The 115343-nt window shown below is 71.9% G+C and carries 93 protein-coding genes and 5 pseudogenes (2 of these 98 cut by a window edge); 55 read left to right on the plus strand and 43 right to left on the minus strand.

The features are described from left to right. Nucleotides 1-879: the 3' portion of a benzaldehyde dehydrogenase gene (locus KIK06_RS10130; protein ID WP_268642966.1), read on the plus strand. It extends 615 nt beyond the left edge of the window; the window shows 879 of its 1494 coding nt (coding positions 616-1494); the start codon falls outside the window, past its left edge; its stop codon occupies nucleotides 877-879. Here the strand turns inward: KIK06_RS10130 and KIK06_RS10135 are convergent. Beyond that, the gene (locus KIK06_RS10135; RefSeq protein WP_268642967.1) at nucleotides 867-1865 is read right to left on the minus strand and encodes a helix-turn-helix domain-containing protein; all 999 of its coding nucleotides are present in this window, start codon (nucleotides 1863-1865) and stop codon (nucleotides 867-869) included. The genes KIK06_RS10130 and KIK06_RS10135 overlap by 13 nt on opposite strands. Nucleotides 1866-2052: 187 nt before the next feature. On the opposite strand from KIK06_RS10135, the gene KIK06_RS10140 reads away from it, so the two are divergent. Further along, nucleotides 2053-3465, plus strand: coding sequence for an amidase (locus KIK06_RS10140; RefSeq protein WP_268642968.1), 1413 nt, complete (start codon nucleotides 2053-2055; stop codon nucleotides 3463-3465). Between the two features lie 39 nt (nucleotides 3466-3504). Here the strand turns inward: KIK06_RS10140 and KIK06_RS10145 are convergent, their stop codons facing one another. Next, nucleotides 3505-6186, minus strand: a complete 2682-nt coding sequence (locus KIK06_RS10145) for a SpoIIE family protein phosphatase (protein WP_268642969.1) — start codon at nucleotides 6184-6186, stop codon at nucleotides 3505-3507. A gap of 343 nt (nucleotides 6187-6529) precedes the next feature. Between KIK06_RS10145 and KIK06_RS10150 the strand changes: the two genes are divergently transcribed. Next, complete coding sequence (locus tag KIK06_RS10150; protein ID WP_268642970.1) at nucleotides 6530-7102, plus strand: MarR family winged helix-turn-helix transcriptional regulator; 573 nt, start codon at nucleotides 6530-6532, stop codon at nucleotides 7100-7102. Here KIK06_RS10150 and KIK06_RS10155 read toward each other — a convergent pair. Beyond that, the gene (locus KIK06_RS10155) at nucleotides 7099-7800 is read right to left on the minus strand and encodes a gamma-glutamyl-gamma-aminobutyrate hydrolase family protein (RefSeq protein ID WP_268642971.1); all 702 of its coding nucleotides are present in this window, start codon (nucleotides 7798-7800) and stop codon (nucleotides 7099-7101) included. The two genes, KIK06_RS10150 and KIK06_RS10155, sit on opposite strands and share 4 nt — an antisense overlap. Then, nucleotides 7797-9287, minus strand: a complete 1491-nt coding sequence (locus tag KIK06_RS10160; protein WP_268642972.1) for an aldehyde dehydrogenase — start codon at nucleotides 9285-9287, stop codon at nucleotides 7797-7799. Before KIK06_RS10160 ends, KIK06_RS10155 begins: the two co-directional genes overlap by 4 nt. A 121-nt stretch (nucleotides 9288-9408) precedes the next feature. On the opposite strand from KIK06_RS10160, the gene KIK06_RS10165 reads away from it, so the two are divergent. After that, the gene (locus tag KIK06_RS10165) at nucleotides 9409-10113 is read left to right on the plus strand and encodes a type 1 glutamine amidotransferase (protein ID WP_017599827.1); all 705 of its coding nucleotides are present in this window, start codon (nucleotides 9409-9411) and stop codon (nucleotides 10111-10113) included. A gap of 18 nt (nucleotides 10114-10131) precedes the next feature. Here the strand turns inward: KIK06_RS10165 and KIK06_RS10170 are convergent, their stop codons facing one another. From KIK06_RS10170 to KIK06_RS10205, 8 genes are all read right to left on the minus strand, one after another. Continuing rightward, on the minus strand, nucleotides 10132-11595 hold the full coding sequence (locus KIK06_RS10170) for an APC family permease (RefSeq protein ID WP_051059209.1): 1464 nt from the start codon (nucleotides 11593-11595) through the stop codon (nucleotides 10132-10134). A gap of 179 nt (nucleotides 11596-11774) precedes the next feature. After that, the gene (locus KIK06_RS10175) at nucleotides 11775-12410 is read right to left on the minus strand and encodes a TetR/AcrR family transcriptional regulator (RefSeq protein WP_268642973.1); all 636 of its coding nucleotides are present in this window, start codon (nucleotides 12408-12410) and stop codon (nucleotides 11775-11777) included. 67 nt (nucleotides 12411-12477) lie between these two features. Next, a complete protein-coding gene (locus tag KIK06_RS10180; protein ID WP_268642974.1) occupies nucleotides 12478-13323 on the minus strand; it encodes a fumarylacetoacetate hydrolase family protein in 846 nt (281 codons plus the stop codon). Further along, the gene (locus KIK06_RS10185) at nucleotides 13316-14233 is read right to left on the minus strand and encodes a 3,4-dihydroxyphenylacetate 2,3-dioxygenase (RefSeq protein WP_268642975.1); all 918 of its coding nucleotides are present in this window, start codon (nucleotides 14231-14233) and stop codon (nucleotides 13316-13318) included. The genes KIK06_RS10180 and KIK06_RS10185 overlap by 8 nt, the downstream gene beginning before the upstream one ends. Further along, the gene (locus KIK06_RS10190) at nucleotides 14226-15698 is read right to left on the minus strand and encodes an aldehyde dehydrogenase (RefSeq protein ID WP_268642976.1); all 1473 of its coding nucleotides are present in this window, start codon (nucleotides 15696-15698) and stop codon (nucleotides 14226-14228) included. The genes KIK06_RS10185 and KIK06_RS10190 overlap by 8 nt, the downstream gene beginning before the upstream one ends. A 28-nt stretch (nucleotides 15699-15726) precedes the next feature. Continuing rightward, complete coding sequence (locus KIK06_RS10195; RefSeq protein WP_268642977.1) at nucleotides 15727-16530, minus strand: acetoacetate decarboxylase family protein; 804 nt, start codon at nucleotides 16528-16530, stop codon at nucleotides 15727-15729. Nucleotides 16531-16548: 18 nt separating this feature from the next. Beyond that, nucleotides 16549-17766, minus strand: a complete 1218-nt coding sequence (locus KIK06_RS10200; protein ID WP_268642978.1) for an NAD(P)/FAD-dependent oxidoreductase — start codon at nucleotides 17764-17766, stop codon at nucleotides 16549-16551. Nucleotides 17767-17770: 4 nt separating this feature from the next. Further along, nucleotides 17771-17959, minus strand: coding sequence for a ferredoxin (locus tag KIK06_RS10205; RefSeq protein WP_017599819.1), 189 nt, complete (start codon nucleotides 17957-17959; stop codon nucleotides 17771-17773). A 323-nt stretch (nucleotides 17960-18282) separates the two neighbouring features. On the opposite strand from KIK06_RS10205, the gene KIK06_RS10210 reads away from it, so the two are divergent. Together KIK06_RS10210 and KIK06_RS10215 are read left to right on the plus strand one after the other, a co-directional pair. Next, complete coding sequence (locus KIK06_RS10210) at nucleotides 18283-19632, plus strand: glutamine synthetase family protein (protein ID WP_268642979.1); 1350 nt, start codon at nucleotides 18283-18285, stop codon at nucleotides 19630-19632. 17 nt (nucleotides 19633-19649) lie between these two features. Next, a complete protein-coding gene (locus KIK06_RS10215; protein WP_268642980.1) occupies nucleotides 19650-20930 on the plus strand; it encodes a cytochrome P450 in 1281 nt (426 codons plus the stop codon). Between the two features lie 37 nt (nucleotides 20931-20967). On the opposite strand, the gene KIK06_RS29265 is transcribed toward KIK06_RS10215, so the two are convergent. Then, nucleotides 20968-22647 carry an IclR family transcriptional regulator domain-containing protein gene (locus tag KIK06_RS29265; RefSeq protein ID WP_327084643.1) on the minus strand — a complete coding sequence of 560 codons (1680 nt, stop codon included), beginning with the start codon at nucleotides 22645-22647 and terminating at the stop codon, nucleotides 20968-20970. 132 nt (nucleotides 22648-22779) lie between these two features. On the opposite strand from KIK06_RS29265, the gene KIK06_RS10230 reads away from it, so the two are divergent. From KIK06_RS10230 to KIK06_RS10270, 9 genes are all read left to right on the plus strand, one after another. Then, a complete protein-coding gene (locus KIK06_RS10230) occupies nucleotides 22780-23547 on the plus strand; it encodes a CoA transferase subunit A (protein WP_268642981.1) in 768 nt (255 codons plus the stop codon). Then, the gene (locus KIK06_RS10235; RefSeq protein WP_268642982.1) at nucleotides 23544-24191 is read left to right on the plus strand and encodes a CoA transferase subunit B; all 648 of its coding nucleotides are present in this window, start codon (nucleotides 23544-23546) and stop codon (nucleotides 24189-24191) included. The genes KIK06_RS10230 and KIK06_RS10235 overlap by 4 nt, the downstream gene beginning before the upstream one ends. Further along, complete coding sequence (locus tag KIK06_RS10240) at nucleotides 24188-25396, plus strand: thiolase family protein (protein WP_268642983.1); 1209 nt, start codon at nucleotides 24188-24190, stop codon at nucleotides 25394-25396. The genes KIK06_RS10235 and KIK06_RS10240 overlap by 4 nt, the downstream gene beginning before the upstream one ends. A gap of 78 nt (nucleotides 25397-25474) precedes the next feature. Further along, on the plus strand, nucleotides 25475-26239 hold the full coding sequence (pcaH, locus tag KIK06_RS10245) for a protocatechuate 3,4-dioxygenase subunit beta (protein WP_268642984.1): 765 nt from the start codon (nucleotides 25475-25477) through the stop codon (nucleotides 26237-26239). Continuing rightward, nucleotides 26236-26796, plus strand: coding sequence for a protocatechuate 3,4-dioxygenase subunit alpha (gene pcaG / locus KIK06_RS10250; protein WP_017599810.1), 561 nt, complete (start codon nucleotides 26236-26238; stop codon nucleotides 26794-26796). Before pcaH ends, pcaG begins: the two co-directional genes overlap by 4 nt. Next, nucleotides 26793-28184, plus strand: a complete 1392-nt coding sequence (pcaB, locus tag KIK06_RS10255; protein WP_268642985.1) for a 3-carboxy-cis,cis-muconate cycloisomerase — start codon at nucleotides 26793-26795, stop codon at nucleotides 28182-28184. Before pcaG ends, pcaB begins: the two co-directional genes overlap by 4 nt. Before the next feature lie 209 nt (nucleotides 28185-28393). After that, nucleotides 28394-29545: a bifunctional 3-oxoadipate enol-lactonase/4-carboxymuconolactone decarboxylase PcaDC gene (gene pcaDC / locus KIK06_RS10260; protein WP_017599808.1), complete on the plus strand. Its 1152-nt coding sequence runs from the start codon at nucleotides 28394-28396 to the stop codon at nucleotides 29543-29545. After that, nucleotides 29542-30735, plus strand: coding sequence for a 4-hydroxybenzoate 3-monooxygenase (locus tag KIK06_RS10265; RefSeq protein WP_268642986.1), 1194 nt, complete (start codon nucleotides 29542-29544; stop codon nucleotides 30733-30735). Before pcaDC ends, KIK06_RS10265 begins: the two co-directional genes overlap by 4 nt. Before the next feature lie 317 nt (nucleotides 30736-31052). Further along, nucleotides 31053-32174: a hypothetical protein gene (locus tag KIK06_RS10270; protein WP_268642987.1), complete on the plus strand. Its 1122-nt coding sequence runs from the start codon at nucleotides 31053-31055 to the stop codon at nucleotides 32172-32174. A 247-nt stretch (nucleotides 32175-32421) separates the two neighbouring features. On the opposite strand, the gene KIK06_RS10275 is transcribed toward KIK06_RS10270, so the two are convergent. Further along, nucleotides 32422-33039 carry a TetR family transcriptional regulator gene (locus KIK06_RS10275; RefSeq protein ID WP_017602284.1) on the minus strand — a complete coding sequence of 206 codons (618 nt, stop codon included), beginning with the start codon at nucleotides 33037-33039 and terminating at the stop codon, nucleotides 32422-32424. A 93-nt stretch (nucleotides 33040-33132) separates the two neighbouring features. Here KIK06_RS10275 and KIK06_RS10280 point away from each other — a divergent pair, with 93 nt between their 5' ends. The 4 genes from KIK06_RS10280 (at nucleotide 33133) to KIK06_RS10295 (ending at nucleotide 38611) form a co-directional block, all read left to right on the plus strand. Further along, a complete protein-coding gene (locus tag KIK06_RS10280; RefSeq protein ID WP_268642988.1) occupies nucleotides 33133-33939 on the plus strand; it encodes an SDR family NAD(P)-dependent oxidoreductase in 807 nt (268 codons plus the stop codon). A gap of 252 nt (nucleotides 33940-34191) precedes the next feature. After that, the gene (locus KIK06_RS10285) at nucleotides 34192-34656 is read left to right on the plus strand and encodes a hypothetical protein (RefSeq protein ID WP_017602282.1); all 465 of its coding nucleotides are present in this window, start codon (nucleotides 34192-34194) and stop codon (nucleotides 34654-34656) included. Nucleotides 34657-35337: 681 nt separating this feature from the next. Beyond that, complete coding sequence (locus KIK06_RS10290; protein WP_017602281.1) at nucleotides 35338-35673, plus strand: trypco2 family protein; 336 nt, start codon at nucleotides 35338-35340, stop codon at nucleotides 35671-35673. A 40-nt stretch (nucleotides 35674-35713) separates the two neighbouring features. Then, nucleotides 35714-38611 (plus strand): hypothetical protein, encoded by a 2898-nt coding sequence (locus KIK06_RS10295; protein WP_268642989.1) that lies wholly within the window; start codon nucleotides 35714-35716, stop codon nucleotides 38609-38611. Nucleotides 38612-38656: 45 nt separating this feature from the next. Here the strand turns inward: KIK06_RS10295 and KIK06_RS10300 are convergent. Beyond that, nucleotides 38657-38876: pseudogene (locus tag KIK06_RS10300) on the minus strand (IS1634 family transposase); the annotation flags it as partial. A gap of 4 nt (nucleotides 38877-38880) precedes the next feature. Beyond that, nucleotides 38881-39399 (minus strand): transposase, encoded by a 519-nt coding sequence (locus KIK06_RS29360; protein ID WP_442789821.1) that lies wholly within the window; start codon nucleotides 39397-39399, stop codon nucleotides 38881-38883. 406 nt (nucleotides 39400-39805) lie between these two features. On the opposite strand from KIK06_RS29360, the gene KIK06_RS10305 reads away from it, so the two are divergent. Beyond that, on the plus strand, nucleotides 39806-41572 hold the full coding sequence (locus KIK06_RS10305; protein ID WP_268642991.1) for a stealth conserved region 3 domain-containing protein: 1767 nt from the start codon (nucleotides 39806-39808) through the stop codon (nucleotides 41570-41572). A 744-nt stretch (nucleotides 41573-42316) separates the two neighbouring features. After that, nucleotides 42317-43465 carry a hypothetical protein gene (locus KIK06_RS10310; protein WP_268642992.1) on the plus strand — a complete coding sequence of 383 codons (1149 nt, stop codon included), beginning with the start codon at nucleotides 42317-42319 and terminating at the stop codon, nucleotides 43463-43465. A gap of 155 nt (nucleotides 43466-43620) precedes the next feature. On the opposite strand, the pseudogene KIK06_RS10315 reads toward KIK06_RS10310, so the two are convergent. Next, a pseudogene (locus KIK06_RS10315) lies at nucleotides 43621-43779 on the minus strand (poly(ethylene terephthalate) hydrolase family protein); the annotation flags it as partial. Nucleotides 43780-44199: 420 nt separating this feature from the next. Between KIK06_RS10315 and KIK06_RS10320 the strand changes: the two are divergent. The 4 genes and pseudogenes from KIK06_RS10320 to KIK06_RS10335 form a co-directional block, all read left to right on the plus strand. Then, on the plus strand, nucleotides 44200-44808 hold the full coding sequence (locus KIK06_RS10320) for a transposase family protein (protein WP_268642993.1): 609 nt from the start codon (nucleotides 44200-44202) through the stop codon (nucleotides 44806-44808). 128 nt (nucleotides 44809-44936) lie between these two features. After that, a complete protein-coding gene (istA, locus tag KIK06_RS10325; RefSeq protein WP_017602407.1) occupies nucleotides 44937-46445 on the plus strand; it encodes an IS21 family transposase in 1509 nt (502 codons plus the stop codon). Beyond that, complete coding sequence (gene istB, locus KIK06_RS10330) at nucleotides 46445-47236, plus strand: IS21-like element helper ATPase IstB (protein ID WP_268641605.1); 792 nt, start codon at nucleotides 46445-46447, stop codon at nucleotides 47234-47236. Before istA ends, istB begins: the two co-directional genes overlap by 1 nt. A gap of 110 nt (nucleotides 47237-47346) precedes the next feature. After that, nucleotides 47347-47511: pseudogene (locus KIK06_RS10335) on the plus strand (IS5/IS1182 family transposase); the annotation flags it as partial. A gap of 270 nt (nucleotides 47512-47781) precedes the next feature. On the opposite strand, the gene KIK06_RS10340 reads toward KIK06_RS10335, so the two are convergent. From KIK06_RS10340 to KIK06_RS10355, 4 genes are all read right to left on the minus strand, one after another. Then, on the minus strand, nucleotides 47782-48366 hold the full coding sequence (locus KIK06_RS10340) for an Imm21 family immunity protein (RefSeq protein ID WP_268642994.1): 585 nt from the start codon (nucleotides 48364-48366) through the stop codon (nucleotides 47782-47784). A gap of 32 nt (nucleotides 48367-48398) precedes the next feature. Next, nucleotides 48399-48821, minus strand: a complete 423-nt coding sequence (locus tag KIK06_RS10345; RefSeq protein WP_268642995.1) for a DUF5959 family protein — start codon at nucleotides 48819-48821, stop codon at nucleotides 48399-48401. Between the two features lie 161 nt (nucleotides 48822-48982). Beyond that, a complete protein-coding gene (locus tag KIK06_RS10350) occupies nucleotides 48983-49435 on the minus strand; it encodes a hypothetical protein (protein ID WP_268642996.1) in 453 nt (150 codons plus the stop codon). Nucleotides 49436-49749: 314 nt separating this feature from the next. Continuing rightward, nucleotides 49750-50565: an SDR family NAD(P)-dependent oxidoreductase gene (locus KIK06_RS10355; RefSeq protein WP_268642997.1), complete on the minus strand. Its 816-nt coding sequence runs from the start codon at nucleotides 50563-50565 to the stop codon at nucleotides 49750-49752. A 54-nt stretch (nucleotides 50566-50619) separates the two neighbouring features. Between KIK06_RS10355 and KIK06_RS10360 the strand changes: the two genes are divergently transcribed. The 8 genes from KIK06_RS10360 (at nucleotide 50620) to KIK06_RS10395 (ending at nucleotide 55323) form a co-directional block, all read left to right on the plus strand. Continuing rightward, entirely contained in the window at nucleotides 50620-51192 is a 573-nt protein-coding gene (locus KIK06_RS10360; RefSeq protein WP_268642998.1) for a TetR/AcrR family transcriptional regulator, read from the plus strand. Between the two features lie 13 nt (nucleotides 51193-51205). Then, complete coding sequence (locus KIK06_RS10365) at nucleotides 51206-51451, plus strand: hypothetical protein (protein ID WP_268642999.1); 246 nt, start codon at nucleotides 51206-51208, stop codon at nucleotides 51449-51451. 315 nt (nucleotides 51452-51766) lie between these two features. Then, nucleotides 51767-52195, plus strand: a complete 429-nt coding sequence (locus tag KIK06_RS10370) for a hypothetical protein (RefSeq protein ID WP_268643000.1) — start codon at nucleotides 51767-51769, stop codon at nucleotides 52193-52195. A 53-nt stretch (nucleotides 52196-52248) separates the two neighbouring features. Beyond that, a complete protein-coding gene (locus KIK06_RS10375; RefSeq protein ID WP_268643001.1) occupies nucleotides 52249-52767 on the plus strand; it encodes a winged helix-turn-helix domain-containing protein in 519 nt (172 codons plus the stop codon). Next, nucleotides 52740-53339 carry an IS630 family transposase gene (locus tag KIK06_RS10380; protein WP_268643002.1) on the plus strand — a complete coding sequence of 200 codons (600 nt, stop codon included), beginning with the start codon at nucleotides 52740-52742 and terminating at the stop codon, nucleotides 53337-53339. Before KIK06_RS10375 ends, KIK06_RS10380 begins: the two co-directional genes overlap by 28 nt. Nucleotides 53340-53547: 208 nt before the next feature. Further along, complete coding sequence (locus KIK06_RS10385; RefSeq protein ID WP_268643003.1) at nucleotides 53548-54069, plus strand: hypothetical protein; 522 nt, start codon at nucleotides 53548-53550, stop codon at nucleotides 54067-54069. A gap of 95 nt (nucleotides 54070-54164) precedes the next feature. Further along, the gene (locus KIK06_RS10390) at nucleotides 54165-54686 is read left to right on the plus strand and encodes a hypothetical protein (RefSeq protein WP_268643004.1); all 522 of its coding nucleotides are present in this window, start codon (nucleotides 54165-54167) and stop codon (nucleotides 54684-54686) included. Then, entirely contained in the window at nucleotides 54673-55323 is a 651-nt protein-coding gene (locus KIK06_RS10395) for a hypothetical protein (protein ID WP_268643005.1), read from the plus strand. Before KIK06_RS10390 ends, KIK06_RS10395 begins: the two co-directional genes overlap by 14 nt. Nucleotides 55324-55719: 396 nt before the next feature. On the opposite strand, the gene KIK06_RS10400 is transcribed toward KIK06_RS10395, so the two are convergent. Next, nucleotides 55720-55896, minus strand: coding sequence for a hypothetical protein (locus tag KIK06_RS10400; protein WP_268643006.1), 177 nt, complete (start codon nucleotides 55894-55896; stop codon nucleotides 55720-55722). A gap of 613 nt (nucleotides 55897-56509) precedes the next feature. Between KIK06_RS10400 and KIK06_RS10405 the strand changes: the two genes are divergently transcribed. Then, nucleotides 56510-58237 (plus strand): hypothetical protein, encoded by a 1728-nt coding sequence (locus tag KIK06_RS10405; protein ID WP_268643007.1) that lies wholly within the window; start codon nucleotides 56510-56512, stop codon nucleotides 58235-58237. Between the two features lie 598 nt (nucleotides 58238-58835). Continuing rightward, entirely contained in the window at nucleotides 58836-61502 is a 2667-nt protein-coding gene (locus tag KIK06_RS10410; RefSeq protein ID WP_268643008.1) for a glycoside hydrolase family 48 protein, read from the plus strand. A gap of 146 nt (nucleotides 61503-61648) precedes the next feature. On the opposite strand, the gene KIK06_RS10415 is transcribed toward KIK06_RS10410, so the two are convergent. Together KIK06_RS10415 and KIK06_RS10420 are read right to left on the minus strand one after the other, a co-directional pair. Beyond that, on the minus strand, nucleotides 61649-63619 hold the full coding sequence (locus KIK06_RS10415; RefSeq protein WP_268643009.1) for an ATP-binding cassette domain-containing protein: 1971 nt from the start codon (nucleotides 63617-63619) through the stop codon (nucleotides 61649-61651). A gap of 306 nt (nucleotides 63620-63925) precedes the next feature. Next, on the minus strand, nucleotides 63926-64312 hold the full coding sequence (locus KIK06_RS10420; protein ID WP_268643010.1) for a hypothetical protein: 387 nt from the start codon (nucleotides 64310-64312) through the stop codon (nucleotides 63926-63928). A gap of 486 nt (nucleotides 64313-64798) precedes the next feature. On the opposite strand from KIK06_RS10420, the gene KIK06_RS10425 reads away from it, so the two are divergent. Both KIK06_RS10425 and KIK06_RS10430 read left to right on the plus strand, forming a co-directional pair. Beyond that, nucleotides 64799-65515 (plus strand): TVP38/TMEM64 family protein, encoded by a 717-nt coding sequence (locus KIK06_RS10425; protein ID WP_268643011.1) that lies wholly within the window; start codon nucleotides 64799-64801, stop codon nucleotides 65513-65515. Nucleotides 65516-65728: 213 nt separating this feature from the next. Continuing rightward, the gene (locus tag KIK06_RS10430; RefSeq protein WP_268643012.1) at nucleotides 65729-66391 is read left to right on the plus strand and encodes an HAD family hydrolase; all 663 of its coding nucleotides are present in this window, start codon (nucleotides 65729-65731) and stop codon (nucleotides 66389-66391) included. A 384-nt stretch (nucleotides 66392-66775) separates the two neighbouring features. Here the strand turns inward: KIK06_RS10430 and KIK06_RS10435 are convergent, their stop codons facing one another. Together KIK06_RS10435 and lon are read right to left on the minus strand one after the other, a co-directional pair. Continuing rightward, a complete protein-coding gene (locus KIK06_RS10435; RefSeq protein WP_268643013.1) occupies nucleotides 66776-67036 on the minus strand; it encodes a S16 family serine protease in 261 nt (86 codons plus the stop codon). Nucleotides 67037-67095: 59 nt separating this feature from the next. Continuing rightward, nucleotides 67096-69504, minus strand: a complete 2409-nt coding sequence (gene lon / locus KIK06_RS10440; RefSeq protein WP_017601157.1) for an endopeptidase La — start codon at nucleotides 69502-69504, stop codon at nucleotides 67096-67098. 383 nt (nucleotides 69505-69887) lie between these two features. Between lon and KIK06_RS10445 the strand changes: the two genes are divergently transcribed. The 3 genes from KIK06_RS10445 (at nucleotide 69888) to KIK06_RS10455 (ending at nucleotide 73360) form a co-directional block, all read left to right on the plus strand. Continuing rightward, entirely contained in the window at nucleotides 69888-70379 is a 492-nt protein-coding gene (locus tag KIK06_RS10445) for a GyrI-like domain-containing protein (protein WP_017601156.1), read from the plus strand. After that, on the plus strand, nucleotides 70376-71185 hold the full coding sequence (locus KIK06_RS10450) for a MerR family transcriptional regulator (protein ID WP_268643014.1): 810 nt from the start codon (nucleotides 70376-70378) through the stop codon (nucleotides 71183-71185). The genes KIK06_RS10445 and KIK06_RS10450 overlap by 4 nt, the downstream gene beginning before the upstream one ends. 645 nt (nucleotides 71186-71830) lie before the next feature. Further along, a complete protein-coding gene (locus KIK06_RS10455; RefSeq protein ID WP_268643015.1) occupies nucleotides 71831-73360 on the plus strand; it encodes a DUF4190 domain-containing protein in 1530 nt (509 codons plus the stop codon). A gap of 325 nt (nucleotides 73361-73685) precedes the next feature. Here the strand turns inward: KIK06_RS10455 and KIK06_RS10460 are convergent. Further along, nucleotides 73686-75091: pseudogene (locus KIK06_RS10460) on the minus strand (GH1 family beta-glucosidase). A 206-nt stretch (nucleotides 75092-75297) separates the two neighbouring features. Then, on the minus strand, nucleotides 75298-77079 hold the full coding sequence (locus KIK06_RS10465) for a glycoside hydrolase family 3 protein (protein WP_268643016.1): 1782 nt from the start codon (nucleotides 77077-77079) through the stop codon (nucleotides 75298-75300). 185 nt (nucleotides 77080-77264) lie between these two features. On the opposite strand from KIK06_RS10465, the gene KIK06_RS10470 reads away from it, so the two are divergent. Beyond that, nucleotides 77265-78587, plus strand: a complete 1323-nt coding sequence (locus tag KIK06_RS10470; RefSeq protein ID WP_268643017.1) for an MFS transporter — start codon at nucleotides 77265-77267, stop codon at nucleotides 78585-78587. Next, nucleotides 78584-79303, plus strand: a complete 720-nt coding sequence (locus KIK06_RS10475; protein ID WP_268643018.1) for a tyrosine-protein phosphatase — start codon at nucleotides 78584-78586, stop codon at nucleotides 79301-79303. The genes KIK06_RS10470 and KIK06_RS10475 overlap by 4 nt, the downstream gene beginning before the upstream one ends. Here KIK06_RS10475 and KIK06_RS10480 read toward each other — a convergent pair. The 4 genes from KIK06_RS10480 to KIK06_RS10495 all read right to left on the minus strand — a co-directional run bounded on the left by KIK06_RS10480 (nucleotide 79286) and on the right by KIK06_RS10495 (nucleotide 82797). After that, nucleotides 79286-79927 carry a TetR/AcrR family transcriptional regulator gene (locus KIK06_RS10480; protein WP_268643019.1) on the minus strand — a complete coding sequence of 214 codons (642 nt, stop codon included), beginning with the start codon at nucleotides 79925-79927 and terminating at the stop codon, nucleotides 79286-79288. The two genes, KIK06_RS10475 and KIK06_RS10480, sit on opposite strands and share 18 nt — an antisense overlap. 85 nt (nucleotides 79928-80012) lie before the next feature. Beyond that, nucleotides 80013-80387 carry a VOC family protein gene (locus KIK06_RS10485; RefSeq protein ID WP_268643020.1) on the minus strand — a complete coding sequence of 125 codons (375 nt, stop codon included), beginning with the start codon at nucleotides 80385-80387 and terminating at the stop codon, nucleotides 80013-80015. A gap of 181 nt (nucleotides 80388-80568) precedes the next feature. Then, nucleotides 80569-81993 (minus strand): CoA transferase, encoded by a 1425-nt coding sequence (locus KIK06_RS10490; protein WP_268643021.1) that lies wholly within the window; start codon nucleotides 81991-81993, stop codon nucleotides 80569-80571. A gap of 72 nt (nucleotides 81994-82065) precedes the next feature. Next, on the minus strand, nucleotides 82066-82797 hold the full coding sequence (locus KIK06_RS10495; RefSeq protein ID WP_268643022.1) for a dienelactone hydrolase family protein: 732 nt from the start codon (nucleotides 82795-82797) through the stop codon (nucleotides 82066-82068). A gap of 867 nt (nucleotides 82798-83664) precedes the next feature. Between KIK06_RS10495 and KIK06_RS10500 the strand changes: the two genes are divergently transcribed. The 3 genes from KIK06_RS10500 to KIK06_RS10510 all read left to right on the plus strand — a co-directional run bounded on the left by KIK06_RS10500 (nucleotide 83665) and on the right by KIK06_RS10510 (nucleotide 86264). Then, nucleotides 83665-84369, plus strand: a complete 705-nt coding sequence (locus tag KIK06_RS10500; protein ID WP_268643023.1) for an AAA family ATPase — start codon at nucleotides 83665-83667, stop codon at nucleotides 84367-84369. A gap of 388 nt (nucleotides 84370-84757) precedes the next feature. Continuing rightward, complete coding sequence (locus tag KIK06_RS10505; protein ID WP_268643024.1) at nucleotides 84758-85333, plus strand: snapalysin family zinc-dependent metalloprotease; 576 nt, start codon at nucleotides 84758-84760, stop codon at nucleotides 85331-85333. Nucleotides 85334-85634: 301 nt separating this feature from the next. Beyond that, nucleotides 85635-86264, plus strand: a complete 630-nt coding sequence (locus KIK06_RS10510; RefSeq protein ID WP_268643025.1) for a hypothetical protein — start codon at nucleotides 85635-85637, stop codon at nucleotides 86262-86264. Between the two features lie 99 nt (nucleotides 86265-86363). On the opposite strand, the gene KIK06_RS10515 is transcribed toward KIK06_RS10510, so the two are convergent. From KIK06_RS10515 to KIK06_RS10550, 8 genes are all read right to left on the minus strand, one after another. Further along, a complete protein-coding gene (locus tag KIK06_RS10515; RefSeq protein ID WP_017601010.1) occupies nucleotides 86364-86651 on the minus strand; it encodes a YciI family protein in 288 nt (95 codons plus the stop codon). A 54-nt stretch (nucleotides 86652-86705) separates the two neighbouring features. After that, nucleotides 86706-87287, minus strand: coding sequence for a TetR/AcrR family transcriptional regulator (locus KIK06_RS10520; RefSeq protein WP_017601009.1), 582 nt, complete (start codon nucleotides 87285-87287; stop codon nucleotides 86706-86708). 304 nt (nucleotides 87288-87591) lie between these two features. Further along, the gene (locus tag KIK06_RS10525; protein ID WP_268643026.1) at nucleotides 87592-89028 is read right to left on the minus strand and encodes a BNR repeat-containing protein; all 1437 of its coding nucleotides are present in this window, start codon (nucleotides 89026-89028) and stop codon (nucleotides 87592-87594) included. Between the two features lie 37 nt (nucleotides 89029-89065). Then, nucleotides 89066-89383 (minus strand): L-rhamnose mutarotase, encoded by a 318-nt coding sequence (locus tag KIK06_RS10530; RefSeq protein WP_268643027.1) that lies wholly within the window; start codon nucleotides 89381-89383, stop codon nucleotides 89066-89068. Nucleotides 89384-89537: 154 nt separating this feature from the next. Continuing rightward, complete coding sequence (rhaS, locus tag KIK06_RS10535) at nucleotides 89538-90605, minus strand: rhamnose ABC transporter substrate-binding protein (RefSeq protein WP_268643028.1); 1068 nt, start codon at nucleotides 90603-90605, stop codon at nucleotides 89538-89540. Beyond that, nucleotides 90602-91714 carry an ABC transporter permease gene (locus KIK06_RS10540; protein ID WP_268643029.1) on the minus strand — a complete coding sequence of 371 codons (1113 nt, stop codon included), beginning with the start codon at nucleotides 91712-91714 and terminating at the stop codon, nucleotides 90602-90604. The genes rhaS and KIK06_RS10540 overlap by 4 nt, the downstream gene beginning before the upstream one ends. After that, nucleotides 91698-92747 carry an ABC transporter permease gene (locus KIK06_RS10545; protein ID WP_268643030.1) on the minus strand — a complete coding sequence of 350 codons (1050 nt, stop codon included), beginning with the start codon at nucleotides 92745-92747 and terminating at the stop codon, nucleotides 91698-91700. Before KIK06_RS10545 ends, KIK06_RS10540 begins: the two co-directional genes overlap by 17 nt. Beyond that, nucleotides 92747-94270, minus strand: a complete 1524-nt coding sequence (locus KIK06_RS10550; protein WP_268643031.1) for a sugar ABC transporter ATP-binding protein — start codon at nucleotides 94268-94270, stop codon at nucleotides 92747-92749. Before KIK06_RS10550 ends, KIK06_RS10545 begins: the two co-directional genes overlap by 1 nt. Before the next feature lie 326 nt (nucleotides 94271-94596). Between KIK06_RS10550 and KIK06_RS10555 the strand changes: the two genes are divergently transcribed. The 8 genes from KIK06_RS10555 (at nucleotide 94597) to KIK06_RS10590 (ending at nucleotide 105060) form a co-directional block, all read left to right on the plus strand. Beyond that, nucleotides 94597-95646 (plus strand): LacI family DNA-binding transcriptional regulator, encoded by a 1050-nt coding sequence (locus tag KIK06_RS10555; protein WP_017601002.1) that lies wholly within the window; start codon nucleotides 94597-94599, stop codon nucleotides 95644-95646. Nucleotides 95647-95665: 19 nt separating this feature from the next. Beyond that, the gene (locus KIK06_RS10560) at nucleotides 95666-97111 is read left to right on the plus strand and encodes an L-fucose/L-arabinose isomerase family protein (RefSeq protein WP_268643032.1); all 1446 of its coding nucleotides are present in this window, start codon (nucleotides 95666-95668) and stop codon (nucleotides 97109-97111) included. 242 nt (nucleotides 97112-97353) lie between these two features. Next, a complete protein-coding gene (gene rhaI / locus KIK06_RS10565) occupies nucleotides 97354-98532 on the plus strand; it encodes an L-rhamnose isomerase (RefSeq protein WP_268643033.1) in 1179 nt (392 codons plus the stop codon). Continuing rightward, nucleotides 98520-100610 carry a bifunctional aldolase/short-chain dehydrogenase gene (locus KIK06_RS10570; protein WP_442789759.1) on the plus strand — a complete coding sequence of 697 codons (2091 nt, stop codon included), beginning with the start codon at nucleotides 98520-98522 and terminating at the stop codon, nucleotides 100608-100610. Before rhaI ends, KIK06_RS10570 begins: the two co-directional genes overlap by 13 nt. After that, the gene (locus KIK06_RS10575; RefSeq protein ID WP_268643034.1) at nucleotides 100607-102100 is read left to right on the plus strand and encodes a rhamnulokinase; all 1494 of its coding nucleotides are present in this window, start codon (nucleotides 100607-100609) and stop codon (nucleotides 102098-102100) included. Before KIK06_RS10570 ends, KIK06_RS10575 begins: the two co-directional genes overlap by 4 nt. A 23-nt stretch (nucleotides 102101-102123) precedes the next feature. Continuing rightward, complete coding sequence (locus tag KIK06_RS10580; protein WP_268643035.1) at nucleotides 102124-102873, plus strand: (Fe-S)-binding protein; 750 nt, start codon at nucleotides 102124-102126, stop codon at nucleotides 102871-102873. Beyond that, nucleotides 102870-104336 (plus strand): LutB/LldF family L-lactate oxidation iron-sulfur protein, encoded by a 1467-nt coding sequence (locus KIK06_RS10585; protein WP_442789760.1) that lies wholly within the window; start codon nucleotides 102870-102872, stop codon nucleotides 104334-104336. Before KIK06_RS10580 ends, KIK06_RS10585 begins: the two co-directional genes overlap by 4 nt. 91 nt (nucleotides 104337-104427) lie before the next feature. Beyond that, complete coding sequence (locus tag KIK06_RS10590; protein WP_268643036.1) at nucleotides 104428-105060, plus strand: LutC/YkgG family protein; 633 nt, start codon at nucleotides 104428-104430, stop codon at nucleotides 105058-105060. Nucleotides 105061-105379: 319 nt separating this feature from the next. On the opposite strand, the gene KIK06_RS10595 is transcribed toward KIK06_RS10590, so the two are convergent. Beyond that, nucleotides 105380-105616 carry a zinc ribbon domain-containing protein gene (locus KIK06_RS10595; RefSeq protein WP_268645936.1) on the minus strand — a complete coding sequence of 79 codons (237 nt, stop codon included), beginning with the start codon at nucleotides 105614-105616 and terminating at the stop codon, nucleotides 105380-105382. Beyond that, nucleotides 105544-106059 (minus strand): annotated as a pseudogene (locus tag KIK06_RS29365) (helix-turn-helix domain-containing protein); the annotation flags it as partial. The pseudogene KIK06_RS29365 and the gene KIK06_RS10595, both read right to left, overlap by 73 nt. Before the next feature lie 379 nt (nucleotides 106060-106438). Here KIK06_RS29365 and KIK06_RS10605 point away from each other — a divergent pair. Next, nucleotides 106439-114739 carry a WXG100-like domain-containing protein gene (locus KIK06_RS10605; protein WP_268643037.1) on the plus strand — a complete coding sequence of 2767 codons (8301 nt, stop codon included), beginning with the start codon at nucleotides 106439-106441 and terminating at the stop codon, nucleotides 114737-114739. 50 nt (nucleotides 114740-114789) lie between these two features. Beyond that, on the plus strand, nucleotides 114790-115149 hold the full coding sequence (locus tag KIK06_RS10610) for a hypothetical protein (RefSeq protein ID WP_268643038.1): 360 nt from the start codon (nucleotides 114790-114792) through the stop codon (nucleotides 115147-115149). A gap of 52 nt (nucleotides 115150-115201) precedes the next feature. On the opposite strand, the gene KIK06_RS10615 is transcribed toward KIK06_RS10610, so the two are convergent. Further along, nucleotides 115202-115343, minus strand: the final stretch of a protein-coding gene (locus tag KIK06_RS10615) for a hypothetical protein (RefSeq protein WP_268643039.1). The gene runs 764 nt beyond the window's last position; 142 of the gene's 906 nt are visible here — the last part of the coding sequence; its start codon lies off the right edge, out of view; the stop codon is at nucleotides 115202-115204.

Here is a 115343-nt window from a genome sequence, read left to right on the forward strand (position 1 = left end):
TTCGAGGAGGCCGGTCTGCCCGAGGGCGTGCTGCACGTGCTCCCCGGCGGCGCCGATGCCGGGCAGGCCCTGGTGACCGACCCCCGCGTCCGGGTCGTCTCCTTCACCGGGTCCACGGCGGCTGGCCGTGCCGTGGGCGAGCTCGCCGCCCGCCACCTCAAGCGCGCCCACCTGGAGCTGGGCGGCAACTCGGCGTTCGTCGTGCTCGACGACGCCGACCTGGACGCCGCCGTCGGGCTGGGCGCGTGGGGGTCGTTCCTGCACTCGGGACAGATCTGCATGTCCTCGGGCCGTCACCTGGTGCACTCCAGCCTGGTCGGGGAGTACGTGGAGCGGCTCGCCGCCAGGGCGAGGTCGCTACCGGTCGGCGACCCGGCCTCCGACCAGGTCGCGCTGGGCCCGATCATCGACCGCCGGCAGCTGGAGCGGGTGCACGACCTGGTCGTCGCCTCGGTGAGGGCGGGGGCGCGGCTGGCCGCGGGCGGCACCCACGACGGGCTGTTCTACCGGCCGACCGTGCTGGCCGACGTCACCCGGGACATGCCCGCCTACGCGCTGGAGGTGTTCGGCCCGGTCGCCCCCGTGCTGGCCTTCGACACGCTGGACGAGGCGGCCGAACTGGCCGCCGACAGCGAGTACGGACTGAGCCTGGGCATCACCACCGCCGACGTGGGCAGGGGGATGGCCCTGGCCGAGCGGATCCCCTCGGGGATGGCGCACATCAACGACCAGACGGTCAACGACGAGGCGACCGCGCCGTTCGGCGGGATCGGCTCCTCGGGGGTCGGCCGGTTCGGCGGTCCCAGCGCCAACGTCGAGGCGTTCACCGAGACCCGGTGGATCACCGTGCGCGGACGGGCCGCCGCCTACCCGTTCTGACGGAGGGCGGATCCCCCGGCGCGATCCCGGCCGGCCCCTCCGTCACGGGCCGGTGCGGGGTCGGCCTCCAGCGCCTGTTGGCGGAAGCGGCGTGGGGAGACGCCGAACCGGGCCCGAAAGAGCCTGCTGAGATGGCTGGCGTCCCTGATCCCCCAGCGGGCGGCCACGGCGTAGACGGGCAGGCGCATCAGGTCGGGGGCGGCGAGGTCGCGGCGGACGCGGTCCAGCCTGCGGCCGCGGACATAGCCGTTGACCGTCTCTCCCTGGCTCCGGAAGAGCGCGTGCAGGGAGCGCACCGAGACGTGGTGGGCCGCCGCGATCGACTCCGGCGACAGCTCCTCCCCCAGGTGGCGGTCGATGTGGTCCAGGACCCGGTCGAGCAGGGCCGCCCGGTGGTCGGGAGCGGTCCCCCCGTGGCCCGACTCGCGGATCAGGGTACGGAGCACGGCGGTGAGGTGCTCTCCCATCTCCCACCGGGCCACCGGCCCCAACCGGTCGGCCAGGCGGGTGGTCTCGGTCAGCATCGCCGTGAGGATCCGCCCGCTCGGCAGGCGCGACAGCTCCGGGTCGGCGGTGATCCGCCCCGCGCACTCCGGTGGGACGGAGTGCTCCGGCAGGCCCAGCAGGAGGTATCGGTGGTGTGCGCCGAGGTGGAGCCGGAAGGGGCGCTCACCGCTGTAGAGGACGAAGTCCCCCGGGGCGAGCGACGCCCGGCGGCCGTCCTGTTCCAGGGCGCCCCGGCCGTCCATGAGCAGGCCGAGGGCGTGTCCGCGGTAGCGCGCCGCCGGAGAGACGCGGGAGACGACGCTCATCCCGTGGTCGCCGCTGATCTCGCAGGCGCCCACCTCCCCGAGACGGTACGACCGCGCCCGGCCGGAGCCCTCGGCCCGCACCAGCACGGCGTCGGAGGCCCGGTTCCCGGCGGTGGCGACGGTGTCGAGGTACCCGAAGACCAGCGCGCCGTCATCGCCGTGTTCGATCCGCACGACACCTCCCGAGCAGGCTCCGTGATTCCTTGAGAGGAGACAAGTGTGCGCTCCTGTACCAGTCCGGCGGCTGACACCTCCCGATACTTCCGGAGCGGGGTGCCGCGCGTCCACCGGGGCGGCCGCGACCGCCCGCCGACACGCCGGCGCCCCTCCTCATCCGACCCACGCCATGTCTGGAGTGCCCATGGATCCGTTCTCCTCCGCCGTCGACCTCGCCGCCGCGGTCCGGAAGAAGGAACTGAGCCCCGTCGAGATCGTCGACGCCTGTCTGGACCGGATCGACCGGTACGACCCGGACGTCAACGCCTTCGTCTGGCGGGACGACGAGGCGGTGCGGGCCGCGGCCCGCGCCGCCGAACGAGCCGTGCTCGACGGTCGCGACCTGCCGCCCCTGCACGGCGTCCCGATCCCCGTCAAGGACCTGACGCGGGTGGCGGGCCAGCCCGCGACCTGCGGTTCCCTGGCGCTGTCCGACACCGCCGGCACCGTGACCGAGCCGGTGGTGTCGCGGTTCCTGGACGCCGGACTGCTGCTCATGGGGCGGACGAACACCCCCGAGATGGGGCTGCTGACCGACACCGACAACCGCCGCTACGGCGCCACCCGCAACCCGTGGGACACCACCCGCTCCCCCGGCGGGTCCAGCGGAGGCGCGGCGGCGGCCGTCGCCGCGGGTATGGCGCCGGTCGCGCACGCCAGCGACGGCGGCGGTTCCATCCGCGTGCCCGCCTCCGCCTGCGGCCTGGTGGGGCTCAAGCCGAGCCGGGGCCGGGTCCCGCAGTCGCTGATGCTGTGGGAGCACGCGACGACCGAGGGCGCCGTCACCCGCCACACGCGCGACGCCGCCGCCCTGCTGGACGCCATGTCCGTCCCCGACCGCCTGGCCATGTACCAGGCTCCGCGCCCCGAGCGGCCGTTCGGCGAGGAGGTGGGACGGGACGCGGGACCCCTGCGGATCGGTCTGCTGACCAGCGCGCCGACCGGCGTCCCGGTCGACCCGGAGTGCGTGGCCGCCGCCGAGCACACGGGGCGGCTGCTGGAGTCGCTCGGCCACAGCGTGTTCCCCGTCTCGCCCCACCTCCTCAGTCCGGAAGTGTTGTTGGGGTTCGCGTGGACCGTGCTGGACGCGGCGCTGTGGGCGGTGCCCTACGAGCGGCCCGACCTGCTCGAACCGCACACGCGCCGCCGGATGGAGCGGGCCCGCGTGCGCCACTCGGGGACCTACACCGGCACGGTGGCGCTGCTCCAGCTGGAGTCGAGGGCCGTCGTCGCCCAGTGGGGCCGTGACTTCGACGTCCTGCTGACCCCGACGATGGCCTGTCCCCCGCCCGCCTCGGGGCGGTTGCGGGCCGAGGCCGACGCCGCCCGCGACGAGCCGGGCACGCAGGAACTCCAGACCGTCTCCTTCACCGCGTTCTGCAACGTCACCGGACTGCCCGCGGTCAGTCTGCCGACGTACCGGTCATCCTCCGGACTGCCGATCGGCAGTCAGCTGGTCGGCGGACCGTGGGAGGAGGCCGTGCTCATCCGCCTGGCCTCCGCTCTGGAGGAGGCCGAGGACTGGACCGGCCGTCACCCCGTCGACTTCACGGCCTGACCGGGCCGGGCGGCGGTCCCGGCCCCTCGCGAGCCCCGCCTACACCACGTCCAGCCACGCCCCTTCCGACAGCTGGCCGTTCGGGGACTGTTCGGCCCAGATGACCTTGCCCTCGATGGTGTAGCGGGTGCCCCAGCGTTCGGCGAGCTGGGCGACGAGGAACAGGCCGCGGCCGCCCTCGTCCATGCTGGCGGCGTAACGCAGGTGCGGGGCGGTGCTCGCGGCGTCGGAGACCTCGCAGATCAGGCAGCGGTCGTAGATCAGTCGGACCCGGATCGGGCCGCTGCCGTAGCGGATGGCGTTGGTGACCAGTTCACTGAGGATCAGCTCGGTGACGAACACGCTCTCGTCCAGCTCCCAGGTGGTCAGCTGCCGGGTGACGGCGGCACGGACGGGAGCGACGGCCGCGGGGTCCGTGGGCACGTCCCATTCGACGACCCGGTCCGGGGGCAGCCTGCGCGCGCGGGCGATGAGCAGGGCGACGTCGTCCTCCGGCCGATCGGTGAGCATCGAACCGAACACCTCCCGGCAGGCCTCGTCCGGTGGCTGTCCGGCGGTGGCGGCCAGCGTCCGGCGCAGCCGGGTGAGGCCGGAGCCGATGTCCCGGTCGCGGTCCTCCAGCAGCCCGTCGGTGTACAGGACCAGTTGGCTGCCCTCCGGCAGCAGCAGCTCCTCGGCCTCGAAGGGCAGGCCGCCCAGGCCCAGGGGCGGCCCGGCGGGCAACTCGGGGAAGGTCACGTCGCCGTCGGGGCTGACCAGGGCGGGCAGCGGGTGGCCGGCGCGGGCCAGGACACAACGGCCGGAGATCGGGTCGTAGACGGCGTACAGGCAGGTGGCTCCGACCAGTCCGTCGGCGGCGGTTTCCTCGGAGGCTCCGTCGAGCACGGCGGCCTCGGACTCCTCCAGGTCGATGCGGGTGACCAACTCGTCGATCCGCGCCAGGAGTTCGTCCGGCGGCAGGTCCAGGGTGGAGAAGTTGTGGACGGCGGTGCGCAGACGTCCCATCGTGGCGGCGGCGTGCATCCCGTGGCCGACCACGTCGCCGACGACCAGAGCCACGCGCGCGCCGGACAGCGGGATGACGTCGAACCAGTCGCCGCCCGCCTCTCCGGCCTGCGCGGGCAGGTAGCGGTGGGCGACGTCGAAGGCGTTCTGTTCGGGCAGCCCCCGGGGGAGGAGGCTGCGTTGCAGCGCCACCGCCATGGTGTGTTCGCGGGTGTAGCGGCGGGCGTTGTCGATGCAGATCGCCGCGCGGAGCGCCAGCTCCTCCGAGAGGGACAGGTCGTCCTCGTCGAAGGGGGCGGGCTCGCGCGAACGGAGGAAGGTGGCCGTTCCGAGCACGCTCCCCCGGGCACGCAGCGGCACCGAGATGAGCGAGTGGATCCCGTACCCGACGATCCTCTCCGCGCGTTCGGGGTCCTGGGCGCGCCAGGCGGGGGCGTCGGTCAGATCGGGCAGCAGCACGGCCTCCCCGCTGCCGATCCCCCTCGCCTGCGGGGTGGACGCCACGAACTCGATCAGTTCCCCCACCGGGTAGAGCGGCGGGTCGTCCCGAACGCCGCGAAGGGCGACCCGGCGCACGACGGTACTGTCGGGGCCGGGTTCCTCGCCCCGCAGCACGGGGTCGGCCAGGTCGATGGCGATGAAGTCGGCGAACCGGGGGACGGCCACCTGGGCCAGTTCCTCGGCGGTGCGTCGCACGTCCAGTGTGGTGCCGATGCGCCCCCCGGCGTCGTACAGCAGCTTGAGGCGCTTCCTGGTCAGTTCGGCCCTCTCGGACAGCACGCGCAGCTCCGTGGTGTCCCGGAGCGTCATGACGCTGCCCGGCGGCCCTCCCCGCAGGTCCGTGGTCCGTTGGTTGACGGCCAACAGCAGGTCTGCGGCGGGGTGCACCTCGTCGGTGGCGCTGCGCCCGGAGACCAACAGCGTGGCGATGGAGGTGGGCAGGCGCAGATCGTCGACGTGCCGGCCGACGGCGTCCGGGGGCAACCCGAGCAGCCGGTCCGCCTCGTCGTTGGAGAGCAGCAGGCGACCGTCCCCGTCGGTGATCAGGACAGCCTCCTTGACGGAGTGCAGGACCGCGTCATGGTGCTCGTACATCCTGGTCATCTCGGCCGGCCCCAGTCCGTGCGTCTGGTTGCGCAGCCGACGTCCGATCAGCGCCGCCCCGCCCGTCGCGAGGACGAGCGCGACGGCCGCGCCGCCGATCAGGAGGGGCAACTGCCTGGCGGCGGTCGCGCCGATCCTCTCCAGCGTGACGCCGGCGGCCACCAGGCCCACGACCTCGCCGTCCTCCGAGGTGACGGGGACCACGGCCCGCACGGAGGGGCCGAGGGTGCCGGTGTAGGTCTCGGTGACGATCCCTCCGGCGGCGGCGGGCTCGATGGTGCCGATGAAGGTCTGCCCGATGCGGTCCGGGTTCGGGTGGGTGTAACGGGTGCCCTCAGGGGTCATCACCACGATGAAGTCGACACGCGACCGTTCCCGGGCCGCCTCGGCGAGCGGCTGCAGCACCGCCGACGGATCGGGGGACTCCAGTGCCTCCTCCATCCCCGGTGCCCGCGCGAAGGTCTCGGCGACGGCCAGTGACCGGACACTCGCCCCCCGCTCGCTGTCGTAGCGGCTCTGCAGCACCAGGGCCACCGCGCCCAGGGCGACCAGCACCACCACGACCAGCAGTTGGAGGGCGAACATCTGACCGGCGACACTGGGCGCGCCCATCCTGAACCGGGGACTCCCGTCACTCCGGACCCACAAAACACGTGGACGGAACTGCGACATGGCGCATCGCCTCTACAGGATCGGACACCCTTGTACATCCATCATCGCCAATATCCCCACTAACCACCCGTCGCAGTACTAACTCGTCCTTCAACCTGCTTGCTTGTCTCCAGGGCCGCTGGTGGCGCTGGCCCGTTCGTCTCCGGCGCCCCGCGACGGGAGGCCGGTCCTGGTCCGCGCCTCCGCCAGAGACACCAACACCTCACCCACCCGTTGGGACCCGGACTCGAACGGGACCTACAATTTGACACCGAACGACCCCGCGTCGAAGGAGCGTGCCCGCGTGCCCAGCCAGCGATCCATCACCGAGGCCGAGAAGCTGGCTCGGGCCAAGCTCGGCGGCGTCCCGATCCACCGGGAGCAGATGGCCGCCGTCGCCAACATCTACCGCGCGGCCTCGGCGGTGCGCCAGCACCTGGAGAACACCGTGCTGCGCGACAGCGACCTGACGTGGACGGCGTTCGTCGTGCTGTGGGTGGTCTGGGTCTGGGGCGAGTCCGAGACGCGCACGGTGGCCGAGGAGGCCGGGATCTCCAAGGGGACGCTCACCGGGGTGGCCCGCACCCTGGAGTCGCGGGGGCTCCTTCGGCGCTCGAAACACGAGACCGACGGCCGCCTGGTGCTCCTCGCCCTGACCGAACGGGGTGAGGAGTTGATGGGCCGGGTCTTCCCCGCCTTCAACGAGGAGGAGGCCTTCGTCACCGCCCGGCTCAGCGACGAGGAGTGCCGCGGACTGGCCGACGTCCTGCGGCGGGTGGTGGTCCAGGTCGAGGAGCACGGCGAACAGCGCAGGCTCGAACTGCTCGACGGCGCCGAACCCGCTCCGCGCCGCAGCGGCCGCCGCCCGCGCCCCTAGGCCCGCCGCGAGGCGGCCACGAACGCCGCGAACAGCCGGTTCTGGGCGGGGTCGGTGCGCGCGGTGTCCTCCGGGTGCCACTGCACGGCGGCGCACCATCCCCGGCGCCCGGGGAGCTCGAGCGCCTCCACGGTGCCGTCGGCCGCGCGCGCGGTGACGGCCAGGCCCGCGCCGAGCTCGGCCACCCGCTGGTGGTGGTAGCAGGACGCCTCCACCTTGCCCACGCCGGTGGCTGCCGCCACGAGCGAGTCGGGCTCCAGGGCGACGGGGTGGACGACGTGGCGGTGCTCGTGCCCGGGGCCGCCCATGTCCTGTTCCAGGGTGCCGCCCCGCACGACGTTGACGACCTGGAGGCCGCGGCAGACCGCCAGGAGCGGAACGTCCGCCTCCAACGCCCACCGGGCCGCGGCCAGGTCGAAGGCGTCCTGCTCGTCGTCGACGTCGTACACGCCGGCGTGCGGATCACACTCGCCGTACAGGTGCGGGGCGAGGTCGCCTCCGCCGGGCAGCAGGAGGCCGTCGAAGCGCGCGAGCCGCCCGCCCGCCCCACCGGGGTCGGCGGGGTGGAGGGTGACGGGCTCGCCCCCGGCGCGCCAGACGGCCTCGACCAAGGCGCGGGCGTTGACCTCGGCGGCGTACCGCAGGGCGGACGCGGAGGCCGAGAAGCGGGCGGGGACGGCGATGAGCGGCCGGGTCACAACTGGATCCAGGTGGTCTTGAGCTCGGTGTACTTCTCCAGGGCGTGGACGGACTTGTCGCGGCCGTTGCCGGACCGCTTCATCCCGCCGAACGGCACGGTCAGGTCACCCTCCTCGTAGCAGTTGACCCACACCGTCCCGGCGCGCAGGGCGCGGGCCATGCGGTGCGCGGTGGACAGGTCGGCGGTCCACACCCCCGCGGCCAGGCCGTAGTCGGTGTCGTTGGCGAGGGCGACCGCCTCATCGGGGCTGTCGAAGGCGGTCACGGCCAGGACGGGGCCGAACACCTCCTCGCGGGCCAGGCGGGAGGAGGGGGCGACGCGGTCGAACACCGTGGGTTCCAGGAAGGTTCCGCCGGTGTCCTCCAGGGTGCGCGCCCCGCCGGTGCGCAGGCGCGCGCCCTCGTCGCGGGCGGCGCCGACGTGCCCCAGGACCCGTTCGAGGTGGGCCGCCCCGGCCAGGGGGCCCAGGGTCGTCGCCGGGTCGAGGGGGTCTCCCGGACGCAGGGCCCGAGCGTGGTCGACGACGGCCTCGGTGACGCGTTCGGCGATCGAGGAGTGCACCAGCAGGCGGGAGGGGGCCGTGCACATCTGCCCCTGGTTGAAGAAGATCCCCCAGGCGGCGGTGGCGGCGGCCCGTTCGAGGTCGGGGGTGTCCGGGAGGATGATGTTGGGCGACTTCCCGCCCAGCTCCAGCCAGACGCGCTTGAGGTTGGAGTCGGCCGCGTAGCGCAGGAAGTGGCGGCCCACGGCGGTGGAGCCGGTGAAGGCGAGCACGTCGACGCCTGGATGCAGGCCCAGGGCCCGGCCGGTGGCGGGGCCGTCACCGGTCACGACGTTGAGGACGCCGGGCGGCAGCCCGGCCTCGGTGGCCAGGCGCCCGAGCGTGAGGGCGGACAGGGGGGTGGCCTCGGAGGGTTTGAGCACCACGGCGCAGCCCGCGGCGAGGGCGGGGGCGATCTTCCAGGAGGCCAGAGTGAGGGGGAAGTTCCACGGGACGACCGCGCCGACGACCCCGGCGGGTTCGCGGGTGACGAGGGCGAGTGCGGCGGGGTCGGTGTGCGGGATCTCGTCGGCGAGCTTGTCGGCGAGCTGCCCGTACCAGCGCAGGGTGGCGATGGCGGCACGCAGTTCGATGGCGTGGGAGTCGGTGACGGGCTTGCCCATCTCCAGGCTGACGGTGAGGGCCAGGTCGGTGCGGTGCTCCTCCAGCAGGTCGGCCAGGCGCAGCAGCGCGCGGCCCCGGTCCGCGGGTGACAGGCGTGGCCAGGGGCCGGTGTCGAAGGCGCGGCGGGCCGCCGCCACGGCGGCGTCGACCTCGGCCTGGCCGCCGTCTGAGACCTCGGCCAGGACGCGGCCGTCACGGGGTGAGACCACCGGGTAGGTCCGGCCGCCGCCGGGTTCGGCGGCGCCGTCGATGTGGTGGTGCGTGGGCGGGTCGAGTGCCGCTGCGCGGCGCGTCAGCTCGTCGTGGGTGGTGTCCAGCACGTGTGGTCCCCCGGGTCGGGAAATATGTTTGAACCCAAACGATATGACCCCGACGACCCCCGCACAAGGCGTCCGCGCATATCATTTGGATCCGTACGAACAACGGAGGGAAGGGGACCGCGTGCGCGCGCTCATCGTCGTCCACGAGCACATCACCGAACCCGGACAGGTGGGTGAACGCCTCGCCGAGCGCGGCTACGAGCCCACGGTCCTGCGGGTCGTCCCGGAGGAGCGCTTCGACTCCCCCGACGTGGCCTTCGACTTCCCCGACCCGCGGGGGTGGGACGTGGTCGTGCCGATGGGTTCGCCCTGGTCGGTCTACGACGAGCGGACCGTCGGGTCCTGGATCGGCGGCGAGATCGCCCTGGTCCGCAAGGCCCATGAGATGGGCGTCCCCGTCCTGGGCATCTGCTTCGGCGCCCAGGTGCTGGCCGCGGCGACGGGAGGCTCCGTCGAGCCCGCGCCCCGCCCCGAGATCGGCTGGACCGAGATCGACACCGACGACCCCGCGCTCGTCGGCCCCGGTCCGTGGTTGGAGTGGCACTACGACCGCTGCGTCCCGCCGCCCGGCGCGGTGGAGCTGGCACGTACCGCCGTCGGCCCCCAGGCGTTCCGCCTCGGGCGCTCCCTGGGTCTGCAGTTCCACCCGGAGGCCACCGCGCGGATGGTCCGCGGATGGCTGGAGGCGGGCGGGGCGGCCCAGTGCGAGAGCCGCGGGATCGACCCCGCGGCTCTCCTGGACCGGACCATCTCCTTGGAGGCCGAGGCCGGGGAGCGGGCCCGGGCCCTCGTGGACGCCTTCCTCGACCGGGTCGCGTCCGGGTGAGCCCGGGCCCTTGGAGCCTCACTCGGCCGGGCCGGGCCTCCTGTGCCGGGTGGCCCTGACCAGGCCGAGGGTGGCGGCCATGACCGCCGGGACGGTCAGCGCGAGCAGGACCGCGGTACCCGGCGAACCGCCGACCAGGGTCGTGAAGTTGGCCAGGATCAGCAGGACGGCACCCGCGAGGCCGACCGCCGCGAGCGCGGGAGCGACCAGGGTGCTCCAGCTGCGCCCGTCCACCCGCTCACGGCGGAAGAACGCGATCACCGAGACCGAGGTCAGCAGGTACATCGCCATCATCGCCAGGACGGCCGTGCCGCTGAACCAGGAGAAGAGCGTCAGCACCGGGTCCAGCCCCAGCACGGCGAACGGCGCCACCAGCAGCAGGGCGATGGCGGTCTGCGCCGCCCCCGCCAGCCACGGCGCCTGGCGGCGGTTGACCGCCAGCAGCAGGGGACTGAACACCCGTTCCCGCCCCAGGGCGAAGATGTAGCGGCTGGCGGAGTTGTGGAAGGCGAGGATGCCCGCGAAGAGCGACGTCGCCAGCAGCACGGGCAGCACGTCGTGGACCCAGCCGCCCAGGAGGGCCGCCACGGGGGTGAAGACGAACTCGGCCGGATCGGTCTCCAGGCTCGCCCGCGCCGCCCCGGTGGCGCCGGACGCCCCGTGGGCGGAGATCAGCATCCACGAGGCCAGGGCGAAGAACCCGGTGACCAGGATGACGGCGGTGTAGGTGGCCCGGGGAACGGTCCGCTCGGGGTCCTTGGCCTCCTCACCGTAGATCGCGCCGGCCTCGAAACCGAACATGGACGCGACCGCGAACATCACGGCCACCCCCGGCGCCCCCTGCAGCAGCGCGCCGACCGAGAAGCTGGCGGAGGGGTTCAGCCCCTCGGGACCGCCGCCGGTGAACAGGGTGACCAGCGCGAACACCAGCAGGATGCTGAACTCGGCCACCACCAGGACCATGAGCACCCGGGCGCCGATCTCCACACCCGACGCGCCCAACGCCTGGACCACGGCCATGGTCAGCAGCGACCACAGCCACCAGGGCGTCTCGGCTCCCGTGAGGGAGGCGACCAGCCCGCTCATGGTGGCTCCGTAGAGCCCGTACATGGCGGCCTGGATGGCGCAGTAGGCGAACAGCGCCACACCGGCGCTGCCCAGCCCCGTCGTTCGACCCAGTCCGGTGCCGATGTAGGCGGAGAAGGCGCCCGCGTTGACGACGTGGCGGCCCATGGCGGTGAAGCCGACCGCGAAGAGCAGGACCAGCAGACCGGCCAGGGCGTAGGCGGCGGGGACGCCGGTCCCGTTGCCGATGCCGATGGCGATGGGGACGGCCCCGGCGACGCCGGTCAGCGGGGCCTGTGCGGACAGGACGAAGAAGACGATGCCGACCGCCCCGACGGCCCCGGGCTTGAGTTTGCCCGGTGCGGGTGCGGGAGAGGTCGGTGCCGGCCGCTGGGGCTCGACGCTCTGGCGTTCCACGCGGATCACCTGCTTGGAAGAGGAGGGGACAGATCGTTTTGACCCAAACGAGTTACCTCATCGTGGCGGTGAACTATCCGGATGACAAGGGGTGCCCAGCGGTCTTTGCGAATCCGCGACCTGCCCGCGACGCGTCGGCGCCCCCGCCGTCGACGGCGGGGGCGCCGGGCCGCGGGACGCTACCGCGCGTGTTCGGTGTGCTCCCGCGCCATCCCGCGCAGCAGTTCGCGCAGCGCGCCGACGGCCTCGTCGGTGTCCCCGGCCCCACCCAGGGTGAGCTGGTACAGCACGAGGCCGTCCAGCGCGGAGAAGACCAGGCGGGTCAGGGCGGGCCCCGCGTCCTCGGGCAGGATGCGGGACAGCTCCCGCTCGGCCGCCGCCCGGTAGCCGTCGTACAGGGCCCGAACCTGCTCCCGCAGCTCGGGCCTGCGGCGCGCCTCCAAAAGCAGCTCGTACTGGAAGGCCTGCAGGTCGGGATCGGCCTCGACCAGCTCCGACAGCCCGGCCGCGAAGTCCTCGACCCGGCCGCTGCCCGGCTCCAGCAGACTGGAACTCACGCTGGTGCGCACCGCGTAGGCCAGCGCCTCCTCGATGAGCGCGTCGCGTGAGCCGAAGTGGTGCACGACCAGGCCGTGCGTCACCCCTGCCTCCTGCGCGACGGCCCGGTAGGTCAGGTGCCGCAGGCCGCGCCGGGCGACGACGCGCACGGCGGCGCGGAGCAGGGCCTGGCGCCCCTCGCCGTAACCGACCCTGCGCCCCGCGCGGTCGCGGGAACGGGACGGGTGCGGCCTCGCGGTGCCGGAAAGGTCGGTCATGGCCGTGACCCTACCGTTCCGCGCCGTCACGGAGGGGGCCGGTCGCGCGCCCCGGCCCCCGCTCCGGTCAGCGCCGCGGCGGCCGCACCCCACGGAACTCCCAGTCGCCGCCCAGCGCCGTGGAGACGACCTCCTCCGACTCCGTGGGCTGTGCGCCCACGTCGGCGCGGACCGGGGTCGGCCCGGTGACGACGTGGTTGCGCAGCAGCCCCAGCCCCTCGGCCGCCACCTCGACCACGTCTCCGGGCCGGACCGGCCGGGAGTTGGCGGGGGTCCCCGACAGCAGGACGTCCCCGGGCACGAGGGTGATGGTGCGGGCGATGTCGGCGACGAGGTAGTGCATGTCCCACTGCATCTCGTCGGTGGACCCGTCCTGGACCAGCTCCCCGTTCACGTAGGTGCGCAGGTACTTGCCCCGGAAGTCCCAGTCGGTGACCAGGCCCGGCCCGAGCGGGCACAGGGTGTCGGAGCCCTTGACCCGCAGCATCGACCCGGCGTCGGTGTCGCGGAAGTCGTGCAGGCCGAAGTCGTTGGCGACCGTGTACCCGGCGATGTACTCCCCCGCCTCCTCCGGGGAGATGTTGCGGCAGGTGCGGCCGATGACGATGGCGACCTCACCCTCGTAGTTGAGCCACACGCACCCCTCGGGACGCACGACGGCGCCCCCGTGGGAGTTGAGCGCCGAGACCGGCTTGTGGAAGTAGGTGGGCGTGTCGGGCAGCCGGATCTGGAACTCCTCGACCCGGCTGCGGTGGTTGAGGTGGACGGCCACGACCTTGGAGGGCGCCACGGGTGGCAGGTGGCGGGCCTCCTCCGCCCTGACGCGGCGGCCGTCCCCGGCCACCAACTCGTCGCCCTCGCGGACGGTCTCGACTGCGGCGCCGTCGAGGAGGACACGGCGGTACTCAGGCACGGACGGGCTCCTTGTCGGTACGGGGCGCGGTCCAGCCGCCCCCGGGGCGGTCGAACCACAGGTGGACCTGGCCGGTGCCGATGGAGTTCTCGTACTCGCCGTACTGGCGGGCGGGCGCGGTGCACGCCTCCTCGCCCAGGGCTCCGGCCATCATCAGGTAGTGGAAGAACTTCGCCTCGGGCTTGTACCTCCAGAACTCCCCCATGGTCCGCAGGACCCTGTCGTGGCGGCCCTCCTTGAACCAGGCGATGCGCTCCTCGTCGGCGGCCCGGGCCTGCGGGCTGAACACGTGGGAGGGGTCGCTGGACTCGTGGTCGCGCAGTTCGCGCAGCGGCCAGAAGGTGTGCGAGAGCGCACCGGAGGCGATGAGCAGCACCCTGCGGCCCTCGGTGGCGGCGATGCCGTCGGCCAGCGCGCGCCCCAGCCGCAGGTGGTCCTCCATGTCGCCGGTCTGGCAGACGCCGATGCTCACCCAGCGCTTGTCGGGAAGGCCCTCGCCGAGGAACTTCCACAGGTTGATGGTGGCGTAGTAGATGGGCAGGTGATCGTCGTCGATCGCGGTGATCCAGGTGCCGTGCTCATCGGCGAAGCGGGCGATGTTGTGGGCCAGCTCCGGGTCGCCGGGGAAGTCGTAGGGCATCCGGCACATGCCGCGCGGCAGTTCCTCGGAGGTGAACAGCCCGGCCCGGCGCCGCTGGGCGGTGGCCACGAACTCGACGGTGGTGGCCCAGTGCGAGTCCAGGACGACGACCGTGTCGTAGTCAACGGTCTCGAAGACCTCCCGGCGCAGCTCCTCCAGCCCGGTGACGAGGGTGATCTCCCTGCCCTCGTTCAGTTCCAGGCGGTCCTCGCGCGGCAGCACGATGGTGGGGACGTGGGCGAGCAGCCCCGCTCCGACGATCTCACCCATGGCTCTTCCATCCCTTCGGTGCGGTGACGGTGTTCTTCAGGTCGCAGTAGAAGTCGAAGCTCCAGTTGCCGCCCTCGCGGCCCACACCCGAGAGCCGGGAGCCGCCGAAGGGTGCGCGCAGGTCCCTGACGAAGAAGCAGTTGACCCACACGGTTCCCGCGACCAGGCGGGCGCCGACCCGGTCGGCGCGCGCGGCGTCACCGGTGGCCAGGGTGGCGGCCAGACCGAAGCGGGTGTCGTTGGCCAGCGCCACGGCCTCGTCCTCGGTGGCGAAGGTCTGCAGGGTCAGGACCGGGCCGAAGACCTCCTCCTGGACGATCTCGGAGTCCTGGGCGACGTCGGTGAGCAGGGTGGGGCGGTAGTAGAGGCCGCCCAGGTCGGTGTTGGGGCCGCCGCCGAGAACGGCGCGGGCCCCGGCGTCCAGTGCGCGCCGCACGAAGCCGTCGATCCGCTCCACCTGGCGGGGGTGGATGTTGGGGCCGACGGAGGTGGCCTCCTCGCGCGGATCACCCTGTGTCAGGCGCGACGCCTTGTCGACGAAGCGGCGGGTGAACTCCTCGGCCACGGACTCCTCGACGAGCAGCCGGGTGGCGGCCAGGCACACCTGCCCGGCGTTGTCGTACTGCTCGACCGCCAGGTCGACGGCCAGGTCCAGGTCGGCGTCGGCGAAGACCAGCAACGGCGACTTGCCGCCCAGCTCCAGGCTGAGCGGGGTGAGGTTGGCCGAGGCCGCGGCGGCGATGGCCCCGGCCGTGGGAACGGAGCCGGTGAAGCTGACGCGACGCACGCCGGGGTGGGCGACGAGCGGGGCGCCGACCTCGGCGCCGTAGCCCTGGACGACGTTGAGGACGCCCGGCGGGAGCCCGGCCTCGGCGGCGATGTCGGCCAGCAGGGAGGCGGTGAGCGGGGACCACTCGGCGGGTTTGAGCACCACCGTGTTCCCGGCCGCGAGCGCCGGGGCGACCTTCCAGGTGGCCAGCATCAGCGGCGCGTTCCACGGGGTGATGAGCACGCACGGCCCGGCCGGGTCCCAGGACACGTGGTTGGTGTGGCCCCGTGTGTCGAAGGGGGCGTGTTCCAGCTCCAGGAGCCAGTCGGCGAAGAAGCGGAAGTTGTGGGCCACGCGCGGCATGACGCCTCGGCGGTGGGACCGCAGCAGCGCGCCGTTGTCGGCGGTCTCGACGGCGGCCAGGTCCTCCAGGCGCTTGTCGACGCCGTCGGCGACGGCGTGGAGGAGGCGGGCCCGCTCGGCTCCGGGCGTGGCCGCCCAGGCGGGGAAGGCCTCCGCGGCCGCGGCCACGGCCGCCTCGGCCTCGGCCGCGCCGCCGCGGGCGATCCCGCCGAGCGCGCCGCCGTCGATCGGGGAGGTGTCGGTGAACGTCTGGGCGGAGGCCACACGTCGGCCGCCGATCCAGTGCCGGGTGTCGACGGCGACCCCGGCGACGGTGGTGGTGTGTTCGGACATGTCCGGATCTCCTGGTGGTGGGGTGTGGTCACTCTGCGCCGGAGGTTCCCGACTCCAGCAGGCGTCCGCCGTCCCAGACGACCCCCACCTGCCGGTAGTAGGCGGCGATGGGTTCGCGGATCTCCAGACGGGCCAGTTCCTCGGTGGGCGCGTCGAACAGTTCCAGCTCGGCCTCGCCCCGCCACGCCTGTCCCGCCTCGAAGGAGGCGGCGCCGGACTCGATCAGCTCGTCCACGGCCAGCCCCCGGCCCCTCTCGACGGAGGGCAGCCAGCGGTGGTGGGCCATGGGGTGGCCGTTGACGAACCCGTTGGTCTGGGAGGGCTCGCGCAGGGTCACCACGGCCTGGGCGAGTCGGCGGTCGGCGGCGGCCAGGGTGGCGCCGAACCGGGCGCCCGCCCCGATGCGGGGCGCGGGACCGAAGGGGTGGGGGCGGGTCTGGTGGATGGAGCCGAGCTTCTTCGGGTAACCCTGGTGCAGGCCCCGGGCGACGGCGAAGTCCTTGTCGACCCAGATGTAGACGCAGCGCGAGTAGGTGCGGCCCCGGTAGGAGCAGCGCACGACCGCGAACGCCTCCTTGTACTGGGCGCGCACCGGGTCGAGCAGCTCGTCGCCGCCGGTGGAGCAGGACTGCCAGTCGGCCCAGATGAGGGCGACCGCGCCGGGGTCCTCCCCGGCGGGTTCCAGCGGCTCGGGCAGGAGCTCGCGCACGCGGTCGGGGTCGGTGCGGTACTCGACGGTGAGCAGGTCGCCGGAGTACCGCCAGGGCGGTGACGGGATGAGGGAGGAGTTCCCGGTCGCCGTCTTGGGCGGGAAGAATCCGCGGAGGGTCATGTCGGTCTCCGTAGGTGGTCAGGCGGTGGGCAGAGGCTGCCGGACGAGCTGGGCGCGGTGGCGGGCGGCGGCGCCCGCTGCGGCCGGGCCGCCGAGCGCGACGACGCCGACGAGCGTCCCGCCGTCGTGGTAGCCCACGACGGTGTCGCCGGTGAGGTCCCCCTCCAGGACGCGGATGTCCGCCATGCCCAGAGCGGGTGCGCCGAAGGACTGGAGCCGGAAGTCGTGCTGGTCGCTCCAGAAGGTGGGCAGCGGCGCGAAGGGGGTGGGGTCGGGCGCACCGCCCGCGAGGTGGGCGGCCAGGGCCCGGGCGGCGTGGCGGGCGGTGTCGGTGGGGATCGACCAGTGTTCGACCCGGCGGGGCACGCCGTCGTAGCGGGCGTTGGGGAAGCGGGCGACGTCGCCGACCGCGACGACGTGCGCCAGTCCGCCGGCGCGCAGGTGCCGGTCGGTCAGCACGCCGTCGGCCAGGTCCAGGCCGTTGCCGTCGAGCCAGTCGGTGTTGGGGACCGAGCCGACGGCCTCCACGACCACGTCCGCGGACAGGGTCGTGCCGTCGCCGAGGACGACGCCGGTGACGCGGTCGGCGCCCGCGAACCCCGTGACGCCGTGGCCGAGGGCGAAGCGGACGCCGCGCTCGGCGTGCCGCCGCAGGAGCTCCCGGGCGAGCGGTTCGCCGAGCGGACGCAGCATCGGCAGGGGTTCGGGGTCGACGACCGTCACCCGTGCGGCGCCCAGACCGACCGCGGTGGCGGCCACCTCGCAGCCGATGAACCCGGCGCCGACCACCGCGACGCGCGATCCCGGGCCGAGCGCGTCGACGAGCGCGCGGGCGTCGTCGACGGTGCGGACGGTGTGGCGGCCGACCGTGGGGCCGGGGCAGTGCAGTCGCCGGGCGCGCACGCCGGTGGCGGCGACCAGGCCGTCGAAGGCGACCTCCTCCCCGTCGTCCAGGACCAGGCGGCGCCGGTTCAGGTCGGCGGAGGCCACGGCGGCGCCCAGCCGCCACTCGACGTCGGCGGTGCTCGTCTTGGGGGTGAGGGCCAGGGAGTCGAACGAAGCCTTCCCGGCCAGGATCTCCTTGGACAGCGGAGGGCGGTTGTAGGGCATGTGGGGCTCGGCGCCGACCACCGTGATCGCCCCGGTCCACCCGGCGGCTCGCAGCTGTTCGGCGGAACGCAGACCGCCCATGGACGCCCCGGCCACGACGACGCGGCGGGTGCGGGTACCGGACACGGCCTCAGCCCTCGATCCGGATGGCCTGGAGCGGGCAGACGTCGGCGGCGTCCTCGGCGTCGGCGCGCAGCGACTCGTCGGGGTCGCTGACGTAGGTCAGATGCGCCTCGGCGTCGAGCTGGAAGATGTCGGGTGCGGCGAAGACGCACTGGCCGTGGTCCTTGCACTTGTTCATGTCGACGACGACCTGCATAGCCGGTCCTCCTGGGTCGTGAGGGCGTCGGAACGGAAAGCCCGAAGGCGGGTCGGCCAGGGGCCGCCCCTCGGGACGACCCCCTGGCCTGCGGGAACGCGGAGACCCGCACTCCCGCAACTCGTTTGGTCCCAAACAACATACGCACACGCCAGAGGGTTGGTCAATGGCTATCCATCCGGATAATTTTTTTCGTGTGACCTCTTGCACAGCATCCGGGCAGTGCATAACGTTTGATCCCAAATTAAAGCCGGGCACCGCGCCGACCCGCATCGACACCGCGCCCGGCCCCGTCTCACCCCATCCACCACGAGGAGACTCCGGTGAGCGCTCACGACCCCGCGACCCTCCGCCAGAGCATCGACCGCCTCACCGCGTCCGGCACCGACGTCGTCCGCGTGGCCTACCCCGACCTCATCGGCACCGACCGGGCCCGCGACGTCCTCGTCGGACAACTGCCCACCGCCGTCGAGCACGGACTCGCCTTCTGCCGCGCCGTGTACCACACCAGCCCCCAGGGGGACGTCGTCCCGGTCCCGGGCGGTCTGGACGCGGGCCTGCCCGACATCACCGTCCGCCCCGACCTGGACACGCTGCTCCCCCTGCCCTGGGAGCCCGGCGTCGCCTGGTGTCTGGGCGAGGTCACCGACCCGGCCACCGGCAGGCCCGCCCCCGAATCCCCCCGCGACCTCCTGCGCTCGGTCCTGGACCGGTGCGCCGAGCACGGACTGCACCCGATCGTCGGCCCCGAGCTGGAGTACTTCCTGTGCTCCCCCGGCGCCGACGGCGCCTGGCGCCGCTACACCGAGGCGACCGGCCACATCTACACCGCCGGACGGCGCGCCGACCCCGACAACCACCTGCTGCGCACCCTGCGCGCGCTGCACGGCCTGGGCATCGGCGTCACCAACGGCAACCACGAGTTCGACGGCGCCCAGTTCGAGATCAACCTCGACCACTCCGACGCCCTCGACGCCGCCGACCGGGCGTTCCGGTTCAAGGCGGCGGTCAAGGAGCTCGCCCGCGCCGAGAACCGGCTCGCGACCTTCATGGCCAAGCCGTTCAACGACGCCGGCGGGTCCGGCTTCCACCTGCACATGTCCTGCGACGACGACCGGGAACACAACGCCTTCGACGACCCCGGGGGCGCCTTCGGGCTGTCCGGCACCGCACGCCACGCCATCGCGGGCATCCTGGCCCACGCCCCCGCGCTCGCCGCCCTGGCCAACCCCACGGTCAACTCCTACAAGCGGTTCGGCCCCGACACCCTCGCGCCGTGGCTGATCGACTGGGGTCTGGACAACCGCAGCGCCATGGTGCGCGTCCCGCCCGAGCGCGGCCCGGCCGCCCGGTTCGAACTGCGCCTGGGCGACGCCAGCGCAAACCCGTACCTGCTGGTCGCCGGCACCGCCGCCGCCGCTCTTCTCGGCGTGGTCGCCGGAGAGGAGCCGCCCGCACCGCTGGAGGGCTACGGCTACGACGCCGCCCGCGCCGCGGTCCTGCCCACGAACCTGTCCGCCGCGCTCGACGCGCTGGAGGCGGACACCGACCTCACCGAGGTCCTCGGCAAGGAGTTCACCGCCTCCTTCCTCTCCTACAAGCGCGACGAGGTCGAACGCTTCCACCGGCACGTGACCGACTGGGAGTTCACCGAGTACGCCCACCACCTGTGACGACCAAGGAGACGGTCTTGACCACCCGCACCACCGCCGCCCCCGAACCGATGCCGCTCGACGAGGTCGACCTGGCCGACCCCGGGAGGTTCGCCGACGGGATCACCCCTTGGCGCATGTTCCACACCCTGCGCCACGAGGACCCCGTCCACTGGCAACCCGAACCCGAACCCAACGCGGGTTTCTGGGCGGTCACCCGCCACGCCGACATCGCGCGCGTGGACCGCGACCCCGAGACCTTCACCTCGACGAGGTTCGTCAACCTGGAGGAGGTCGACGACGACCAGGTCAAGAGGCGCGCCTCCATCCTGGAGCTGGACGGGGTGCGCCACCGCGCCCTGCGCAGCGTCATCCAGCGGCAGTTCGGCGCGAGCGTCATCAACAGCTACACCGACTTCCTGCGCGGTCTGACCGCCCGCACGCTCGACACCGCCCTGGCCAAGGGCCGCTTCGACTTCGTCGAGGAAGTCTCGGCGGACTTCCCGATCAACGTGCTCGCCCGCCTGCTGGACGTGCCCGAGGAGGACAACCTCCAACTCATCGAGTGGGGCAACCGCATCATCGGCAACACCGATCCCGACTACGCCGACGTCCTGCTCGGCAGCCAGGAGAGCGAGCAGTACCGCGACCTGCCCTTCCGCTCCCCCGCCTCGCTGGAGGTGTTCGAGTACGGGCGGGAGCTGGCCCGCCAGCGGCGCGGGGGCGAGGGCACCGACCTGGTCTCCAAGCTGGTCAACACGACCCCCCGGGACGGTGTGCCGCTCTCGCCGCGGGACTTCGACAACTACTTCCTGCTGCTGGTGGTGGCCGGGAACGAGACCACCCGGCACACCATCTCCCACGCGATGCACGCCCTGATCCAGCACCCCGACCAGCTCGACCTGCTGCGCCGCGACCCGTCCCTGATCCCGAACGCGGTGGAGGAGTTCCTGCGCTGGGCCTCACCCGTCTACCACTTCCGCCGTACCGCCACCCGCGACACCGAACTCGGCGGGAGGCGCATCCGCGAGGGGGACAAGGTGGTCATGTGGTTCGCTTCGGGCAACCGCGACGAGGAGGCGTTCGGCGACCCGTACGACTTCGACGTCACCCGCGAGGACAACGACCACGTCACCTTCGGCAAGGGCGGCCCGCACCTGTGCCTGGGCAACCTGCTGGCCCGCACCGAGATCCGCATCATGTTCGAGGAGCTCATCCCCCGCATCGGCGACATCCGCCTGACCGGCGACGTCCCGCGGGTACGCTCCAACTTCGTCAACGGCATCAAGCGTCTGCCCGTGGAGGTCACCCCGGCCTGACCCGCGCACGGGACGACGCGCGCCCGGGGCCCCGCCGTCAGGACGGCAGGGCCCCGGGGTTGCGCTCACTGGCGGCGGCCAGGTCGGCCTCGATCCGACCGGCCGCCGCCCGCAGTTCCGGCAGGACCTCCTCGCGCAGGGAGTCCGCGCCCCGCTGGGCGGCGTGCGCGGCGACGTTCACGGCGGCCGCGACGTGCCCGGCCCGGTCACGGACGGGTACCGCGATCGAGCACAGGCCCTCCTCCAGCTCCTGGTCGACCAGGGCGTATCCCGAGCCGCGGGCCTCGGCCACGGCGGCCGCGAGCTCCCCGGGGGCGGTGCGGGTGTGACCCGTGAGCGGCTCGGGCGCGGTGCGGTCGAGCCGGTCGGCGAGATCCTCCGGCGGGAGCCCGGCCAGCAGGACCCGGCCCATCGACGTGGGATAGGCGGGTAGCCGGGTGCCCACCCCCAGGTCCACGCCGATGATGCGGGTGGTGGCCACGCGCGCCACGTAGCGGATGTCGTCGCCGTCGAGCACGGACACGGACGCCGAGTCGTGCACCCGGCGCACCAGGTCGGCCAGGTGCGGGGTGGCGATCCGCTCGAAGGTGAGCCGGGACAGCGGCGCGTGGCCCAGTTCCAGGACGCGCGGCAGGAGGGTGAAGGTCCGCCCGTCCTGGGCCACGTACCCGAGCTGGACCAGCGCGAGCAGGGACCGGCGGACGGTGGCCCGGGCCAGACCGGTGGCCTCGGCGACCTCGCTCAGGGTGCGTCCGCCCGGGGCGCGCAGACAGGTCAGGACCGCCAGCCCCCGGGCCAGCGACTGGAGGAAGTCCGCGCCCAGTTCGTCCTTGGCCGCGCGCAGGGCGTCGGCGTGCACGGACGGCACCGTCTCGGAAGGCGCCTCCGGCGCCGGTTCGGACTCCGCCAACGCCTCGGCGGTGGCCTCGGCGCAGGCGCGCAGCCGGGGCAGCGCGTACTCGGTGAGGCTGTCGGCGGTGTGGCGGCTGGTGTGGCTGACGACGCTCACCGCGCAGCGGACGCGCCCGCCCGGTCCCGCCACGGGCACGGCCACCGCGACCAGTCCGGGTTCGACGAGCTGATCGTCCACCGCCAGTGCCGTGCGCGCGGCGCGGGCCACCAGGCCGGGGAAGTCCTCGCCTCGCTCCGGCGCCGTCGGCGCCGTGCCCGGCGGCAGAGCCGGGAAGTCGGCGTCGGAACCGGTGGTGACGCGCCTACGCCAGTGCCGCCAGGTGTCCTCGTCCCAGTCGGCGGCGAAGAGCGCTCCGGGCGCACAGCGCTCGGCGGGCAGCAGGTCGCCGACGTGGAAGGTGACCGCCATGGCGCGCCGCCGGGGGCACTGGATGACGAAGCGCGCGCCGTCTCCGTCGGGAACGCACACCGACACGGACTCGTCGAGTTCGTCGGCCAGCCTTCGCGCGGGGCCGTCCACGGCGTCGGTGAGGGGGTCGGCGGCGAGGTAGGCGTTGCCGATCTCGCTCAGACGCGGCGCGAGCACGGCGTCCTGGTCCTCGATCCTCAGGTAGCCGAGGTGGGCGAGGGTGCGGGTGACCCGGTCGACGGTGGCCCGGGCCAGGCCGGTCGAGCGGACCAGGTCGCTTCGGCGCATGCGCGTCGAGGGGGCCGCGGCGAGCGCGCGCACGACGGCCAGCCCCCGTTCCAGGGTGGCCACGGACTCCCCGTTGGCCTTGGCTGGCGTCGTCGCGCTGGCCTGCATGCGGACCTCCACTGTTCCTCGCTTCGATCGAACGCTACCGGGCCTTGACACACCTGAGGTGGTCAGGCGAAACTCGCAGCGGTTCATAAATGAACTTTAGTTCACTCAGCGAACAAAAGAGGGTGGGAACGGATGGACAAGGTGGTGGCCACGGCCGCGGAGGCGGTGGCGGACGTCCACGACGGGGCCTCGCTCGCGGTCGGCGGCTTCGGCGTCAGCGGTGTCCCGGCGGTCCTCATCCGGGCCCTGCTCGACCAGGGCGCCACCGACCTCGCGGTCGTGTCCAACAACTGCGGCGCCATGGACACCGGGCTGGCGGTCCTGCTGTCCGCGGGGCGGATCGGCAGGGTCACCGGCAGCTACGTCGGTTCCAACGCGGAGTTCGCCCGGCAGTACCTGGCGGGCGAGCTGGAGCTCGAACTCATCCCGCAGGGCACGCTCGCCGAGCGGTTGCGCGCGGGCGGCAGCGGGATCCCCGCCTTCTACACCCCGGCCGGGGTCGGCACCCAGGTCGCCGACGGCGGACTGCCCTGGCGCTACGACGGCGACGGCGGCGTGGCCGTCGCCTCCCCGCCCAAGGAGGTCCGCGGCTTCGACGGTGTCCCGCATGTGTTGGAACACGCCATCACCACCGACTTCGCCCTGGTCCGGGCCGCCAGGGGCGACCGACACGGCAACCTCGTCTTCCGCCGCTCCGCCCGCAACTTCAACCCGCTGGCCGCCATGGCCGGACGCGTCACCGTGGCCGAGGTGGAGGAGCTGGTCGAGCCGGGCGAGATCGACCCCGACCACGTGCACCTGCCCGGCGTGTTCGTGCAGCGGGTCGTGGAGCTGAGCCCCGAACAGGCCGCCGAGAAGTACGTCGAGAAGCGCACCGTGACGGAGGGGACCACCCGATGAGCTGGACACGCGAGCAGATCGCCGCCCGCGCCGCGCGCGAACTGCGCGACGGCGAGTACGTCAACCTCGGCATCGGGCTGCCCACCCTGATCCCGGGCCACCTGCCGCCGGGGGTGGAGGTGGTGCTGGAGTCGGAGAACGGCATCCTCGGCACCGGCCCCTACCCCCGCGAGGACGAGGTCGACCCCGACCTGATCAACGCGGGCAAGGAGACCGTCACCGTCCTGCCCGGCGCCTCCTTCTTCGACTCCGCGCTGTCGTTCGGGATGATCCGCGGCGGCCACGTCGACACCGCCGTACTGGGCGCCATGCAGGTCTCCGCCCGCGGCGACCTCGCCAACTGGTCGGTCCCCGGGAAACTGGTCACCGGCATCGGCGGGGCCATGGACCTGGTGCACGGCGCCCGCCGCGTCATCGTCACCATGGCGCACACGGCCAGGGACGGCGGCCCCAAGATCGTCGAGGAGTGCACGCTCCCCCTCACCGGCCGCGCCTGCGTCGACCGGATCATCACCGACCTGGGCGTCCTGGACGTCACCGACGACGGACTCGCCCTCGTGGAGACCGCGCCCGGGGTCACCGCGGAGGAGCTCGCCGCCCGAACCGGCGCGCGCGTCCGCGTCGGCGAGGGGGCGTCGGCATGAGGACCAGGGACGTCTACGTCGTCGACGCCGTCCGCACCCCCGTGGGCCGCTACGACGGCGCGCTCGCGGCCGTGCGCCCCGACGACCTGGCCGCGCACACCGTCCGCGCCCTGCTGGAGCGGACCCCCGACCTGGACCCGGACCGGATCGGCGACGTCTACCTCGGCAACGCCAACGGCGCGGGCGAGGAGAACCGCAACGTGGGCCGGATGGCCGCCCTGCTCGCCGGGCTGCCCACCTCGGTGCCCGGGGTGACCGTCAACCGGCTGTGCGCCTCCGGGTTGGAGGCCGTCGTCCAGGCGGCCCGCGCCATCGCCCTGGGCGACGCGTCCGTCCTGGTCGCCGGAGGGGTGGAGTCGATGACCCGCGCCCCCCACGTACTCCCCAAGAGCGACCGCGCCTTCCCCGCGGGCCACGCGGAGCTGTACTCCACCACCCTGGGCTGGCGGATGGTCAACCCGGCCATGGAGCCGCGGTGGACGGTACCGCTGGGCGAGTCCGCCGAGCTCATCGCCGACAAGCACGGCATCACCCGTGAGCGACAGGACGAGTTCGCGCTGGAGAGCCACCTCAAGGCGGCCGCCGCACAGGAGCAGGGGCTGTTCGACGCCGAGACCGTCCCCGTCCGGGTGCCCCGGCGACGGGGCGGGGCGGTCACGGTCGACCGCGACGAGAGCGTGCGGCCGGACGCGTCACTGGAGGCGATGGCCAGGCTGAGGCCCTCCTTCCGGGCCGAGGACGGGACGGTGACGGCGGGCAACGCCTCCCCGCTCAACGACGGCGCCGCCGCCCTGCTGCTCGCCGACGAGGAGGGGGTGCGCGCCACCGGGCGCGCACCGCTCGCCCGGATCTCGGCCAGCGCCGTCAGCGCCGTCGAACCGCACTGGTTCGGGCTCGGCCCCGTCGAGGCGGTCAACCGCGCCCTGTCACGGGCGGGGCGCTCCCTCACCGACGTGGACGTGCTCGAACTCAACGAGGCGTTCGCCGCCCAGGTCCTGGGCTGCCTGGCCGAGTGGCCCGAGTTCGACCGGGCGGTCCTCAACCCGCTCGGCGGAGCCATCGCTCTCGGGCACCCGCTGGGCGCCTCCGGCGCCCGCCTGGCCGGGACCGTCGCCCACCAGCTCGCCCGGGCCGGGAGCGGCACCGGGGTCGCCGCCCTGTGCGTCGGTGTCGGCCAGGGTCTGGCCCTGGTCCTCGAACGCTAGGGGACCGCCCCGGTCCACCACGGGGCGACCCGCCCCACACCACGGAATCCACCCCTCCCCTCCTCCCCAGGGACCACCATGACCGCACTGCCACCGGACCTCACCCAGTCCGCCATCGACACCGAGATCGCCAAGGCCCAGGCCGCCGCCCCCGCCGGGGACCACCCGCCGCGCGACTTCCCGCCCTACCGCGGCAGCGCGCTGCGCCACCCCACCCACCCGCTGATCCCGGTGCGCGACCCCGAGGCGGTCGAGCTGACCGGACCGGCCTTCGGCGTCACCGACGTCACCGACCTCGACCGGGACCTGACCCGGCACCACGCGGGTGAACCGCTCGGCGAGCGCATCACCGTCACCGGCCGCGTACTGGACCGGCGGGGCCGACCGGTACGCGGGCAGCTGGTGGAGATCTGGCAGGCCAACGCCTCAGGCCGCTACGCCCACCAGCGCGACCAGCACCCGGCGCCGCTGGACCCCAACTTCACCGGGTTCGGCCGCTGCCTGACCGACGACGAGGGACGGTACTCGTTCACCACGATCCGCCCGGGCGCCTACCCGTGGCGCAACCACACCAACGCCTGGCGCCCCGCGCACATCCACTTCTCCCTGTTCGGCGAGGCGTTCACGCAACGGCTGGTGACCCAGATGTACTTCCCGGGGGACCCGCTGCTGCCGCTCGACCCCATCCTGCAGTCCGTGACCGACCCGGCCGCGCGCGACCGCCTCGTGGCCGCCTACGACCACGGTCTGTCCGTGCCCGAGTGGTCGCTGGGCTACCGGTGGGACATCGTCCTGGACGGACCTGCCGCCACCTGGGCCGAGAACGAGGAGGACGACCGATGAGCCCCGCGCCCACGCCGTCGCACACCGTCGGCCCGTTCTTCGGCTACGCCCTGCCCTTCACCGGCGGCGCGGACGTGGCTCCCCCGCACCACCCGGACACGCTCACTCTGCGCGGACGGGTCCTGGACGGTGACGGGCAACCCGTTCCGGACGCGATCGTGGAGACCTGGCAACCCGCACCGGACGGATCGCGCACCGGCGCACCGGGGTCGATGCGCCGTGACGCGGTGACCGGACGCGTGGTCGGCCGCCACGGGGCGGACTTCACCGGGTTCGGGCGGGTGGCGACGGACGCCGACGGGCACTGGCTGGTGCGGACGCTGCCGCCCGGCGGCGTGCCGTACGTGTGTGTGGCGGTCTTCGCCCGCGGCCTGCTGCACCACCTGTACACCCGCGCCTACCTCGTCGACGATCCCGACGACGCGCTGCTCGCCGCCCTCCCCCCGCGGCGGCGCGCCACCCTGCTCGCCCGACCCGAGCCCGGCACACCCCGTGTCCACCGCTTCGACGTCCGCCTCCAGGGTGCGGGCGAGACCGTGTTCCTGGAGTTCCCATGAGTGATCCGACCCGCCCGGACCCACCCGACACCGACCCGCTCGACACCGGCCTGCTCGCCCCGGGACGGGCGGGGTCGGCGGCCGAGGACGCCACGGGCGACGCCGCCTTCCTCACGGCGATGCTGGACGCGGAGGCCGCCCTGACCGCGGCCCAGGCGGACGTGGGCCTGGTCCCGCCCTCCGCCGCGTTGGCCGTCGCCGGGGCCGCCGACCCCGCCCGCTTCGACCCGCGTGACCTGGCCCTGCGCGCACGCGCGGACGGCCACCCGGTGATCGCGCTGGTCGCCGACCTGACCGCGGCGGTGGGCGAGGAGCACGCGCCCCACGTCCACCGGGGCGCCACCAGCCAGGACGTCATGGACACGGCGGCCATGCTGGTGGCGACACGTGTGTTGGGCCCGGTCCTGCGGGACCTGACCCGGACCGAACGCGCCCTGGCCGACCTGGCCTCCCGGCACCGCGACACCCCGATGGCCGGGCGCACGCTCACCCAGCACGCCGTCCCCACCACCTTCGGGTTGAAGGCGGCGGGCTGGCGCCACCTGGTGCTCGACGCCCGCGACCGGCTGACCGCCGTCCGCACCGCACTGCCCGTCCAACTCGGCGGCGCCGCCGGAACCCTGGCGGCGTTCGCGGAGTACGCCCCCGACCGGTCACCCGACACGGGCCCGCGCCTGCTGGCCGCGTACGCGCGCCGGACCGGCCTGGCCGAACCGCGCCTGCCCTGGCACGTCCTGCGCACCCCGGTCGCCGACCTGGGCGCCGCGCTCGCCCTCACCGCCGGAGCGCTCGGCAAGATCGCCGCCGACGTGCTGGTGCTGTCGCGCACCGAGGTCGCCGAGGTCGCCGAGGCCTCCGGGGGCGGCTCCTCGGCGATGCCGCACAAGGCCAACCCGGTGCGGGCCGCCCTGGTCTGCGCGGCCGCCCGACAGCTGCCCGCCCTGGCCTCGGTCCTGCTGTCGGGGCTCGCCTGCGAGGACGAACGCCACGCGGGTGCCTGGCACGCCGAGTGGCAGCCCCTGCGCGAGGCCCTGCGCCTGGTCGGCGGCGCCGCCCGCGACACCGCCGAGCTCGTCGGCGGCCTGCGCGTGGACCCCGGCCGGATGGCGGCCAACCTGGACCTGACCGGCGGGCGGATCACCTCCGAGCGGATCGCCGCCGCCCTGGCCGCCCGGGTCGGCCGCGCCCGCGCCAAGGAGCTGCTCACCCGCGCGTCCCGCCGCGCGGCCGAGGAGGGCCTGCCCCTGGCCGAGGTCCTGCGCGACGCGCCCGATCTCGCGGACCCGCCGGAGGGGTTCCTCGCGGACCTGACCGACCCGGCCGCCTACCTCGGTGCCGCGCCCCTCCTGGTCGACCGCGCCCTGGCCGACCCCCGAGGATCCGGGTGAGGCCGCCGCACCCGCCCGTCTCCGCGGAGACGGGCGGTTCGCCCCTCGAAGGGACCCGGCCCTCCCGCGCCCGGAGGACGCGAACGGCCCAGCGCGCCCACACCGGCGCCGGGCGCCCCGACACCCGACCCGCCGACGTCCTCGCCGACGAGGCTCCCGGTGAGCTCCCCAGGCCCGGCGGACGTCCCCGAACATCTGACGGAGAACCCGTGACCGACCCGCTCCACCACCGCCTCGACGGCCCCGAGGGCGCGCCGCCGCTGATCCTCGGCCCCTCCCTGGGCACCTCCCTGTCCGTGTGGGACCCCCAACTGCCCGCCCTGGCCCGCGACCACCGGGTCCTGCGCTACGACCTGCCCGGCCACGGCCGCTCGCCCGCCTCCGTCCTATCGGAATCCGGGGCCACCGTCGCCGACCTGGCCCGCCTCGTCCTCGACCTGGCCGACGCCCGGGGTTGGGCGACCTTCCACTACGCCGGGGTCTCCCTGGGCGGGGCCGTCGGCGCCCACCTGGCCGCGCACCACCCCGAGCGGGTGGCCTCCCTGGTCCTGGTCTGCTCGTCCGCACGGTTCGGCGACCCCGCGGCGTGGCGCGAGCGCGCCGACCTGGTGCGGCGGGAGGGGACCGCCGCCCTGCTCGGCACGGCCCCGCGACGCTGGTTCGCCGACCCCGGCACCGCCGACACCCTCGCGGGCAAAGGACTCCTGGCCGACCTGGAACGCACGGACCCCGCGGGCTACGCCGCCTGCTGCGACGCCCTGGCCGCCCACGACCTGCGGGACCGCCTCGGCGACGTCGGAGCACCGACCCTCGTCGTCTCCGGTCGCGGGGACCGCGCCACCCCGCCCGCACACGGGCGCGTGCTGGCCGACGGGATCCCCGGCGCGAACCTGACCGAGATCGGCGGCGCGGGCCACCTGGCGGGGGTCGAACGGCCCGAGGCCGTCACCGCCGCCCTGCTCGGGCACCTGTCCCCCGGCACCGACGGCGGGCGGCACGCGGCCGGGACGGCCGTGCGGCGGGCCGTCCTCGGCGACGCGCACGTCGACCGCGCGGTGGCGCGCACCACCGCGTTCACCGCCGACTTCCAGGACCTCATCACCCGCTACGCCTGGGGTGAGATCTGGACCCGCCCCGGTCTGGACCGGCGCACCCGCAGCTGTGTGACGCTGACCGCCCTGGTCGCGCGCGGGCACCACGACGAGCTGGCCATGCACGTGCGCGCCGCCCTCACCAACGGCCTGTCCCCCGACGAGATCGGCGAGGTGATCCTGCAGTCCGCGATCTACTGCGGGGTGCCCGCCGCCAACTCCGCCTTCGCCACCGCCCAGCGCGTGCTGGCCGACCTCAACGAGGAGTGACCGTGTCCCACCCACGCCAGACCACCGTCGCCGTCATCGGGGCGGGCCCCGCCGGGCTCCTCCTGGCGCGGCTGCTGCACCGCTCGGGCCTCGACTGCGTCGTGCTGGAGAGCCGCGACCGCGACTACGTGGAACAGCGCCAGCGCGCCGGAATCATGGAGCAGGGGACGGTGGAGACGCTGCGCGAGGCGGGTGCCGCCGACCGGCTGGACCGCGAGGGCATCCCGCACGACGGGATCGAACTGCGCTTCGACGGCCGCAGCCACCGCGTCGACTTCCCGTCCCTGACGGGGGGCCGCCGGGTCTGGGTGTACGCCCAGACGGAGATGGTCAAGGACCTGGTCGCCCTGCGCCTGGCCGACGGAGAGCCCCTGCTGTTCGAGGCCCCCGTCCACGCGGTGGAGGGGATCGACGCCGACCGCTGCACCGTCCGCTACACCCACCAGGGTCGGGAGCACACCCTCACCTGCGACTACGTGGTGGGCTGCGACGGCTACCACGGGGTGGCCCGCCAGGCCGCCCCGCAGGGCGCGAGCCGCACCTTCGAGCGCGTCTACCCGTACTCGTGGCTGGGGGTGACGGCCGAGGCCCCGCCCGCCTACGACGAGCTGGTCTACGCCCACTCGGACCGGGGCTTCGCGTTGGCGAGCATGCGCTCCCCGTCGGTGAGCCGCCTCTACCTCCAGGTGGCCAACGGCGAGGACCCGGCGGACTGGCCGGACGAGCGGATCTGGGACGAACTGGACGCGCGCCTGGGCGCCGACGGGACGTGGCACCTGAACCGGGGGCCGATCACCGCCAAGTCGGTGCTGCCGATGCGCAGTTCGGTGACCGAGCCGATGCGGCACGGCCGCCTGTTCCTGGCCGGGGACGCCGCGCACATCGTGCCGCCCACGGGCGCCAAGGGGCTCAACCTGGCCGTCTCCGACGTGGCCGTCCTGGCCCGGGCGTTCGCGCATCTGCGCACGACCGGGTCGACGGAGCAACTGGAGGCCTACTCCGCGACCTGTCTGCGGCGGGTGTGGCGGGCGGAGCACTTCTCGTACCTGATGACCACGACCCTGCACACCGACCCCGGGCAGCCGGGGTTCGACACCCGTCTCCAACTGTCCCAACTCGACCGGGTGGCCACCTCGCCCTTCGCCGCGGCCGACCTGGCGGAGAACTACACCGGCCTGCCGTTCGCCTGACACCCCCGGTCCCGCCGCACCGTCGTCGGAGCAAGGAGATCCCCGCGGCGGTGGCGCGGCGGGAGAGGGACGTCGGCTCCGCCGGGCCGGAGGGACCACCCGGGCCGTGCTCGTGCTCCAGCTCCGCGAAGCACACCGAGAAACGCTCCGTGTATCAAAAGTCACACAAAACCGTACTATCCGGTAACAGCGAGCAGTCCTGAAACCATCGGAGCGTGAGGATCCCCCGGAGGCGGCGCGCTCTTCCCCGGATGGGCCGCTGCGCACCGGCAGGACCCGAACAAGCATCGACACCCGACTCCAACAGGAGACTCTGAGTGACGCATCGTAAGGTGTACCTCGCGGTAGGCAGGAACAACACCAGGATCTACCGATTCGATCCGATCGATGGCGACACCCGCCTGGCCGAGAACGTGCCCCCGTACGAGCCCGGATACACCGCCATGGGAGCCCAGTACCGAGGAGACGGCAAAGAGCCCCTGCTCTTCGCCGTCAGCGGCGGCGACCTCATCACCATCGACGTCGAGGCGGGCACACTCGACAGCCACCGCGTCAAGGATCTGCCCAGCGACGTGACCTGGTACGACGGAGACATGAGCGCCGACGGCAAGACCCTGTTCATCGCAGGCTCCCCCAACGGCCCCAGTCACTCGATCGACGTGACGACCAAGACGGCGACCCCCGGGCCCCGACCGGGCGGAGGCCGATGGGATGACTTCGCGCGCCACCCGAAAGACCACCGGCTGATCTCGGTGGAGGGCGACAACGGCGACCTGCTCCACGTGGACCCGGGCAGGGACCCCATGAAGACCGTACTCAAGCAGGCCGTCTTCAAGCCCGCCGAGGCGAGCGCGTCCGCCGGGTCCCGGCGCTCCTACTCGGCCATGTTCTTCGACACCGTCGGCAACTTCTACGCCGTGGACTCCGCCGGAAACGTCAACCACCTGGACATGACCACCGATCACATCCCCGACCAGGCCGAGCGCATCGGCAACGGGAAGATCCCCGTGGACGGCCTGGAGGTCATGAACGGAGCTGGGCTCATCACGCAGATGCCCGTCAAGCCCAGCTATGACGAGATCACCGTGACGAAGAAGTTCAACACCTCGTGGGAGAACTACGACCCGCGGGGCAGGGTGTACAGCTTCGAGCTGACCCTCACCGCGGCCGACAGGAACGGCGACACGGGCAAGAACGCGGATGTGCGCACGTTCCGGATCTCGTTCGACCTGCCGACGCTGCAGGGCGCCAAGGTCCAGGCCTCGGGAGTCGACGTCATCTACGAGGGCGGCAAGGCGTACCTGAGCTCCCAGGCCGACCAGCTCCTGACCGCCGGGTCATCGCGCCCCATCACCGTGCAGATCACCGTCCCCGGTGACACGGCCACGCTCCCACGGGAGTATCCGCTCGACGGGCTTCGGGCCACCCGGTTGGCCTGACCGGCACCCTGGCCTCTCCCCGTCAGCCCGGAGACCGCCGCCAGTGTGCCGCGCCCCGCCTCCGGGCGGACGGACGACGGACCGGGCCCGCCCTCCCTGGACGGTCGGGTCCGGTCCGCAAGGGCCGCCTGCGATCCGATCGGTCGCCCCGCCGCGCCTAGCGCGGCGGGCTCACCCCCGGTCTCGGCGTCCCACCGACTGGAGCCCGGGTAGGTCGGGTGAGGCTCCCCGCCGTCGGCGGGGAGCCTCACGGCTCACACGTGTCACCGACCGCGTCGAACGCCGACTCCAGAAGCTCACCCAGGGCCACGCGCCCGTCCGCGCGGGCCCACGCCTCACCGGCGACGTCCAGGCAGGCGATGGCACACGCGACCAGGGACTGGGCGCGTACGTCCAGCCACGGCCCGTCGGTGTGCCCCCGGGCGAGCCGACGTCGGACCTCGGGCGTCATCTGGGTCTGCCACTGAAGGTGTTTCTCGATACACCGAGACCTGAGCGAGGGGGTCTCGTACATCATCCTCGTGACCTTGAGCATGCGTTCGCGGTCACGGGACTCGCCGGTGACGCTCAGCAGCACGTTGCGCAAGGCGGCCCACGGGGGCTCGGAATCAGGGCGTTCCTCCAGCGCGCGCCTGGCCTCCTCGCCCTCCTGTGTGAGGTCGCCGAGCACGATGTCCTCCTTGGTACCGAAATACCGGAAGAACGACCGCCGGGAGATGCCGGAGGCGCTCGCGATGTCGTCGATCGTCGTGGCGTCGAAGCCCTTGCTCAGGAACAGGCCCATCGCGATGTCGGTGATCTCCGCGTACGCCGCGCGACGGGAACGCGTCCACAGACGCTCGGTGTTCGTCTCTCCTGGTTTCACGCTTCGATCGTAACCATGTGCCCCCGAATGCCTGATTGACACTCAGTGTCAGACGGTCATATGGTGACAATCAATCGAAGGAGAGAGGCGCACATGAACGCGATCGACTACCGCAGGCAGACGGTCCTCATCACGGGAGCGAGTTCGGGTCTGGGCGCGGAGTTCGCCCGCCAGGTCGCCGCCCGCGGCGCCGGCGTGGTGCTCGTCGCGCGCCGCCGCGACCGGCTCGAGAAGCTCGCGGGAGAACTCGCCGAGAAGCACGGGACCGACGCCACCACGGTCTCCATGGACCTGGCGACGCCCCGGGCGGGAGAGGCCCTCGAACGGGAACTGGCCGATCGAGGAGTCGAGGTCACGAGCGTCGTCAACAACGCGGGGTTCGCCACCTACGGACCCTTCCACGAGGAGGACCGGGAACGCCTGGCCACCGAGATCGCCGTGGACGTCACGAGTGTCGTCGACATCAGCCGCGCCTTCATCGCAGGCCTGCGCGAGCGCGGTGACGGGTTCCTGGTCAACGTCGCGAGCATGGCGGCCTACCAGGCGGCTCCCGCACTGGCCGTCTACGGCGCGGCCAAGGCGTTCGTCCTGAACTTCACCGAGGCGCTGTGGTACGAGTCACGCGACACCGGTCTGCGCGTGCTCGCCCTGTCCCCCGGGGCCACCCAGACCGAGTTCTTCGAGGTCGCCGGTGAGGGGGCCGACGGCGGGATGCGGAGGATGACGGCGAAGGACGTCGTCAGGACGGCTCTGGCCACACTCGACCGGAGGAACCCCCCGCCCAGCGTGATCGCCGGCCGGTCCAACCGGATCGCCTCCCTGCTCACGCGCCTGGTGAGCCGCCGGTGGAACACCATGGCCCTGGGAGCGATGATGAGCCGCTCGAACACGGCCCGGTGACCGCCGACCACGTAGGCCCGGTCCCGTGGGGCAGCGCTCTGACCGGCGAGGGGAGCGCTGTGGGCGCCCACCGGGCTCTCGTTGGCCGCGCGGCCCTGGACACCGTGACAGGAGGACAGAGCTGGATCGGGGTGGGCTCTTCCACGACTCGTCCGAGGAATCCGGACTCCGGAAGCGAAGACGGTGTCGACGAAGGCGGCTCCTTCGCTACGGACAGGGATGAATGTCGGTACGGGGTGGGACAGTCCGGGGATGCGACCGAGAATCGACCCTGACCGCCAGGTCACCCCCTTCACGTGCGGCCACTGCGGCTCCGAACACCTACGGATCTGCGGCTTCGTCAACAGCGAACACGGCGCGTTCGCGATCTACTACGCCCACCTGTACAACCACGGCGACGTACACGAGGCCTACGTCGACATCGTCATGGACGACGACTGGAACCCCGACAGCCCCTTGGAGCCCAGCCCCAACCGGACGACCTTCGGCTGCCGGATCGGCCCGGTGGAGGGCTCCCCCGCTCCCGCGTGTTCGCTCATCCAGGCGGCCGGGTTCCACGAGGGAGATCCCTTCTACGGTGACCGGCTCGACCGTGAGAGGGCCCTCCCCCACCCGTGGCTGCCCCTGTTCTGGGGCACCATCGACCACCTGCTCGAACACGAGCCGGACGTGAACGCGCACGTGTACTGCGTCAACGCCGCCCCGCAAGAAGGCTGACGAGAGACGTGGATCCCGCCCCGATCGGGTGAAACGTCATCCAGGACGTTCTCGCAGTTGGGAAGACGGACCGCGGCGGCGCCTCGGCGTTCGTCAGCAGTGCCGGCGGTGAAGACGGAAACCACCGCCACTGCCGTCAGCGATGACTGCGAGTTGGGCGAGGGCCTCCAGGGACTGTCAGAGGATCATCGCTGGTCATGTCGCCTCCCTCGGAGAGCCCGAGCCTCTGGGCCCAGCGCGCGGCGAGCCGACGCGGCTCGCTGGTGGCGGCGTTGGCGAGCGCGTTGGTCAGCCCGTCCGACGCCGGGCCACCGTCCACGCCCGGCTGCTGGACACGGCGCCCGACGGCGGCGCGTGGCTCATCGCCGGGCGGACGACTGATCGGCGGGGACCGCCGCCAGGCACGGGATCTTCCACGCGAACCCGACGGACATCGGCGTGCTCCGGACGAGTCTGGCCCCGGGCATCAGTGGTCGGAGAGGGTGCGTGCCGCGAAGCAATCCCGGCACGCATCACCGCCTCGATCGGTCCGAGACCCCGTCCACCTCCGGTGCTCGACACCGGTCTCGGGAGGCGGCCTGGCCGGATCCGGCCAGGCCGCCTCCCCCCGTCCACGCCGCGGCGCGGGTTCTGCGATCGTAGGATCGCCCTCTTCACCCTCTGCCCTTCGAGGAGACCAGCGTGGAACTCCGCCTGACCGACGCCGTGCGCACATTGCGCGAGGAGCTGACCGATGCGGTCGAGGAGGCCGAAGCCCAAAGCCCCGACCTCACCTTCACGGTCGGGCCCATCCAGATGGACTTCGAGGTCCAGTTCCGCGTCGACGGCAAGGCCAAGGGCAAACTCTCCGCGTGGATCGCCTCCGGCGAGATCGAAACCGGGGCGAGCCGGGCCCGCACCCACCGGGTGTCCTTCACCCTCACCCCCCGCCCCAAGGACACCCGAGACGGGGATGTGTCCATCACCAGTACCCAGAACGACACCGGCACCACACCGCCTCCCGCCTACACCCGCTGACGCACCCACTCCCGACCCCTCGTCCCCGTGACCGGAGAGCGTGTTGGACACCGCCCAACGCATCACCCGTATCACCACCCCCGACGGCAGCGGGTCAGGGTACGTGATCGCCCCACGCCTGGTGCTGACCAGCGCCCACACCGTTCCCGCGCCCGGTGGGCAGGTTCGGGTGCACACCGCCACCGACCACCAGCCTTACAGCGGAGAAGTGGTCTGGCGCGGCACCCCTCACGGGCACGACGACGCGGCGCTGGTCAAGGTCACCGACCCTGGCTGGGTCGAGCGCGCGGTGAACACCCGCTGGGGGCGGCTGGTCACCACCACCCCCCACACCCCGGGCGAGGTGTGGGGGTTTCCCGACCTGGTCCAACGGCCCGGGCGGGCCGCGGAGACCGCGCAAACGGTGGGCACGGTGGCCCCGGGCAACCACTTCGTCAACCACCGGCACGTGATGGACCTGAGCGCCCACCCGCCCCGCTGGTACCCCCACGAAATCCGACAGCAGGAACAGGCCGGGCAGCGACGTTCACTGTGGGCGGGTCTGTCCGGGGCCGCCATGCGCTGCGCCGAGGGCCAACTCCTGGTGGGGGTGGTGGCCGCCGACCTCGAACACCGTGACCACGCCGCCCTGGAGATCGTTCCCGCCTACGTCCTGCACCACGACCCCGCGTTCCGGGCGGTGCTGGCCGAGCACGGCGTGCCCCTGGTGTTGGAACCGGTCGAGCTCGCCCACCTGGCCCACAATCCGGGCACACACCGCCGACTCTCCCCCGCTTCGCTGTTGGAGGCCCACCGTCAGGTGGTGGACTTCCACGGCCGCGACGAAACCATGGGGACCCTGCTGGACTGGTGCGACAGCGAAGAACCCCTCGCGGCGATGGTGGTGCACGGACCCGGCGGGCAGGGCAAGACCCGCCTGGCCCACGAACTCACCGCACGCCTGTCCCGCCCCGACGCCCAAGGACGCCGATGGGCCACCCTGTGGCTCACCGGCAGTGCCGCCCCCGACGCACTCGACCCTGTCCAGGACACCACGGCCCCGTTGCTGGTGGTGGTGGACTACGCCGAGACTCGCACCACACAACTGATCCGCCTGCTCCAACTGTGCGACCGGCCCCCAGGCCATGCCCCCGTCCGGCTGCTGTTGTTGGTACGCGCCCTGGGCGAGTGGTGGGAGCAGGTCAACACCGCGACCAGCTACCTCCTGGCCGATATCGGCCAACAACTCCCCCTGCCACCACTGGTGCCCCGCGACCTCGAGCGCGCCCAGGAGTACCGCACCGCCCTTGGCCACCTCGTCGCCGCCCTGCCCTCGGCCCGCACACCGCAGCCGGCCGACTGGGCCCAGGTCGTGGCCGGCCTGGCCGATCCGGACCTGTCCGGCGCGGAGTGGGAGACCGTACTGAGTGTGCACATGCGCGCCCTGGCCGACCTACTGGACGCCACCCAACCCGCGCACCTCATCACCACCGACGGTGCGGTGGAGGGGCGGGTGCTGGCCCACGAGTACCGGTACTGGGACCAGACCGCCACCGCCTACGGCCTGGACGACGCCGACCTCGCGCAACCGCTGCGGGACGTGCTGGCCCTGGTCTTCCTCCTCACCCCCACCAGCATCGAGGAAGCCGACCGCCTCCTGAGGGACGCGGCGGTGTTGGAGGGGCAGACCACCGCCCGCAAACGCCAGATCCGTGAGTGGATCAGCACCCTCTACCCCACGGACGGGGCCGGGAGCGGTGTATGGGGGTGCTTGCAGCCCGACCGGATCCTGGAGTACTTCCTCGGCCTACGGCTCCAAGGCAACCCCTTTCTCCTCGACCGCCATCTGGACGGCATCACCGCCGCGGATGCCGAACGGTTGATGGTCCTGTACGCCCGCGCGGCCGCGCACCCAGCCCTGACCGGAGTGGGAGAACATCTGACCCGGTTGTGCGTACGCCGCATAGACCTGCTGGGCTCGGCGGTCGTCGAGGTGGCCACCCAGACCGAGAGCCCCGACCCGCTCATTCGAGCGTTGGAGGACGCGACAGACGCCCCCGGCACCTCTCTGGAGGTCCTCGACAAGCTTTCCGATGCTCTTCCCCGGTTCAGTCAGCGGCTGGCGGTGTGGGCCGCGCGGCTGACCGCCCGCATGGTCGAGGGCTATCGCGAACGAGCCGAGCGAGACTCCGATGCCTACCTGTCCAGCCTCGCATCAGCCCTGAACAACCAATCCCTCTGCCTAGCCGACCTGGGACGAGCCCAAGAAGCACTGGAGACCATCACCGAAGCCGTCCGCATCCGCCGCACCCTGGCCGAACAGGACCCCGACACCTACCTGCCCAACCTCGCATCATCCCTGAACAACCGATCCAACCGCCTGGCGAACTCGGGCCGGACCGAGGAAGCCCTGGACGCGATCACCGAAGCCGCCAAGCTCGACCGGGCTCTGGCCGAACAGGACCCCGACACCTACCTACCCAACCTCGCATCATCCCTGAACAACCGATCCAACCGCCTGGCGAACTCGGGCCGGACCGAGGAAGCCCTGGACGCGATCACCGAAGCCGCCAAGCACTACCGGGCTCTGGCCGAACAGGACCCCGACACCCACCTTCCCGACCTCGCCATGTCCCTGCACAACCAAGCCTTCCACCTGGCCGGCGCGAGGCGTGCCGAAGAAGCGCTGGACGCGATCACCGAAGCCGTCCGCATCCGCCGCACCCTGGCCGAGCAACGCACAGACGCCCACCTCCCCGGCCTCGTCTCTTCCCTGCACAGCCGAGCCGCCCAATTGGCCAACATGGGGCGAATCGAAGAAGCGCTGAAGGCGATCACCGAGGCCCTCGACATGAGGACAGCTCTCACGGAGAAACGTCCTGCCGTGCCCCAGGAAGACCTGGAGCGTTCTCGCCAGTTACTCGAAGCCCTCAGGAACCCCGATTTCGGACAGGAATAGTACGACATCGGCCACTGCTCAGGGCAGGGAGCACCACCCAAGCAGGGCGGCGGTCGCGGCCAGGTCCCGGTCCGGATCCAGCAGCTTCGACAAGGAAGCGACCAGGCGTTTGACGGCATCACGGTCGAACCGGTCGGCGCGGCCCGAAGATGAACGGCGCTTCGGTCACCGCCCATTCTTTGGCCGGGTCCCCCTCCTTGTGGGCCGGGTTCAGGTAGCGAACGGCGCCGGGCCCGTTCTCCCGCTTGGCGGTCTTCACGTACATGGCTCTAGGCGATATGGGTTGCGGCCTGGCCGGTGCAGGTGATTCCAGAAAAACGCATCTCCAGGGGTTTTCGGCTTGTGACGCCGGCCTCATCGCGCTGACCCGCCACTGATCTTTGATCAGACGGTTGCCGGAAACGGGTCAGGGTCCAACCCCACGGAACGGATGAATCCCGCGGCGATGCGGGGCGTTTTCGAACCGACGCCGCCTCCGCAGCGGCTCCGGGCGCCCCGGACCTCTCCGCCGCTCGAACCCAGCGGCGCAGCGTCTCGTGGTTCACGCCCAGTTCGGCGGCGATGTGCGAGATCGGCCGATGGCTGGAGCGCACCGGTTCGACCGCGTTGCGCCGGAACTCCTCCGGGTACTTGTAGGCCCCCGCCAGGACGTACTCCTCTCCTGGACTCTCGTCACACAAGGAACAGGATGGCCAGATTCGGCCATAGGGGCCCTCGGAAGGCTTTCCGCTCCGGACATGGAACCAAAAGATACTTCGAGCACCTGCGTTGTGACGCCCCGTGACCATCACCGCCTCTGCGCACAGGCCAGATCAGAGTCCGCCAGGCCTCCCTCCTGGCGGCACACATGTCCATCGAGTCGATCGCGCGCCACGACCGGTCCAGTTCCCGCAACATTCACGTTCTCCACCCGCGGAAGCGGATCCCACCGCCGATCCGACACCTGACTCATCTCCATCAGCGCACAACCGAAGCGCCGGGAACCGCGTGAGGTGAGCCCCGCACCGCATCGGCCCCTGGACACTCCGGCCGAGGCCAGAGGGTGTGGATACCGCGCGAGTCTCGATCTCATATAGGAGTAAACTCCACAAGAGACCCATTCGTCCTTTTCATGAACACCTGACACCCAGCTCCTCCGACGTGGCTCACCACCCACCCCACAGCCACCCCACCTCAACCGAAGGATCTCTCCCCATGGCCCTGGCAGCACGTGTGAAGCGAGCCGGTGAACGACTCCTGCCTCCCGCTGCCAAGGCACGCCTGGAGGAGGAGCGCCGCCAGGCAGCCGAACAAGCCGCCGAGGAACGCCGCCAGGCCGCCGAGCGGAAGCGACTGGCCAAGATCGCCCAGCGCCGCCAGAACCTGCTCGACGGCGATCCGACGGTGCGCACCTTCACCGCCGACGGCACCGAGCTCCTGGGGCGGGTCGTGGACGACTTCACCGCCGCCGACGCCTCCGCGCACAACCTGCGCCTGGTCACCGACGCCCTGGAGAAGGCCGGAATCGACCACTTCCTCGTCCGCGGCCGCTCCCCGCTGCGGCACGTGGTCGGCGTCCACCGCTCAGAGCGCAAACGCGTCCTGGAGACCATGCGCGAGCTGCACGCCTCCAGCGCCCTCTATGCCGTCAAGCCCGGCCCCCAGGGCAGCGCCGCGGCCGCCTGCGCCTACGTCGACGGGGCCCTCGACGAGCAGATCAAATCCTCCCTGACCATCCGCTTCGCCGAACCCCTCCTGTCCCCCGCCGGACGCGTCCTGGCCGGGTTCGAGTACGGGTGCGACGTGGAGTTCTGGCGCGACGGCGCCACCCTCCTCCAACGCGACAACGCCCACGAGATCCTGGCCAAACTGCGCTCCCAGACACCCCACGACGTCCTGGCCGACTCCCTGGTGGCCCCGCGCCGCAACAGGGTCGCCGACGTCCTGCCCCGCGCCGAGCAAAAACCCGCCACGCTGACCGTGGCCGGACGCCAGCACCCCACCTTCGAGCCCTTCACCTGGACCCTGGTGGACCAGGTCGACTTCCCCGTGGACGTGGTCTACACCTGGGTCGACGGCGAGGACCCCGAACACGCCGCCAAGCGCGCCCGCCACCGGAAGGGCGGTACGGCCACTCTGGCCGCCAACGCCTCCCGGTTCACCAGCCACGACGAGCTGCGCTACTCGCTGCGCTCACTGCGGATGTACGCGCCGTTCGTGCGCCACGTCTACCTGGTCACCGACAACCAGGTCCCCGCATGGCTGGACACCGACGCGCCCGGTATCACCGTGGTGGACCACCGCGACATCTTCGCCGACCACGACGCGCTGCCCACCTTCAACTCCCACGCCATCGGCACCCGGCTGCACCACATCGAGGGGCTCTCAGAGCACTACCTGTACTTCAACGACGACGTGTTCCTGGCCCGCCCCGTGCGGGCGGAGGACTTCTTCCACGCCAACGGCATCGCCCAACTGCCCTTCTCCCCCTTCCAGTTCGGCGTGGGCCAACCGGTTCAGGGGGAGGTCGCACCGAACTCGGCGGGCAAGAACGTGCGCGCCCTGTTCGCCGAGCAGTTCGGACGCCAGATCACCCACAAGTTCAAGCACACCCCGCACCCGCAGATCCGCCGGGTGATGCTGGACCTGGAGGAGCGGTATCCCGAGGAGGTGGCGCGCACCACCCGCTCACGGTTCCGCTCCCTGTCGGACGTGGGGTTCGCCGCGACGATGCACCACCACTACGCGCTGCTGACCGGCCGGGCGGTGCCAGGCGAGTTCCGGATGCGCTACGTCGACATCGGCGCCCCCGACGCCAGGGAGCGCCTGGACCGGTTGGAGGCCTCCGAGGAGGTCGACTTCTTCTGCCTCAACGACTTCGACACGCCCCCCGAGGCCCAGGAATCCGTGAACCGGATGGTGGGCGACTTCCTCCAGGCCCGCTTCCCCTTCCCCTCCCCCTACGAGAGGACGACAGGGTAGGCACGCGGGCATGGGCGGCGACCAACGAGACCGCCCGCACGACGGGTGTGCCGGGAGGCGATCCCGGCACACTCCCAAACCTTCACCACAATCGGTACGGAGCAGGCTGCAACGACAACGCACCTCGCCCCTCACGGCCACATGGGAGGGAAGCGGCCGCACACGTGATCATGCCGCAACCAGCCCACCCCGCACGCCCAGATCCCGGCCCTGCCCTGAAGCAAGACTCCGATCGCCCGCACCGCTCCACAGACGGGCCGTGGCCGCCGCGAGTCCCGGCCCCTCACAGTGGTGGGCGTCGCCGACAGTCTCGGCGGCATCGCCCTCCCCCACGCCAAGCTCGCGCTGAGGGTCCGCCGCCGCCGACAGGAAACCGGCAGGCGCCAGATCCGCGAGAACGAGCCCTGATGGCAGACTGGGGGCGCAACGGAGTCCCTTGGAAGTCGAAGACGCGAGAGCCCCTGACCTTCTAGCGGGCTCCATTGCTCGTTGGTGCGGGTTTCAAGCGGATCGCTACGGTCCTGTGACCAGCGCTGATACCTCACCATCCCGACTTCGAACCAGCCCTGCCACGAACCGGGCACTTTGACACCGGTGACGGCCCCTGGACAAGCTAATTCGATGGATGTTACTCCCCCTTCCAGTCCACCCCCGCCTCCCGGACCGTCCTCCGAGGAGGCTGAGGGCCCCGGCCACTTTGGCTCCCACCCGCCCGCAGGGCGAAGGTGGCCAGGCCGGAGCACCATGAGGGCCCTGGCGATCGCGGGCGCGAGCGTGGGAACCGTCCTCGCCGTTATGGGCGGCTATGTCGTCTACGACACCTACCTGAGGGTGGACCCCCGCGAAGAGCTCCTGGCCGCCGCGGCCCTGATCGAGGAGACACCGGGGCTGCGAGTCGAGGCCACACGCTCCTACACGATCGACTACGACGAGGCGGTCGATCGCACCGAGGACGGTGTCGCCGCGCAACTGTGGCCCGAGGGCGAGATCGAGTTCGAGATGCGCTACGCGGGCGGTGCCGAGCAGGTTTTCAGCATCGAACCCGTCGACCTGGACCTGGGCTACGCACTGGTCGCCAACGCCGACGGTGCGTTCGTCTATACCGAGCCGGGCGTCTCCATCGCCTTTCGGGAGGAGGATGGCGCCAACGCCGACGGCGGATTCGTCTATGACGAGACGCGCGACCCCATCACCATCCGGGAGTTGGACGGCAGCAACACCGGTGAGGAGAAGTCCGCGCAGTTTCCGCCCGATGACTACGGCCCAGAGCTCTTCGCTCGCCTGTTGTCCTCGCTGGCGGCGGATGAGGGCCTGGAGTTGCTCGGCCCCGACGATCCCGATGCCGCCTCCTACGAGGGTCTGTTGGTCGAGGGAGACGTGGCTGCCTGGGACCTGGATTTCGGGCGCGTGCGCCCCCAGGACGGGACCGGGCGCATATGGCTCTCGGATGCCGGGGCCCCGGAACGGATGGAGTTCACCGTCGACGAGGCCCGGTTCGTGCTTGAGCTGTCCGTTCTGGACGAGCCGACGGCCCCGCCCGTCCCGGAGGACCACCATGAGAGTGAGTCGAACCTCAACGACTTCTGGTGGCCGGTCAACACGCACCAGCTGAGCCACCCCTTCTGCGACCGGGTCGAGGCGGACGGGCAGGAGTGGTTGGTGGTCACCCACACCTGGACCCTTACCTGTGAGGATGCCGTGTCGATCGCCGACCAGATGGTGTCGGAGGACCACGATCCCACGTCTGTCTTCCAGAGCGGCCCCTCCGAACCGATCGAGATCGGCGGCCTGGAATGCGTGTGGTCGCGGCGCGTCTCCGATGACGGCGCCTGGCGGCCTGACCTGTGCCACGGTCCCAGCGGCGCTGTGGTCCTCAACCTGTACTCCCGCTGACCGCCTACCGTGCGGGTCCATCCTTTCGAGAACCTCAGCTCCAGGTGACCGCACATCATTCCGGCAGGAAGGGGCGGTAGGGCCCAGGCCCTCCGCCCGACCACGCGCCCGTGGAGGGAAACGGGAACGGCGGCCCGCCGTTTCTCACGCGAGGATCATGTGCCGTAAGGGCAGGTGTCCCGGCAATCGGAGTAGTCCGAGAACCAGCCCGTGCGGGGCGGCGGGCACGGGAACTGCTCGTACCGCCCGTCCTCGTCCACGAATAGCTTCAGCCAGGCGATGCTGTTCCGTGCGATCGGGGTGTTGTTGGTGTTCGACGTGTGCCGTCGGGGTTGGCGAAGTGCTGGGTCTTCTCGTCCGTCAGCCCCAACGATCTCTACCCGCTCCCCGGTCTCCTCGGCAAGCGCGAGGGCGTCCCGTTCTTCCTCGGACGAGCTCGGGTCGGTTCCGGTCGTGTCGTCCTCGTCAGCCAGAGCGGACGGAGCGGTCAGTAGTGACAGGGTCAGAGCCATCGCGGTCGAGACCGCCGTCGCTCGGGTCAGGGCGCGCCGCATGGGGGATGCCAGTCCTCGTAGGGGATGGCGAATCCGGGGATTCGGATGCACAGTGATCCCTTTTCACCCTGAAACTGCTGGTCACAGGCCTGTACCACCCGTGCGGAACCACCCCTGACAGCGAGAGGCCCCTGGTAGGTGGGTCAACGACCAAGAAAACCTGCCGCACCAAGGGCTCTGGTGCTGTTCCATCCCGCCGCGCTGCCGTTGTCACGTCGGCCCCTGAACCTGGCCGCCCGCACCATCCGCGCCCACCGCGAGGACACCCGCTCCCGGTGGCGGCGCCCGCACCCGGCACAGCAGGCCTTGCTCGTGTTGGTCCACCTGTACAAGGGCGAGCCGTTCGCCCAGATCACGGCAGGGTTCGGGGGGCACCACGACCGCCTGGCGCATGCGTGCACGAGACCACGGCCCTGCTCGCCCAGCGGGTGCCCACCCTGGGACAGGGGCTGTGCCGCACACGACGTCGTGGGGGCCTACGTGATCGTGGACGGCACGCTGATCGGCTGCGACCGTGTCGCGGCCGACCGCCCGTTCCACTCCGGCAAACATCAGCGGCACGGCATGAGCATCCAGGTCGCCGCGGCCCCGGACGGTGAACCCCTGTGGACCTCATGGTCGTTGCTGGGATCGGTGCACGATGTCAGAGCCGCCCGGGTGTGGAGGATCGCCGAGCGCATCGCCGCCGCCAGGCTGCCGGGCCTGGGTGACAAGAGGTACGTGGGCCTGTCGCAGGTCGTGTTCTACCCGTTCAAGGGCCGGGAAAAGCCCCAGTGGAAGAAGGACTGACAGCGGACAGTAGATACTCCCCATAGGCGGCCACTTAAGGCCCCGCCCACGGCCACGACACTCCCCACTGATGGCCAGATACCTCCCCGCCTGACCAGGACAAACACCGGTCGGCGAGGGTTGACCGGGTGAAGAGCAGCAGGGAGATCATGGAAATCCTGGAGGCCTACGACCTCACCGGGAGTTACCGGGCAGCGGCCGAACTGGCCGGGTGCGACCACCACACCGTCGCCCGCTACGTCAAACTCCGCGAGACCGGCCAAAGCCCCGAGCAGCGCACCCACCGCGCCCGCCCCATCGACGACTACCTCGACAAGATCGAGGAACTCGTCAACCGCTCCCAAGGCAGGGTCCGCGCCGATGTCGTCCACCGGCGCATCACCGCGATGGGCTTCACCGGCGGCGAGCGCACCACCCGGCGGGTGGTCGCCCAGGTCAAGGACCGCTACCGGGCCGGGAAACGGCGGGTGTTCCGGCCCTGGATCCCCGAACCAGGCCTGTGGATGCAGTGGGACTGGGGAGAAGGCCCCAAGATCCGGGGGCGGCGCACCCACCTGTGGTGCGCCTGGCTGGCCTGGTCCCGCTACCGCGTGATCATCCCGGTCTTCGACAAGACCCTGCCCACCGTGGTCGCCTGCCTGGACGCCACCCTGCGCCGACTCGGCGGGGTGCCCGCCTACGCCCTCACCGACAACGAGAAGACCGTCACCGAAGCCCACATCGCCGGGATCGCGGTCCGCAACCCCGAGATCGTGCAGGTCGCCCGCCACTACGGGATGACGATCCGCACCTGCGTCCCGGCCGACCCGCAGACCAAGGGCGGATCGGAGGCCACAGTGCGCATCGCCAAGGCCGACCTGGTGCCCACCGACGTCAACCTGGCCGAGGGTTTCCGCACCTTCGGCGACCTGGAAACCGCCTGCCGCGCCTTCACCGACCAGGTCAACGACCGGATCCACCGGGAAACCCGCCGCCGTCCCACCGAAGCGTTGGCCGAGGAGCGCACCCGGCTGCACCCGCTGCCCGCCGAACCGTTCACCATCGCGTTTGGCACCACAAGGCGGGTCAATTGGGACAGCACGATCTCGGTGGAGGGGGTTCGCTACTCCGTCCCCCACCACCTGGTCGACACCCGTGTCTGGGCCCGCTTCCACGGCGAGGAGCTGATCGTCACCGCCGTCGGCGAACGCGGCCCCGAGGAGGTGGCCCGCCACGGGCGCTCCACCCCGGGCAACCCGAGCATCAGCGACGACCACTACCCCGAGCGGGGCGACAAGGAAGGCGACCGCACCCCCAGAGCCCACAGCGCCGAGGAGGCCGCGTTCCTGACCCTGGGGCCCGGAGCCGCGTCCTGGCTGGTCGAAGCCGCCTCGGTGGGCACCCGCCGGATCAAGCCCAAGATGGCCGAGGCCGTCGCTCTGGCCAAGCTGCACACTCCGGCCGAGGTTGACCGGGCGCTGGGGACCGCGGCGATCGCGGGCCGGTTCGCCGAGAACGACCTGATCGCCATCTTGGCCCACCAGGCCGGACGCCCTGCCGCCGAGCCCACCCGCGCCAGCGAGGACCACAGCCTGCAGCCGGGCACCTCGGCCTGGTCCTCCTTCGGCCTGCCCCGCGACGACGAGAGCGAGCAGTGATGAGCACCCCGATCCGCACCGTTGCCGGACCGCCCGCCGAGCCGATGGCCGAGGCCGTCGAGCTCACCCGCCGGTTGCGGCTCCCCTACCTGCGCAAGGCCATGGCCGACGTGATCCCCACCGCCAAGGCGCAGCGGTGGGACCCAGCCGAGGTGGTCCGCGTCCTGCTGGCCGAGGAAGCCGCTGGACGCGACCAGACCAACCTGCGCACCCGCCGCAAGCGGGCGAACTTCCCCACTGGCAAGACGTTCGGGGACTGGGACGAGACCGCCTCCTGCATCGCCCGACCCACCCAGGACGCGCTCAAGACGCTGGAGTGGGTGGCCAGGCGGGAGAACCTGAGTATCTGCGGGCCCTCGGGGACGGGCAAGTCGCACTTTTGCGAGGCGCTGGGGCACGCCGCGGTCGAGGCGGGGATGACGGTGGCCTGGCACACCATCGAGGACCTGGGGGTGCTGGTTCGCAGGCACCGGGCGGACGACTCCATGGCCAGGGCCGTGACACGGCTGCTGCGCGCGGACTTGATCGTGGTCGACGATATCGGGCTGCTACCGGTCTCGGCCGATGCGGCCGAGGGGTTCTACAGGCTGGTGGACGCCGCCTATGAGCGCAGGTCGTTGGTGGTTTCCAGCAACCTGCACCCGTCGGGGTTCGACGAGATCATGCCCAAGACGTTGGCGACCGCGACGGTTGACCGGCTCCTGCACCACGCCCATGTCGTGGTGACCCAGGGTGACAGTTTCCGGCTTGCTCAGGCGACCTCGGGAGCGGGGGTGAAGGCGTTGAGTTGACCTCGGACACCACCACGGCGGGGACTTATCTGGCCGCCGTTGGGGAGATCGGCCTGGCCGTCAGTGGGGAGAACTACTGGCCGCCTGCGGGGAAAACACACTGGCCATTGACAAAGGACGCCAACTCCGACCACGCCAAGCTCCGCGCACCTGGTGAGCGGGCCATCGCCCAGCTCAAGAACTGGGGTGTCCTACGCTGGTTGCGGTGCCGCCCACAGCGGGCCGGCGAGATCACCCGAGCCGTGCTCGTACTTCAACTCCGCGAAGCACGATGAAAAGCGCTCACTGATGGGTGCGGGTTTACGGCACCCAAGCACTGGACGTGAACCCTTGGCCGGAAGTGGACACAGCAGGCTTCTCCCAGAAGAGACTTCTCGTCCGATGACCACAGGTTCGAACCCTGCCGGGGATACCAAAAACCCCAGTTCAAATGGGGTATGTGATGTCATCACACACGAGTCGCCGCGCGGATGGGCCCGGGGGCCGAGGCGGAACCGGATCACTCAGGTCTTCGCCTTCTCACATACCTCCAGCCTGAGACCCCCTCAGGCACCAGCGGGCAGGAGCTGCGCCAACCCGACACAGGTGTGTGGATCCGCCCACGTCTGGGTCGCTCGCACCCGCCACCGGCCGGACGGCAAGAACACAGGTGCCTGCTCAGGTACCCCTCCGTCGGGATACACCTCGTTCAGGTCCGCCCCCGGCACAGCGGCGTCCATGAGCACCGCCGGACCGTCCGTCACCCAGGTGCCGCACTCCTCCCACCCCGTGGCCGGATCGGCCAGCACACCCTCAGCCGCGCCCCTCAGGTCGGATTCGGAGTCAGCGGCGAGCCAGCGCAGGAAGGCCCGGTGCCCGGGCAGATAGCCACTGGTGTCGGACTCCGCCCCCAGGACCAGCGCCTGCCCGCCGCCGTCGCCCACGGGGAGCACCCCAGCCAGACCGTCCACCGCGCACGCCCGGTCGTAGTCGTCTGGGACATCCCCTCCCATGAGGACCCCGGTTGGCGTGCCGCCGCTCCACGCGGCCAGTGCCGACACAGGGATGACGACCAACGGACCGCCCAGTGAATCCACCCACGTGGGGGAGGGAGGACCCCCATCGGCACGAGGGGCCGGAGAAGCGCTCATACCACCGACTCCCCAACCAGGACCGTGGCCGCTCACAGCTCAACGGCCTTGCGGACCCGTTCCAGCCGCGCCCGGTTCTCCTCCACCCACTCATCCGTGACACCGATCGGCACGCGCACCGCGATCTGTGTCGAGGGCATGTCGTGCACGGTCACCTCCACCGGATCGTCGGGCACCACTTCCAACCAAGGGGTGCGGTCGCCCGGGGGCCACTCGACCCGCTCCTCGGCATCGAGCGCGTCCAGGCAGCGCTCCCAGTCGTCCAGGTCCCCGTCCGAGAGCGCCAGTTGGAGACGGCCGCTGACGAAATCGCTCTCCACCACGAGGAGGGCGGGGTGATAGCGCTGTGGTTCTGCTGCTCCCACCGTCCGGGAATCACCGCACTCGACCACGACGGCCACACTCTGCCCAGGATCAGAGAACCGGAAGAGCTCCAACGACTGCTTTCCGCTCACCGACGAACCTCCTAGGGATACCCAACGGACCAGGTCGGCCCCGATCCTTGCTACACCACCCCCAAGACAACCGGCGCGCCGACCGCCACCCACACCGTGGGTTCGCCCTCCAGGGACCCTTCCTCCCCCGGACCGTTGACGGCGCAGGCAAAGAGCGGGCGTCAGATGTGCGCCCTGATCTGGCGCACGAGGTGGCCGAGCGCCTCTGCGGGGGCGGTGGTCTCCTCCTCGTCGAACCAGTCGCGTTCCGGGTTCCAGCCGGTGACCTGGAACCGGGCGAAGCCGCACGGCCGGTCGTAGTCCAACACCTCCAGCGACGTCCGAGCGCCGCGGCAGGGCACCACAACGGTCAGCGAGGCGAAACCGTCCCCACCGTGGACTTCGAGCCGTTCGGCCCACCCATGGGTGTCGATCGACGCACGGCAGTGCGGGCAGCCGATCCTGTCCAGGTTCTGTCCGCAGTCGACCAAGGCGGGCGTGTCATGCCAGGTGATGTCGACCCCGGCAGCCGCCTTGGTGGAGGCCCTCGAGGCCAGGGTGGCCGCGACCGCGGCAACGCGGTCGGGCTGCCAGTACGGGTCGGTCGCGATGACCGACAGGACGTCATCACTCACAGCCTCCGCCCGCCCGTCGTCCCACACGGACAGGTGGAACGGCCCCTGAGGTGTGTCTGTCTACGGGGAGAGCTCCACAGGTTCGGGTTCGAGATGGACATCGCCTCGGGGCCGTTGTGCAGCTATACAGACAACCGAGCACCGTGGCCTGAGAATCCGGCAACACGGCTCCACTGAAGCCGGTGCACGCCACAGCCTCCATCACCCCCAGCACGAACCGACCGACGGGTAGCTCACGGGCAGGGCCGTGCCCCCTCAGCGGCCTTGTGGGACGCCCCCCGAGACCGGCCGCTCTGGGGACCGGCACCTCTCCCTCACCGGGACGCGGCGGCCTCACGTTCAGCCAGGGTCCGAGCGGCCCGGCCCAGCATGCGTCCGTTGATCCGAATGGAAAGGGCGCGAGGCAGCAGGCGAGACATCACCCTCATGCGACGGTCCGGCACGTGCGTGGAGCGGCCCCGCAAGAACGCGGCCAGCGCCTCCCTCACGGCGGCCCGGACCGGGAACGGCCGGATGGGCATCGACGCGCGGTCGATGCCGTAGGCGTCCATGACCGGTGTGTCCACGTTTCCCGGCAGCAGAACCATGACGTCCACTCCGGCCGAGGCCAGTTCGTAGTGGAGGGCCTCTCCGAGGTTGAGCACGTAGGCCTTGGAGGCGCTTTCGTGGGCCATGTTGGGCAACCCGTGCATCGCACCCAGGGCCGAGACGAGGACCATGCCGCCACGGCCGTGGGCGGCGAACCGCCGACCGAAGGCGTGGGCCAGGTCCAGGTGCGCGGTGGCGTTGACGGTGTGGCGGCGGTGCAGGTCGGCCACGTCCTGGTCGAGGAGCCGGCCGGGCATTCCGGCGCCGGCGTTCGAGATCAGCAGACCGACGTCAAGGTCGGCGGTCGCGTCGACGATGGTCTCGGCGGCACCCGTGCGGCTGAGGTCGACGGTGACGATCCGGCACTCGATGCCGTGGGCCTGAGTGAGTTCAGCACCGAGCGCTTCCAGTCGGTCGGTGGATCGGGCGGCGAGAACCAGGTGCAGTCCGGCCTCAGCGAGTTGTTCGGCGAAGGCGCGGCCGATACCGGACGAAGCTCCGGTCACGACCGCCCAGGGGCCATAGGACAAGATTTGAACCATGGTTTGGACTGTAATCTAAGTTCGAATCCAGGGCAAGCGGATAGGCTGTCCGCCGTGAAGAGACCACCTGACGACCTTGCGCAGCGCCTGCTCGACATCAGCGAGCAAGTGTTGCGTGCCACGCCGCCGCCGCGACTGGAGGACATCGCCAACCAGGTCGGGGCGTCGCGGGCCACGCTGTACTACTACTTCGCCGGTCGCGACGACCTGCTCGTCTTCCTTCTGACCGCGCACACCCAGGACGGAGCCCAGGCGGTTCGCAAGGCGATCGACCCGGACGGTCCGCCTGAGCAGCGGTTACGGGAGATGGTGGCTGCTCTCTCCGCCTACCTGGCGCACCGACCGGGTGTGTGCGTGGGCCTACTGGGCGCGCTCGGGGCGGCGGGTCGGATGGCCGAGGCCCTGGAAGCCAACGACGAATGGATCGCCGGACCGCTCCGGGAGCTCCTCACGGAGTGCCACGCCAGCGGCGCGATCAGAGCTGTCGACGTCTCCGACGCCGCCAACGCCGTGCTCGGAGGGATACTGCTCGCCGTTCTGGGCCGGGCGATGGCCGACACGGATCCGAGCGACCCGGCGTTCCTGGAACAGCTCTGCGACCAGGTGCTCCACGGCATCCTCGCCTAGCCATGCCACGTTCATGGGCAACCTCATCCCCGGCCCTGAAGATCCGGTGATCTGCGACCTCGACAGCCCGGCTGTGTCGATGAGAAGTGACAGCGCTTATCGATGGGTTCTGGAAGCGGTCGAGGCCTACTGCGACATGGTCATGTCGCTGAGTTCTGGCAGCGCCGGAGCCCTCCTCGCCGCCGGGCGCGGCCGTCGCTGGAGACCGGAAAAACCGTGGGAGGGTGAGTGCCGCTCAGCCTTTCCGATCAGTGAGTGAGCCTGGCGCTGATGCCGGGGAGACCGGAGGCGAGCCCGCCGTGGTCGTCGGGTCGCGTCTTCGGCGCCTGTTCATCGACCACGTCGGCTTCGACCGTGATCCTTGTCCGGGAGCAGATTCACCACCCCTTTCCACCCAACCGTCCGCCGCGCCGGTTCAGGAACAGCACACCCGTGTCGGCGTCGGGCCAGTCGGGCAGGGGCTCAACAACGCCGCGATCTCCGACAAGCTGGAGCTGGGTCGCGCCGGCGGCTACAGCCGCCAATGTCATGTCCGTTCCTTGTACACCGACGCAGAGTGAGTGGAGACGGGTGGATGGGTGAAACCAACAAGGAGACGACCTTGTGCTACGCGGACGGGGTCTGGAACAGGGGTTACGACCCGGTGGGACGTTCCTGGTCTGAGGGCGTCTCGCTGGACGCTGCGATCTCCGCGGCCGGGTACGAGTTGTGGGCACGGATCGGGGATCCGGCCGTGCTGGTGAACGCGCCGATCACGGTCACCATCCACCACCGCCCTCAGGAGCCCCGGTATCTGGTCTGTGTGGAGGGGCTGTTTGGTCCGCTGGAGTGGGTCTACGCCCGGGCACTGCCTGACCTGATGGACCTGTTGGCGAAGTGGACGCCCGCTGTGCAGTTCGCCTTCGTCACCGATCTCCTCTGTCAGCTCAACGATCCACACGGCGGGGACAGTGACGTCATCAGGCTCCTGCGAAGGCTGTTAAGACAGGGGGAGGACTACTGAGTTTTTCGTTAGTTCTTCGGGTATGAGGGGATTGGTCGTGCGAGCATCACGGTATGCCCCTCACAACCGAGCCCCCTGCTTCTGAGGAAGCCGTCCCGCCGCTGACCCGCCCGCAGCTGGCCGAGGCCCGGCGTATGCGCGCAGCCGAACTCTTTGACCAAGGCGACCATTCCCAGGCCGAGATCGCCCGGATACTCGGCGTCTGCGCGGACAGTGTCCGGCGCGGGAAACGCCTGTGGGAACAGGGCGGGGTGGCGGCGCTGCGTCGTCGCCCGCCTACGGGGCGGCCTCCCAAGTTGGCCGAGGAGCAGGTGAAGCAGGTCCGTGCCGCCTTGGAGCAGGGCGCCCAGGCCCATGGCTTCGCCTCCGAGTTGTGGGCCTTGGAGCGGGTGGGGCTGGTGGTCGAGCGCGTGACGGGGGTGGAGTTGGCCCCTGCGTCGGTATGGCGGCTACTGACCGTGCGGTTGGACTGGAGCCTGCAACGACCCCAGCGCACGGCCGCCGAGCGCGACGAGTCTGAGATCGCCCGGTGGGTGGCGCACGAGTGGCCACGCATCAAAAGGGGGCACTGAAGAATCGGGCATGGATCGTGTTCTTCGACGAATCGGGCATCTCGCTGCTGCCCCAGGTGCGCCGCGCCTACGCACCCCGCGGCCGCACCCCCACCCTGACCCACCGGTTGAACTGGAAACGCGCCTCGATGGCCGCCGCGTTGGGATACCACGCCGCCGAGGCCGGACGCGGGGCCCGGTTGTGCTTCGACCTGCGTCCGGGCAGCTATGACGCCGACGCGCTGATCGCGGTACTCGAACAGCTCAAACGCTTCTACGAGGGCGAGCGGGTGGTGCTGGTCTGGGACGGGTTGAGCGCGCACTGGAGCCGGGCCATGCGCGCCTGGGTGGCAGACCAGGACTGGCTCACCCTGGAGCGTCTGCCCGCCTACGCCCCCGAACTCAACCCCGTGGAGATGCTGTGGTCGGCCATCAAGGCGCGGGAGTTGGCCAACGTGGCCGGTGATCACCTGGCCGACGTCGCCGACGCAGCAGAACAAGGCATCAACCGCATCTGCGCGGACGAGCGGCTCGCGTGGTCCTTCCTGACCCACACCGGCCTGGAGATCCACCCCTCATACCCGAAGAACTAACGAAAAACTCAGTAAGCTTCTGACCTGCGAAAACGTTCGCAGGTCAGAAGCCTTCGCATGCATGGGGGTGCACCAGTAAGTGACGGGAGGCGGTCCTGCCACTCGCCGCTGGAGACTCAATCGCGTACACCGGGATCCTCGTCATACCCTGGAACCATCAGGACACTAAGCGCAGCAAGGCAATTACTCTCAGTGATAACTTGTGTGCATGCGCACCCTTGAACACCCCTGGCTCCGCCGCCTCGCTGTCGTGACCAGCGCCGTAACGATGACTTGGAGCCTGACCACCACAACCGCCCACTCCCAGGATCAAGACGAGGCCACCCCAGGCCTCCCTCGCTCCGAGGCCCCGTACACGCCCCAAGAACGGGTCCAAAAGCCCAGCGGAAACTGCGGCATCCAGGTCAACTACCCGCATTACAGTGCCCAGTACAAGGAGATCCACACACGGGTCACCAGCTTCTGCAGGGACCTGCCCCTGGTCTCCAACACCGTCTCAGCGAAGACCTACCGTTCACGCTGGTTCGGCTGGCAGCGCATCTCCGCTCTCGGCCCGAAGACGAAGACCAGCGGCAACGTGCAGGAATACCGCCGAACCATCACTGCCCCCTGCGACAAGGGCAGCCAATACCGGTACCGCACTGAGGGGTTCGGAGAAGTCAGCACAGGCGCGCAGACCTTCTCCGCCGCAGCGTATGAGGAGAACGACAACGTGATCTCATGTGGCTGAGGAGCTTCGTTCTCGGAGCATGGCCTTGCGTGGGAGCCTGCCTCCTCCTCACGTCGTGCTCCACTCCTCCCCTCACTCCTTCTCATGGAGAAACCGTGCCTGGCATCGTCTGGAGACAGGTCTCCGAACGCACCCCGCCATCGGAACCCCCGCTCCTGGAGATCGGAGACCAGGAACTCCCACCACTCCTCTCCACCCTGGGAGGAGGCCCGGAATCCCCTCCTGAGAGCCTCACCTGGCCTGAACTCCATCAGAACCCGGAACAAGCCAGGATCCTCACAGGCAGCGCACCCATACGTGTCGTCATGCTCTCCTTTCCCAACGTCAACGAGCACGGTATCCCCGACGAGGACACCTCCACCGAGGAAAGGTGCGTAGAACGGCTCCAACCAAACACGGCGGCTCCGCGGGAAGGCTGCGTCTACTACTCGCTGGACGAGGGCACCATCCAACTGAAAACCGGGCCATCCGGGTGTCTCCCCTACCACGTCCTCCAGGCCACATGGATCAGACCGGAGCACACCCCCGATGGACCCGCCGAAGAGTACGTCTCCTACGCCTGGAAGGACACCACACCCACCTGCATGAGGAAGGGAATGCCTCATGAACGACAATAACCAGACCGCAGCCGTAGAGGCCCTGGCCAGGCTTACCGCCACCGCCGTACTACCAGCCCGCGGCCTGTTCATCGCCGAAGCACACATGGTCGCACCAACGGTGACCCCGGAGGGAGAACCACGACGCGGTTTCACCCCTTATCGGAACCGCGACAACGATCGGGTCACCCACCTGCGACGCCATCTGGAAATCGAAAACCACGATGTATGGACCGTGCGAGCAGACGACCGGCACATCAGCCGCCACGGGGACACCGTCCACCTGCACATGGGCGGCCACACCACCGAACAGCACGTCGATCCACGAGCCGCACACGAGGTGGACTGGGCCTTCTGGGCGGGAGACTGGTTCGCCGAACTCATCGAACCCCACAGAATCCTCGGTTTCCTCACCGAGGTCACGACCGTGCCCGGCTCTCCAGGTCCGGTGTTGAGCGCCACCCCGAACCGGAGAACCCCCTCCCCCTACGACGGGGCCGCCGCCGATCACATCACCAGACTGGAGATCGTCCCGGAGGCGAACACCTCCCGCATCAGCCGAATCACCGGCCACCACGCCGACGGCCAACAGGACATCTACCAGTTGATAGAAGCGCATGACAGAAGAAACCCGCATCGCCCTAACAAAGATGGGTGAACTTTTCCCGTGCAGCAGTCCAGGAATTCTCCGGCCCAACAATCGGACGCCGCCAGCGGCCCGTGTGTGCTCCGTTCGTGCTCTTCAGTTCCGTACTGACACGACACCGGGCGGCATCACACGGCCTCAGACGGCAGGACGGATCGGATGGGGTGACATGAAACGGCACGAAAAGACACGTGGCGGCACCAGATCACCGGACTTCTCATCCGATGGCCTCGAGTCACTCCGGAGAAGCGTCTTCTCCAACCGGGCCGTCCGCCAAGAACAGCCGAATCCCAGCATCGGACTCGTGCGCTCACTGAATCAGACACTGTTCCGACTGGCAGGCCGGCGACACCGATCGGCTACGGCATCGGGGCCGTCTCCGGCCACTGCATGTCATCCCTGGAGCCCTCACCCCTTGTCCAACCTTCCCCTGCTCTCCTTACCGCCGAACCGACCGGCGATCGCCTTCGCGGTCGGCAGCTCACCGATCGCTCTCTCCTGTTCTTCGACCCACTGCCATGCTCTGGGTTGGAACGGCGGGAACGACTCGGGGGTGATCTCGTGTTTGGCTTCGGTACCTGGCAAACCTTGCTGACCACGTGCGTACGCGATGCGTAACTCCGGGCAGTGGGGCGGAAATCGCACATGAGCAGCTCGTGCGTACCGATCAGTGCCAAGCACGGCCAGGCACAGATGGTCCGCGACCGCAGCATGGGAACTCCGCCACCGCGCCGTTGGCGGGCAAGGACGCGATGGCGCCGGGGGTGAGCAGGGTCCAGGGCGGCAGCCCGCCCCGACGGCCGTGGCGGGGCATCCCCAGCAGGGTCGTGGAGGCGCCGACGATCGTTCCTTCCGCCGACAGCGGGAAAGCGGGAGGAGGGCGGCGCGCGATCCCGGTACGCCGTGGCGCAGGACGAGTTCGTACATGTGAAAGCGGGACACCACCGAGGCGATACCCCGAGCCCCCGGAACGGCGGCGACGGTCGCCATCCATGACCACCGGGAGGGTGCCATGCCGGGGGCTCCGTTCTCGTGATGAGGCCGTGAGCGCAGGGTGTTTCGAGGACGGGTGGTCCTGAAAGTCCCGGAACTCCTGCGGTACAGGACTTTTGGGGCATAGGTGACGGATATCGGCGTTCTCTCCGTGTGGGCGGACCGGTGTCCCTAGGGTCGTTCGGAACGATCCCGAGGAGCACCGATGTCCGTGACCGAACCGGCGGAGCGCCCCCTGCCCCGCGACCCCTACCGGAACCTGGTCCTGCTCGCCCTCCTCACCCTGTCCGGACGGTCCCCCGCGCACGACCTCCTGCCCTGGTCGCACCGGTTGGTCTCCGACGCCCTGCCGTGGGGGCGGCGCAACCCGCGCGCGCACGAGTACCCCCGGGTACGCCGCCGAGTGCTGCGCCGGGCGCTGCGTGCGCGCCGTCCGCGCGGCCCGGCCGGGCTGCGGGTCTCCCCCGCGGGCGGCGCCGGTCACCTCGAACGGGCCCTGACGTCCCTGAGGGGGCTCGACACGGCGTCCCGTGCGGCATACGCCCTGCTGCGGGTGGAGGCGCTACCCCGGGAGGAGGCTGCGGACCTGCTGCGGTCCGCCGGGGCGGCCGACCCCGAGGACGCGCTCGACCGGGCGGCCGCCGTCCCCGACGGGTTCCGGCCGCCCGACCCCACGGTGGTACGGGTCAGCGGACGCGGCACCGTACCCGGGCGGCCGGTCCTGGTCTCGGCGGTCACGTTCGCCCTCTGCCTGGGCACGGTGGGCCTGACGACCGCCACACCGCGCACGGTGCGGCCGGAGCCCTCCCCGCCGCCCGCGGCGACGGTCGTCACCGACGAGGACTCCTGGCGGCGGAGTTTCCGGCTGGACCTGACCGCCTGGCACGCCCGGGGCGACTCCACGGGCGACGCGGAACTGGTGGACGAGGCCCTGTCCGCCTGGACCGCGCACGGCCGGCACCGGCCGCGGGAGCCGCGGCTGGTGTTCGCCGGTCGGGTGGACGGCCGTCGCGTGGTGGTCCTGCACGACACCCCGTGGACCGCGCGGTACGCCCGGGGAGCGGGCGGCACGGAGTTCGACGTGTTCCCCGAACCCGCCGACGGGGTGGCGAACTGGCCCGCGCTGCGCCTGTCGGAGACCGCCGACGGCGTGCGTTACCTCCTGCCGCCGTGGGTGACCGAGGCGGCGTCGGCCTCGCTTGGCGCGCCGGAGGAGGGTTGGTCCGAGGTGGGGCGGGACGAGCACGGCGTGACCGAACCACTGCCCGCCGACGGGCACTGCGGGACCGGACCGGTGCTGCGCCTGCGGGCCCCGGAGATCGCGCACGGGCAGCCGTACACGGTGGCGGACCTGGGTGATCCGGCCACGGCGCACCTGGGGTACATGCCGCCGCCACCGGCGCGGATCCGCCGGTTGGGGCCGCACGAGGTCCTGGACGACGAGCACGGGTTCGCCCTCTGGGGTCTGGCGAGCTGCGCGGGCGACCCGCCGCGCGAACCTGTGGTCACCGCGACGGCGTGGGAGTTCGCCGCACAGGAGCTGCCCGGCGGGGCCTCGGGGCGGTGGGTGTGCCTGCGCTACGGCACGCACGACGGCGGCGGTCTGGCCCGCGCGGTCCTGGTGGTGCGCACCGACGAGGGCACCGAGACGACCACGGTCGGGGAGCGTTCGGGCGGGTGGGAGTGCAGCAACCTGGACCGCCAGGTGGTGGCGGGCACGTGGTGGCGCTCCCCTGGAGGCCGGTGGCACTACCTGGCGGCGGCCTCGCGCGAGGTCGCCGAGCTCTCGGTGTCGGGCGCCGTGGCCGAGGAGGGCGACGGGCCGGTGCTCGCGGTGGCCGGACCGCGGCGTGGCGACGGACCGCCCGCCGAACCCGTGACGGTGCGCGCGGTCGACGCGCACGGCGACGAGATGACGCCGCTCACCGGCTGACGCCTCCGGCCACGGCCTGTGGTCTTCGCCTCCCGCGGTGTCCGGACGCGGTCGTCGCCTACGTCCGAGAGACCGAACCCCTGATCATCCACGGTCTGGTGGGCTGACGGAGAGGACACCTGTCCGAGCGCTCCTCACCGCATGGGCCGCCCGGCGTGTCGACGGCCGGGTCAGGGACCCTGACCATGGTGGCGTCCACACGTGTCCCCGGCCGACCTCGGAAACGGCCTTCGTGACGACGGGCGGCTGGTGGGGATCCCGTGAACCGGATGCGCGGTGACCCACGCCAAGTCATCGTCACTACACCCGTTGTCTGCGCGTGGCGTCGGTGTTAACTTCACGTCCATGGGAGCGCTCCCGAATTGGGAGCGCTCCCGAAACCAGAGACCGGATCTCATACCGCCTCCGGCGCGTACAGCGAGGTACGCGCGTAGCGACCCCTCGGGTCCCGGCCCGGGACCCGAGCCGCCACCGTCGGCGGCCCCTCCAGCACGACCGCGCCCCGTCCCCGCCCCTCCCCTGAGAGCCCCGCTCCCCACGGCGCCCCGGCGCCAGCGGGGTGCCGGGCGCGGACGGGAGCACCCCCCGAGGAGGACACGTGACCACCCCCCACACCCGTCCGCGCCGCGCCCGTTGGCGCGCCGCGGGAGCCGCGCTCCTGGGCGCGGTACTCACCGCCGCCCTCCTACCGGCGGCGCCCGCCCAGGCGGCACCGATCTGCTCGGTCGACTACCGGACCGACGACTGGGGCTCCGGCTTCACCGCCGAGGTCTCCGTCACCAACGAGGCCGAACCCGTCTCCGCCTGGACGCTGGGCTGGGAGTTCACCGGCGACCAGCAGATCACCAACAGCTGGAACGCGCAGGTCTCCCAGAACGGCAGCTCCGTGACCGCCCAGGGCCCGTCCTGGGCGCCCGACCTCGGCAGCGGGCAGACCGCGACGTTCGGGTTCCAGGCCACCTACAGCGGCGACAACCCCGCTCCCACCGGGTTCACCCTCAACGGCCGGGACTGCGCGGGCGAGAACGAGGCCCCGACGCTGGTCGTCGACCCCGGCTCGATCGCCCTGGCGCCAGGAGGACAGGCCGCCTTCGACGTCGCGCTGTCGGCGGCCCCGGAGCAGGCCGTCGCCGTCAGCGTGGAGCGCACCTCCGGCAGCACCGACCTGTCCGTGGCCTCGGGCGCCTCGCTGACCTTCGGCGCGTCCGACTGGGACGCCCCCCAAGAGGTGACCGTCGCCTCCTCCGGCGACGGCGCGGGCGAGCCCGCCCAGGCCGAGTTCACCGTCTCCGCCGAGGGCTACGACCCCGTGGTCGTCACCGCGCGCGAACTGTCGGGCGCCGACACCCCCTACGAGGAGGAGTTCCTCGACCAGTACGCGAAGATCAAGGACCCCGACAACGGCTACTTCCGCGAGGTCGGCGGGCTCCTCGTGCCGTACCACTCGGTGGAGACCCTGATCGTGGAGGCGCCCGACCACGGGCACGCCACCACCTCCGAGGCCTACAGCTACTACCTGTGGCTGGAGGCGGCCTACGGTCGGATCACCGGCGACTGGGCGCCCTTCAACGACGCCTGGGAGTCCATGGAGGCGTTCATCATCCCGGGCACCGCCGACCAGCCGACGAACTCCGCCTACGACCCGTCGGCCCCGGCGACCTACATCCCCGAGTCCCTCGACCCGGGCGACTACCCCATGCCGCTGACCCCCGAGGTCCAGGCGGGTGAGGACCCCCTCTCCCAGGAGCTGGCCAGCACCTACGGCACCGACGAGGTCTACGGCATGCACTGGCTGCTGGACGTGGACAACGTCTACGGCTACGGGTTCTGCGGCGACGGCACCGACGACGCCCCCGCCTACGTCAACACCTTCCAGCGCGGGTCCAACGAGTCGGTCTGGGAGACCGTCCCGCACCCGTCCTGCGAGACGTTCGCGCACGGCGGCGAGTACGGTTTCCTCGACCTGTTCACCGACGACGAGAGCTACTCCGAGCAGTGGCGCTACACCAACGCGCCCGACGCCGACGCGCGTGCGGTGCAGGTGGCCTACCTCGCCCACCAGTGGGCCTCCGAGCAGGGCAACGCGGACGCCATCGCCTCGAACGTCGCCAACGCGGCCAGGATGGGCGATTACCTGCGCTACGCGATGTTCGACAAGTACTTCAAGGAGATCGGCGACTGCGTCGGCGCCGAGTCCTGCGCACCGGGTTCGGGCAGGGACTCCGCGCACTACCTCATGTCCTGGTACTACTCCTGGGGTGGTGCCCTGGAGAGCGCCCAGTACCCGTGGGCCTGGCGCATCGGCGGCTCGTCCGCCCACCAGGGCTACCAGAACGTGATGGCCGCCTACGCGCTGTCGGAGGTGGACGCGCTCCGGCCCGAGTCGGCCACCGGAGCCGAGGACTGGGGCACCAGCCTCGACCGGCAGCTGGAGTTCCTCCAGTGGCTGCAGTCCTCCGACGGCGGTATCGCCGGGGGCGCGACCAACAGCTGGGAGGGCTCCTACGCCGAACCGCCCGCGGGGACGCCGACCTTCCACGGCATGTACTACGACGAGAAGCCCGTCTGGCACGACCCGCCGTCGAACCGCTGGTTCGGGTTCCAGGTCTGGGACATGGAGCGGGTGGCCGAGTACCACCGCATCACCGGTGACGAGCGCGCCGGGCAGATCCTGGACGCGTGGGTGCCGTGGGCGATCGAGAACACCACCGTCGGGGAGGACGGCGAGTTCGCCATCCCCGCCGACATGGAGTGGAGCGGTCAGCCCGACACCTGGACGGGTGAGCCGACCGGCAACCCGGACCTGAGCGTCGAGGTCGTCTCGCACGGCCAGGACGTCGGGATCGCAGCGGGGCTGGCCAAGACGTTCATGCACTACGCCGCCGCCACCGGCGACGCCGGGTCCCGCGAGGCGGCCGAGGCGCTGCTGGACGCCCTGATGTTCCACGAGGACGACCTGGGTGTCGCCGTTCCGGAGACCCGGGCCGACTACGAGCGCTTCGACGACCCGTTCGACTCCCCGGACGGCGGGCTCTACGTCCCCGAGGGGTGGACCGGTCAGATGGCCAACGGTGACCCGATCACCTCCGAGTCCACGTTCCTGTCGATCCGGTCCTTCTACGAGGACGACCCGAACTGGCCCCGGGTCGAGACCTACCTCGAGGGTGGCCCGGTGCCCGAGTTCACCTACCACCGCTTCTGGGCACAGGTGGACGTCGCCACGGCGCTGGCCACCCACGGCGAGTTGTTCGGAGACGGTTCCTGACCGGCCGTGGCCGCACGGGGGCGGGGCCCGCGCCCCGCCCCCGCCTCCGCCTCCGGACGGGCCCGGAGCCCGGCGGGCTCCGGGCTCCGGGCCGGTCGCCGCCCGCGACCGACCCGCCCCGGTGGACGACGTGCCGCGGAGCGCGGTCACACGTCCTGGTAGGCGCTGGCCTGCATCTCCCACAGTTCCCGGTAGTGGTCGCAGCTGGCCAGCAGCCGCTCGTGGCTCCCCCGCGCCAGCACCCGCCCCTGGTCCAGGACGACGATCTCGTCGGCCGGTCGCACCGACGCCAGCCGGTGCGTGATGAGCACGACCGTGGCCGAGGTCCGCGCGGCGTGCTCGTGCACCGACGAGAAGAACCGGTACTCGGCCCGGGCGTCCAGCGCCGAGGTGGGCTCGTCCACGATCAGCAGCGGGACGTCGGCGCCGTCGGCGCGGTAGAAGGCGCGCGCCGCCGCCAGCCGTTGCCACTGGCCCCCGGAGGGCTGCACGCCCTGGGCGAACGACTTGTCCATCAGCGTCTCCCACCCGTGGGGCAGGTCGGCCACCACGGCGTCGGCGTGGGTGGCGCGCGCGGCGCGGGCCAACCGGTCGGCGTCGAAGGGGGTGCCCATGACCACGTTCTCGCGCGCGGTCATGGGCCAGTGGGTGTGCTCCTGGCCCATGACCGCGATGCGTCGGCGCAGACTGTCGCCGTCCACCCCGGCCAGGTCGGCCCCGTCCCAGCACACGCGGCCCCGGTCCGGGACGTACAGGCCCGCCAACAGCTTGGCCAGGGTGGACTTGCCCGACCCGTTCTCCCCCACCAGCGCGTAGGTCCGGCCCCGTTCCAGGGTGAGGGTGACCTCGGCCAGCGCCGGGGCCCTCGGCGCGTCGCCGTCGGAGCCGTCGTCGTCGGGGTAGGTGAACGTCACGCCCTCCACCCGGATGGTCCCGAACCCCTCCGGGGCCGGGGGCAGGGTGGCGGGCGGTGTCAACGTCCGGGCGGTCTCGACCATGTCGAGGAAGTCGGCGAAGTACAGCCCCGACTCGTACACCCGGCTGACCGCGCCCAGGGCGGAGTTCAGCGCGCCCTGGGCGACGCGGATGGCGACCACCGCGGCGCCGCCGGCCGCGATCGGCACCACGCCCCGCACCATCAGCGTCCCGAGCACGGCGAACGCCGCCAGGGTCACCAGACCGCCGAAGGTGTCCCCGCCCAGCCGGATCAGGGAGGTGCGGGTGGCCAGGCCCATGTGCACGTCCAGTTCACGGTCGCCGAGCCGGTCGAACTCATCGCGCAGCACCCGCTCCATGTTGTAGGAGCGCACCTCGGAGGCGTTGTCGTCGTCCATCATCATCCGCTGCACCAGCCACTTGCGGCGACGCATGTCGGTCATGGCGAGCATGGCCCGGTACCGGAGTCGGGCCGCGGCCGCCGACCCCCACCACTGGGGCACCAGCGCCAACAGCAGCAGGGGGACCAGGACGGGGTGCAGGGCGGCCAGCACACCGGCCGCGGCGACGATGCCCACCAGGCCGGTGAGCACGTCGACGGTGTAGCGCACCAGCGACCCGGCCTCGTCGGTGCCGCGCGCGTAGGAGCGAAACACCTGGTCGTTGAAGGCGCTGGAGTCGAAGGCGGCGCGGGGCACGCTCGTGGTGGCCTCGTTGAACGTGCGCTCGGCGGCCAGGACCACCTGGGGTTCCAGTCGGGCCTGGGAGCGGCCGGCCAGGGTGGAGCAGACGCTGCGCGCCACCATCGCCGCCGCCAGGACGGCCAGGAGCGGCAGGGCGTTCAGGATCCGGTCGGGGGTGGGAGCGGCGGCGAACAGCCGCTCCAGCACCCGGGTGGTCATGACCAGGGCCCAGGCGGTGGCCGCCCCGGATCCGACGTTCCAGGCCACGGTCGCCAGCAGGTCGACGCGGTTGGCCCGCCACCCCAGGCGCAGGGCGTGCGCGACCAGGGACGGCATCCTGCGGCCCACCGTCATCCAGGTCGCCTTCGCGGCCTCCCGGGTGTAGGCGAGGTAGCGGGTGGGGGTGAGCTCGGCGTCCGCCGCGCTGGGACCGCCGGTGGTGTCGGTGGCGTCGGTCGGGTCACGCGGGTCGGTGGTCTCGTACGGGGTCGTCGCCACTAAGCGGTCCTCCCAGGGGTGAGCGGGCTGGTCACGGACGGGGTGGAGCGATGTCTGCGCAACGGTGGTCCTCTCCCTCGGGGCGCGCGGACGGGACGGGAGACGATCATGGCCGCCGCCACCGACCGTGCGCCGCCGCCTTCCCGGTTGCGGTCCGTCCGGTTCCACGACGCGCGTGCGACGCCCGGTCGCGAGGCAGGCCCGGCACGGGGTTCGGGGTGTCTTCCACTGCGACACGCGTACGGAAATCCGTGGGGATACGGCACCCCCGGAACTGGGACTGGTGGGGTCCTCCTGCCGGGAGGGTTATGGGCGGGGCGGGAGTCGCCACCGCGGCTTGTGGACCGACAGGACGGTCGCCGCGACCAGGAGGACCAGCTTGGCGAACACCCACACGTACCGCGGCAGCCCCCACCGGGCCCCGAGGGCCAGGACCAGACCGGTGACCAGGGCGGTCATGCTCAGGGGGATGTCGCCCGCGAAGGTCCGCACCGTCAGGAGCCGGTAGGCCGCGCGTGCGAACTCGATGTCGTCGGTCCGTGCCGCCACGGTGGTGAGGACGGCGAGGACCCGGACCTCGCCGAGCAGGCCGACGGAGCTGATGGCGCGCACGGTCAGGGCGGTCCTGCGGATACCCGCCGGCAGCGTCCGGGGCCGCTCCCGGCGGTGCCGGTGGTGCGTCGTTGTGGTCATGCCTCCACCAACGCGGCGGAACCGCCGCTCCGTCGTCTCCCGACGGACGGCACCGCGCCTACGTACGGGGGCGTAGGCGGTGTACGCGCCATCGCCGTTATCGGAGTCGGGGGTGTCCGTGGTGGTCGACCCCTGGACACAACTGTTGTTCTGGGAGCCGCTGTCCCCGCTGATCCGCCGACCCGCCCGGGTCGGCGGATCAGCGGGGACAGTATCGCCCCGACCCCGTCATCGGCCTGTCGGTTTCCCTCGTCGTTTCGAGATCCGGGCACTGCGGTTTCGAGACCGATTCGCGTGCGGTCGACGATCGCGTCAACACGCCAGCCGCATATCCGTGCTCCGTCTTCCCACACTTTCCGATATCCCGACGGAAGGAGTCGGACCGGTCCCGTACGTCCGCGGTGGCGTAGGTTGGACGCCGGTGCGCGCCCGCCGGGCCGGGCCCGAGCAGAGGGAAGGGTCCTCGAAGCGGTGGAGACGACGGGGGTGCGGACGCCCGACGGGGGAGGCCCCGGCGGCGGGTCGGGCGCGGCGCCGCGGCAGTGGACACGGGTCGCGGTCTTCGCCGTGTGGCTGGTGCTCGTCGCCGTGGCCGGTCGCCACGCCACCGACCTCGCGGTGCTCAGGGACTGGATCGACGCGGCGGGGGCAGCCGGACCCGCCGTCTACCTCCTCGGCTACGTGGTGGCCGTGCTCCTGCTGGTCCCGCGTCCGCTGCTGAACGCCGTCGCGGGTCTCGTCTTCGCCACCTGGCCGGGTATCGCGGTCGCGCTCACCGGCGGAGTCCTCAGCGCGCTGGTCCAGTTCGGCATCGCCCGCCTCCTCGCCCGGGACTTCGTGGAGGCGCGGCTCCCCTTCGCGCTCCGCGCCCGCCTCGACCGCACGATCGACCGGCACGGCCTCCTGGCGGTCATCCAGCTGCGCTTGTTCCCCCTCGTCCCCTTCTCCGCGGTCAACTACGGCCTGGGCGTCACGGGGCTGCGCGTCGTCCCGTTCGCCGCGGGTACCGCACTGGGCGGCCTGCCCGCGACCGTGGCCCTCGTGGTGCTCGGCGAATCCGCCACCGACCCGCTGTCCCCGGGGTTCCTCGCCTGTGCCGCGCTCGTCGCCGTGCTCATGGTCGGGAGCAGGGTGGTCGGCGTGTACGGCCGACGGTCACAGCGCGCGCGAACGTCCTCCGGGGGCGCCGTCGGGACGGGGTGAGCCGCCCGGGACGACCACACTCCTTGACACGGTTCCGGACAACCCCCATTATCATACCGACCAGACGGTATGCCACGGGGGCGGAGTCGACGCCGCCTCCCAGTGCACGCTCACGGCGCCGCACGCCGGTTCGTGGACACCTGGTGAGGAGAGGAAGAACGTGGACGTCGAGGAGTACCCGATCGACCCGCGCACCCGGCGGGGTGTGACCCGATGACCGACGAGCGCCAGGTCGACGCCGTCGTGTTCGACTACGGCGGCGTCCTCACCCGCCCGGTCCGGGACACGATCGCCGCCTGGATGAAGTCCGACGGGATCGACCCGGAGTCGTTCACCCGTGCCCTCAGGGCCTGGCTCTCACGCGACGCCCCGGACGGCACCCCGATCCACCGGTTGGAGACCGGGGAGCTGTCCGTGGAGGAGTTCGACGCCCTGTTCGCCGCCGAACTCGGCACCGTCGACGGCAGACCGGTCGACCCCGTCGGCCTGCTCGGGCGGCTGTTCGCCGGAATGCGCCCCGACCCGGCGATGTACTCCCTCGCCGAGGAGCTGCGCGGCCTCGGCCTCCGGGTGGCGCTGCTGTCCAACAGCTGGGGCAACACCTATCCCCGGGAGCGGATCGACGCGCTCCTCGACCCGGTCGTGATCTCCGGGGAGGTCGGCCTGCGCAAGCCGCACGCCCCGATCTACGAGCTGACCCTCGACCGGCTCGGCCTGCCCGCCGAACGTGTGGTGTTCGTCGACGACGCCGAACCCAACGTGCTCGGCGCCCGGGCGGTCGGTATGCGGGCCGTCCCGCACACCGACGCCGGGTCCACCCGGGCGGCCCTGGCCGAACTCGTCCCCGACCTGCCGGGGCGGTCACCGGCCGGGTGAAAGGTCTGGGTCGGCGCGGTGTCCGCCGCGCCGGTCCACGGTCGGCGGCGTGTACACGGAAGGAGCCGCCCCGCGGGTCCCGGTTTCGGGTCCCACGGGGCGGTGGCGGGCGACGGAAAGGGGCTACCGCGCCGAAGGCGTCCGTTGAGGGTGCCCCACCCCTCCGCGAAGCGGCTCCTGGGCGGTGGCGGGCGACGGAAAGGGGCTACCGCGCCGAAGGCGTCCGTTGAGGGTGCCCCACCCCTCCGCGAAGCGGCTCCTGGGCGGTGGCGGGCGACGGAAAGGGGCTACCGCGCCGAAGGCGTCCGTTGAGGGTGTCCCACCCCTCCGCGAAGCGGCTCCTGGGCGGTGGCGGGCGACGGGTGGGCCGCGGCAGCGCCCCGGTCAGACCCGGACCGAACGCGACGCGCCCCCGTCCCGTGTGTCGGCCCCGGCCGCTCCGGCGGAGGACGGGTGGGCCGGTTCGAGCGCCAACTCCAGCACCCGGCGCACGTCACTGACCGAGTGCACGGTCAGCTGCCCCAGCACCTCCTCCGGAACGTCGTCCAGGTCGGGCTCGTTGCGCTCGGGGATCAGGACGGTGGTGATCCCCGCCCGGTGCGCCGCCAGCAGCTTCTGCTTCGCCTGCGCCGATCGGCCCACCATCGGCGCGAACGCAAAGTGGGGGCCACCGCCCGGAACGGTGACCCCCAGTGACACTTCCGCTACGCGGCCACGCGCTCCGTGCTGTGCGCGGGCTCAAGCGCGATTTCCAGAACCTCCCGGACATCACTCACAGGGTGAACCGTGAGCTGTTCCAGCACTTCATCCGGAACGTCATCCAGGTCCGGCTCGTTGCGGGCCGGAATGATCACGTTCTTGATTCCGGTGCGCAGGCTCGCGAGCAGCTTCTGCTTGACGCCGCCGATCGGCAGCACCCGGCCGGTCAGCGAGACCTCACCGGTCATCGCCACGTCCGCGCGGGCGGGCCGCCCCGACAGCAGCGAGGCCAGGGCGGTCGTCATGGTGATGCCCGCGCTCGGCCCGTCCTTGGGGACGGCGCCCGCCGGAACGTGCAGGTGGACGCCGCGCTCCTTGAGGTCACCCACAGGCAGCTCCAGTTCGGCGCCCCGGGCCCGCAGGTAGGACAGGGCGATCTGCGCCGACTCGCTCATCACGTCGCCGAGCTGACCGGTCAGCGTCAGCCCGCCCGCCCCGGACTCGGGATCGGCCAGCGACGCCTCCACGAACAGCACGTCTCCCCCGGCCCCGGTCACCGCCAGACCGGTGGCCACGCCCGGCACCGAGGTCCGGCTCGCCGACTCCGGCGTGTGCCTCGGCCGACCCAGGTAGCCGCGCAGGTCGCCGGTGTCCACCCGGACCGGCACCTCCCGCTCCCCGAGGGCCGCGGCCGAGGCCACCTTGCGCAGGATGCGGGCGATGGTCCGCTCCAGGCCGCGCACACCGGCCTCGCGGGTGTACTCAGCGGCCAGCGACCGCAGCGCGTCCTCGGTGACCTCCACCTCGGGTTCGCCATCGTCCGAGACCAGCCCGGCGCGTTCGACCTGCCTGCGCAGCAGGTGGTCGCGGGCGATCGCGACCTTCTCGTCCTCGGTGTAGCCGTCCAGCTCCACCAGCTCCATCCGGTCCAGCAGCGGGCCGGGGATCGTGTCCAGGGCGTTGGCGGTGGCCAGGAACACCACGTCCGAGAGGTCAAGGTCGACCTCCAGGTAGTGGTCGCGGAACGTGTGGTTCTGCGCCGGGTCCAGCACCTCCAGCAGCGCCGCCGTGGGGTCGCCGCGGAAGTCGGAGCCGACCTTGTCGATCTCGTCCAGGAGCACCACCGGGTTCATCGACCCGGACTCCTTGATCGCCCGGACGATCCGGCCCGGCAAGGCGCCCACGTAGGTGCGGCGGTGGCCGCGGATCTCGGCCTCGTCCCGCACGCCGCCGAGAGCCACCCGGGTGAACCGGCGGCCCATGGCGCGCGCGACCGACTCGCCCAACGAGGTCTTTCCGACCCCCGGAGGCCCGACCAGGGCGAGCACGGCCCCGCTGCGGCGCCCGCCGATGACGCCCAGTCCCCGGTCCGCGCGGCGCTTGCGCACGGCCAGGTACTCGGTGATCCGGTCCTTGACGTCCGTCAGGCCGGTGTGGTCGGCGTCCAGGACCTCGCGGGCGCCGGCGATGTCATAGGCGTCCTCGGTGCGCTCGTTCCACGGCATGTCCAGGACGGTGTCCAGCCAGGTGCGGATCCAGCCCGACTCCGGTGAGGAGTCGCCGGCCCGCTCCAGCTTGTCGACCTCGTCGAGTGCGGCCTTGCGGACGTGCTCGGGCAGGTCGGCCTCCTCCACCCGCGCCCGGTAGTCGTCCTCCTCGCTGCCGGGGCGGCCGTCGAGCTCGTTGAGCTCCTTGCGGATGGCCTCCAGCTGCCGCCGCAGCAGGAACTCGCGCTGCTGCTTGTCGACGCCCTCCTGCACGTCGCGGTCGATGCTCTCGGTGACGTCCAGCTCCGCGAGGTACTCACGGGTCCACTCGGTGAGCAGGTGCAGGCGGTCGAGGACGTCGTAGGTCTCCAGCAGTTCGAGCTTGCGCTCGGCGGTCAGGAACGGCGAGTAGCCGCCCCGGTCCGCGAGCCGGCTGGGGTCGGTGATCTGCTGCACGCCGTCCAGGACCTGCCAGGCTCCGCGCTTGTGCAGGTAGGTGGTGAGCAGCGACTTGTACTCGCGGGCCGCCTCCAGCACCTTGCCCGGGTACTCACCCTGCGGCTCGGTGTGCACGGTGGCCAGCACCCACAGTGCCGCGCCGGGGCCGGTGGTTCCGCTGCCGACGCGGGCCCGGGCCGTGCCGCGGAGCACGGCGGCGGGGGTTCCCTCGGGGGTGCGTCCGACCTGTTCGACGATGCCGACGGTGCCCACGGCGGCGTAGGAGCCGTCCACGCGCGGCACGATCAGGACCTCGGGCCCCTTCGCGGAGTCACGGTGACCGCCCGACCGCGCGACGGCCTGCGCGGCGTCGACGGCCGCGCGCACCTCGGGTTCGGTCATGTCGACAGGGACGACCATGCCCGGCAGGACGACGTCGTCGTCGAGGGGGAGCACCGGGAAGGTCACGCTGGCGGGAGTCTCACTCATGAATCCTCCTAGTTGAGTTAAACAGACTCAATAAAAAGGAGTCCGATTATCTTCCCATACACGTGTTCGCCCTCAGCGATCACCCCGCACGGCCGTCGGCGCGGGCGGTCCGGATCCGCCGATCAACCAGTTGAGGCGGGTGTCACCCGTCCCTGGCATCGGGGCCGTGTCCGTTCGCGAGAGGCTCAGGCGGGACCTCGAACAGGCCATGCGGGAACGAGTCGGCTCCCCGGAGCTCCTGGACCGCTACGCCCCGCGCCGGGCGTGACGTGCGGGAAGGCCGTCTCCGGGCATCCGGAGGCCCGGGTTGACCTTGCCCCTGGGGGAAGGTGTCTGCTGGGCGTGGCCCATCCGAGACACGGGTGGCGACCACGAGGAAGACGATGACCGCATTCACGGTCGAGCAGCGGGCCGAGCGCCCCTGGGTCGGCGTTTCGATGACGGCCGAACTCGCACGCTGGGACCTGGTGAACGCCCACGTCCCGCGGATCTACGGCGCCCTGGCCGCGGCGGGCGGGACCGCGCGGGGCGGGCCGATCTACCAGTACCACCGTCTGAAGACGGCCGCCGACCCGATGGACGTCACGGTCTGCGTTCCCGTACCGGCGCGCGTGGAGATCGGCGCAGGGTTCGACACCGGCGTGATCCCGGCCGGCCGCTACCTGGTCGCGCGCCCGGAGGGCGGCCCGGACGCGCTCGCGCGGACCCACCGGGACATGTGGGAGTGGGCGCAGGTGCAGGGTCTGGAACTGGCGATCGACGAACGGGCCGACAGCATCCACTGGCACGCGCGTACCGAGCAGTTCCTCACGGACCCGCAGACCGAGCCGGATCGGAGCAAGTGGGCCGTCGAGGTCGCATACTTGCTCACATGAGAGAGACCGACGCGAGGCTGTCGATCGGGGAGTTCAGCCGCCTCACCTGGCTCTCCCCCAAGGCGCTGCGCCTGTACGAGCGGCGCGGGCTGCTCATGCCCGACGCCGTCGACGAGTACACGGGGTACCGCCGCTACCGCCCGTCGCAGGCGGAGCGCGCCCGCACGATCGCGCTGCTGCGCCGCGTGGGTATGCCGCTGGAGCGCATCGGCACGGTCCTGGACGCCACCGCCGACGAGCGACGCGAGCTCCTCGACGCGTACCGGACCGACGTGGTCCGTGCGCACGAGCGCGCGGTCGCGCTGCTCGACGGCCTCGCGGACGGTCTCCTCGAGGACCGGTCGGCCTCCGCGGAGAACGCGCCGCGGGTGTCGAGTCGCGACGTCGCCGCGCAGCCGTTCGTCTCGCGCACGGTGCGCACGACCGCCGCGGACCTGCCCCTGCACGTCGAGCGCGCCGCGGCCGAACTCGCGCAGCGGGCCGGTGCGGCGGTCGACCGGTCGGGGCCCCTGGTCATCGTCTACCACGGTGAGGTGAGCTGGGAGTCGGACGGACCCGTCGAGGTGCGTGTGCCCGTCACCGGCCGATCGAGCGCGGACGGCGTCGAACCCGCCGGGGCCGAGCTGTTCGTCGACGTACCGTACGGCGAGGTCCAGTTCCCCACGATCCTGCGCGCCTTCGACGCGGTCCGCGATGCCGCGACGCACCACACGCGCCGCCCGTCCGGATCGCCGCGCGAGATCTATCTCGACGGGGACCCGTTCCGGTGCCAGGTCGCGCAACGCTACGTCCGGCCCCGGGGCTGAGGACATCGTTCGCGCACCGGGGGCATCCCCCGTGTTGGGGGCGCGTCATTCCTCACGGCCGAGAATCACCGCGTGGAAGGGGCCTGGCGGCCCAGGGGCCGGAACCCGCCGGAGCGGTCGCGGGGCCGGGTACACCAGGCTCCGGGCTTCGCTGAGCCACAAGTGCGCTCCCACATCGGCTCGGCACACGAGCACGGTGGCGTTCGAAGCGGTGTTCAGGGCGTTCACCGGGTGGTTGTGGACGCCGCCCGCCCCCCGTATCGGTGTGACCAGCACACGCACACTCCCACGCCTCCGAATACTTACGCTTCGACAGGTTCGCGGCGAAGCCGCTTACCCGGGAGGGCACGGGAGAACGCGGAATTTCATGGCCGCTTCCGGACAAGGACGCGAAACCAATCCTCGAAGAAGCGTTCTTCGAGTTCAGGAGACGTTTCGAACCTTCCCCTGACGCAAAAACCGCCCGCGCCCTCGACCTTCGGGAATCCGCCATCGAACGCCGCCTTGTTCCCGCACACCATGTCGTTATAGTGGTGAGCCCTTCTTGAAGAGCGACCCTCACGGCATCACGAAGCTTTCCCCCGGAGCCGAACGGGAGCACCTTTGACGGATATCGAAACCCTCACCTCCCAGGTTTTCCCATATGTGAAAGACGCGGTCAGCGCCTACGGGCAGGCGGTGCTGTCCACGTCCGAGGACGCGACGGCGAGCGCCACCGTGCGGCACGGTCAACGGTTGCTGGCGGCCATCCTCAGGCGCGGAAAATCCGAGCCGGAGGTCGAAAGCGCGGTCAGGAAGCTCGGACGGGCGCCGGAGGACACCGACGCCGCCGAGGAACTCCGCGACCAGATCAGGCGGACCCTGCGGGAGGACCCGGATCTGGCCAGGAGCCTGGCCGCCATGAACACGCAGACCTCCTCGGTCAACGTGTCGGGCCACCACAACGTGGGCGTGGGCGGAAACCATCAGGGCGCGATCCACATAGGCGACAGCACCAGCAACATGCACCACAACGTTCACCACACGGTGCACAACAACATGCATGAGCGGAGGATCAGCGGTTTCTCCATCGCGGCGCTCGTCCTGGGACTGTTGGGCTTCCTCATCCTGCCCATCCCCGTCGCCATCGTCCTCGGCCTCATCGCCCTCACCCGCGTGCTCCGGGCGCCGTCCTCGGCCCAGCCCCCGGGCGGCGGCCAGGCGGACGGCGGCGCGACCGGTCCCGGAGGAGTGCCGACCGCCACCAGCCCCCAGGGGTCGGTGGCGGGCCCCGCGAATTCGACCAGTGCGAACTCCGCACCCGCGGCCCACGGCGCGCCCCGACCCTCCGATCCCACCGGGTCCGCCAACGACGCGGCGACCGCCGCTCCCGACGGATCCATGGGACGGACCGGCCCTTCCAACGCCGGCACGGACCCGGTCTCACCGACCGCACCGTACAGACCCCCCGCACAGGCGGATCCCACCGCCGGCATGTACCCTCCACCGGTCACCGAGCCGGCTGCGGCGGGTACGCCGGTCACACCACCGGTCACGCCACCTGTCGCCGGAGCGTCGGCCCCCCTCGCGCCGGCCGCCGTGACCGGGTTCTCGGCCGCCAAGGCGATCAGTATCGTCTTCTCCCTGATCGGGCTCCTGGCCGCCTGCTTGTGGGGCATCGGATGGACGGCCGCGGGCGTCATCATCGTGCAGGCGGAATCCGGCTCCTACGCCTCGGAGGGCGCGGACCCGTTCGCCCCCTACGATCCGCAGGGGGTGGACCCCTCAGTCTCCACCGGTGAAGGCCGGGCCCCCTCCCCCACCGAGCTCTGCGAGCCCTCGCCCGGGTACGCCACGGTGTGCACGCTGCAGACCGGCGACTGCTTCATCGACCCTCCCACCACGGAGTTCTACGAGGTCGAACTCACCTCCTGCGACGAGCCGCACAACGCCCAGGTGATCGGCTCCTACTCCCCCTCCGGAAGCGATTGGCCCGGATGGGCCGCCTTCGACGCCGACATCGAGGCCACGTGCGATCCGATGAGCGAACGCGCTCTGGACCCCGCGCGCACCCCGGACACGTACTTCGTCGGCTACATCGCGCCGAGCCGGGACTCGTGGAACTACGGAATCCAGACCGCCTTCTGCTACGTGGCCGCCGACGGAGAGTCGTGGACCACGTCCCTCACCTCATGACCATGCGGCCGACGGCTCCGTGGTGGCGGAAGCGGGCGGTGGTGAGCGGGAAACGACGACGGTCCCCCCGAGGCTCGCACGGATGACCGGCCAGGCGCCCGACGACACCGCTCCCGGATTCAGGCACCGTCCCGGTGCGCGTCGAGTACGCCCCCCCGAAGGCGAAGAGCTGCGTGTCGTCCTTGGCGGGGGTGTCCGGTCCGCACACGACGGGAACCGCTCACGAGTCCGGACGCGCTCTCGGGAGGCGGGGGCTCCGGTAGGGGAGCCCTCTCCGGTACCGGGCCCCGCTCCGGGTACGGGGACGGTCCCGGAGGCCGGGAGGTCATTCCTCCCGGGCCGTGGTGGGTTGGAAGGTCCGGCGGGCGCGGTGCGCGGCCAGGAAGTCGCGGTACCAGCGGTAGCTGTCCTTGGGATGGCGTTCCAACGTCTCGTAGTCGACGCGGACCAGCCCGAAGCGCCGGTCGTAGCCGTGGGCCCACTCGAAGTTGTCCAGCAGCGACCACACGAAGTACCCGCGTACGTCCACGCCCGCGTCGAGGGCGCGGGACAGGGCGGCCAGGTGCGCGCGCAGGTAGTCGACGCGCTCGCGGTCGCGGACCCGGCCGCTCCCGTCGGGCCGGTCGTCCTCGGCGGAGCCGTTCTCCGTGATGAGGACGGGCGGCAGGCCCGGGTAGCGTCGGTCGAGGTCGACGAGCAGGTCGGTGAGGGTGTCGGGGAGCACCGGCCAGCCCATGGTGGTGTGCCGCACGTCCTCGAAGGGGACCTGCTCGACGCCGATGTCCGCCGCGGTGCGCCGCGCGGGGTCGGCCTCGTTGCGTGGGGCGTCGCGCAGCTTGATGGGCCGGTAGTAGTTGATCCCCAGGAAGTCCAGGGGCCGGCCGATGACGTCCAGGTCGCCCTCGGCACGGTAGGAGCCGTCGGCCAACGGACCCCAGGTCTCCTCCTCGTTGTCGGGGTAGGCGCCGGTGAGGATCGGATCGAGCCAGACCCGGTTGTGCAGGGTGCGGGCCCGCTCCACCGCCGCCCGGTCGGCTTCGGAGCCGGTGGCGGGCAGTAGGTGGTCGGGGTTGAGGGTGATTCCCACCTGGCCGGGCGCGGCCGCGCGCAACTCCCTGACGGCCAGGCCGTGGGCGAGCAGGAGGTGGTGGGCCGCGGCCAGGGCGGGCGTGCCCTCCCGTGTCCCGGGGGCGTGGCGGCCGACGGCGTGGCCGAGGAACGCCGAGCAGAAGGGCTCGTTGAGGGTGATCCAGCGATGCACGCGGTCGCCCAGGCGGTCGGCGACGACGCGGGCGTACTCGGCGAAGCGGTGGGCGGTGTCCCGGGCCCGCCAGCCGCCCTCGTCCTCCAGCGCCTGGGGCAGGTCCCAGTGGTAGAGGGTGATGACGGGTTCGGTTCCGGTCTCCAGGAGGGTGTCCACGAGGCGGTCGTAGAAGGCCAGCCCCTCCGGGTTGGGGCGCCCCTGCCGGTGGGCTGGATCCGCGGCCAGGCCACGGAGAAGCGGTACAGGTCCACGCCCAGGTCGGCCATGAGCGCGACGTCCTCGCGGTAGCGGTGGTAGTGGTCGCAGGCCACGTCACCGGTCTCGCCCCGGGTGACGCGTCCGGGGGTGCGGCAGTAGGTGTCCCAGATGGAGGGGCCGCGCGCGCCCTCGTGGGCGGCGCCCTCGACCTGGTAGGCGGCGGTGGCGGTGCCGAAGAGCAGTTCCGGGGGCAGGACGGGGTCGGTCATGGGGGACCCTTCAGTGTTGGGAGCGCTCCCATACTACGGGGACGCTTCCAGCCCCGCGGCGCCGACGCTGTCGACGCCCCGGGCCGAGGCCGCGCCGCCGGATGCGCCGCTTCCGTTCCGGCGGCGAACCCGCTTCCGGACCGCCGTCACCGAGCCGGGTTCGGGGGGCGCGCCGACCCGAGGTGAGCGGTGTCCGGCCGTGGAGCTCAGGTCCTGGCGGACCAGCGCAGGCCGTGCCCGAACCGGAAGAGCGGGTCGGCGGTGTCGAAGGGCGTGTCCTCCCGGGCCTCGGCGACGGCCGCGTCGGAGCGGGGCAGGTCGAACGGAAGCCGTCCGCTCACGGCCGCCCGACCGCTCACGGCGTCGAGGAGGACGTCGTCGTCCACACCGAAGGTGCCCAGGAGTGTCACGTCCGGGATGGCGGCGATCGGGGTCAGCACGGCCGCCCGTTCCAGGAACACGTCGACGACCACGGGGACCGAGGCGGCGATGCGCTCCACGTGCCGGACGGTCTCCTCCGGAAACTCCAGGCTCCCGGAGTGGAAGGCGGCTTCGAGGCTTCCGTCCGGGTGGTGGTCGAAGGGCGCGGCCAGCCGCAGAATCGCGAGATCGGCGTCGTCCACGGTGTCCACCGGTTCGGCGTACCCGGCGAGGACACCTGGGTCGACGCCCTCCGCGTAGACGCGCACGCCCCGGCCGAGACGGACCGGACGGCCCGTCAGGGCGACGACGGACGCCGCCTGCGCCCGGCGGGCGAGCGCCGTGTGCCGCGCGGTCGCGACGCGCTCGCGGACGGTGACGGGGCCGACCGCCCCGGCTGACGGGTCGTCCAGCAGGCCGAGCCGCTCCTTGTCCCGCAGCACTCGCCGGACGGAGGCGTCGAGGCGCTCCTCGGTGACGAGGCCGCGGTCGACGGCCTCCAGGACGAGTGTCGGGTCGTCCTCTCCACCGAGCTGGTCGACACCGGCGTCGAACAGGCGCGCGACGCGTTCGACCGGCGGGAGGTGGAGGAGCCCCCAGGCGCGCACCGGCAGTTCGATCCCCAGGCGCGGCAGACGCATGCCCGTCACGACGTTGAAGTCCGTCACCACCACCCCGTCGAAGCCGAGCCGACCGCGCAGCAGGTCGGTGACGATCCCCCGCTGGAAGGCGAATCCCACCTCGTCGTGGTCGAGGCCCAGCGGCGCGGCGTAGGCGGGCATCATCATCGCGACGCCCTCGTCGATCGCGGCGGCGAACGGTACGAGGTGCTCGTCGAAGCGGCCCCCGGGATACACCGTGTGCGCTCCGTGCTCGAAGTGGGCGTCGGCACCGCCCCGCTGCGGGCCGCCGCCGGGGAAGTGCTTGGCGGTCGCCAGCACCCTCTCGTGCGCGCCGCCGCTCTGAAGGCCGCGGACGAAGGCCCGCGTCATCGCGGCCGCGTGCCCGGGATCCTCTCCGAAGGTCCCCGCGACCCGCGCCCACCGTGGTTCGGTGGCCAGGTCGGCCATGGGATGCAGCGCGAGGTGGATCCCGGCCGCGCGCAGCTCGCCCGCCATCATCCGGGCGACCTCCTCGACCAGCCCCGCGTCCCAGGTGGCGGCGAGTCCGACGGGTTCGGTCACCGTGCTGAAGCCCGCGCCGCTCTGACTGACCTGGCCGTTGCGACCGCGGCCGTGCGTGGGGTCCGATCCGACCGCGACCGGGATGCCCAGCCGTGTTCGCGCCGCGGTGGCCCGGATCGCCTCGCCCCAACGCGCCAGCTCCTCCACTCCAGGGATGTTCATCAACGTGAGCGCCCCGACGTGGCGCTCGAGGAGCAGTTCGGTGGTCGGGGTGAAGCCGAACGGCGATTCGGCGTCCGCGCCCTCCCACGGGGTGCCGTCCGGGTTCATCGTCACCCGCGCGACGAGGAGGGCGCCGGCCTTCTCCGCCACGGTCATGGTGTCGAGGAGTTCCTCCACGCGGGGGGAGAAAGCGGCCGGGGAAGGTGTGTCGATCATGTGCATGCGCTCACGCTAGGACGCGCTGAACAGGGACCACACCCCTCGGACCTAGTGTTCACTAAGCATTACTTAGTGGCCACTAGGTATTCAGCTCCGGGGTCGGGACGGCTCCCTACGCTCGCGTCGGACGCTCGGGCACACGCCCAGCACCTCACCAACGAGTACACACAGACCGAAGGACCGCCGCCGTGCCACCCAGATCCCCTCGCCCACCGGGGCGCATCCCCACATCACGCCTCTACCTGCTCGCCCTGATCGAACTCGCCGCGATCGGGCCCCTCGCCACAGCGCTCGTCGTCTCGCTCTCCCTCAAAACCCTGCAGATCGCGCCGGAGACGAAGGAAGCCTCGCTGGCGCTGGTCACGGCGGTCGGGGCGGTCGCCGCCCTGGTCTCGAACCCGGTCTGGGGCCACCTGTCCGACCGCACCCGGTCCCACTTCGGTCGCCGCCGCCCGTGGATCGTCTCCGGATCACTCCTGGGCGCGGTGAGCGCGGTCCTCATGCTGGTGGCACCCGGTGTCGGTTGGCTCACCGCGGCCTGGGCGCTCGGGCAGGTCGGTTACAACGCCGTCCTGGCCGCGCTCAACGCGATGCTCGCCGACCAGGTTCCGGAGGAGCAGCGCGCGACGGCGTCGGGCGTGTTCGGCGCCTTCGGTTTCCTCGGTATCGTCCCCGCGATGCTGGTGGCCGCGGTGTTCGCCGACAACCTGCCCGTCGTCATGCTGGCGATGCCGATGGTCTCGCTCGTGATCGTGGGCGCGGTCTGCTCGATCGTCCCGGACGCTCCCGCCTCCGACCGCGAACGCCCCGACCGCAGGATCCGGGACGTGTTCCGGGCGTTCCTGTTCAACCCGCTGCGCGTACCGCGGTTCTCGCTCGTGTGGGTGCAGCGCTGCGTGATGCAGTTCGGCTACACGATCGTGGGGACGTTCGGCCTCTTCTACCTGATCGAGCGGCTCGGGATGCGAGAGGCGGACGCGGTGTCCCTGACCTCGGTGGCGACGGTCGCGAGAGCCGGTCTGAACACCGCGGCCGCCTTCGCGTGCGGGTACCTGGCGTCGCGCCGGGGCGACTACGGCCCGTTCGTCGTCGCGGCGACCGCGGCCATGGCGGCGTCGCTGCTCATGAAGGCCTACAGCGGCGACCTCGCGGTCTTCTGGGCCAGCACGGTCATCGCGGGCTTCGCCCTCGGCGTGTACTACTCGATCGACCTCGCTCTCGTCATGCGGACGCTGCCCGCCGACGAGAAGGGCAAGTACCTGGGCATCTTCAACCTCGCCAAGACGATCCCGCAGTCGGTCGCGCCCGCGCTCGCCCCCCTCGCCCTCACCCTGGGCGGCCCGGACCCGGTGTCCGGACACGCGAACAACTACGCCTCCCTCTACCTGACGGGCGCGGTCGCGGTCCTGCTCTCCCTCGCGGTGTTGCCCGGCCTCCGTTCCGTCCTTCGACGCACCCCCACGACCACGCACCGCCCCGCCCCCACCCACACCGAGGACGCGACCCCGTGACCACGACACCCGTCCGCGCGCCCGAAGGCCTCGTCAACTTCCGCGACCTCGGAGGGCCACGCGCCCCGGCGGCGAACGTCCGCCCCGGAACGCTGTGCCGCTCCGCCGGGCCCGCTGGGCTGACCGACGCCGGCCGCGCGGCACTCCGCGACGACTTCGCCCTGGTGGTCGACCTCCGTTCGGAAAGGGAGACCGCGAACACCCCGGCGGTGCATCCCGCCACCGTCCGCATGCCCCTACTGGACGGCGCCGTCGGCGCCCTGACGGACGTCCCGACGCTGAACCGCGTCTACGCGCGCCTGCTGGACGGCGCCGGTCGCACCTTCGCGCGCCTCGCCCGCCTCGTCGCCGAGACCCGGGACGGCGCCGTCCTGGTGCACTGCACCGCGGGAAAGGACCGCACGGGGCTGGCCGTGGCGCTCCTCCTGGACGCTGTGGGGGTGGACCGGGACGCGGTCGTCGCCGACTACGCACTGAGCGAGACCCACCTCGGCGGAGCGTGGGCCGACGGCGTGCTCTCGTCCGTACGCGCCATGGGGGTCGAGATCACGCCGCGGGTCGAGGCTCTGGTCACGCGCAGTCCCGCCCACGTCATGGAGGAGACGTTCGAGCGGTTGGACGAACGGTACGGCGGCGCGACCACGTACCTGACGGCACATGGTCTGGACGCGCGCACGCTCGCACGGTTGCGCGACCGGCTACTGGCGGTCGGCTGACGCGGCGATGCGCCGGTGGAGGGAGTCCACCGCGCGGGTGAAGGCGCGGACGTAGTCGACACGTTCCGGGAGGGTGACCCACTGGTCCCGGATGCCCTCGTTCAGGGCCAGCAGTTCCAGGACGACCTGTTCGGGGTCGGTGTCCGCGGCCAGCTCGCCGGACTCGACCCCGCGCCGCACGACCGGGACGAACATGTCCAGGGCGCGTTCGAGGTTCCTCCGGGGGCGGTCCCCGATGGGATGCCCCTCGATACCCGCCGCGCCGGTGAGCATCCTGCGGAACCGGACGAGGTCCGGGTCCCGGCTGGCGCGGCGAACCGCGGCGACCATCCCGTCGAACAGCTCACGGACGCTGGCGGGCTCGTGGTCGTGGACCTCGCGGTAGACGTCCTCCCGTAGCTCGACGACGGCGACGAAGAGGTCGCGTTTGCGCGGGAAGTGGTGCAGTACTCCCGCGTCCGTCACACCCGCCTCGCGGGCGATGTCGGCGATGCGGGCGCTCTCGTACCCCTTGCGCCCGAACTCACGGGTCGCGGCGGCGAGGATCGCCGCACGGCGTGTGCCACCGCGCACGATGCGCCCGTCGTCGATCGCAGCCGTTCCGTCCTCGCCCAAGGGTGCCATAGGCGGCATCATAGGCCGCCTCGTCCCGGGACGGCCCGTGTGCCTGGACGGTCACGGCCCCGCCCGGGTTCAGCGGTCCCGGCCCTCAGTGGAGACACAGGCAGAAGGGGTGGCCCGCCGGGTCGGCGTAGACCCGCCAGTTGGCCTCCGGGTGCAGCTGGTCGGTGCGCTCCAGTACCGTCGCGCCGAGCTCCAGCACGCGCTTCTCGTCCGCCTCGATGTCGTCCACGTCGAAGTCCAGGTGCACCTGCTGGGGCGCCTGCTGCCCCGGCCACTGCGGCGGGCGGTAGTCCGGCACCCGCTGGAAGGCCAGCGGCGTCCCCTCGAACCCGCGCACCTCCACCCAGTCCGGGTCCTTGGGATCCACCACGACCTGCCCGCCGAGCAGTCGCGCGTAGAACTCCGCGAGCCGTACCGGCTCCGCACAGTCCAACGCGACGGCCTGAAGCCCGCGAATCATCTCCGGCTCTCCTCCCTCTCCGTCCCTCACGTCTGTCGGTCCTCCCCGCGGCACCGCCCACGCGCACAGCCGGAGGACGCGCTCCGCGTAATCTACAGGGGTCGTCCGACGTTTCCAGGGCTCCGCGAAAGGTTCCGCGGCCGTTCCCTGGGCGGGCTGCCCAGCCCTTTGCCCGCCTCCGTCACGCGCCCTGTTCCCCGGCCCCCAGCCAGGCGGCGGCGTCGGTGCCCCAGCGGGTGGGGGGACCGGCCCAGGTCCCGGGTGATCCCTCGTAGCGGACCGGTGGAAGGGCGTGACGTAGCGGCCCGTAGGGGGAGGCGGACTCCGTCAGCCAGTCGGCGGCCTCGTAGCCGCCCTCCCGAACGGGCTCGGAGGTGACGTCGTTCAGCAGCCAGTCGGCGGTCCCCGCCAGAGAGAACCGCAGGAGGCGGCCCCGGCCGTCGGTCTGCCGTTCGCACAGCGCCCGCAGCACCCCCGCGGCCAGCAGGTAACCGGTGCCGTGGTCCAGTGCCTGGGCGGGCAGTACGCCCGGACGCCCCTCGGAGTCCGCCTCGATCGCCGCGATACCGCGAGCCGCCTGCACCAGGCTGTCGAACCCCCGCCGGTCGGCCCACGGGCCCGACCACCCCCAGGCGCACAGTTGGGCGACGACCAGGCCGGGGCGGCGAGCCATCAGCTCCCGGGCCGCCAGACCGCGCCGGTCGAGGGATCCGGGCCGGTACCCGGTCACGACCACGTCGGCCGAGTCCAGCAGCTCGAGGAAGACGCCCCGTCCCTCGGCCGAGTCCAGGTCCAGCAGGGTGGAGCGCTTGCCCCACCCGGTGTCGATGTGGCTGTCGGGGTCCTCCGGGAGGCCGGGTGAGTCCACGCGCAGCACGTCCGCTCCCAGCAGGGCGAGCGTCCGGGTGGCGACCGGCCCGGCGATGACCCGTGTCAGGTCCAGGACCCGCACCCCGGCGGCGGGCACGTCCGCGGGCGACAACCGCCGCCCGCCGGTCCCCCCGGCCGCCACGGTCTCGGCCAGGGGCTGACCACGCGTGATCGACCCCCTGCCCGGCTCGGGAGCCACGGCCACCGCCAGGCCGCCGGCCGCGTAGACCCTCTCCTGGACCTCCTGTGCGGTGAGCCCCGCCAACGTCTCGGTGAGTCGCCCGACCAGCGCCGCCCCGCCGTCGTCCTTCCCGCTCGTGCCGCCGCGGCCGGTACCGCCGTCGATCCCCAGAGCGGCCAGCAGTCGGGCACGGTGGTGGGGGTAGTTCGCGTGGGTGCGCACCCACCCGTCGGCGGTCCTCCAGAAACCCGACAGGGGCGCGAAGGGGGTCAGCGCGCGGCCGTCCACCACCAGGTGCCGTTCACTGGTGAACGCGGTGGCGACCGCGGCTTCGTCCACCTCCACCCCGGGGACGGTCCCCCCGTCGCGCGCGGCCAACAGCTCGGCCGCGGCGAGCGAGCACGCCCCCACCGTCGCGCGTGCGAGCTCCCGCACCGGCAGCACGGCGGGAAGCACCTCTCCCGCGCCCCGGTAGGACACCTTCGCGGTCAGGTCCGCGGATCCGCCGATCGCCTTCCAGGCCTGGACTGTCGTCGCATCGCGTTCGTTCGCCATGGCCTCATACTCCCCGCCCCGCCTCCAGCGGCCCCGAACCGGGGGTGGGACTACGGCCACGGGTCTGGCCGGTCAGCCCCGCCCGCCACCCAGGTGTTCGGTGAAGAAGGCGTCCAGGCGGCGCCAGGCGTCGGCGGCCGACTCGGGATCCCGCTTGACCCCGAAGGCGCGCAGGACCAGTTGCAGCGACCGCGGACCGTTCGGCGCGACGTTCATGAAGGAGTGACCGGCGTTCGGGTACTCCTTCACGTCGTTGACCACACCCGCCTCGTCCAGCGCCGCCCTGAGCTTGACGGCACCGCCCGGCACCATCTTGTCCCTCGCCCCGTAGCTGGCGACGGTCGGGCAGGCGCCCCGGACGGCCTCGCGCACGTCATAGGGCGTGACGCCGTAGTGGGGCGCGGCGGCGTCGAACCGGGGAGCCGTCGCGATCGCGAACCCGCCGCCCATGCAGAAGCCGACGACCCCGATCCTCCCCGTGCACTCGGGCTGCTCCAGGAGCCACTCGCGCCCGGCGGCGATGTCGGTGAACGCACGCCCGTGCCCGGCGGACAGGGCCCGCATCACCCGCACGATGCACCGCATCAGGCCGCCCTCGCTGTACAGGTCGGGGACGATGGTGAGATAGCCGAGTTCGGCGAGGCGGTCGGCGTGGCGACGCATCTCGGCGTCGACGCCGTAGGCCTCGTGGGCCAGCACCACCCCCGGCCACGGCCCCTCCCCCGAAGGTCGGGCCACGTAGGCACGCAGCCTCGGTGAGCCGTCGTTGTCCTCGGTGAACGCGCTGAGGTCGAGCTCGGGCACAGTCGTCTCCCGTCCGTCCGCGACGCCCAAACCCTACCGTTCGGTAACCGCCCTCCGGCCGCACGGGTGCGAAAGGGACTCGTCATTCGGGGCAGGGGCCGACGAGGGGACGTGAAACCTGACCTATCGCTGACAAGGCGATGAGTGTTCCGGGAAGTGTCCACGTGCGGAAAGGACGCTCTCACCGAGGAGGGAAATCCAGAGGCGAAATCTTTTCCCACGACAGATAGCGGGACACGCCTCCGCAACCGGTTCCGCAAAACTCTGTGGATCACTCAGCTATCGCCTGTCCGCAGGTCAGCGGCACGACGAAAGGCCCTGGGCGACACCCAGGGGCCGAACCCGCACGCGTCTCACCGACCCCACCGAAAGGGCCTCTCCCTCATCCTCGTACTCTCCGGGATGGACACCACCCGGCGCCCCGCCTGCCCGATCCGCTTCTCGCTCACGTGGTGGTCCCCCTCCCAGCGCGTACAGCCGCGGCCCGTCCGGGGACCGTCGGCCCTGGCGCTGGGGCGTGTTTCGTGAGCGGATCAAGGTCATGCGATGATCATGTCCCGTGGCTCGGGCGGATCCGACAGACGCCCGCTGGGCGGCGCTGGAGCCGTTGCCTCCGAAGGGCGTCAATCCCGAGCGGCCACCGGCGCACCCCAGGCGGCAGCTGATCAACGGCATACGGTTCCAGGCGCGGACCGGCATATTCGAGCGGCTCCAGATCCGGGCCGACGCGAAGGAGCTGATCATCTGGGACATCTCGGTAGACTCCACCATCGCCCGCACCTACCAGAGCACCATGACGTCGGTGACGCGGCCGCTGTGGAGCCGTGCCTCACCGGCGCGAAGGTCGGCTTTGAGGAGCTACCGGAAATGTTCCAGGGTTTGGTGCGATATGTGCCTACAGTGAATGACGTGATGGTGCGCGGAGCGGTCTACCCTCAACGATCCCTGGTCCTGGTCGCCGGGGTACCCGGTGCCGGGAAGAGCACCCTGCTACGGCGGCTGTTCGGTCTCCGCGGGGACGAGGAGCGGACCGTGCTCACCGCGGACGGTGTGCGGGTGATCGACTCACTGCAGTCGCGGTACCGGTTGGGGTCGCTGCTCGGCCGGATCCCCTACCCACTGTGGCGCTGGGTGGTGCACGTGCTGCACCTGACCCGGGTGGCCGCGGCGCTGTGCGGCGGCCCGGTGGTGGTGCACGAGTGCGGAACCCGGCGCCCGGTCCGTGTGCTGCTCGCCCTGCTCTGCCGACTCCGCCGGTACGAGGTACACGTGGTGATGATCGACGCCACCCCGCAGGAGGCCCGGAGCGGGCAGAACGCCCGGGGGCGGCGGGTGACCGACCGCAGTCACCGGGTGCATTCGCGGCGCTGGCGGCGGCTGCGCGCGGCCGCCCGGCAGGGGCCGGCGGCGTTCGCGCCGGGCGCGCGCAGTCTGCTCGCACTCGACCGAAGCAGTGCGCGGGAGCTGGCCTGGATCCGATTCGGCTCCTGCTCGCACACCCGTGGTCCCCTGCACGCCGCGATGGGGTCGCCTTCCACTCAGCCTGAACCCGTGATGTCCCATACCTCGTGACACCGGCTGGTCACGGCTGTACGGCGCCCCCATGAGGTACGCGCGAGGGGCGGTCGACGCCCCGGGGGCACCAGCGACGGGAACAGGTGCGGATACGGGTGGCCGAGCGCTTCGCCCGTGGTGACGGGACCGGGACCATCGCCGGGGAGCTGGAGCGCGGCCCGCTCGCGCACGGCTGGTCCGCCCGGGTGGAGCCGGTCGTCGGGCGGACGAATCCCTCGGGGCAGAGCTCCAGCAGCTCACCCGATCCCGCGACCTCCAGGCCGGTGCACAGCGCCAAAATTAGGCGTTCTGCCCATCTTGTGGTGAAAAGTCACTACACATAGCATCAGGCCGACCCCACCGGGTCACCACATGGATCAGCACCCTCACCCCCAGGGAGACCCCCATGCTGAGACGTATCCTCACCCCCCTCCTGATCGCGCTGAGCGCGCTGACGCTGACGCTGGCGGGTGCCGCACCGGCCACCGCGGCACCCGCGGAGCGGTCCCAGCCGCTGCGCCAGACCGTGCTGTACTACGACGCCAGCCGGGCAGCGGAGTACACCTCCGCGGTCTCCTCGGCCGTGCGCGTATGGAACTACAGCGTCAGCAACGTCCGTCTGGAGCCGGCCCCCGTCGGACGGCACGCCGAGATCCGCATCATCGCCGACAACGGCTGGCCCCGCGCCCAGCTGGGCCCGGTGCGCCCGGGCGGGCAGGTCGTCGTCTGGATGGGCCGCCAGGGCACCGCGGCGGGCTACGACGCGGTGCGCATCGCCGCGCACGAGCTCGGCCACAGCCTGGGGCTGCCCGACGCCAAGCCCGGCCCGTGCTCGTCGCTGATGTCGGGCTCCACCGGCGGCGTGAACTGCACCAACCCCTACCCCGACGCCTATGAGCGCTCGCGGGTCGAGGCCAACTACGGCAGCGGCCTGACCGGCCAGCGCGCCGCCGACGGTCAGCTCATGGTCGATCGCGCCTGAGCGTAAGCACCGGCTCCGCGGCCGAAGACCTTCGGCGCCGGCCCGCCGATTCGGGCCGGCGCCGAAGGCGTCACGCTCCCGCCGCATCCGTGTGGGACCGCCCGACGTGACACGAGGAGCAGGCGCCCTTCCTCCATGTCCACGGCATCGGACCGACTCCCGTGGCCACTGGTCTCGCCTTGATGACAACTCACCAGTACCCCTCACGTTTCTCCTGAGACGGCGTACCGTCAGGTCTACTGTCCCCAACCACGGGAAACCCGCTCCACCCTATGGTCGCCCTGACTCCCGAGGAGCGCACATGAACAGGACGAGCTGGATCGTGACCGCCGCTGCCGCGGCAACGGCGCTGATCATCGGATTCGGCGCCGGATGGTTCGGCAACCAGGCATACCTGCGCGCCAGCCTCGAGGCCGCGTTCGAGGACGTCGGTACCGACCTGGAGGAAGGCTTCGCGGACGAGGTCGAAGAGCCCGGACTCGACGAGCCCGCCGATCCCGTGGAAGCGACCCCGGACATCCCTGAGGGCGTACCGATGGGAGAGACCGCGTCCGATGGGATCTGGGACGTGTCGATCGTCGGAGTCGAGCGCACCAGCCAGATCAACGGCTCCTACAGCAACGCGGTCACCGCGGAGGGGTGGGAGTTCCTCGTTCTGGATGTGGAGCTGACGAACAGCTCGAACGGTCCGCAGACGCCCGAGATCGACGGTTCGCAGATCGTGGACGCGGAGGGAAACCGGTACGGCGTCAACTCGGACGGCATCTTCGCTCTGGACGACGATGACGTGCTGTACACGGAGGTGAACCCGAACGGGACGGCGACGGTACGGATCCCATTCGAGCTCGTGGCAGGCACCGAGGTGGTCGTGGCACTGTTGACCGCCGCGTGGGACGCGCCGGAGACCGCGGTGATCCGGGTGGAGGAGTAGGGCCGGGCGGGACCGGGCCCATGAGCGCCACAAAGCTCACGCCGCCGCCGCGCCTTCCCCGTGACCGGGGGTGCCCGACGGCGGCCTCCGCGCGCGGTCTCAGTCCTTGAGGAAGGCCAGGCGCGGGTCCGTCACCCCCGGGGAGACCTCCAGGACCTCGGCCGTGACGACGTCGTTGATCACGAACGGGTCCTTCGCGACCCGTGCCTGGAGGTCCTCCTCCGTGGTCCCCGTGGCGAGCAGCGCGCCGCCCCGCCCCGGTTCGATGCTCCCGGCCAGCAGGAAGACACCGTCCTCCATGCCCTGGCGGATCCATTCGCGGTGGGCCTCCATGTGGTCGGCGGCTGCGGAGCCGTTGGCGGAGAGGCGAAGCAGGACGATGTACACGAGGGTCTCCTCACAGACAGGGGGTACGGGAGAAGGGGGAACGGAAGTCGCTCGTCATGCGCGGTCGGCGGATACCCGGGAGGCCGGCAGGCCGGTCAACCACGTGTTGATCCGGTCGACCTCGCGGTGGACGAACTCGCTGTCGTGAAAGGCGTTCGACAGCGTGGCGATGCCTTGGCTGGACGCGAGGACCCGCATCGCGAGGTCGTCGGCCTCCGTGTCGAACCCGAGCTCCTCGAACTGCTCGCGCAACCAGGTGCGGAACAGTTCGAAGACGCCCACGGCGTGCGCGCGGAAGGGGTGGTCGAGCTTGGCGAGCTCGTTCGTCAGCGTCCCGACCGGGCAGCCGCAGCTCTCGATGTCGTCGCGGTTGGTGATGAGGAGTTCGACGAACCGCCGCACACGGTCGAGCGGGTCCGTCGAGCTCTCCGTCCACGCGGTGAGCATCTCCCGGGTGCTCTCCAACCGGGCCTCGATCACCGCGTGGAGGATGTCGTCCTTGGTCTTGAAGTGGTAGTAGAAGTTGCCTCGGGAGATCCCGACGGCCTCCGCGATCACCGCGAACGACGTCGGCTCGAAGCCCTGCTCGTAGAACAGGCGGTCGGCCGCGTCGACGATCTGCTCGCGCGTGCCCACGACACACCTCCGTTCGACGACCCGCTCTAGGACGATCGTCCTAGGCGACGGCCACAACATTAGGACACCCGTCCTAGCCTGGCAAGGGGGCGCGTCACCGAGGTCGCGGGCCGCGGTTTCAGACCGCAAGCCCGAAGAACGTCGGCCGCCTCCCCGGCCGCCGCACCGGAACGGGGGGCACCGGCCCCGATCGGGCCTCCTTCCCGGGAACGACGCGGTGCTCGACGCGGGTCGGGGTGTCATCGGGCCGAGCGGGTTCACGCACGCACGGGCCCCGGTGGGCGGGCCGACGGCCCTGAGCGGGTCAGCCGAGCCGGAAGTCGGCGACCCGGATGGGCGTGGACGGCTGGTCCCCGGCCTCCTGGTAGAGGATCGACAGCACTCCCTCGGAGGCGACCCTGGACTCGTCCACGAGCACCTCGCCGAACGCGTCGATGTCGGACCCGTCGTGGACCATCGTCCAGTCGGTCCAGCCGGACTCACTGGTCGCGGCCATGATCCGACCGAAGGGCATGACCACGTAGGCGGTGTCCTCGTCGGTCAGGACCAGCCGGGAGCGGCCGAAGGCCCGGAGCGGCTCGGGAATCTCGAACTTGTGCCACCGGCCCGCGTCGTCCTGGTACAGGTGGAAGGCGTAGCCCTGATCGCGGCGGTCGCGGACGAAGTCGGTGGAGCAGTGCCCGAACCGGCCCGGCCGGTAGCTGATCACCACGTGCGGGTTGCCCTCGGAGTCGACCGCCTGCGACTCCTGGTTCATCAGGGCGTAGTTCAACGGCAGCGGGTCGACCACGTGCCCGGGGGTGTCCACGGACACCCGGTGGGAGGTCCCGGTCACCGCGGCCACGGCGCCGTCGTCGGTACGCCAGGTGCGCCCCTCGTCGTCGCTGTAGACGTAGCCGGTGTCGTGGTTGGACAGTCCGCCCGGGTGGCAGAGGATGTCCCCGCCCGCGGCGGTCTCACGCCAGGTGAAGGACGCGTGCAGGCGTCCGTCGTCCCCGTAGCCGATGCCGTGCAGGTACATGTTGCGGCTGGTGCTGACCGCTCCGTTGGCCGCGTAGGAGCCCTCGGGGGACGACCACGCGCCCAGGTGCGTCCAGTCGCCGTCCCCGTCGTACTCGGCCAGCTCCAGGGTGCCGTCGCCGGAGCCGCCGGTCCGGTAGGCGAGCTGCAGCCCGTCGTCGGGGGCGCTGATGAACCGGGGGTAGGTGATCGAGCCGATGTCCAGGCCGGCCAGGTCCCGGCCGACCGGCTCGAAGGAGTCGACGGTCCAGGGGGCGTCGTCGGTGAGCAGTCCCGCCGCCGAACGCGTGTAGTACACCGGGGTGTTGTGGGTGTCCATGGCCACGTGCAGTCGGCCGTCCTCGGTCGAGACGCCCAGGGAGATGCTGTTGTGGGAGTCGTCCACCGTGAGCCGGTGCGGCAGCTGGACGGTGTGCCAGTCACCGCCGTCGAGGTCGCGTCGGGCCACGACGGCGTGACGGGACTCGGTGTACCAGGCGGCGTACTGGTGGTCGCCGTGGGTGATGATGCCGGACTGCTGGTAGGAGCCGTTGTTGACCAGTCCGTCGTAGGAGACGAAGTACAGGGCCTGCTCGTCCAGGGTCCGCTGGCCCAGGGGTGTGGCCGAGGGCGCGTCGGCGGCGGCCGCCGGGATCGCCGGGGCGACCCCGAGCGGAACGGCCAGCGCCAGGGCCAGGGCCGTGTTCAGGACACGGCACCCGGAGGGGGTACGAGGGGGCATCGGGGGGCCTTTCTGCCAGGGGGTGTCGGGGCGGTGGTCAGGGCAGGTGGAAGATCTCGGTGAGCGGGAGCATGCCCTCGTCGGGTCGGCCGGGCAGGTCCTCGAAGAACGGCGCCATCTCGGCCTGCCAGCGGTCGTTGACGTCGGTGCGGGCCATGGCGGCGCGGGCCGCCTCGAAGTCCTCGGTCTCCAGGTAGCCGACGACCATGCCCTCGTCGGTGCAGAAGAGGGAGTAGTTGTGCCAGCCGGTGGCGCTGAGCGCGTCGCGCATCTGGGGCCACACGGCGGCGTGCCGTTCCTTGTACTCCTCCAGCCGCTCCTGGCGGACCTTGAGCACGAAGCAGACGCGCTGCACGGCGTTCCTTTCGTGAAGAGGGGGACGGGGGCGGTCCGGAGGGAGGGGTCCGGTCCGCCCCCTGGGAGAGGGGTCACAGCACCCGCGGGAGTCCGTTGAGGGCGGTGGCCCCCACGCGCGCGGCGCCCCTGGGCGATGGCGGGCGACGGGCGGGCTAGAAGTCGAAGTCGTCGACGTTGTCCTCGTTGAAGACCGTCGGCGGGCCGAGCACGACCTCGCCGTCCTCGCCGATGGTGTACTCGCCGAGCTCACCGGCGGTGAAGGTCTCCCCCTCGGCGCCGGTGATCTGTCCGGCCTTCAGCGCGGCCCCGGTGTAGCCCGCCAGGTAGCCCAGCTCGTGCGGGTTCCACAGGGCGAACTCCTCGACGGTCCCGTCGTGGACGAACTCACGCATCTGGTTGGGGGTGCCCAGACCGGTGATGGCGACCTCGCCCTTGTACTCGGAGTCGCTGACGTAACGGGCCGCCGCGGCGATGCCGACCGTGGTCGGCGACACGACGCCGTCCAGGTCCGGATAGGACTGCATCAGGCCCTGCATCTCCTGGAAGGACTGCAGGTCGTCGTCGTTGCCGTAGACGGTGTCGACCAGCTCCAGGTCGGCGTACTCGTCCTCCCGCAGGATCTCCTCCATCGCCGCGATCCAGGTGTTCTGGTTGGTGGCGTTGGGGGTGGCCGACAGGATGGCGAAGGTGCCCTCGCCACCGATCTGCCCGGAGATCATCTCGACCAGCGCGCGGGCGATGAGCTCGTCGGTGGACTGGGTCACGAACACGTCGGTGCAGTTGGCGTTGGAGTCGTAGCCGATGATGGCGGCGCCGTTGTCGCGGGCCTCGTTCAGCGCCGGGCAGACCGCGTCGGGGTCGTTGGCGGCGATGACGATGACGTCGCTGGCCGCCTGGCTGGCGGCGTTGATGTACTCGACCTGGGAGTCGGCGGTGGGCTCGGTACCGCCGCGCTCGGTGTACTCCCCGGCCAGTTCCTCCACGGCCTGGGCCCCGCCCGCGTTGACGATGTCGGAGTAGGGGTTGTTCAGCTGCTTGGGCAGGAAGTCGATCTTCAGGCCCTCGGGGATCTCCGCGTCGGGGTCGGCGGTGCCGGTCGGCCCGGCGGTGTCGGTTTCCTCGGCGTCGTCGATGGTGGTGCCGCCGCAGGCGGCGGTCATCAGCACGGCGGCAGCCGCGGCGATCAGGGTCAGGTGGCGCGGGCGCAGGGGATCGATCATGACTGTTCTCCGGTACGTGGACGGTCGGTGGAGCCGGTGACGGGGATGGGGACGGGGTCGGGGCCGGGTGCGCGTCTGGAGCGGATCCGGGCCACGAGGTTCGGTGCGACGACCGAGGCGATGAGGATCAGACCGGTGACGATCTGGAGCACCTCGCTGGTCAGGCCGAAGAGCTGGAGGGCGTTGCGTGCGGTGCCGAGCAGCAGCACGCCGCTCATGACGCCCAGGATCGAGCCGACGCCGCCGAAGATGGACACGCCGCCCAGCAGGACGGCGGCCACGACCTGCAGTTCCAGGCCGAAGGCGGTGTCGGCGCGCGAGGTGCCGTACTGCAGGGTCCAGAACACCCCGGCGCCGGCGGCGACCGCGCCGCTGAGGGTGAACAGCCAGAACTTGGTCCACCTGACGGGGGTTCCGGAGAAGCGCGCGGCCTCGTCGTTGTTGCCGATGTCGAACAGGGAGCGCCCGAGGGACGTGGCGTGCAGCAGGACCGCGAACAGCGCGGCCAGGGCCAGGACGGCCACGGCGATCCACGGCAGCCCCTCGATGCCCAGGAAGGGGTCGCGGGCGCCGCTGACCCAGCCGCGCGGGTAGCTGGCGACCGCCCGGTCGCCGAGCAGGACGTAGGCCAGCCCCCGGTACAGGGCCATGGTGCCGATGGTGACGGCCAGGGACGGCAGCCCCAGGACGGTGACCAGGACGCCGTTGAGGGCGCCCAGACCCGCGCCCACCGCCAGACAGATCCACAGCGCGGTCTCGATGGGCACCCCGGCCTCCCAGAGCACGCCCAGGGTGGCGCTGCTCAGGGCGAGGGTGCTGGCCACCGACAGGTCGATCTCGCCGGTGATGACGATCAGGGTCATCGGCAGGGCCATCAGGGCGATGGCGGCGATGCTCAGCAGCAGGAAGTTGATGTTGCGTCCGGTCGCGAACATGTCCACGAACAGGGACGCGCCGAGCAGCGTCACGATGAGGACGGCGACGACCGGTGACTCGCGCAGGGACAGCAGCGAACCGATCCGCCGCACGCCCCCGGGCCGAGGGTCGGGACCGGCCGCCGGGGCACCGGACGCCGGGGTGGTGATGACGCGTTCAGGCGCCACGGGCACCTCCTCCTCGAAGCTTGCGGGCCGTGCGCAGCGCCAGCAGGCGGTCCAGGCCGATCGCGGCCAGGATGAGCGCGCCCACCACGGCCTGCTGCCAGAACTGGTTGATCTGCCAGATGGGCAGGGCCGCGGTGATGGTGGTGAGCAGGACCGCGCCCAGGGCGGCTCCGTAGACGGTGCCCACTCCCCCGGCGATGGCGACTCCGCCGACGACGGCGGCGGCCACGACCTGCAGTTCCATGCCGGTGCCGACGGTGGAGTCGACGGTGCCGTAGCGGGCGGCGAACAGGACCCCGGCCAGTCCGGCCAGGGCGCCGTTGGCGGCGAAGGCGACGATGACGCGGCGTCCGGCGGGGATACCGGACAGGCGCGCGGCGTCGGCGTTGGAGCCGATCGCGTAGAGCTCTCGGCCGGAGCGGTAGTGGGACAGGTAGAGGCCGACCGCGACGACCACGGCGACGGCGATCGCCGCGGGCAGGGGCACGCCCAGGACGCTGACCCGGCCCAGGGCGAGGAAGGACTCGGGCATGTCGTGGGCGTTGACCTGGCCGCCCGCCGCCCACCAGTGGCCCAGGCCGCGGTAGGCGTACAGGGTGCCCAGGGTGACGACCAGGGCGGGGACCTGGACGGCGGTGACGAGCAGGCCGTTGGCCAGGCCGCACACCAGGCCGATGAGCACCCCGGCGAGCATGACGACGGGCACGGGCAGGCCCGGGAACGTGACGAAGAGGATCCCGGTGCCGAAGGCCGCCAGCCCCATGACGGAGCCGACCGAGAGGTCGACGTTCTTGGTGATGAGGACCAGGGCCTGGCCGACGGCGAGGACGGACAGGACGGTGGCGCCCAGGAACAGGTCGCGTACGCCCTGGCTGGAGAGGAATCCGGGGTTGTGCAGCCAGGTGGCGCCGATCAGCAGGGCGACGGCCAGCAGGACGCCGATCTCGCGGACCTGCCGTGGGCGGCCGGACGGGCGCCCCGCGGGCTTGGTCGGGGCCCCCGCCGTGGCGGCGGGCGGCGCGGTGACGGGTGAGTTCATCAGGCGGCCTCGCTCGGTCGCTGTCCGGTGGCCGCGTACATGACCGACTCCTCGTCGGCCTCGTCGCGGTCGAGTTCGGCGGTGAGGCGGCCCTCGTGCATGACCAGGACCCGGTCGGCCATGCCCAGGACCTCGGGCAGTTCGCTGGAGACCATGACGATGGCCAGTCCCTGGCCGGCCAGGGTGGACAGCAGGCGGTGGACCTCGGCCTTGGTGCCCACGTCGATGCCGCGGGTGGGCTCGTCGACGAACAGCACGCGCGGTTCGGTCGAGAGCCACTTGGCCAGGACGACCTTTTGCTGGTTGCCGCCGGAGAGGGTGGCGACGGCGTCGGTGAACGCACCGGCCTTGAGCTGGAGTCTGGCTCCCCACTCGCGCGCGCTGGCGCGTTCGGCCCGGGAGCTGAGCAGCCCGAGGCGGCTGAGCGGCCAGCGGCGGGTGGCGGTGGCGTTGCGCTCGATGGAGGACTCCATGACCAGGCCCTGCTGGCGGCGGTCCTCGGGGACCAGCGCCATCCCGGCGGCCATGGCGGCGCGGGGCCGCCCCGCGGGCAGGTCCCCGCCCCGGACGCGGACGGTGCCCGCGTCGTAGCGGTCGACGCCGAACACGGCGCGCACGACCTCGCTGCGCCCGGCCCCCACGAGCCCGGCCAGGGCGACGATCTCACCGGCCCGCACCGAGAAGGAGACGTCGGAGAAGACGCCGTGGCGGGTCAGGCCCTCGACCTCCAGGACGGTGTCGCCGAACTCGGCCTCCTCCTTGGGGTAGAGGCTCGTGACGTCACGGCCGACCATGCGCCGCACGACGGTGTCCACGTCCAGGTCACCGGTGGGGTCGCAGGAGACGAAGGCGCCGTCGCGGACGACGGTGATGCGGTCGCACAGTCCGAACACCTCGTCGAAGCGGTGGGAGATGAACAGGAGGGCGGCTCCCCCGTCGCGCAGCGCGCGGGCGACGGTGAACAGCCGCTCGGCCTCGACCCCCGACAGGGCGGCGGTGGGCTCGTCCATGACCAGGACGCGGGCGTCGCGGGTGATGGCCTTGGCGATCTCGACCAGTTGCTGGTCGGCGATGGACAGCCCGCGCGCGGGGCGGTCGGGGTCGATGTCCACGCCGAGCCGGTCGAAGACCTCCCGGGTGGCGCGCCGCATGGCGGCGCGGTCGATGGTGCCCAGCCGGGTGCGGGGCTGTCGGCCGACGAAGATGTTCTCGGCCACCGACAGGTCGGGGAAGAGTGTCGGCTCCTGGTAGATGACCGCGACCCCGGCGCGCTGGGCGTCGGCGGGCGCGGTGAACTCGGTCGGCGCCCCGTCGACCAGGACCTGTCCGCCGTCGGGGCGGTGGACCCCGGCGATGGTCTTGACCAGGGTGGACTTGCCCGCGCCGTTCTCCCCCACCAGGGCGTGGATCTCCCCGGCGCGCAGGTGCAGGGACAGTCCTCGCAGGGCCCGGACGCTCCCGAAGGACTTGGTGACGTCGACCAGTGCGAGGGGTGGAGGCACCGGTGATCGGTCGTCCGCCACGTGCGCCCTCCTTACTTCGTGTGCCGGCTCCTGGCGATCCAGAACAACCGAGCAAAAAACGTTTTAATATGAAGTGGATGTTAAGTGGGACACACCATCACGTCAAGGGGACGACCCAAGAAATCCCAGGTCTCACCCTGATAACGACCCACAGTCGCCCTCTCGCCCGAGCCTACGTCGCCCCCTCCGCTGGCGCGGTTTTCTGGAAGGTTATTGACACGTTTCAATCCGGATGTGAGCATGAGTGCCCGATCCGAGGGCCGTGTCAGTACCATGCCGTTCGCGTCGCCCTACGACCGACCGTTCGAGCCTGCCCGGGAGAGTCCTTGAGCCCCAGTCCACGCGCCAGCCGCCGCACGGTAGGCATCACCGAGGTCGCCCGGCACGCCGGGGTCTCCCCCGGCACCGTGTCCAACGTCCTCAACCGCCCCGAACGCGTCGCCGAGGCGACCCGGCGCAAGGTCGAGGAGGCCATCGCCGAACTCGACTACGTGCGCAACTCCTCCGGCAGCAGCCTGCGCTCGGGCCGCAGCGGCTCGGTGGGACTCCTGGTCCTGGACGTCACCAACCCCTTCTTCACCGAGGTCGCGCGCGGGGTCGAGGACGAGGCCGCCGAGTCCGGACTGGCCGTGGTCCTGCTCAACTCCGCGGAGCGGCATGAGCGCCAGCGGCGCAACCTGCGCCTGCTCGCCGAACAGCGCGCCGCGGGGGCCGTCGTCATGCCCGTGGACGACGACCTGTCCGACCTGGTGTGGCTGAGCCGCCAGGGCACCCCCTGGGTGGCCCTGGACCGGGGCGACGTGTCCGAGGACGTGGGGTGCAGCGTCAGCGTCGACAACCACGCCGGCGGTCTGGCCGCCGGACGCCACCTCATCGGGCTCGGGCACGAGAGGATCACGTTCCTGACCGGCCCCTTCGCGATCGAACAGGTGCGGCAGCGCCACCGGGGCCTGCTGGACGCGTGCGCCGAGGCCGACCTCGATCCCGAGGAAACCGTCCGGGTGGTCCAGCAGCCCCAGCTCAACGCGGTCCAGGGCGAGCGCGCCGTCGACGCGGTACTGACCGGCGGCCCCCGCCACCGCCCCCAGGCCGTCTTCTGCGCCAACGACCAGTTGGCGCTGGGCCTGATGAAGGGCCTGGGCCAGCGCGGTGTCCGCGTACCCGAGGACATCTCGGTCGTGGGATACGACAACGTCGACCTCGCCGACCTCGTCCACCCCGGCCTGACCACCGTCGCCCAGCCCAAGTACGAGCTCGGCCGCTCGGCCATGCGTCTGCTCGGCTCGGAGCTGGACGACCCCGACCACCGGCACGAGCGCGTGTGGTTCACCCCCGAACTCGTGGTCCGGGGGTCCACCGCCGCGCGCCGGACCTGACAACTGAGGAGTGTCCAGCATGACCGTCACGACCGGCTCCGCCACCGGAGGAGCCCGCACCCGCCGGAACCAACCCACCGTGGGCCTGGTGGCGGGCGGACTGGGCACGTACTGGCCGCAGTTCCCCGACCTGCTGCCGCGGCTGCGCCGCTCCGCCGGGCGCGTGGCCGAGCGGATGCGCGGGTTCGACGCGGACGTCGTCGACGTCGGCTTCGTCAGTGACGCCGAGGAGGGCGCGGCCGCCGCCGAGCGCCTGCGCTCCGCCGACTGCGACCTCATCGTCTGCTTCCTGACCACCTATCTGACCTCGTCGATGATCGCGCCGATCGCCCAGCGGGGCCACGCCCCCGTGCTGTTCGTCAACCTGCAGCCGACCGAGTCCATGGACCACGCCACCTTCGACACCGGGCAGTGGCTGGCCTACTGCGGCGCCTGTCCCCTTCCGGAGATGGCCAACCTGTTCGAGCGCCTGGGCGTGGAGTTCCGCTCGGTGTCGGGCCACCTGGAGGACGAACGCGCCTGGGAGCGGATCGGCCGCTGGATCCGCGCGGCGGGCGTGCGGGCGACCATGCGGGACGCGCGGCACGGGCTCATGGGGCACGTGTACCCGGGGATGATGGACGTGGCCACCGACCCCACGCTCATCGCCCGCAACCTCGGCGGCCACGTCGAGGTGGTGGAGTTCGACGACCTGCGCGAGCGGGTGCCCGGCCCCGAGGAGTCGTCGGTGGAGGCCAAGCTGGCCGAGGCCCGCGAGGTGTTCGAGGTGACCGACTCCGTGGTGGCCGAGGACTTCCGCTGGGGCGCCCAGGTGGCGGTCGGGCTCGACCGCCTCGTGGACGACTTCTCCCTGGACAGCCTGTCCTACTACCACCGGGGTCTGGCGGGCGAGCTGCACGAGAGGCTCGGCGCCGGGATGATCCTGGGCGCCTCGCTGCTGACCGCCCGGGGGGTTCCGGCCGTGGGCGAGTTCGAGCTGCGCACGTGCATGGCGATGCTGATGATGGACCGGCTGGGCGGAGGCGGGTCCTTCACCGAACTCCAGGCCCTGGACTTCACCCGCGGACACGTGGAGATGGGCCACGACGGCCCGGCGCACCTGGCGATCAGCGCGCGCAGGCCGCTGCTGCGGGGCCTGGGCGTCTACCACGGCAAGCGCGGCTGGGGCGTATCGGTGGAGTTCGACGTCAGGCACGGCCCGGTCACCCTGTTCGGGGTCATCCAGCGCCGCGACGGGTCGTTCGCCCTGCTGACCGCCGAGGGGCTCACCGGCGAGGGCCCGCTGCTGCGGATCGGCAACACGACCTCGCGCGTGGACTTCGGCTGCGACCCCGGCGAGTGGGTGGACGCCTGGAGCGCCACCGGCATCGCCCACCACTGGGCGCTGGGCACCGGGCACCGCGCGGCCGACGTGCGCGCCGTGGCCGACCTCATGGGGCTGGAGTACGTCCACCTGACGGTCTGATCCCTCCGGTTCCGCCGCGCCGGGGACGGCGCGGCGGAACCGGCCTGGCCGGTGAACGACGCGGGGATCCTCCCGCATCTCATGTGAAACGTTCTACTGACCTGGGCATACCTTCCCCCTGATACGCGCCAGAGTGATATTGACAACCCTGTCTCACTGTGGATACCTTCGACGCTAATTAGTAAAAACGATTTAACACCTCTTCTCAAGACGGCCGCCCCAGCCACGAACGGAGACGTCCCGTGTCAGCCCTGCCCCACCTCCCCGCCGGTGTCCTCGACACCCTGAGGCGCCAGCACATCGAACTCCCCTCGTGGGCGTTCGGGAACTCCGGCACACGGTTCAAGGTGTTCGCGCAGCCCGGCGTGCCCCGGGACCCGTGGGAGAAGATCGCCGACGCCGCCCACGTCCACCGCCTGACCGGGGTGGCCCCCACCGTCGCCCTGCACATCCCCTGGGACCGGGTCGACGACTACGCCGCCCTCGGCGCGCACGCCCGCGACCTCGGGGTGGGTATCGGCACCATCAACTCCAACGTCTTCCAGGACGACGACTACCGCCTGGGCAGCGTGACCAACCCCGACCCCGCGGTGCGGCGCAAGGCGATCGACCACCTCCTGGAGTGCGTCGACGTCATGGACGCGACCGGCTCCCGGGACCTGAAGCTGTGGTTCTCCGACGGCACCAACTACCCGGGCCAGGACGACCTGCGCGCCCGCCAGGACCGCCTCGCCGACGCCCTCGCCGAGGTCTACGACCGGCTCGCCCCGCACCAGCGCATGCTGCTGGAGTACAAGCTCTTCGAACCCGCCTTCTACGCCACCGACGTCCCCGACTGGGGCACCGCCTACGCCCACTGCCTGGAGCTGGGCGAGCGGGCCGTCGTGTGCGTGGACACCGGCCACCACGCCGCCCACACCAACATCGAGTTCATCGTCGCCGTCCTGCTGCGCGCCGGGAAGCTCGGCGCCTTCGACTTCAACTCCCGCTTCTACGCCGACGACGACCTCATGGTCGGCGCCGCCGACCCCTTCCAGCTCTTCCGGATCATGTACGAGGTGGCGCGCGGCGGCGGCCTGGCCGCCGACACCGGGGTCGCGTTCATGCTCGACCAGTGCCACAACATCGAGCCGAAGATCGCCGGGCAGATCCGCTCGGTGATGAACGTGCAGGAGGCCACCGCCAAGGCCCTGCTGGTGGACGGCGACGCGCTCGCGCGGGCCCAGCGCGACGGCGACGTGCTCGCCGCCAACGCCGCGCTCATGGACGCCTTCAACACCGACGTGCGCCCCCTGCTCGCCGAACTGCGCGAGGACATGGGCCTGGCCCCCGACCCGATGGCCGCGCACGCCCGCTCCGGCTACCTGGACGAGGTCACCGCCGAGCGCGTGGGCGGAACCCAGGCGGGGTGGGGCGCGTGAGCACCGAGCCGACCGCCGACACCACCCACGACCAGGGAACCCACATGACCGACTCCACCGTCGCCGACCTGCTGGCCCGGAGCAACACACTGGGCGCCGACCCGCGCAACACCAACTTCGCCGGCGGCAACACCTCCGCCGCCGGGACCCGGACCGACCCCGTCACCGGAGAGCCGGTCGACCTGCTCTGGGTCAAGGGCTCCGGCGGCGACCTGGGCACCCTCACCGAGGACGGGCTGGCCGTGCTGCGGCTGGACCGGCTCCGCGCGCTCGTGGACGTCTATCCCGGCCAGGAGCGCGAGGACGAGATGGTCGCCGCCTTCGACCACTGCCGGTTCGGCGGCGGGGCCGCGCCCTCCATCGACACCGCGATGCACGGGCTGGTCCGCGCCGCGCACGTCGACCACCTGCACCCCGACTCGGGGATCGCGCTGGCCACCGCCGCCGACGGTGAGGAGCTCACCCGCGCCTGCTTCGGCGACCGCGTCCTGTGGGTCCCCTGGCGCCGTCCCGGCTTCCAGCTCGGGCTGGACATCGCCCGCATCGCGGAGGAGAACCCGGACGCCATCGGCGTCGTGCTCGGCGGGCACGGGATCACCGCCTGGGGCGCCACCAGCGCCGAGTGCCAGGCCCACTCCCTGGAGATCATCCGTACCGCCGAACGCTTCATCGCCGACCGCGGGCGCCCCGACCCGTTCGGCCCGGTCGTCCAAGGCCACGAGCCGCTGGAGCCCGACTCACGCCGGGCCCGTGCCGCCGAGCTCGCCCCCGTGGTCCGCGGCCTGGCCTCCACCGACCACCCGCAGGTCGGGCACTTCACCGACAGCGAGGAGGTGCTCGACTTCCTCGCCCGCGCCGAGCACCCCCGGCTGGCCGCGCTGGGCACCTCCTGCCCCGACCACTTCCTGCGCACCAAGGTCCGGCCCATGGTCCTGGACCTGCCCGCCGACGCCCCGCTCGAGGACGCCGCGGCCCGGCTGCGCGAACTCCACCGGGAGTACCGGGACGGGTACCGCGCCTACTACGAGCGCCACGCCACCGCCGACAGCCCCGCCATGCGCGGCGCCGACCCGGCGATCGTCCTGGTCCCGGGCGTGGGCATGTTCTCCTTCGGCAAGGACGCCAAGACCGCGCGCGTGGCGGGCGAGTTCTACGTCAACGCGATCAACGTCATGCGCGGGGCCGAGGCGCTGTCCGCCTACCGGCCCATCGAGGAGTCGGAGAAGTTCCGCATCGAGTACTGGGCCCTGGAGGAGGCCAAGCTCGCCCGTCTGCCCGAGCCCAGGCCGCTGGCCACCCGGGTGGCGCTGGTGACCGGCGCGGCCAGCGGCATCGGCAAGGCCATCGCCCGACGCCTGGCCGCCGAGGGCGCGTGCGTGGTGGTCGCCGACCTGGACGCCGACCGGGCCGCCGAGACCGCCGCCGAACTCGGCACCGCCGACACGGCCGTGGGCGTGGGCTGCGACGTCAGCGACGCCGACGCGGTCGCCGACGCCTTCGACGCCGCCGCGCTGGCCTTCGGAGGGGTGGACCTGGTGGTCAACAACGCGGGGCTGTCCATCTCCAAGCCGCTGCTGGAGACCACCGAGCGGGACTGGGACCTGCAGCACGACGTGATGGCCAAGGGCTCCTTCCTCGTCTCCCGCCAGGCCGCCCGGGTGATGACCGAGCAGGGCCTGGGCGGCGACATCGTCTACATCGCCTCCAAGAACGCGGTCTTCGCCGGACCCAACAACGTCGCCTACTCCGCCGCCAAGGCCGACCAGGCCCACCAGGTGCGGCTGCTCGCCGCGGAACTGGGCGAGCACGGTATCCGCGTCAACGGCGTCAACCCCGACGGGGTGGTGCGCGGTTCGGGGATCTTCGCCGGGGGGTGGGGAGCCCAGCGCGCCAAGGTCTACGGGGTGGCCGAGGAGGAACTCGGCGCCTTCTACGCCAAACGCACACTGCTGGGGCGCGAGGTGCTGCCCGAACACGTGGCCAACGCGGTGTACGCGCTCACCTGCGGGGAGCTGGCGCACACCACCGGTCTGCACGTGCCCGTCGACTCCGGCGTCGCCGCCGCCTTCCTGCGATGAGCACCGTCCACGCCGCCGTCGACCTGGGGGCCTCCAGCGGGCGCGTCCTGGCCGGGCACCTCGACGGCGGGCGACTGCGCACCGAGGAGGTGGCCCGCTTCCCCAACGGGCCCGTCCACCTGCCCGGCCCGGGAGGCGGCACCCTGCACTGGGACGTGCTCGCCCTGTACGCCAACGCCACCGCCGGTCTACGGCAGGCGGCCGACCGGTTCGGCCCGTTGGCGTCGGCGGGCATCGACTCCTGGGCGGTGGACTACGGGCTGCTGGACGCCGACGGCTCCCTGCTCGGCAACCCCGTCCACTACCGGGACGCGCGCACCGACGGCGCGCCCGACCGGGTGTTCGCCCACCTGTCCTCCGCCGAGTTGTATGAGGTGACCGGCCTGCAGGTGCAGCCGTTCAACACGGTGTTCCAGCTCGCCGCGGCGGCCGCCGACGCCCGGACTGCCCTCGCCCGGCGCCTGCTGCTCATCCCCGACCTGCTCGGCCACTGGATGACCGGCGCCCAGGTCGCCGAACTGACCAACGCCTCCACGACGGGGCTGCTCGACGTCCGCGGCCGCCGCTGGTCGCCCCGCGTCCTCGACGTCCTCGCCGAGGCGTTCGGGGTGGACGCGGCCCCGCTGCTGCCCGAGGTGGTCGAACCCGGCACCGTGGTGGCACCGGTGCGCCCCGGTGAGACCGTCGGCGCCGCGGCCGGGACTCCGCTGGTGGCCGTCGGCTCCCACGACACCGCCTCGGCGGTGGCCGCCGTTCCCGCCACGGGGCCGGACTTCGCCTACGTCTCCTGCGGAACCTGGTCCCTGGTGGGCGTGGAGCTGGACGCGCCGCTGCTGTCCGAGGAGGGACGGGCCGCGAACTTCACCAACGAACTGGGGGTGGACCGCAGCGTCCGCTACCTGCGCAACGTGATGGGTCTGTGGCTGCTCCAGGAGTCGGTGCGCACCTGGAGCCGGCGGGGGCGGGAGGTACGGCTGGACGACCTGATCGCCCGGGCCGCCCGCGCTCCGGAGCTGGCCTGTGTGGTGGACGTCGACGACCCGCGCTTCCTCCCACCCGGGGACATGCCCGCGCGCATCGACTCCTACGCACGCGACACCGGTCAGCGACCGCCCGCCGACGACGCCGAGACGGCGCGGTGCGTCATCGACTCCCTCGCCCTGGCCTACCGGCGCTGGGTGCACCGCGCGGCCGATCTGACCGGACGCCGGATCGACGCGGTGCACCTGGTCGGCGGCGGCGCGCACAACACCCTGCTGTGCCAGCGGGCCGCGGACGCCGTCGGCCTGCCGGTGATCGCCGGTCCCACCGAGGCCACCGCGATCGGCAACCTGCTGGTCCAGGCGCGCGCGGTCGGAGCGATCGAGGGCGACCTGACGGGGCTGCGCCGGATCGTCGCCGACTCCGCCGGCGTGCGCCGTTACGAGCCGACGGGGAGCCGGCGGCCGTGGGAGGATGCCGAGGCCAGGATCGGCGGGACGTTCGGATGACGGTCGACGGAAGGGGCATCGGTATGCGCGTGTCACTCTTCGCCACGTGCGTGGTGGACACCATGGCGCCGCGGGCGGCGTGGGCCACCGCCCGCCTCCTGGAACGGCTCGGCCACACCGTCACCGTTCCCGACGGCCAGACCTGCTGCGGGCAGATGCACGTCAACTCCGGCTACCGTCGCCAGGCCGTGCGCGTCGTCGCCAACCACGTGCGGGCCTTCGAGGAGTCCGACGTGGTGGTGGCCCCCTCCGGGTCGTGCGTGGCCTCCATCCGCCACCAGCAGGCGATGGTGGCGCGCGGGGCCGGTGACGAGGGGCTGGCCCGGGCCGCTGAGGAGCTGGCCGAGCGCACCTACGAACTCTCCCAGTTCCTGGTGGACGTGCTGGGTGTGGAGGACGTCGGTGCCAGCTACCCGCACCGCGTCACCTACCACCCCGCCTGCCACGGCGCCCGGGTGCTGGGCCTGGGGGACCGGCAGCTGCGGCTGCTGCGGGCCGTGCGCGGCCTGGAACTGGTGGAGCTGCCCGGGGCCGACCAGTGTTGCGGCTTCGGCGGCACGTTCGCGCTGAAGAACGCCGACACCTCCGCCGCCATGCTCTCCGACAAGATCGCCTCGATCGTGTCCACCCGCGCGGAGGTGTGCACGGCGGGCGACGCCTCCTGCCTCATGCACATCGGCGGCGGGTTGTCGCGGCTGCGGGCGGCCACCGGCACCGTCCACCTGGCCGAGATCCTCGCCGCCACCGAAGACACGAAGGAGGCCGCCACGTGAGCCGGACCTTCCTGGGCATGCCCGGCATCCCGCACGGCACCGGCAACCTGGGGGGTGAGGAGCCGTTCCCGCGTTCGGCCGCCCGCCACCTGGCCGACCACCAGATGCGCGCCAACCTGGCGAGCGCCACCGGCACCATCCGGGCCAAGCGGGCCTCCGTGGTGTCCGAGCTACCCGACTGGGAGGAGCTGCGCGAGTCCGGTCGCGCGGTCAAGGAGGCCACCATGGCCCGCCTCGACGAGCACCTGGTCGAGTTGGAGAGGCGGGTCACCGAGCGCGGCGGCACCGTGCACTGGGCCCGTGACGCCGCCGAGGCCAACCGGATCGTCACCGACCTGGTGCGCGCCACCGGGGCCGAGGAGGTGGTCAAGGTCAAGTCGATGGCCACCCAGGAGATCGGCCTCAACGAGGCGTTGGAGGAGGCGGGTGTCACCGCGTGGGAGACCGACCTGGCCGAGTTGATCGTCCAGCTCGGCGACGACCGGCCCTCCCACATCCTGGTCCCCGCCATCCACCGCAACCGCGCCGAGATCCGGCGGATCTTCCTGGAGACCATGCCGGGCGTCGATCCCGATCTGACCGACGATCCCCGCCAACTCGCCATGGCCGCACGCGCCTACCTGCGTGAACGCTTCCTGCGCGCGAAGGTGGCGATCAGCGGCGCCAACTTCGCGGTCGCCGAGACGGGCACCCTGGCCGTGGTGGAGAGCGAGGGCAACGGCCGGATGTGCCTGACCCTGCCCGACACCCTCATCACCGTCATGGGGATCGAGAAGACCGTCCCCACCTGGCGGGACCTGGAGGTGTTCCTCCAGACCCTGCCGCGCTCGTCCACCGGTGAGCGGATGAACCCCTACACCTCGACCTGGACCGGCGTGACCCCCGGGGACGGTCCGGGCGAGTTCCACCTGGTGCTGCTCGACAACGGCCGCACCGCCGCGCTCGCCGACCCGACCGGCCGCCAGGCGCTGCACTGTATCCGCTGTTCCGCGTGCCTGAACGTGTGCCCGGTCTACGAGCGCACGGGCGGGCACGCCTACGGTTCGGTCTACCCGGGACCGATCGGCGCGGTGCTGTCCCCGCAGTTGACCGGGGTGGAGGCCAACCCGTCGCTGCCGTACGCGTCCACGCTGTGCGGGGCGTGCTACGAGGTGTGCCCGGTGGCCATCGACATCCCCTCGATCCTGGTGGACCTGCGCGGTCGGCAGGTCGAGTCGGACCGGAGGCCGTCAGCGGAGAAGATCGCCTTCGGGGCGGTCGCCCGGGTGATGTCCACCCCCCGCCTGTGGCGGTCGGCCCAGCGCCTGACCCGGCTGGGACGCCTCCTCGCCCGCGGCCGCGCCACCCTGCCCGCCGCGCTGCCCCCGCCGTTGTCGAAGTGGACCCGCACCCGTGACCTGCCCACCCCGCCGAGTGAGACGTTCACCCGGCGTTGGGCCCGCGACCACGGTGATCGAACGTGAGGCGCCGGTCTCCCGGCCCCGGCCCGACCACCGCGCCGGGGGAGAGCGCCCCGGCGGCCGTGGACACAGAACAGACGAGGAGTTCCCACCGGTGAGCGCACGCGAGGAGATCCTGGCGCGCATCCGCGCGGCCAACGGCGCGGCCCAGGCGACCGATACGGAGGTGCCGCGCGCCTACCGGCGAAGCGACGGTCGCCCGCCCGGTCATCCCGAGCTGCTGGACCTGTTGGAGGACCGGCTGGTCGACTACCGCGCCGCCGTGCACCGCTGTGGCCCCGAGGAGGTGGCCGCGACCGTGGAGGGCGTCCTGACCGAAGCGCTGGGCCCGGACCGCGCCGAGGTGCTGGCCGCTCCCGGACTCCCGGGGACGTGGACGCCCTCGGGCGCCGGTCGCGATGACGGCCGCCCCGCCGTGCGCCTGAGCGAATGCGGGGCCGCGGTCACCGGTACGGCCGTCGCGATCGCCCAGACCGGGACGCTCGTCCTGGACGCGGGGGCTGTCTGCGGACGCCGGGCGCTGTCCCTGTTGCCGGACGTGTGCGTGTGCGTGGTCCGCGCGGACCAGGTGGTGGGCGGGGTTCCCGAGGCGCTGGAGCGCCTGGACCCGCTCGCCCCGCTCACGTTCGTCAGTGGCCCGTCGGCCACCAGCGACATCGAGCTCGAGCGGGTGGAGGGTGTGCACGGCCCCCGGACCCTGCACGTCGTGCTGGTCGCCTCGGCCTGACCGTCACCGGTCGGCGGCGGTGGGGCGCCACACCACGGCGGACTCACCCAGGCAAGGGATGACCGCGTATCGGCACCTTTTCTGGGCGATATCGAGAAGGAACGTCACCGGGATCGCCTCGACGGCCGAGCGGACAATGACTTGACTTCCTCCTCCTCGTGAACGAGGAGGATTCCGACCGGGCCCCGCGGCCCGACGGCGCTGCGCGCCTCGCGGCGCGCGCTGGTTCCCGCTTCACCGACATGGCACCCCAGAGGTCTCGCTCCCCTACTGCGCGAGCTTCGCCATGATCGCGCAGCGGGGGCCCGGCTGGCACGGTTCACCCCGGCAAGGAGCTGGTCCATCCGCGCGAAAGCGTGTTCTGGGCCGCGTTCACGTCCGCGTGCGCCGTGTGCCCGCACGACGTGCACCGGAAGCTCGCTTGGCTCTCGCGAGACCTCGGGTCCACCCCCCGCACGGGTGACAGGTCCGCGACGTGCACGCGGGATCGACCTCGACGATCCGGGACCCGGTCCGCCGGGCCTTGTCCAGGCAGGCGAGCTTGAAACCGTGCCATCCCTGGGCCAGGATCGCCCGGTTCAACCCCGCCTTCTGTCGAACATTGCGGCCCGGCGCATCCACGGTGCCCCGGGCCGAGGCGGTCATGGGTGCGCCGTCGGGGAACCGGAAGGAGGGCCTCCACCGGTTCTTGGCGCGCCAGCGCACCTTGAACGTGCCGTGGTCCCTACAAGCCCGGTCCAGGTCCCTCAGCGTCTGCTGGAGGATGTGCGACGGCGCGGCCCGCGGCCACGTTTCTTCCCTCTTGGCCTCGGCCAGTTGCGCGGCCCGCAGGTGGTAGCCGCAGTAGGGCTGGTCATACCCGCGCCACCACCGCTGGACGGCCTGACGGCGCTGGCCCAGGGCGGTGTTCCACACCGCACGACGGATGTCACCGTAGGTGGCGCACTGTTCGGCCTGCTCTCCGGTGAGCGCGAGCCGGTACCGAAACCCGGTCGGCATGGTGGGAACACCTCCCCTCGATCCACGTCAGGACCGTAGCGGAGGCGGACGGCATCGTGGGGTGCAACGGCTCTCCCCGCCCCGAAGGACGGGGTCCGCACCGCCGACAAACCAGATCACCACCGGAGAATTCTCCTGGAGTTCAACCGCACCCGCCCATGCGGGACGTGAAGCCAACCCGAACCACTCCCGGGTGAATGGAGTGGAACGTCGAACACCGACGACTCCCATGGGATGGATATCGGCGACTCGCTTGGATGACAGGACATCGAACAATCCATGAAGAGAAAATCCTCCCACTGGCACACCAGAAATCAGGGATATGTTGTTTTATGCCTGTGATTTTGTGGTTCTGCGTGGGGTGAGGTGGGACTGCCCGATGGGGATGCAGATTCCCAACGAACTCGTCGATCTCTTCCACGGTCTCACCGGGACTCGATGGCCGGACGTGGACGAGGATCGACTGCGCGACCTGTCCGACGTGTACGAGACCGTCCAGTACATTCTCGGCACCGAACTGCCCGAGCTGGTGATCGTGCTGCGGCGCAAGGTCAGTTCGACGTTCGACAGCCGGACCACCGCCTACTTCGAGAAGTCCCTGGCGCAGTTCACCGAGGGCGAGCGCGACTACCTGGGCGAGGCCGCGCGGCTCGCGCAGGAGATCCGCGAGTACGCGCGCCAGGCCGCCAACCAGGTCGAGTACGCCAAGTGGATGATCATCGGCCAGCTCGTCCAGCTGGCCCTGGAGATCGCCTGGGCGGTGGCGATGTCCTATTGGACGTTCGGCGCCTCCCTGTCCTGGATCTCGGTCTTCAGGTTCATCCGCCAGACGATGATCCGCGACATCCTCGACTGGCTGGTGCGCAACCTGCTGAGCCACCTGTTCGTCGCCCAGCTGTTCGGGGTGACGATGGACCTGCTCATCCAGCGGATCCAGATGGACCAGGGGAACCGGGACGAGTGGGACGGGGAACTGACCCGCATGGCCGCCGCCGGGGCGTTCGTGGAGGGGCTGCTCAGCGCCGGACTCTCCTTCGGCGGCGACCTGTTCCTCAAGGGCCGGCTGTCCAAGGGCCTCGGAGACAGCGTCGACGACGTACCCGCCGACACCCTCGCACCACCGCCGCGATCGCCCGCCCCGGATCCGCCGCCGAACCCGCCGACACCGCCGCGGGCCGTTCCCGAACCCCCCGTGTCCCCGCCCCCGCGCGCCGACGACCCGTCCTCCCCCGACCGGCCGGACGGCGCCGACGCACCCGGCGACGTGACGCCCCGGTTCGGCCGGGACCTGTCCCACCTGTTCAGCCGCAACTCCTCGGCCTTCCTGACACCCGCGCAGATCCCGGGCGGCGGGTGGAAGTCGTCCGGGGCCGAGCGGCGGTTCCTCGACGAGGCGGCCGCGACCTTCGAGCAGCACCTCGGTCCGGTACTGGGTGAGAGGGCCGCACGCGACCTCGGCCGCGACTACGCCGGCGCCTTCCTCAGGAGGTGGGACACGCCCGACCTCGGCGCCGCCCTCGACGACCTGCTCTCTCCCCTGCCGCTGCCGAAGGCCACCCGCGACCACCTCGCCCGCGACGTGCCCGAGGCCCTCGCCAGGACCGTGCGCGAGTTCGGCAGCCGGTGGCGCGACCGCCTCACCGACCTCGGCCTCGGCGCCGCTTCGGGGGCTGTGGAGGGGTACGTCGGGGAGGGGCTCACCAACCTCCTGTTCTCCCCGGAAGGGGAGTGGAAGGCGTCGGGGATGTCCGCCGTCGCGGGCGCGACGACATCGGTGGTGCAGCAACTGTCCACCATGGGCCTGGTCGGCGCGATCGACGGCCTGCGCGACCTGAGCATCGCGCCACCGGACACCGACGTCCCCGCCACCGGTCCCCCACCGGCGCACGAGGGCGATTCACCCCGTACCGAGGACTCCCCCGGCCCGGCCGACGACGGCCCATCCTCATCGGACTCCTCGCCCTCACCGTCCCGGGCGGCCCCCGATCCGATGCGCGACCTCGCTCCGGAACCGGGCGGGGCCCCGACCCCCGTGCGGGACGGCGACACCGCGGACGACGGAGGCAGGACACCGACCGAGGCCGACGTCCGCGACCTGACGGACCTGTTCCACGCCGAACTGCGGACGGGGACCGACTCCTCCACGACGGCCGACGTCCCCCGGACGGAACCGTCGGCGGCGCCGGCCGTATCGTCCGTAGCCCCTTCGCCTTCGTCGTCCCAGGTGAGCGTGCGGAACACGCACTCCCCCACCGCTGACGGGGAACCGCCCTCCGCCGGACCGTCACCCGAGGACGTCCCGCTGCCGACGTCGCGCCCCGACTCGACCGTGCCCGAGGACGGCTCCGCTCCGGAGGCGGGCGTCACCGTCCCCGCGCCCGGGAACACCCCCGTCTCCGACGGCGTCACCGGAACCGCCGGTGCCAGCGGCACCACCGACACAGCGTCCCGGGACGCCCCGCTCCCGCAGGACGTCCCGCTCCCTCCCTCACGACCGGAGACCCCTGCGGCCGTGGCCGTATCCGCATCCGCGTCCTTCGTCACCACCAGCACCACCGGCGACACCGCCCCCGGCACGACCGCCCCGCGCCCCGAAGACGTCCAGCTGCCACCCTCGCGGCCCGCCACTCCCGTGCCCGGGGACGCCCCGCTCCCGCAGCGCATCGACGACACCGCCGGTCAACGCCACGGCGCGTCCCACCCGCCCTCGCGTACGAGGGCGAACCCGGACGGCCCGGCCGACGACACGGCTCCCAAGGCTCCCACCGGCGCCGCCGAGGCCTCCCCCCAGCCGCAGGACACGACCGCTGTGTCCCAGGACGGCGCGAACGCGGGCCCCGTCACCACCAGCACCACGGACGCCGCCGACCCCGGTACCACCGCCCCGCGCCCCGAAGACGTCCAGCTCCCACCCTCGCGGCCCGCCACTCCCGTGCCCCGGGACGCCCCGCTCCCCCAGGACGTCCCGCTGCCACCCTCGCGACCCGACACACCCGCTCCCGAGGGCACGGGCCAGCCACGGGTCGAGGCTCCCCGACCGTCGTCGGGGTCCGACGCTCCGCCCCCGGTCCCCACCCGGTCGGACGGGGACGATACGAGCACCGACCACCGCTCCGACGCCCGGCCCGGGCCTGAGGACGTCCCGCTTCCACCGTCACGGCCAGGCACACCGGACCCCACCACGCTTCCCGAAAACACCCCCCTTCCGCCCTCACGACCCGACACACCCGACTCAACGGACTCCGACGAGGAACCGGTCATCAGGTTGAACTACCTGATCACCACCGGGTGGATCGAGTCCTACGGCGTGCGCGTGGATCCCGACGCCGTGGTCTCCTCCGTGCGGCCCGCACCCCCCGACGAGGTGCGCGACCGTTTCCGCGAGCGGCTCACCCGGGACGTCCGCCCGTTCTTCCGCCCCGGTGGCGTGCGGATCGAGGGCGAGGACGGCCGCGCCTACCAGCTCAGGCTCTCGTCCGAGGACGACTGGAGCCCGAGCACCACGGCCGGCGACGGTCCGGCGAGGGCCAAGTTCAAGGGGCTGGACGACATCCAGGAGCAGGCCGGGAACTCGGCCTCGGACTCCTCCGGCTCGGTCAAGCGCCTCGGAATCCAGTTCAGCGGCCACCTGCTCGCCACCGGCGGCACCGTCCCGCTACCGAGCCTGCGGGCGAACGTCGGGATCGGATCGAGCTCCTGGCAGCACTCCGGCGACACCGGGGAGACGCAGCTGCGCACCACGGAGATGACGGGCAAGGGGGTCGACTACTCCGCCGACCTCCGCGTCGTGCTGAGCGCCGACGGCGAACACAGCGCGCCCGGCGCCGTGCCGCGAGGGGTGGAGCTCACGCTCATGGGCGGCCTGGCACCCCGTCGGGACGACCTGCCGGACACCATCACCTTCCCCGATCCCCTCGCTCCCCGGCCACGGCGGACGCCGGCGCCCACCAGGGTGGGGGGCTACCTGTCCAACAGCCACCCGATCTCCGCCGTGGAGGTCGTCCACGACGGCGACACCCCCGCCGGGACACGCACCGCGGACCAGGGGATCGCGGAGTGGATCGCCGACCGGTTGGGCCTGTCCGCGCCGACGCGCCGATCGCGGCGCAACCCGCTCCGGCGCCTGTACACCCCGGGGGAGAGCGCGCTCCGGACCCGGTGGTCGCAACGGCGGCGCGCCAGGTCGCGCGACGCCGTCACGGACCTGTTCGGTCCGGAATCCCTCGTCAAACACCTGCCCGTGTTGACGGGTGAAGCGGCCGTCCTGGGCTTCCACGACTCCGAGGGGCGCCCGAAGGCGGTCACCGTGTGGTCCTACCCGCTGCGGATGACCAAGGTCCCGGACATCCCCAAGTCCTTCAACATCAAGCACACGGACCGGTTCACCCGGGGCAGCACCAGCACGGCCAACCGGAACTCCGGCTTCTCCGTGCGCCCCGGGATCGGCGTGATGGAGCGGCTGGCCGGGGACGTCGTCCGCCTGGAACTGCCGATCGTGGAGTACCAGTACAGCCGGGAGACGGGAAGCGGCCGCGCCCGGCAGTCGGCCGCCTGGAACGCGCGCCTGTTCCACAGCACGGACACCGTCGTCTACAGCGTTCAGCGGCGCGTCGCCGTGTGGGTGGACGGCGACACCGCGCCGACCCTGTTCGACGTCACCTCCATGGAGGCCGTCACCTCGCACGAGGCCCTGATCCTGAACGACCCCTCGGCCAACGCCCCCCTACCCGGCGCGCCCGCCCTGCGCGACCCCTTCCTCAGCCGCCCCAGGCTCACCCATCTCGGCGACTCCCAGGTCCGCGCCGTCACCTTCCCCGACGGCGCGGAGGTCAGGCTGGACGCCGGGAACCGTCCCGTGACCGTGTTCGGCGAGTACGCCCACCGGCTGCTGCGGCGGATCGACGCCCGGTACCCGGGCCTCGTCCTGCCGCACATGGCGCTACCGGGCTCCTCCCGGCCGGACCGGTCCCACGCGGGATGGAACCACCGGCGCAACCGCGACACCGCCGTCGCCAACACGATCAAGGTCCTGAACGCCGTCAACCTCCGGTCCTTCCGCTTCCGACACGGCGACTGGATCGGGCACGGGGTGGAGGTCACGCTGACCGAGACCAAGCTCCTCCCCTGGGGCAACGAGGCGGGCGAGTACCGGATCAGCGTGCCCGACCACATCTCGCTGTGGCTGACCGCCTCCGTGCGCGCCCCCGTTCCCGGTCCGCAGGTGAGCGGGTCGCACACCGGCAGCACATCGGGGGCCTCCGCCGGTCTTCGCCGCCGCGACAACACGTCGCGTACGCACGCGCTGGAGCTGCGTGCGACCGCCACCTGGCGAGGGACGCACACCGTCGACTCCGGCGACGTCCCGCTGTTCTCCGGAGGCGGCGGCGCGCGGCTGACCGGCGAGCACCGCTCCGTGGACCATCGCGGCTCCGGCCGTTCGGTCACCGCGGAGGACAACGTCAAGGACAAGAGCGGAACCCAGCAGCTCTTCGCCGACGTCGAGTTCGGCGCCTGGATCGGCCCCGGTGACACCCTCGTCCCCAGGTCCGCCCGGATCGACCAGCCAAAGCCGCGAACCTCGCGCGACCTGTTCACGGACGGTCGGGACCGCGTCCGCGGCCGCATCGAACTGCACGCCCCGCGGCCCGGCCGGTCGATCCCGCTCGACCCGCCCTCCCCCGGGGCGCCCGGGGCCTTGCGCCGACTGCCGGCGTCGCGGGCCCGCGACCTCTTCCGCGAGGGTGCGCCGAGACTGCTGACCGACGTGGCGCCTCCCGCCGGCGGCGACGACCCGCCGACGATCACGCGCACACGGGCCGCCGAGATCCTCGTGAACACCTTCCACGTCGTGCAGGTCTTCGACACCACCGTCAACCGGGACGGCGACCGCCCCACCAACGTCCTCTCCCACACCTTCGACGAGCTGAACCGGACGCTGCGCGACCTCCCGGGCACGTTGGAGTCCCAGCCGGGTGCCGGCGAGATCATCGCCAACCACATGTCCCCCCAGCAGTTCGCCGCCACACCGGCGCTGACGTCCGAGTTCGGCAGCCGCCTGCGCTTCCAGACCGACCGGACGATCCCTCCCACGCGCAACCGCCTGACCATCGCGACCTGGTACCTGCCCACCAGGGTGGAGTCGCTGGCCCCGCGGCCGTCGGCCTCCGTGGAGTCCTCCCACACGAAGGAGAGCGCGATCGGAACCGCGAAGGTCAGCACGCGGGGGCTGTTCTTCGGGATCTTCGGCCGGGGCGGGCTGAACACCAACACCGGCGCCTCGCCCGGGGAGGCTCCTCCGCCGACCGCGGTGGACCCGATCATCGGCCCCGGCGCGGAGGCGCGCTACCACCTGCTCGGCCGGGGGGACACCACCTCGGCGACGCAGAGTCTGCGTTCCCGAACCGAGGTCAAGCTCGCGGGTCCCTCGCTCGAGTTCGTCACCGACGGCGTGATCGCCCAGGCGTTCGAGCACAAGCACGACTTCAGCCTGGGTCTGACGATTCCCCGCTCTCCGGGGGAGTCGGACCACGCCGCGTGGCTGGCACCGGTCGCCCGCGCCCAGAAAGGGGTGGTCCCGGCCCTGTGGGCCTACATGGACGGCCTGGTGAGGGACCGTATCGACTGGGCGCCCGACGGTTCGCCCACCATCGGCTCGCACGCGCCGCCCGCGGCGCCGCGGGCACCGGTCCGGCCCATGGAGGGGCTCGCCGACAAGGGCTACCAGTCCCGTCCCCTGGACCCCAAGGAAGCGCTGGACGACCTCATCGCGGCTCTGTCGGCGGGGGGCTACGAGCTGACCCGCACCAGCCGTGAGGACCTGGTGCACCAGCTGTCCACGCACATGAGCCGCGACCTGGACCACGTCCCTCCTATGCGGGTACGCGTCCGCCCCACCACGGCCGTGCACCGGGACGCGGACTCCGGCGGGTCCTCCACCCGCGCCACAGGCTTCTCGCGCACCGCGACCCTGAACATCTCCGTGCGTCGCGGCGCCGCCCGCACCCGGCAGTTCGGCGGAATGATGGAGTTCGTGGAGCGCGTGGTCGTGGTCCGCAGCGCCGACAAGGGAACCCTGGGACTGTCCGGCTGGTCGTTCTCCGGGCTGTTCGAGGCCCGCGCCCCCGTCTCCGGCGGCACGGGCTCCAGCGCGGCCCTTCGGGCGGGTGGTGACCTCGTCGTGCGCCACCAGTCGGGGGAGGAGGAGTCGAACTCCCAGAGCGTGTCGGTCGAACGCACCTATGAGCGGGTCGGGTTCGGGCCGTACGCGGTGGTCTCCACCGAGACCACGCTGACGCTGACGTTGGAGGTCGGCGGGCACACGTACACGGGGACGGGGCGGAGCGGCGCGGTGGAGACCGTCCAGCCGATCCCCTACCTCACCGTCGGGGACGGCGAAGGCGCGACCGCGGCTCCCCTCCCCGCTCCGGTGGCCGTTCCGACGGACGGTGGCACCGACGCGGACACGGCCCCTCCGGAGCGCACCACCCCGGACACGACCGGCGACACAGCCCCCGGGACGGACACCGCGGCCGCTCCGGGGGACGGGACGTCGGCGACCGACCCCGTCGCCGCCTGGGCGAACCGCCGCGCGTCCCACGGCTACACCTCCCTCCGAGGCGAGGGCGGCACCGACGCCCCCGTCGCGGTGCAGGGCGCCGGCCGGGGCGTGTTCGACGCGGCGGTGGAGTCAGCCGCCCGGGACGGGGGCTGGCGCCCCGGGAAGGGCGGCCGCTCGGCCCGGGAGTATCTGGACGACGTGGCGGGCCGCGACACGGGCACCAACCCGATCAGCGCGGTGGCGAGCGAGCTGGTGCTGCGCGGGCTGGCGCCCGAGGCCCTCCAGCACACGGACGGCGTGCAGCTGTCGGACGTGAAGGGTACGACGGTGAACCTCAAGGCGCTGGTCGACCCCGGCCGCGCCTCGATCGTGGCGGTGAGCGGGGAGAGCCGCGCCAGGGACGCCGAACACGGACAGCACGGGTCCTCCTCCTCGCGGTCGCAGTCCAGCACGAACGCCCTGGACGTCACCTCCCAGGTCATGACCACCGGCCGTCCGGACGACCGCCTGCGCCAGAGCCCGGCCGGAGCGGACCTGGCGAGCAACGCGCGGTCGGGGCAGGGCCGGTCCTCCTCCAGCAGAACCGGCGCGGTGGCCAAGGGGCCGGGTACCTCCCGCCAGTTCCTCGTCCGAGTTCCCGCGTCGTGGCTGGCGTGGAGCGGACCGGCCGGTTCCCCCACCGCCCGGCGGCACCCCGTCGAGGTGGAGGCTTCCCTCACCCTCTGGATCTCCGAGGCCAGGGCGAGGGAATGGAACCTGGTGACCGACGCCCCCGAGATCGACCGCCTGGCCAGGGCCGAGGCGGCCTTCACCAAGGCCGACGCGGCGTACCTGGACGCCCGCCTGCCGCTGCTGGAACTGGTCGGCACGCGTGAGGAGGCCGGCGCGGATCTGCGCGACCGGTACGAGGCGCGGGTGCGGCTCCTGGAGAAGGCCGCCGCCGAGCGCGAGCGGGCCCTGCGCGAGCTGGAACAGGCGCTGGCCGCGGCCCGGGGCGGCACGTGGCCGCCCCGGCGAACCGCGGCGGCGCCGGACCCGGACCCGGCGCCGAGCCGACAGGACCAGCTCATCCAGGACTTCGTCCAGAACCTGACGGCGCCGCGAACCGCGCCGACCCCGTGACCGGCTCCGACCGGGGCCACACCGACCCCACCACGAGAGGGAGACGACCGATGCCGACCTACGACGACCGACTGGGCGTCGACCCGGAGGAGCTGAGCCGGGCCGGGGCGGAGCTGCGCGAGCCCTCCCGCCTCCTGCGCGAGTCGTTCGCGCGCCTGCGGTCCCAGCGCGAGGCCCTGGGGCCGCTGTGGGGTGCGGGCACGGACGAGACCACCGAGTCCGTCCGCGCGAACCTCACACCGATGCTCGACCTGCTGGACGAGTTCGGGGCCACGCTGGTCGAGGCGTTCGAGCAGACGGCGGAGGGGGTGATCCGGTCGGCCCGCAACTACGGGAACGCCGAGGAGTTCGCCGTCGAGGAGGTCGGCGGGCTCACCCCGGGCGGAGCGGGCGGCTCCGGGCGGCGGTGAGTGACGGGGGCGGTCCCGGTGTCCCGTCCGCGGCCTCAGGCCGACGCCGCACTCACTCCCCGGGCAGGTAGTACGGCCTGTTCTGCGCCGCCACCGGCGGTGACTGGTGGAGCCAGGCGCCGACCGGCTCCACCGTCCCGATCGCCTCGACGAACCTCTTGATCCGCGCGTCCGGAACCTCCCCCAGCTTCAGG

Source organism: Nocardiopsis sp. EMB25, assembly GCF_026797795.1.
In the GTDB taxonomy this organism is placed as follows: domain Bacteria; phylum Actinomycetota; class Actinomycetes; order Streptosporangiales; family Streptosporangiaceae; genus Nocardiopsis; species Nocardiopsis lucentensis.

What these genes read in the sequence shown, in the direction of transcription:
- KIK06_RS10140 (WP_268642968.1), top strand. Translation starts at nt 2,053, where the DNA reads ATGGATCCGTTCTCCTCCGCCGTCGACCTCGCCGCCGCGGTCCGGAAG.
- KIK06_RS10145 (WP_268642969.1), bottom strand. Translation starts at nt 6,186, where the DNA reads ATGGGCGCGCCCAGTGTCGCCGGTCAGATGTTCGCCCTCCAACTGCTG.
- KIK06_RS10175 (WP_268642973.1), bottom strand. Translation starts at nt 12,410, where the DNA reads ATGACCGACCTTTCCGGCACCGCGAGGCCGCACCCGTCCCGTTCCCGC.
- KIK06_RS10185 (WP_268642975.1), bottom strand. Translation starts at nt 14,233, where the DNA reads ATGGGTGAGATCGTCGGAGCGGGGCTGCTCGCCCACGTCCCCACCATC.
- KIK06_RS10190 (WP_268642976.1), bottom strand. Translation starts at nt 15,698, where the DNA reads ATGTCCGAACACACCACCACCGTCGCCGGGGTCGCCGTCGACACCCGG.
- KIK06_RS10195 (WP_268642977.1), bottom strand. Translation starts at nt 16,530, where the DNA reads ATGACCCTCCGCGGATTCTTCCCGCCCAAGACGGCGACCGGGAACTCC.
- KIK06_RS10205 (WP_017599819.1), bottom strand. Translation starts at nt 17,959, where the DNA reads ATGCAGGTCGTCGTCGACATGAACAAGTGCAAGGACCACGGCCAGTGC.
- KIK06_RS29265 (WP_327084643.1), bottom strand. Translation starts at nt 22,647, where the DNA reads ATGCAGGCCAGCGCGACGACGCCAGCCAAGGCCAACGGGGAGTCCGTG.
- KIK06_RS10230 (WP_268642981.1), top strand. Translation starts at nt 22,780, where the DNA reads ATGGACAAGGTGGTGGCCACGGCCGCGGAGGCGGTGGCGGACGTCCAC.
- KIK06_RS10235 (WP_268642982.1), top strand. Translation starts at nt 23,544, where the DNA reads ATGAGCTGGACACGCGAGCAGATCGCCGCCCGCGCCGCGCGCGAACTG.
- KIK06_RS10240 (WP_268642983.1), top strand. Translation starts at nt 24,188, where the DNA reads ATGAGGACCAGGGACGTCTACGTCGTCGACGCCGTCCGCACCCCCGTG.
- pcaH (WP_268642984.1), top strand. Translation starts at nt 25,475, where the DNA reads ATGACCGCACTGCCACCGGACCTCACCCAGTCCGCCATCGACACCGAG.
- pcaG (WP_017599810.1), top strand. Translation starts at nt 26,236, where the DNA reads ATGAGCCCCGCGCCCACGCCGTCGCACACCGTCGGCCCGTTCTTCGGC.
- pcaB (WP_268642985.1), top strand. Translation starts at nt 26,793, where the DNA reads ATGAGTGATCCGACCCGCCCGGACCCACCCGACACCGACCCGCTCGAC.
- KIK06_RS10280 (WP_268642988.1), top strand. Translation starts at nt 33,133, where the DNA reads ATGAACGCGATCGACTACCGCAGGCAGACGGTCCTCATCACGGGAGCG.
- KIK06_RS10285 (WP_017602282.1), top strand. Translation starts at nt 34,192, where the DNA reads ATGCGACCGAGAATCGACCCTGACCGCCAGGTCACCCCCTTCACGTGC.
- KIK06_RS29360 (WP_442789821.1), bottom strand. Translation starts at nt 39,399, where the DNA reads ATGGTCACGGGGCGTCACAACGCAGGTGCTCGAAGTATCTTTTGGTTC.
- KIK06_RS10305 (WP_268642991.1), top strand. Translation starts at nt 39,806, where the DNA reads ATGGCCCTGGCAGCACGTGTGAAGCGAGCCGGTGAACGACTCCTGCCT.
- KIK06_RS10310 (WP_268642992.1), top strand. Translation starts at nt 42,317, where the DNA reads ATGAGGGCCCTGGCGATCGCGGGCGCGAGCGTGGGAACCGTCCTCGCC.
- istB (WP_268641605.1), top strand. Translation starts at nt 46,445, where the DNA reads ATGAGCACCCCGATCCGCACCGTTGCCGGACCGCCCGCCGAGCCGATG.
- KIK06_RS10340 (WP_268642994.1), bottom strand. Translation starts at nt 48,366, where the DNA reads ATGAGCGCTTCTCCGGCCCCTCGTGCCGATGGGGGTCCTCCCTCCCCC.
- KIK06_RS10355 (WP_268642997.1), bottom strand. Translation starts at nt 50,565, where the DNA reads ATGGTTCAAATCTTGTCCTATGGCCCCTGGGCGGTCGTGACCGGAGCT.
- KIK06_RS10365 (WP_268642999.1), top strand. Translation starts at nt 51,206, where the DNA reads ATGGGCAACCTCATCCCCGGCCCTGAAGATCCGGTGATCTGCGACCTC.
- KIK06_RS10370 (WP_268643000.1), top strand. Translation starts at nt 51,767, where the DNA reads ATGGGTGAAACCAACAAGGAGACGACCTTGTGCTACGCGGACGGGGTC.
- KIK06_RS10375 (WP_268643001.1), top strand. Translation starts at nt 52,249, where the DNA reads ATGCCCCTCACAACCGAGCCCCCTGCTTCTGAGGAAGCCGTCCCGCCG.
- KIK06_RS10385 (WP_268643003.1), top strand. Translation starts at nt 53,548, where the DNA reads ATGCGCACCCTTGAACACCCCTGGCTCCGCCGCCTCGCTGTCGTGACC.
- KIK06_RS10395 (WP_268643005.1), top strand. Translation starts at nt 54,673, where the DNA reads ATGAACGACAATAACCAGACCGCAGCCGTAGAGGCCCTGGCCAGGCTT.
- KIK06_RS10405 (WP_268643007.1), top strand. Translation starts at nt 56,510, where the DNA reads ATGTCCGTGACCGAACCGGCGGAGCGCCCCCTGCCCCGCGACCCCTAC.
- KIK06_RS10420 (WP_268643010.1), bottom strand. Translation starts at nt 64,312, where the DNA reads ATGACCACAACGACGCACCACCGGCACCGCCGGGAGCGGCCCCGGACG.
- KIK06_RS10430 (WP_268643012.1), top strand. Translation starts at nt 65,729, where the DNA reads ATGACCGACGAGCGCCAGGTCGACGCCGTCGTGTTCGACTACGGCGGC.
- KIK06_RS10435 (WP_268643013.1), bottom strand. Translation starts at nt 67,036, where the DNA reads ATGGTGGGCCGATCGGCGCAGGCGAAGCAGAAGCTGCTGGCGGCGCAC.
- lon (WP_017601157.1), bottom strand. Translation starts at nt 69,504, where the DNA reads ATGAGTGAGACTCCCGCCAGCGTGACCTTCCCGGTGCTCCCCCTCGAC.
- KIK06_RS10445 (WP_017601156.1), top strand. Translation starts at nt 69,888, where the DNA reads ATGACCGCATTCACGGTCGAGCAGCGGGCCGAGCGCCCCTGGGTCGGC.
- KIK06_RS10450 (WP_268643014.1), top strand. Translation starts at nt 70,376, where the DNA reads ATGAGAGAGACCGACGCGAGGCTGTCGATCGGGGAGTTCAGCCGCCTC.
- KIK06_RS10465 (WP_268643016.1), bottom strand. Translation starts at nt 77,079, where the DNA reads ATGCACATGATCGACACACCTTCCCCGGCCGCTTTCTCCCCCCGCGTG.
- KIK06_RS10480 (WP_268643019.1), bottom strand. Translation starts at nt 79,927, where the DNA reads ATGGCACCCTTGGGCGAGGACGGAACGGCTGCGATCGACGACGGGCGC.
- KIK06_RS10485 (WP_268643020.1), bottom strand. Translation starts at nt 80,387, where the DNA reads ATGATTCGCGGGCTTCAGGCCGTCGCGTTGGACTGTGCGGAGCCGGTA.
- KIK06_RS10490 (WP_268643021.1), bottom strand. Translation starts at nt 81,993, where the DNA reads ATGGCGAACGAACGCGATGCGACGACAGTCCAGGCCTGGAAGGCGATC.
- KIK06_RS10500 (WP_268643023.1), top strand. Translation starts at nt 83,665, where the DNA reads ATGTTCCAGGGTTTGGTGCGATATGTGCCTACAGTGAATGACGTGATG.
- KIK06_RS10505 (WP_268643024.1), top strand. Translation starts at nt 84,758, where the DNA reads ATGCTGAGACGTATCCTCACCCCCCTCCTGATCGCGCTGAGCGCGCTG.
- KIK06_RS10510 (WP_268643025.1), top strand. Translation starts at nt 85,635, where the DNA reads ATGAACAGGACGAGCTGGATCGTGACCGCCGCTGCCGCGGCAACGGCG.
- KIK06_RS10525 (WP_268643026.1), bottom strand. Translation starts at nt 89,028, where the DNA reads ATGCCCCCTCGTACCCCCTCCGGGTGCCGTGTCCTGAACACGGCCCTG.
- rhaS (WP_268643028.1), bottom strand. Translation starts at nt 90,605, where the DNA reads ATGATCGATCCCCTGCGCCCGCGCCACCTGACCCTGATCGCCGCGGCT.
- KIK06_RS10545 (WP_268643030.1), bottom strand. Translation starts at nt 92,747, where the DNA reads ATGAACTCACCCGTCACCGCGCCGCCCGCCGCCACGGCGGGGGCCCCG.
- KIK06_RS10560 (WP_268643032.1), top strand. Translation starts at nt 95,666, where the DNA reads ATGACCGTCACGACCGGCTCCGCCACCGGAGGAGCCCGCACCCGCCGG.
- KIK06_RS10575 (WP_268643034.1), top strand. Translation starts at nt 100,607, where the DNA reads ATGAGCACCGTCCACGCCGCCGTCGACCTGGGGGCCTCCAGCGGGCGC.
- KIK06_RS10580 (WP_268643035.1), top strand. Translation starts at nt 102,124, where the DNA reads ATGCGCGTGTCACTCTTCGCCACGTGCGTGGTGGACACCATGGCGCCG.
- KIK06_RS10595 (WP_268645936.1), bottom strand. Translation starts at nt 105,616, where the DNA reads ATGGCACGGTTTCAAGCTCGCCTGCCTGGACAAGGCCCGGCGGACCGG.
- KIK06_RS10605 (WP_268643037.1), top strand. Translation starts at nt 106,439, where the DNA reads ATGGGGATGCAGATTCCCAACGAACTCGTCGATCTCTTCCACGGTCTC.
- KIK06_RS10610 (WP_268643038.1), top strand. Translation starts at nt 114,790, where the DNA reads ATGCCGACCTACGACGACCGACTGGGCGTCGACCCGGAGGAGCTGAGC.